Source organism: Clostridium sp. UBA5988, assembly GCF_002435615.1.
GTDB classification, from domain to species: Bacteria; Bacillota; Clostridia; order Clostridiales; family Clostridiaceae; genus Clostridium_J; species Clostridium_J sulfidigenes.
In genome coordinates, this window is record NZ_DJBA01000024.1 from 1 (window position 1) to 112,827 (window position 112,827).

Sequence of the window (112,827 nt, forward strand, 5' to 3'; positions counted from 1 at the left end):
ATAAATCGATCAGAAAAATAATGAAGAATTATCAAAATATATTGACAAAAATTCTAAAAAGGCATATTATATAGAAAATATATATTTATAATTCTTTGAAAGGAAGAGTAAATATTACTAAGTATGTAAAGCGAGTAGAGGATGGTGGAAGCTCTATGAGAAAAGTAGTATTGAAAGACATCCTGGAGATATTTACCTGAAATGAAAAGTAGGGTAGATCGGATTCCCCCGTTAAAGGGATTGAGATGATAAAGTAAATAATACTTAATCAAATTAGGATGGTACCGTGAATATTGCTTTCGCTCCTATTGGAGTGAAAGTTTTTTTATTTTAATGAAATAGAGCTCATTTCATTAATGTAAGTTTTCTTAGAATACCGGTATAAGGCATCTTCAAATGTCTTAAGAAAATTAATCTATCCTAATATATAATAATTTCTAGAGTGTATAACTCTAAGAATTTATTAGTATTTAATTACTATATCAGCAAGGGTGGTACCGCATATTTTGCCCCTTGAGCCGTTGGCTTAAGGGGCTTTTAAAATGTTTAAATTTAGGAGGTATAACAATGAAAAGAGTATTAGTAAATAATTTAATTGATCATATGAATAAGAAAGTAAAAATATCAGGATGGATTTATCGCATAAGAAAGTTAAAGTCCATTACCTTTATAGTATTAAGAGATAGAACAGGTCTAGTACAATGTGTAGCTGAAAATTCTATTGCTGAAAAAATGGATTTAAAAACAGAATCTGTAGTTTCTATTGAGGGTGTAGTTAAAGATGGAAAAAATAAATTAAATAACTTTGAGATTGAAATTGAAAGTATTGAAGTTATTAATTCTACCATAGGAGAACTTCCTATAGAAGTTAATAATAAAGACCTAAACATTAATTTAGACACTATGTTAAATAATAGAGTATTAAGTTTGAGACATGAAAAGGTAAGTTCAGTATTTGGTATTCAAAATATACTAGTTCAGGGATTTAGAGAATTTCTAACTAAGGAAGGATTTACAGAAATATTCACACCAAAATTAGTATCTGAAGGAGCAGAAGGAGGAACAGAGGTATTTAAGGTTAAATATTTTGAAAGAGAAGCTTATCTAGCTCAAAGCCCTCAGTTTTATAAACAGATGATGGTAGGTGCAGGTTTCGAAAGAGTTTTTGAGATAGCTCATGTATATAGAGCAGAACAGCATAATACCAATAGGCATTTAAATGAATATATAAGTATGGACTTTGAAATGGGATTTATTGAAGATGAAAGAGAAGTTATGGACATGGAAGAAAGACTATTAAAGTATATTTTAAATAAGGTTAAAGAAGAGGGAAATAAATACTTAGACATACTAGAAGTTAAAATTCCAGAAATCCAAGAAGAAATACCTAGAATGAAGTTGAAGGATGCCTTGGACATACTAGAAAAAGAGTACGGTAAAGAGAATTTAGATGGAGACCTTGACCCAGAGGGTGAAAAACTTATTTATAGATATGCCAAGGAAAGGTTAAACTCAGATTTCATATTTTTAACCCATTACCCAAGGAGAAAGAGACCAATGTACACCATGCCTTGTGGAGAACTAGAGACTTACAGCTTTGACTTATTATTTAGAGGAGTTGAAATAACTACTGGAGGACAAAGAATTCATAATTATAATGAGTTAATAAAAAATATAGAATATAAAGGTCTTAACCCAGAGAATTACAGCAGCTATACCTGTGTATTTAAACAAGGTATGCCAACCCATGGAGGTCTTGCCATAGGATTAGAAAGGTTAACGGCTCAGCTATTAGGATTAGAAAATGTAAGAGAAGCATCACTAATTCCTAGGGACAGAACTAGACTTACACCATAAGTGACCTTAGGAGCAAAGAGAAAAAAATTAAAATTTAAGTATAAGTTCTAAGTCCAGGATATTATTATACATCCTGGACTTTCATTAAAACATATACAAATTATTATATTACTTCGCAGCTTGAAGTGCAGCTTCATAGTTAGGTTCATCAGTGACTTCACTGCAATATTCTACATAGGTAATTGTGTTATCTTCATCTAATACGAAGACAGCTCTAGTAAGTAATCCTAGTTCATTGATGTATACTCCATATCTATCACCAAATTCTCTAGTTTTATAATCGGAAAGAGTAATTACATTTTTAATTCCAGCAGCTCCGCACCATCTACCTTGAGCAAAAGGTAAATCCATTGATATGGTGTATATAGTAACATTATTAAGTTTAGAAGCTTCTTCATTGAATTTTCTAACTTCCATATCACATACACCTGTATCTATAGATGGAACAACTACAAAGATTCTTTTTCCTTTAGTATCTTGTAAAGTAACAGGTTGTAGTTCATTATTAATTAAAGTAAAGTCAGGAGCCTTATCTCCTACTCTTAGTTGAATTCCTTTTAAAGTAATTGGATTGCCTTGAAATGTAATTTCCAAGCATATCATCTCCTTTTAAATTTATATTCCATAGATATAATATGCTCAAATATACTATTTATTATAAGGTTTTATAACAATATTTAAATAGTAAACAATATTATAAAACTGCCTTTACAGCTATAATAATTAAAATAATTCCGCCTAATATTTCAGCTTTTTTACCAAGTAAATCTCCACATTTCTTTCCTATGAAGATGGCAATAAAACTACAAATAAATGTGGTTATACCGATGATACAAATAGCGGGGAAAATAGAAATATTCATGGCGCTAAAGCCAATACCTACTGCAAAAGCATCTATACTAGTAGCTATTCCTTGAAAAAATAAAAGCTTGTAGGTAAGGGGTACAACTTTATTTTCATCTTCTTCTTTATCTGGAAATATGCCTTCTTTTAACATATTTGCCCCTATAAATCCTAATATGATTAAAACCAAAATACCAGAATATTTACTTAAAATTTCTGAGAACATTCCTCCTGCATAATAACCTAGAAAAGGCATTGCCCCTTGAAAGAAGCCGAAGAATAAAGGCATAGCTATAATTTTTGTTTTAGTAGCATCCTTGTACACCATACCGTTAGTCATAGATACTGCGGCAGCATCCATACTAAGACATAATCCTATCATTATAATTTCAATTGTACTCATTAAAAAACTCCTTAATCTTATTTTATTAAACTTTAAGTTATCCTCCTCATACATAATAAAAGACCCATGTATAGCAAAGGTTAAAGTATCTCTTTTATTAGAGACATCTTAATTAAGCTATACATGAGTCTTGTTCTTTAAGGCAAGCCAGATTAAAAAATTAATCATTATGTTGACTTGTCACGTATAAAAGTATTATACGCAAACTACTCCCCCACGATACATTATTTTACTATTATATTATAAAACCATGAATAAGTAAATATAATTTACACTTTGATATAAGTTTGATATAAGTAGAAATATTGGATATAATATACATGTAATATAACATGTAGTAACAGTGAAGATCAAGAATTTAATTTAAACGTAAAATTAAACTGAAAAAAATATTATAAAATAGTTTATCTATATATGGAGAATTTAACTATGAAACTATATAAATATTCATATATAAAACTAGTTACCTATAAAACTATATAACTAGTTAACTATTTGTTCTGTTCATGCGGGTTTTGAGGATTTGTTGTTTTAATATTAGATTTAAACTTATGTTAAATATATAAGAAATTGATATAGATACAGTGATGATTTTAAAGTGTAAAAAAGTAAGGAGTAATAATGTGGTTGAAGATAAATTTTTAAGCAAAATAAGTAAATATAATGATGATATTGCTAAATATAAAAAAGAATTTGATAGAATCGGATATTTAAGATTAATAGTAATGATACTAGCCTTGTATTTCACCTATATAGGAATAAAGGGAGAAATGACAAATAGGGTTCTATTTCTTTCTATAGTTTTTTATGGAAGTTTTATATTTTTAGTAATATATCATAGAAAAGTAAAAAGTAAATTAAAATTGGCTGAGGATATGATTGAAATTAATAATAGATACCTTCAAAGAATTTCTGGTCAGTGGATAAACTTTCAAGATTTAGGAGAAGAGTTTGTAAATAAGGAGCACAGATATGCATCTGATTTAGATATTGTAGGTAGTGAATCTTTATTTCAATTATTAAATATAACTAATACTTGGCATGGAAGAAAATCTTTAGCTAATTCTTTATTAGAACCTAGCTTTGATTATAATGAAATACTATTAAGACAAGAAGCTATAAAAGAGTTATTTGATGACTTGGATTTTTGTGAGGAAATGGAGTATATAGGTAGAAATAGTAGGAATAGATTAAAAAGCCCTGAAAAATTATTAAAATATGTAGAAGATACAGGTGTCCTTATAAAATCAAAATTAATTAAAAAAATTATATATTTAATGCCCTTAGTTACAATACCTATTTCTTTAATAATACTTATATTTAAAATGAATAATTTTAATTGGTTAATGTATTTGCTTTTAATTGTGCAAACAATTATATGGACAATATCTACTTTAAAATTAAATTTAGTTCTAGAAGTAGTTAATTATTTTAGAGGAAACCTAGAAGAGTATTTAAATATTTTAAAACTAATAGAGAATAAAGATTTTAAATCTAAAAAGTTAAAGAATATAAAAGAAAATTTATTTAAAGATAAAGATTCATCAATTAAAGCTATAAAAAGACTTTCTAATATATCAGAAAGAGTGAATATGAGAAATAATGGATTGTTATATTTAACTTTAAACATACTATTTCTTTGGGATTATCAATGTGTATTTTCTCTTGAGGATTGGAAGGCTGAAAATGGTGATAAAATAGAAAGTTGGCTTTCTAATATTGGAGTTATAGAAGAACTTATGAGTCTTGCTGTGTTAATTCATATAGATGAAAATGTGACATTACCAACAATAAATCCTAGGGGTGCTAAAATAGAGGCACAAGAACTTGGTCATCCTTTGATAAATAGAGATGTACGGGTTAATAATGATTTAAGTATGAAGGAAAATATATTTATAATTACAGGATCAAATATGTCTGGTAAAACTACATTTTTAAGAACTATAGGTATAAATTTAGTTTTAGCCTATGTAGGTGCACCAGTATTTAGTAAGAAAATGGAGTGTAGTTTATTAGATATATATACATCTATGAGGATAACAGATGATTTAAAAAATGGAATTTCAACTTTTTATGGAGAATTAATTAGAATAAAGGAAATTATTGAAGGTGGAAAGAATAATAAAAATATGATTTTTCTTATTGATGAAATTTTTAGAGGAACTAATTCTAAGGATAGGATTACTGGAGCTGAAGCTGTAATTAAAAATTTAAGTAAAGCTGGAGTTATAGGGGCTTTAACTACTCATGATTTAGAATTATGTAGTCTTTCAGAACATAGTGGGATAAAAAATTATCATTTTTCTGAGTATTATAAAGAAAATAAAATATATTTTGATTACAAACTAAAAGTAGGTAGATCTAATACCACAAATGCTAAATATTTAATGAGAATTGTAGGAATTGAAATTTAATTTACGTGGGTTTTTTATATTTAAAGAAAATGGTGTAATTTTAAGTATGTATTAAGTACTTTTAAGTTAATGTTCTCATGGAAAGTAATATATGTGTTATTATTTTCATAAGATATATAAGGCATCTTCAAAAAAATAAATAAGTTAAAATATACTTTCCATCTTTGACTTATTATTTATTTTCAGATGCCTAAAATAATTAGGGGGAAAGTGTAAATGGGAAAACTATTAGAAATTTTTACTGACAACTTGGGGTGGATAATCCTTGCATTAGTGATTATTTGGCTTATTTGTATTACTTGGAAGAAGGCAGCCCAGGATAAAGCTATTGTAGTTACAGGACTTAAGAGAAGGGTTATAAGTGGTAAGGGAGGATTTGTTGTTCCATTCTTCGAACAAACCAATAGATTATCACTTGAAAACATGAAGGTTGAAGTAAAGACTCATGAATCCTTAGATAGTAATGGAGTACCTATAGATACTGATGGAGTAGCTATAATAAAGGTTAAGTCAGATTCTGCAAGTGTATTATTAGCTATGGAGCAATTTAATACTGGAAAAGAAAGAGAAACTATTGAAGTAATGAAGGGAACTGTACAGGATGTACTGGAAGGTAAACTAAGAGAAATAGTTTCAAAAATGAGTATTGAAGAGATATACAAAGACAGAGAAATGTTTGCAAATGAAGTTGAAAATGTTGCAAAGTCAGACCTTGAAAGAATGGGTCTTGAAATAAAGACCTTTACAATTAGAGACATAGACGACACTAAGGGATATCTTCAAGCGCTTGGTGCTAGACAAATAGCAGAGGTTAAGAAAAATGCAGCAATAGCTGAGGCAGAAGCAAAGAGAGAAGAGATGCAAAAAACTGCAGAAGCAAAGAGACTTGGAATGGAAGCACAAATATTTGCAGAAGCTGAGATTGCTAGAGCCAATAAAGAGAAGGAATTAAAAGTTCAATCCTTTAAAGAAGAAGAGAAAAAGGCACAAGCTAAGGCAGACTTTGCTTATGAAGTTGAAAAGAATATAGTTCATAAGAAAGTTGTAGAAACCTTAAAGGATGCAGAATTATTTGAAGAACAAAGACAAACTGATATAGCAGAGCAACAAGTACGTAAAAAAGAGAAAGAACTTGAATCTACAGTTAAAAAAGTAGCGGAAGCTGATAAATATAGAGCTGAGCAAGCAGCAGAAGCTGATAGATTTATGATGATTAAGAGAGCTGAAGCAGAGGCTGAAACAATAAAAATTAAAGGTATGGCAGAAGCAGATGCTATAAGATTAGTAGGAGAAGCTAACGCAGATGCAATGAAGGCTGAGGCAGAGGCTATGAAGAAGAAGGCTGAAGCTTATAAGGAATATGGAGAAGCGGCTATTATTCAAATGTTAACAGAAAAGCTTCCAGAGGTAGCAAAGAATATAGCAGAGCCGTTATCTAAAACAGAAAAGATGGTTATCATTGACAATGGAGGTCAAGGTGGAGCAGCTAAGGTATCAAAGAACATAGCTAATATCATGGCTGAAGTTCCAGAAGTTATCAATTCCTTAACTGGTATAGACCTTGTAGAGCTAGTAAAGGGAATAACCTTAAATAAGAAAAATGAAGATTTAGAAGATGATGAAGAAAAAACTATCATAGAACCTGAAACTATAGAATCAGAAGTAGAAGAGAGTTCTGTAATAGAATAAATATTTATACAGTAAACAGACTCTAGGCTATTAAATTAATGGCCTAGAGTTTTTATTTTTCAATTTATCATTTTAAGCAAATGCAGAGTTTAACAAAAAGTTTAGAAGGTTCCATATAAATATGAAATTTATACCAAAAACCCTAGTTGTGTTGACAAGGGGGATGTACATTGCTAGAATTGAAAATAGATATTGGTAAAAGTATGGAGAAAAGGTGCCATTAGGGGGGAAAACCATGAATAAAAAATTAAGATTCATAGCAGCGGTAGTTGTAAGCTGTAGTTTAATGTCATCAACAGTGTTAGCGGATGACTTATCAGATGCAAAAAGTAAATCTGAAGAAATTGAAACGCAAATTGAAAGTAATAAGGCTAAAGTATCTGAATTAGAAGAAAACAGAGATAATATATTAAGTGAAATTTCAGAGTTAGACAATAATATGGACAAGTTATATAGTGAGGTAAATAATTTAGAAGCTCAAATTTCACAGTCTACTAATAAAATAGAAGAGCTAGAAGAAAGATCTAGTGAACTTAAAAAAGAATTAGAAGTAAGTAAAAAGATCATGGATAAAAGACTAAGAGTTTTATATAAAAACAATGGTACAAGCTACATAGAAATTCTACTTAGTGCCGAAGGTTTTTCAGATTTTTTTGAAAAAATAGATATAATTAATACCTTAATTTCTTTTGACAATGAAGAAATAAATAAATTTAAGGCAAATCAAGAAGAATTAGATAAAAATATAAAGGCATCCTCTGAAGAAAAGAAAACTTTAGAAAATGCAAAAGCTATTGTGGATGCAAATTTGGAAGAATTAAATGCTAAAAAAGATGAGAAGACAAAACTTATGGCAAAGGCAGAGAATGAATTAGGAACAGCAGAAAAGCTTCTAGCTCAAAATGAAGCAGAATCTAAAGAAATTTTAGCCAGTATAACGGCCATGGAAAAAGCTGCTAGCAGGCCTTCTCGTGGAGGTTCAATTTCTCAATCAAATACTAAACCTTCAAATAGTGGATCATCTTCAAGTCAAGTATCCACTAATGGAATGTATTCAATAACAGGAACTAGATATGCTATCACATCTCCATTTGGATATAGAACTAGTCCAGTAGGTAGAGGGCAAGAATTCCATAAAGGAATAGATATAGGTGCTCCAAATGGTGGTCCAGTGTATTCTCTTAAAGCTGGAACTGTAACTTATGCAGGGTGGATGGAAGGATATGGAAAGGTTGTTGTGGTAAGTCATGGAGACATTAGTACATTATATGCTCATAACTCATCTTTATTAGTAAGTCCTGGACAAACAGTAGCAGGAGGACAACAGCTATCAAATGTTGGTTCTACTGGATGGTCAACAGGTCCTCATATACATTTTGAAGTTATTAAAAATGGAACTAATATAGATCCTGCACCATATTATTTTTAATACAAACTTTTAGAATATAATAAGCTTAACATATATGTAGATAAAAACATCTAAGCATTGGCAAGCCACTAATGCTTAGGTGTTTTTATTTTGAGTTAAATTTAGTCTTGACATAGTGTATATAAACAATATATACTGTTACTATAAAGAAACAGTTTAGCCAATTTTTTTAGAAGCACTGTACATACTGAATATTAACAGAATTAAGCAGTAATTATAGTAAACTTAATTTTAAATTGAAATTTATAAGAATTAATGGAGGTGTTACTTTGTCCAATAAAATAATAGAAATTAAAAATTTGACTAAAGAATACGAAGATTTTAAGTTGGATAATATTTCATTTAGTTTAGATAGAGGATATATTATGGGCTTTATAGGTGAAAATGGAGCAGGTAAAACAACTACTATAAAACTAATTATGAATTTACTAAAAAGAGATGAAGGTGAAATTCAAATCTTTGGTAAAGATAATATTGACAATGAAAGAGAGATAAAGGAGCGTATAGGATTTGTTTATGATGAATGTTTTTATTATGAAAATCTCTCTATCAAAGATAATGAAAAAATAATCTCTGGTTTTTATAAAAGTTGGAATACTAAGGTCTTTGAAAATTATTTAAGGAAATTTAACTTAAATAAAAAGCAAAAGGTAAAAGAATTATCTAAAGGAATGAAAATGAAATTTGCCATTGCTTTAGCATTAAGTCATAATGCAGAATTTTTAATACTAGATGAACCGGCTTCAGGACTAGATCCAGTTATGAGGCGTGATATTTTAGATGTATTTCAAGAGGTCATACAAGACGAAAATATAGGTATTTTAATTTCAAGTCATATAATTTCTGATTTAGAGAAGATATCAGATTATATAACTTACATCCAAAAGGGAAAGATAGTTTTCTCTAAAGCTACTAGTGAATTAATGGAGGAATATAAAATAATTAAAGGGGATAAGGCTTTATTAAGTAAACTTGATGAAAAAGTTATATATGGATTGAGAGAAACACCATATGGTTTTGAAGGAATAATTAAAGATAAATACATTGAAAAAAGTATAAGGCAGAAAATTGTTAGTGAAAAGCCATCTTTAGAGGAAATTATGGTAGCTATGAATAAGGGGGTAAGAAAATAAATGTGGAAAATGGCCATGAGAGATTTAAGGGGAGTAGTTAATCTATACAGCAACAAAAGTGGATTAATTATGATAGTAGTAGTTATATTGTTTGGAGTTGGGAATAAAGGAGCTGGCTTATTTAATTATTTTTTACTAATGGGTGGGGTAATTAGTATAGCCTTTACTGAAATGGAATCTAGAGATAAGATTCATATTAGTATACTTAGTAGTCCTTGTAAAAGAAGTGATTATGTATTAGGTAAGTTTCTGTTTTCTATTATGTGGATAATCATAGTAACAGTAATAGGAGTGCTATTAAATAATCTAATTTATATGATATATCCAGCAGAGTATTTAAAATTGCATCCATCTGTAATTAAAGGAACTGTTAGTTATATTCTTATATTTGTAGCTCTTTATTATTGTGTATATTTTTCATTAGGAATAAAGTTTGCAAAGATATTTTACTTTGTTATCTTCTTTGTTATAATGGCAGGAACTTTAACCATAGGTGAGTATCTTAAAGGAGAAGCATTACCTGAGTGGCTATCTAGCATAGAAAGACTTTTAGTGATATTTCAAAGTAACACTTTAGGAAGTAACATTATATTAAGTGCACTGGTATTAGGTATTTTAGCTTTAATTGCTACTATTTCAGTGGTTATTTATGAAAAGAAAGATTTTTAGGAGGAGAATTTATGGGAGCTCTTTTAAAAAAGGATTTTATAACTAGTCGATATATCTATACTATTTCTCTTTTAGTTGTAGGAATAGCATTATGTTTTGCTTCTATGTATAGCTTTGAAGCTACACTTTTTATTTATTTATTAGGAACCTTCATAGTGCCTTTAATAGCAAATAAATTTACAGCCACAGATGAAATGAGAAGAAACTATGATGTAATAATTAATAGCTTTCCGGTAAGGAGAGTTGATGTAGTGATAAGTAAATTTATTTATTATTTCATAATTTATGTTTTATGTTCATCTATACTTATGTTAATAGTATTATTAGTTGGAAACTTTAATCAAGAAAATTTAAATATAATTTATATTATTCAATCTTTATCTTTTATATATTACTGTCTAATAATTGGGGTTACGAATTTTATATACTATAGATATGATTATAGTGTTGCTGCAAAATACTCTGCAATCATTATTATAGCAGTTATTAATGTGCCTATAATTATTTTAAAGCTTATTGATAAGATACGTCCTAATATTTTCATAGGAATTAGCAAGTATTTGTTAGTAAGCACAATTCCTAGAGTATATTTAGCTATAGGTATTACTCTAATAGGAATTATAATATATTTTTTCTTTATAGTATTGTCTATAATTGGATATAGAAAGAGAGATTTATAGGTAGGAAAAATTTACAGAATACATTTAAACTTGGAGGAAATTCAATGAATATAATAATAAACAACTCTTCGGGAGAACCCATATATTCTCAGATAGAAAAACAAATAAAGGACGATATTTTAACAAATAAGTTAGAGCCTAATGAGCCATTGCCATCTATACGAGGACTTGCTAAAGATCTGAGAATTAGTGTAATTACAACTAAGAGAGCTTATGATGAGTTAGAACGAGAAGGGTTTATATACACAGTTCCAGGGAAGGGATCCTTTGTAAATGTTCAAGATAAGGAACTTTTAAAAGAATCTATCATGAGAAATATGGAAGACTATCTAATTAAGGCAATAGAGGAAGGTTCTAAAGCTGGAATATCAGTAGAAGAAATCATAGAAAGTTTAAGAGTGCTTGCTGAAGAATATAACCTATAGTAGGAGGAATATGATGGATAATATATTGTATGTGGATAATTTATGTAAAAAATATAAAAACTTTAAGTTAAATAATGTTTCTTTAAAGTTGCCTAAGGGATTTATTATGGGGTTAATTGGGGAAAATGGAGCAGGTAAAACTACATTAATAAAACTTATAATGAATTTAGTAAAGAAGGATAGTGGAGATATAAAAGTATTTGATAAAGATAACCTTAAGTTTGAAAGGGAAATAAAAGATAGAATAGGTTTTGTTTATGATGAAGTTTGCTACTATGACCATATGTCTTTAAAAGAAAATGGCAACATGGTTTCTATGTTATATAGTAAGTGGGATAAGGATAAGTTTAATTATTATTTAAATAAGTTTGAGCTTAATAAGGATAAAAAACTAAAAGAATTGTCTAAGGGTATGAGAATGAAATTTTCATTATGTATAGCCCTTAGCCATGGAGCAGAGTTTATAATAATGGATGAACCTACTGTGGGATTAGACCCAGTGGTTAGATCCGAAGTTTTAGAAGAACTTCAAAGTTTAATGGAAAATGAAAATATGGGGGTATTAATATCTACTCATATAACTTCAGACCTTGAAAAAATAGCAGATTATATTACTTTTATAAAGGATGGAAGTATTATATTCTCAAAATCAAAGGATGAAATAATGGAATCCTACAAAATTATTAAAGGGGACTGTAATATACTTACAAAGGAAGTTGAGAAACACTTTGAAGGCATAAGTAAAAATAGATTTGGTTTCGAAGGGTTGACATCACAAGTTGATAAAGTGAGAGAAATTTTAGGAGATAATATTGTAGTAGATAGGGCTACCATAGAGGATATAATGATTTTGAAAAAGTAAATTGAATAGATGTAAAATAAATATGTTATTAACCATGGTTCATGTATAACAAATTAATTAGTTATACATGAACCATGGTATTTTTATTATCTCAAATTTATTGGTGAAAATTGGAATGATGGATAATTTTAAGAAAAATACATATTAAAATTATGTAGACATTCTTCGTAGTACGAAGTAAAATATTTATTGGGGTGTTGTAGAAATATTAATGAGCAATTAATTGCATAAAATTTTATAGTGGTGGGGATTGATATTATGGAGAAAAGAATAGACTTAACAGAAGGGTCTATAAGTGGAAAGCTAGTTAAATTAGCTCTTCCCATTATGGCAACTTCATTTATCCAAATGGCATATAATCTAACAGACATGCTTTGGGTTGGAAGAATAGGAAGTACAGCAGTAGCAGCAGTGGGAACAGCAGGTTTTTTTAGTAACTTAGCTGCAGCTCTTACCATGATAGCGAAGGTAGGTGCAGAGGTAAAAGTATCCCAAAGCTTGGGACGTAAAGATGAAAAAGCTACAAGAAATTATATTGTTAGTGCCCTACAAATTAATATAGTATTATCTTTAATCATGGGAATAATAATACTATTATTTAGAAGTAAGTTTTTAGCCTTTTTTCAGTTAGAAAATGTGAAAGTTATATCCATGGCAGAAACTTACCTAGCTACAATAGCTATGGGGATGGTTATTACAAATTTAATACCAGTACTAACAGCAATATTTAATGGAGCAGGTAACAGTAAAACACCCTTTATTATTAACACTGTTGGTTTAGTAGTTAATATAGTATTTGATCCAATTTTAATTTTTGGTATGGGACCTATTCCAAAGATGGGAGTTTTAGGAGCGGCATTAGCAACCATAGGGTCACAAAGTATAGTTGTAACTTGTTTCTTAATATCTATTTTAAAGAGTAAAGAAAAATATTTGAAATTTACCCTATTAAAGAAACCTGATTTTAGAGCTATAAAAACTATATGTAAACTTGGAATTCCTTCTGGAGTTCAAAGTGGATTATTTACTACTTTTTCTATTTTAATAGCAAGGGTAATAGCTGGATCTGGTGAAGTCGCTATAGCAGTACAAAAAGTAGGAGTTCAAATTGAAGCAATAACTTGGATGACTGCAGGTGGATTTTCAACAGCCCTTAGTTCTTTTGTAGGACAAAATTATGGAGCTAAAAAACATGATAGAATTAAGGAAGGCTATAAAGCTACTATTTTAATAGCAGGTGTAGTTGGAATTTTAGCCACTCTAGTACTAATAATAGGTGGTAAAGGAATTTTTTCAATATTCATAAAAGAAGAAGAAGCTATAAGGTTAGGTACAGATTATTTAAGAATCCTTGGGTATTCTCAATTGTTTATGTGTATTGAAATTACAACAGTAGGAATGTTCAATGGTTTAGGACGAACATATATACCTGCAGCTGTAAGCATTATACTGACAGGACTTAGAGTTCCAGCATCTATGATATTATCATCACCAAACCTTTTAGGCATAGATGGAGTTTGGTGGAGCATTAGTATGAGTAGTGTACTTAAAGGAATAACTATTGTGGTGATTCTATATTACATGACTAAAAAGAAGAATTTATTACTAGATAATATATCAGAAGAAAATATATCTGTAGAAGTGATTTAATACAAAGTAGAAGGCTGTGTCAAAATGAGATTTAGATTATTTTGACATAGCCATTTTTTTATTTTATAATTTGGAGCTTTTCTATGATTACACTATAAGAGCCATCTGGAGATGTAACTTCTACTTTTTCACCTAAATTTCTTTTGTATAACGCTTTCCCTAAAGGACACTCTATGCTAATTTTATTATTAAGAGGATCTGCTTCAACGGTGGTTACCATGGTGAAATCTTCCTCCTCATCATCATCTAGAAATCTTAGGGTTACAATTTTTCCAATACCAACCTGATTTTCTGATGTGTCATCATTTATTATTTTTGCCGTTTTAATCATTTTTTCTAGATATCCCATACGTCTATTATTATCAGCTCTATTCTTTTTAGCTGCTTTATACTCAAAATTTTCACTTAAGTCTCCATGAGCTCTAGCTTCTTTTAATTCTTCATTTATCTGAAATCTAACCACATTTTTTCTATGTTCAAGTTCATCTTTTAGAATTTGAAGTGATTTTTCAGTGAGATAGTTATACATAATTTAAAACCTACCTTCTAAACTAAATTATATTTATATAATACTATTATACAGCTAAAGATATTAATACAATATATTCTTTTAAATAATATGAATTAGTTAAAGGCTCTGTTAAAAATTATAGTAATAGAACATATAAAATTTAAGAATAAATTAAGAAAAGGACTTATTTAAAATTATTTTAAAATAAGTCCTACTTTATGATTAATTTATTAAGTGTTAAATATCATAGTAATTCATTAACGGAATTGAGTTTGAATAAGTCGAACTAGTGGACTTTCTGGATATAAAATATTGGAAAGTTCATTATAAAGAATAGTAATTCTAAATAATCCACTAGAGGCTGGTGTAAATTCATCAACTTGATAATATAATACTAAGCCTTCAGGAGTTAAATAGAATTTTTGAGTATCTGTAACTCCGGTATATGGTGTAGTGAAATTTATATTCATTTCACTAGCCTTTTGTGTAGCTATATCACTAACAATTTCAGTATAGTTCATGCTATTATTAAATAAATTACCAAAGTCATAGACCTCTCCAGTATTAACATCCATAGTTAAAGAAGTAAATAAAGTACTGCCAGTTGGATTATCTTCAGTTTCTGTGTACAAAGACATTACTATACTTAATAGACCGTCAGAATTTAGGGGAACTTCATAAGCACTTTCTACTGTTGTAAAGTTCACTTTTTCAGGAACTAAAACTTCATTAAGCCATAAAGAATTCAATGAATCAATAATTTCTTGATTCACTATACTAGCAGTATCTCCATTTTCAGCATTTTGAATAAATGGATATTCAAGTTTGAATTGTGAAGGTGATAATACTTGAGTCTCTAAGGTAGGCGTAAGATTATCTTCTGGTGGGGTATAACGTCTACCAAAGCATTCAAAGTAATCTATTCTGTTTAGGCTTATACCAAAGTAAACCCATCTCCAACCAGTCCATCTAAATCCATAGGCAGTTCGTCTATCTACATTAATAAGCCACGCCCAAAAAGAATCTCCATTACGAAGCCATATATATACAAATTGGAATATACAAGGTCTTATAGATCCAGGGGATACAGCTTTAGTCTGTGGTCCTGAAGAAAATGATTTCTTAGGCGTCATATTTGGAGGAGGCCCTGGAGGTCCTCCAGATTGACTAGGACCAGATTGTGGTCCTGAAGGCGGTCCAGGTTTTGGTCCTGGAGGTCTTGGTGGTTGATTCCATGGTGGTGCTGATGGACCAGGGCCTCCAGGAAAAAATGGTGGTACTATTCTTTCGTCAAAACACTGTTTACAGCTTTCTTCGTCATCTAAGTATCTATCAGTATAATAATTTTGTGAGTTTATATCATAGGGTTTCCGAATGAACATAACATGCTCCTTAATAGTATTACAATATCATAATATACAATTTAAAATGGAATGTGATTTCAAAAAAAATTTTTTTATAAATACATAAAAAATTTTTTTCATGACATACTATTATCATACCAATAAAATCATTATTTGTTTTGTAGTAAGTTTTCATGCCTGTGAATGTTTAAGTGAATTTCATAGAAACGAGAATTTGAAGGAGGAATAGCTTATGAAGAATGTTTATCAATCTACACATATAGCTACTAGCCCCAAAACAAAGCAGCAACTAAGGAAATTTAAAGAAGAATTTTCTGAAGAATTATCATGGGATAAAGAACGGGGTAAGTACCGGAAATAATATCATGATAGTGTAATGATTTTATTGTTATAATAAATGGTGAAAGCCTTTCTGCACAGTAGCAGAAGGGCTTTCTTTTATAAGAGTTATTGACATAAAAGTTTTTATAAGTAATTATATAAATATAATTGTATAAGTAATGGATGGAAAGGATGATAGTAATGGTTAATATAGGAAACTCTTGGGATGAAAAGCTAAAAGGAGAATTTGATAAGCCTTATTACATAAAATTAAGACAATTTTTGATTAGTGAATACAAAACTGGAAATGTATTTCCAGAAATGAATAATATTTTCAATGCCCTTAAATTTACATCTTACGAGGATGTTAAGGTAGTAATATTGGGGCAAGATCCATATCATGGAGCTGGTCAGGCGCATGGATTATCTTTTTCAGTTCAACCTGGAGTTAGAATTCCACCATCACTTTTAAATATGTATAAGGAATTAAAAAGTGATTTAGAATGCTATATTCCTAATAATGGTTATTTAGTTCCTTGGGCAAAACAAGGAGTATTACTTTTGAATGCTGTACTTACAGTAAGAGAAGGTGAGGCCAATTCACACAAAAATAAGGGCTGGGAATGTTTTACTGATAGAATAATAACACTATTAAATGAAAGGGAGAAGCCTATAGTATTTTTATTATGGGGGAATAATGCAAAGGAAAAAATGAAGTTTATTACAAATCTTAATCACTATATTTTAACTTCAGTACATCCTAGTCCTTTATCTGCAACTAGAGGGTTTATGGGATGCAAGCATTTCTCAAAGACTAATGAGATATTACAAGACTTGGGACAAAAAGAAATTGATTGGCAAATACCTAATATTAATTCATAGCATATTTGAAATTCAAATAGATAAAATATAACTATTTAATATTATAATTATTAAAGTTTATTCATTAACAAATAGTTATAATGAAGATAAATTAAATATGAAAGAGGGTATATGTAATGATTGAAAAAATTAGTGTGAAAAAGGTTAGAGAAGTTGCAGAAGAACATTTCAGAAAAGGTGAGTTTTATTGTTCAGAAGCAATAGTTGCATCTATTAAAAGTAACTTTGAAGTAGACATGCCAGATGAAATGATTGCCATGGCTTCTGGATTTCCAGTAGGTATTGGAAAATCAAAATGTACATGTGGAGCTGTTACAGGAGCTGTTTTATGTCTTGGATACTTTTTTGGAAGAACTAAAGGAAGTAATCCTCAAGATCCCAAGAGTGTTAAAGCTTTACAGTTAGCTTATGAATTACAAGATAGTTTTAGACAAAAGCATAAATGTTTATGTTGCAGTGTTCAAACTAAAGGTATGGATATGGCATCTGGTGAGCATAAAGCACAATGCATAAGATTTACTGGCGAAATGGCAGAGAAGGCTGCAGAAATTATTGTAAGAGAATTAAATATTAAAAATATTGATGAATAGTTGAGGAATATGAGTATGAATTATATAAAAAAGATACCATTGCCAATGGCAGCGGTAATGCTTGCTTTAGCTTCATTAGGAAATTTATTATCATCATACAATATATTATTTAAAAATATCCTCGGAGTGATATCTGGAATAATATTAATACTTCTTACAATAAAGATTATAACTTGCTGGAAAGATGTAAAAGAAGAAGTGAAAAATCCTGTTATTGCAGCAGTTATACCTACCTACTCCATGGGAGTTATGCTTTTATCAGCATATTTAAAAGAAATATCTTTCTCATCTGGAGTTATTCTATGGTGGGTTGGGGTACTAATACATATAGGCCTAATAATATTTTATACTAAAAACTTTATATTTAAATTTGATATTAAGAAGATGTTTCCAAGTACATTTATTGTATATGTGGGAATAGGTGTAGGTGGAATAACTGCACCAGCATTTAAATTAGCTCAACTAGGACAAGCTTTTTTCTGGATTGCCTTTATTTCACTTATTGTATTAGTTCCTGTTTTAGGTTATAGAACCCTTATAGTAAAGGGAATTCCAGAACCAGCGTTTCCAACTACAGTAATATTTGCAGCGCCAGCTGCACTTACACTTGCTGCATATTTAAATTCTTTTTCAGAAAAGAATATTAATATGGTTATGTTTTTAGCAGTATTGGTAATGGTATTATATATATGTGGAATAGTGTATCTTGTACAGGGTTTAAGACTTAAATTTTATCCCAGTTATGCTGCATTTACATTCCCTATGGTAATAAGTGCAATTGCAATGAAGGGTACCAATGGATTTTTGATGAAAGCTGGAAAAGAAATTTCTTGGCTGAAATATGTAGTTAAATTTCAAGAGGTAATTGCAACTGTTATAGTATTATATGTGCTTATAAGATTTTTAATGTTTATACTAAAAAAGGATACAGTTAAAGTAAATACTACAATATCAAGATAATTTAAATATTAATTTTAAATAAACTCTATGGAGAATATTTCTTCATAGAGTTTTGTTCCTTATTAATGAAAATTAATGATAGATTTTATGAAGAGTTTTATATAGAAAGTAGAAAATATATCATGGATAAAAATTCATTTAATACAATATTGTTCATAATAATCATTAAACATACAATCTATGTATAAATGTCGATAAAATTCCCTTAAAAATAATAAAAAATTATTTAAAAATAGGTTGATTTTTGTAATCGATTAAATTAAACTAGATAATTGAGTGGAAAATTTAATGTCTAATGTCTAAGGTTTCTAAAAGTAAATTAACTACTTTTAAAAGAAATCAATTATAGGGGGAAAAAAATGGCTAAAAAAGACGGAATACAAACTGATGGATCACTAAAAAGAGATCTTGGACTAGCTGCAGCTACAGCTATCGTAGTTGGAAATGTAATAGGTTCAGGAATTTTTATGTCACCTGCAAGTTTCGCAAGAGTAACAAACCCAAAAGTAGCTATACTAGCATGGGTTTTAACTTCAATAGGATCATTACTTATTGCTTTAAGCTTTGCTAATTTAGGATCAAAAATGCCTAAAACTGGAGGCCCCATTGTTTATACAAGAGCTGCCTTCGGTGATTTTGCAGGTTTTCTAATTGCATGGTCCTTTTGGATAGGTGCATGGGTAGGGAATGCTGCTATAATTACAGCATTTATGAGTTATTTTACATACTTTGTTCCAGCTGCAAACAATCCACTAGCAGCATTCTTGATATCTTCTGCAGTGGTATGGATATTTACATTAATAAATATATATGGTGTAAAATATGTTGGAAAAATAGGAGTTATATCAACAGTATTAAAAATTGCAGTACTTGTAGTATTTATTGTAATTGCTGCACTAAATTTTGATCCAAGCTATATGAAGACTGTATCTAGTCCAGAAGTAAGCGGAATGGGAACATTACCATCAGCTATAGCTATAGCACTATGGGCTTTTGTAGGATTAGAAAGTGCTACAGTAGCAGGTGGAGAAATAAAAAATCCAGAGAAAAATATTAAAAAAAGTACTATATATGGAATATTAATAGTATCTGTTATATACATCGTAATGAGTGTTGTTTCTATGGGTGCTATGGATCAAGCAGCTCTTGCAAACTCAGATGCACCACTAGCAGATATTATAAATAAAGCTACAGGAGCTTCATGGGGGGGAACTTTCATAGCAGCTGGTGCACTAATTTCTACTTTAGGAGCAACTTCTGGATGGTTATTAACAACAGCTAGAAGTGCTGTTGGAGCAGCTGAAGATGGATTATTCCCAGCAATATTTAAACGTATAAATCCTAAATTTAATACTCCTGTGGCATCTCTTGTTATAGGAAGTATATGCATGAATTTACTTTTAATAATGAACTATGTAGGGTCTCTTAGAAGTGCCTTTGACTTTATGATATTACTAGCTACATTATCTTTCTTACCAGCATACACATTCTCAGCAGCTGCTGAAATAGTATTACTATGTAAGAAATCAAAAGATTTTAGCTTTATAAACTTCTTAAAGAGTTCATTCTTCTCATTACTTGCATTTGCTTATTCTATATATGCTATATATGGAACAGGAGCTGATGTAGTAATGTATGGATTTATATTAATGCTTGTAGGAATACCAATATATGTTTACATGATGCTTCAGAAAAATAAAGAAGATAAGAATATAGATAAAATAAGAGAAGCTGCAGGCTTAGAGAAATAGTATAGATTTTACTAATTTACTAAGTATGCAAAATAATAACAGTCTGATTTGAAATAATTTAAATCAGACTGTTTTCTTAAATTTCTAATGTAATCTTAACTACTTTAACTATTATATTTTAAGAATAGATTGATGTCTTCTTCTATCATTTTTAAAGAGGTTATCCAAAAGTCTTTAGAAGAGATATCAATATTCATTATTTTAGCTACATCACTTAAAGAATTTTTTCCTGTTGCTGAGAGAAGGGTTTTATATTGTTCTGGGAAGGAATCGCCTCTCTTTAGGTATTCTGCATACAGACCTTTTGCAAATAATTGACCAAAGGCATAAGGGAAGTTATAGAAATTATTTTCAGCATAATAGTAATGAGTTTTACAAGCCCACATGTATGGATGAAGGAAGTTAGAATCAAGGCCATCACCATAAGCTTCTTTTTGGGCATTAATCATTATTTCATTTAAATCTTTTACACTAAGAGAACTTTCTTTTCTTGTTTTAAATAATTCACTCTCAAATAGAAATCTGCTATAAATATCAACTATAACTTGAGTACAATCACTAATTTCAGTTTCTAAGATAGAGAAAGCTTCTTCTTTAGTAGCTGTTTTAATAGCTGCTTTTTTTACTATAGTCTCACAGAAGTTAGAAGCTGTTTCTGCTATTGGCATAGGATAATGTGCATTTAATATACTTTCATTGTTAAGGCAATATCCATGATACCCATGACCAAGCTCATGGGAAAGGGTAACTACATCACTAAAGGTATTACCATAGTTTAATAACACCCTACTCTCACCTACATGAGGAAGTCTAGAGCAAAATGCACCTCCTACCTTTCCTTCTTTAGGTAAAACATCTATCCATGATTTTTCCATGGCATTTTTAGCGAAATCTGATAAGTCATCACTAAAGGTTCTAAAATTATCAATTACACACTTACATCCATCTTCATAGGTGTAAGTCATATCAGCATTACCCATAGGCGCAAATAAATCATAAAATGGTAGACCATTTTTATGACCTAAAAGTTCGCCTTTTCTTTTGAGATATTTTCTAAATATAGGTAGATATTCTTTAATAGCGTCTAGCATAGAGTCTAAAATTTTTCTATCCATCCTTGAATTAAAAAGAGTCTTATCTAGTGGAGAAGGAAACCCTCTCATATCACAAAGTGTTATAACTTCACCCTTTATTCCATTAATAGCAGCAGCCATACCATCATGAATTTTTTCATAAGCCTTAATTTCAGCCTCATAAGCTTTTCTTCTAATAGTTGAGTCAGCTTCATAAGCCATGTTTCTAATCATAGATAAAGGTAGTTGTTTATTTTTTCCATATAGTTCTATATCAACCATAAGGCCAGAGGTTAGCACATTTTTAAGTTTGCACCAAGCATCTGATCCAGTATTTTTCATTTTTGCTATTATAGCTTCTTCTTTATCACTTAGCATATATTTTGAATTTTCTGCTTTTTCTTTAAGAAAAAAATTATGGTCACTAAGTAATCTAGAACCTTGAATTATTTTATCTAAATCTTTAAGATTTCCAATCCATTTTGTAATTTTAGCTTCACTTTCAGCTAGATTACTAATTTTAGAAGAAAGAATATCATCATATTTTAAAGCAGCTGAATTTTTGGTATCTACACTAAGAGTTAAGTGAACCATGCTACCTAATTTCCTTGCTAGAGTTTTTAATTCTATATTCATAGATATGAAATTTTCTAACAACTTATCAGGTGAATCTGTACTATCAATAATGTTATTAGTAGTAGTTATGAAATTTTCTATAAGTACATCGAGCTTATTCAAATCCTCTTTAAATTCATTGCATTCAAAGGAAGAATAAAGCTCTTTAAGACTCCAATTGAGTTCCAAATTTATCATCTCCTTGTATATTTTAACACTATTATAACACAATAGTACTTTAATGGTAAAATAAAGCTAAAAATGTTCTATTATAAAAATAGCAAAAATCATTATTCTACATATTATAGAGTATGAGAAGTGAAGTGTTAAATTGGATTACTAATATTATTCTAGGAGGAAATTATGAGAAAGAAAACTATTAAGTTATTAAGTGCTTTAATTTGTGCATTTATATGTGTTGGCTTATTTACAGGATGTAATAAAAATAAGACATCAGACAAAGAAAATCAAGGGAATAAAGATAAAATAACAACTATACGACTTAATGAAGTAACTAGATCCATTTTTTATGCACCAATGTATGCAGCAATTAGTGAGGGATTCTTTGAAGAAGAAGGAATTGAGATTGAACTTTCCACAGGCCAAGGTGCAGATAAAACTATGCAACAACTTATTAGTGGAAGTGTTGATATTGGATTCTCAGGACCAGAGCAAGTAATGTATATTTATAATCAAGGTAGAGAAGATTATCCAGTAGTATTTGCCCAGTTAACTCAAAAGGACGGATCATTCTTAGTATCTAGAGAAAAACATAATAAGTTTTCATGGCAAGACATTAAAGGAAAGACAGTTATAGGAGGAAGACCGGGTGGAGTACCTGAAATGGCTCTTGAGTATGTATTAAAAAATGAGAATATCGACAAAGAAAAGGACTTAAATTTAGTTACTAATATAGCATTTGACGCAGTTCCAGGAGCATTTAAAGGCGGTACTGGAGACTATGCTGCAATATTTGAACCAACTGCTAGTGTAATAGCAAATGAGATAAATGGATCTGTAGTAGCATCAATTGGAGAAAGCGCTGGAAACCTTCCATATACATGTTTTTATACTGTTCAATCTTATATTAATGAGAATGAAGACTTATTGGTAAGGTTTGTTAAGGCTATTCAGAAAGGCCAGGAGTGGGTAATGTCTAATGAGGATGCTACAGTTGCCAATTCTATAAAGGATTTCTTTCCAGGAACAGATGAAGAAGTAATAGCAACAGTTGTGAAAAATTATAAAAAAATAGAAGCCTATGCTAAAACTCCAACAGTAAGCGAAGAGGATATGAATAGATTAATGGATATTATAGAATCCTATGACTCTGAGCTTCTAACTAAAAGACCACCATTTAAAGATATAGTGAATAATTCAATTAGTGAAAAGGCAATGAAGAAATAAAGAAAAAGGGATTTTTAAGCATAATTTAAATCTATAAACTGTATATAAAAATAAATAGTTTTAAAGGAACATGTCTTTAGGATTTCAAAGGCATATTCCTTTTATTTATATATGGTATAAGTTTTATTATCAACATTTATTATAACCTCATATATTAGTACTATAAAATATTAAAGAACTTTAAAGCTAAGGATTATAAGTAATTATAGAAAAGAAATTAGAAAACTACGAAGATAAAAAATAAAGATATGGAGATGGAGATATGAATAGAATAGAGATAAAGAATGTTTACATGAATTATCATACACTATCTGCAGAGACTGTTGCTTTAAAAGATATTAACTTCACAGTAGACGGTGGAGAGTTCGTAAGTATAGTTGGACCTTCAGGATGCGGAAAATCAACACTTTTAAATATAGTATCTGGCCTTATAGAAGCTTCATCGGGAGATATATTAGTTGATGGACGTGTTCAAGAAGGGTATTCAGATAAAATTGGATACATGTTTCAAAAGGATCAACTTTTTGAGTGGTTAACCGTATTGCAGAATGTAAGTATAGGATTAAAAATTAAAAAAATGATGAATGATGATGCAAAAATAAAATTAGAGAAATTATTAAAAAACTATAATCTATGGGAGTTTAAGGATCATTATCCAAGACAGTTATCAGGTGGCATGAGGCAAAGAGTTGCTTTAATTAGAACCTTAGCTTTAGACCCAGAAGTTTTACTTTTAGATGAACCATTTTCAGCCCTAGATTATCAAACTAGACTCAATGTCAGTGATGAAATATACGAAATAATTAAAAATGAAGGTAAAACAGCAATTATGGTCACCCATGACATTTCAGAGGCTGTGTCTATGTCATCTAGGGTAATAGTGTTATCAAAAAGACCGGCGGTAATAAAGAAGATTATAAAGATAGAATTTGATGGAGAAAATCTAACTCCTTTAAAGTGTCGTGAACACAGTAAGTTTAGAGTATATTTTAATGATATATGGAAGGAGATGGATTATGATGATAAGTAAGGAACATGAAGAATATTTAAAGAAGGTAAAAAGAAACAGAAGAAAGATTATTTTTACTAGAATACTTATATTAGTTGCATTTTTTCTTCTTTGGGAAGTATTAGGCAATTTAAAGATTATTGACCCGTTTTTAACCAGTACACCATTAAGAATGTTTAAGAGTTTTATGAAGTTGTATAATGAGGGAGCTTTAATTAATCATATAACAATAACTTGTTTTGAAACTATAATTGGATTTACTTTAGGAACTTTTTTAGGGACTATAATTGCAATAATGTTGTGGTGGTCAGACTTTCTTTCCAATGTTTTAGATCCATATATTGTAGTACTAAATGCACTTCCTAAAGTAGCTTTAGGACCTATAATAATATTCTGGGCAGGGAATGGAATGAAGGCAATTATAATCATGGCATTGTTAATTTCCATAATTTCTACAATAATAAGTATACTTTCAGGATTTAGAGAAGTAGAAGAAGATAAAATAAAACTCTTAAAGACTTTTGGTGCGTCAAAGTTTAAAATTTTAACTAACCTAATCATTCCTGCTACCACACCAACTTTTATATCTGCACTAAAGATTAGTGTAGGACTTTCTTGGGTAGGGGTTATAATGGGAGAATTTTTAGTAGCAAAAAAAGGTCTTGGTTTTTTAATAGTATATGGAGGACAAGTAGCACAATTAGATATGGTAATGATGAGTGTAGTTATTCTTTCAATAATTGCTTATTTAATGTATGAAGTAGTTCACTATTTTGAAAAAAAATATGCCACAAAGTTATAAAATAAAAAATAATCCATTACATTTATCAGATTTAAATAAGTGTAGTGGATTTATTATATGAACATAAGATATTAGCGTATAATAAATGTTTATATTAATAATAGAAATAGTACAAGATTATGATATAATTAAGCATGCAGATAGGGGGAAAATTATGAAGACAAAAAAAGCATTAGCGTACATAACGTTAATAGGTGTAGTGGTAGCTTGGGGAATTTCTTTTGTTAGTATAAAAGTAGTATTAGATGCATTTTCACCTGTAGCAATGGCCTTTGTTAGGTTTTTTATTGCCACTGTAACACTTATTATAATAAAACAATTTACAAATAAGGAGAAAGTTAATAAAGAAGATTATGGAAGATTGGCTGTTAGTGGAATTTTTGCTATCACCTTATATTTCTTCTTTGAAAATAATGGTATATTAAGGGTGTCTGCTAATTCAGCATCCATAATAGTAGCTACTTTACCTGTAGCAGCAATAATAGCAGATAAAATATTTTATAAAACAAAGATATCTAGATTAAGTGTAATTAGTATTATAGTATCTATATTTGGAATTTATTTAGTTATAGGAAAAGATGTAGTAGGTGGGTCTTTATCAGGATATCTTTATATGTTTGGTAGCGTAATAGCATGGTGTGGGTATTTAATAATTACAAAGCCTCTGTTTAAAAAATATTCTAACATAACCATTACAACCTATCAGTCTATTTTTGGTACACTAGCATTTATACCCTTATTACCTTTTGAAACTATAAACTTCCAGATGATTAATGGTAATATAATTTTAAATCTTTTATTTTTAGCATTAATATGTTCTTCTTTTGGAAACTTTGGATATAATTTTGCTTTTAAGGAATTAGATGTAGGTATATCTACTCTATTCTTAAACCTATGTCCTGTAGTTACTTTTATATTTAGTTTCTTTATACTTGGAGAAACTTTGAGATTTAGTCAAATAATAGGTTCAATAATTATTATAGCAGCTGTATATATTGCAACTAAACCGCCTAAAGTACAATCAGAACTTGACGATAATATTAAAAAGGCGGATTTAAATTAATATTCTATAGGAGTTGTATACTAGGGAGGGAGTACTATGAAAAAGCTTTTTGCATTGTTTATATTAGCACTTTCCTTTGTAGCATTAACAATTACATTTAACATATATATTTATGAAAGTAAAAAGGTTAGTGCTCTTCAAGATCATATGAGTTTTTTAGCTAGTAAGGGCAATGTTAGTTATATAAGTTCAGAGGAAGAAGCTAGGCTTGAGAAGGAAGAAAAGAGAAGGAAAAAAGAAGAAGAAAAGGCAGCAAAAGAAGAAGCTAGAAGAAAAGCTAAGGAAGAAGCAGAAGCTAAAAAAGCTGAAGAAAAGCGATTAAAAGAAGAAGAGCTTCAGAGAAAGAAAGATGAATTAGAAAAAGCATTAAATGCATCAAAGAAAATAAATCTAGATGTAGCTATAATTAATCAGTTGCCAGAATATAAAAATGGATGTGAGGCAACATCCTTAACTATGATGCTAAATTATGCAGGAGTTGACGTTAGTAAGGATTCTGTAATTGGAAAGGTAAAGAGGGATTTAACTCCAATTAAATATGATTCAAAAGGCAGTATAATAGAATGGGGAAACCCAAAGAAGGGGTTTGTTGGAGATATAACAGGTAAAACTCCTGGATATTCTATAGATCCTGTGGCTCTTGCACCAGTAATAAATGAATACTTACCAGATAAAGCACTAGATTTGACAGGCTGTGATTATGGTGAGTTGGAAAATGTACTATCAAGTGGAAGACCAATTGTAGTATGGATAACATCTACTTTTAAAGAACCGAAAGTCTCTCATACTTGGACCAGTAATGGAACCGTTATAAATTCTTATTTTACTCAACATGCAGTATTAATCACAGGAATGGATGAGAATTCAATATATTATAATGATCCTTTAACTGGAGTTAAAAATGCAAAGGTTGATAAAAGCACATTTAAGTCAGTATGGACAAAGATGGGTAAAAAGGCATTATCCTATTATAAATAAAATAAATTAAAAAAACTCTATATCTAATCATAATACTAGATATAGAGTTTAAATTTTTATAAATAGGTGTACTGCTAGTTACCTAGAATTCCAACTGATGTTAAAGCATTAGATACTGCTTGTACTTCAGTTGAATTAGCTCCATATAAGTCTGTAGCAGCTTGTATTAAACCAAGTCTTGCTTGAGAGAAATTTGTATTGGAGTTAAAATAAACAGTTAATGCTCTATAATATATATCAGCAGTTTTTTCACAGCCTATATTTTGAGCAACTAAATAAGCAGCTTTATTAGGAATTCCAGAGTTGATGTGAACGCCACCCCAGTCTCCAGATTCTGTGTTTGGTAGATTTTGATAATTATTCATGTGAGCAGGTTGATCATATAGTGTTGGATTTGCTAAGCTTCTTAATGCATCTCCGGATATTCTTGGAGTATATATTTCATCTCCAACTACCCAATCAGAAGAATTAAATGTCCATTGACCACCATTTGCAACATTGTACTTGTCGTAGGTTTGTACCAAAACACCTAAAACATCTGACATAGATTCATTTAAAGCTCCAGATTGGTATTCATAAGCAAGGTCTGCAGAATTTGAAGTTACTCCATGAGTCATTTCGTGAGCAACTACATCAAGATCTCCTGATAATGGTGCAAAATAGGATCCATCACCATCACCATAAACCATTTTATATCCATTCCAAAAGGCATTATTATAACGAGAGCCATAGTGTACAACAGAAGTTAAGGACATGCCTCTATTATCTAAACTATTTCTATTAAATAAATCTTTATAAAAATCATATACAACTTCTGCATAGCTATGGGCGCTTACTGCAGCTTTATCAGAAACTGTAGTACTAGAACTTGTCATTAAAGTACCAGTTGTTGTCATTCTATAGTTAGCTGTATAAGTGTTTATAGTTCCAGTCATAGGTTTAGTGGTATCTTTTAATTGATATGATTTAGTTTTATTTTGGTATAAATTTAACTCTCTAGTAGTACCATTTACAGCAATGCCTGTACCAGTAACTGGACCAGCTTCTCTTATTAAACTTTCTGTTTTTATAATATCGCCACTATAAACATCTACGAAGATTTCCCAACTTTCCATTTCAGGAAGATCATAAGCAAGGTTTATTTTATAAACTTCATAAGCATTTTTATCGTCGAAGTATATATAATTTTCAGCTCTTACTTCTTCTGTTAATTCAGTAAATGTCTTAGAAGCTTTAGCTATTTCTATAGCTTTATCTGCAGTAAGGGGTTTAATATTCTTTTTAGTTACTGAAGATATTCTATTTTCTAAAGTTCCTGTTAGTCCAGTAATAACACCATTTTTATCAAAGTGTGCAGTTATAGTTTTCCCATAAACTTTTTTTCCATCAAAGGTTTGCTGAAGTTTTATATGGGTAAATCCTAAATCATCTTGTTCAGCAGTGATAAGAGAAAAGTTATTTTTAATATTTTTCATATTGAATAGTGACATGTTTTCATTTAAGAAATCAATAACGCTACTAGAAGATGGATTTACAGTTTCAGATAGGATACCGCTTATAAATAGTTTCATTCCATCTTTGTTATCAATGTGAACTTTTTCCTTACCTTTGTTTAAATTTTTGAATTCCTTTAAGATATCTGCTTTATTTTTTGTAGGTTTTTCTAAGCCTTGTGCACTTACAGGTTGAAAAGTGAAGGTTGCAGCTAAAGCTACAGTTGCAAGAATTGAGATTAGTTTTTTGTTCATAAGATCATCCCCTTATTAATATTATACTTTTATTATATATTTTTGTATCAAAAATGCTATAAAAAGTTTACGTCAAATTACTTTAACAGGTTACAGTGAAACAATATATAATACAAAATGTATCGCAAAAAGTGTAGTATTTTGTAAATAAAATTTTGCTTAGCTTTTAAATTTTTATGAGATGTAAAAAAACAATACATTTTTATGGAATAATATGTATTTAAGATACATATTATATATAAATGTAGTATCCAATTTATTGTAGTATGAATTTAAAAATGATATGATTTAAGATGAAGTAGAAAATAATAAGTTAAAACTTAGGTATAGAAGGGGTTTAATAAGAAGGCTATGGATAGAAGTGTGGAGTTTATAAGTGGGAATAAAAAAATAAAATTATTAAGAAAACAGCTAAGAATGACTCAGCAAGAATTTCAAGATTCTCATTTTACCAGAGGATATTTAGGTTTATTGGAGAACGGAAGAAGGAATATTACATTACAAGCATCAAAGATTATTGCTGAAAAGTTTATGAAAAAAGCTAAAGAATTGAATATTGAATTAGAGCTAGAAGAAGATTATTTTTCAAGAAGTGTAGAAGAGGATGCCAACTTATATTGTGAAAAAGTCCTTAAAAATGATTTATCAATGGATGAGTTAAACGAAATTATGAATATTGGAGAAGAATATAACTTAAATTCAATTAAAGCCAAGGTATACAGAAGAAAAGGAGACATTTATTTTGAAGGAAATCAATATCTAGAAGCCTATAAAAATTATTTTTATTCTATGGATATTTTAAGAGGTGAAGAATTGGTTACTGAAATATGCTACGTTTATAATAGATTAGGTTATTGCAAATTTTTACTTCTTGACTATGAAGAGGCTATTGTATATTTTAATAAAGCTATATATAATGCAGAGATGTTTAAGGATGAAAAAGTGTTAATGTATTCTACCTATAATTTATCAGTAGCATATAGTTGTATAAATAAATTTCATGAAGCTATAGATATTATAAATAAGTTTATTCATAGGATTGACATGGATAAGGGATTTCTAAATTATGTTTATGTGAATATATTAAAGGCTAACTGTTATGAAGGATTAGATGAAATGGATAATGCTATTACAATACTTCAGGATTTAATTGAAATAGTAAAGGAAGAAAATGATGAGGAAAGTACTAGGTTATTAGGACTCATATATAACAACTTGGGCTCCTTATACAGAAGAGAAGAAAGGTTATCTAAGGCCTTAGATTATTATAATAAATCTCAACAAATTAGAAATAAGGTTGATAATAAAAACGTATCTCACACCTTAATTGAAAAGGCTAATATCTATGTTAGTAAAAAACTCTATGACGAGGCTATAATGATAATAGAACTGGGAATTGAAAAGGCTAATGAGTATAATGATTATGAATATATATTTAAGGGTTATGAACTCCTTGAGAAGATTTACTGTGAATTAAATATGAGAGAAGAATTAGAAAAGATTATTGAAGCTGCTATTGAGGTTTTGAAAAACACTAATAATTTAGATTTAAAGATAAAATATTATACTAAACTTCAAGAACTTTATTTTAAAAATAAAGAATATGAAAAGGCTGAAAAATGTTTGTATATGATACAAAATTTATTGCAATCTGTTTCTTTCAATGATAAAATGTATATAAAGGAGGTGCTTTGATAAATGAGTAAATTTTGTAAAAAGATATGTGTACTAGGAGTTTTTGCTTTACTATGTGCAACAGTTATTGGTATTCCTAAAAATGGAGAACATCCACCACTATTAGGAAGTATTAGCTCAAGTGAATTACTATAGTTTATAGTTAATGAAAGTGGCTATTTTAATATGGAGCTATCTATTTTAAAATAGCTCTTTTTACATATAGAATTAAAAATTAGTATAATAAAAGGACTGAGATTTTCTCAGTCCTTAGTTACATTAAATTCTGTTTACTCTATTATCTTTCTTTACTCTCAATTTCTTTGACAATTCTTTCAATGAAGTTATCTATAGAAATTGAACCCTCGTCTCCGTTTTTACGGCTTCTTACTGCAACTTCTTTATTTTCAGCTTCTTTTTCTCCTACAACTAAGATATAAGGAGCTCTTTCATTACGTGCTTCTCTAATCTTATAACCAATTTTTTCTGCTCTGTAGTCAACTTCAACCCTAATATTATTTTTCTTAAGTTGGGCATAAACTTCATCAGCATAGTCATGATACTTCTCAGAGATTGGAAGTAGTTTAACTTGAACTGGTGCAAGCCATACTGGGAATGCTCCTGCATACTTTTCAATAAGAAGGGCAAGAGTTCTTTCATAACAACCAATAGAAGTTCTATGAATAACATAAGGATATTTTTCTTGACCATCCTTATCTACATAAGTCATTCCAAATCTTTCAGCAAGAGAGAAGTCTATTTGAGCTGTAATTATAGTGTCCTCTTTACCATGAACATTTTTGATTTGAAGGTCAAGTTTAGGACCATAGAAGGCAGCTTCACCAACAGCTTCAGTATATTCAATTCCAAGATGATTTAAGATTTCTCTCATCTTATTTTGAACTGCATTCCAAGCTTCAGGTTCTCCAATATATTTTTCTTTATTATTTTCATCCCATAGAGATAATCTATAACTAATATCTTCTCTAAGACCTAGAGTATCAAGCATATAGTTAATCAAGTCAACTACCCCTTTAAACTCATCTTCAAGTTGATCTGGTCTACATGCAAGGTGACCTTCAGAAATTGTAAATTGTCTTACACGAATTAATCCATGCATTTCTCCAGAAGATTCATTTCTAAATAATGTAGAAGTTTCAGCATATCTTAGAGGTAAGTCTCTATAACTTTTAGATTCAGCTTTATAAACTGTGAATTGAAATGGACAAGTCATAGGTCTTAATGCAAATACTTCATTATCCTTTTCTTCATTACCTAGTACAAACATTCCTTCTTTATAATGATCCCAGTGTCCAGATATTTTATATAAATCACTTTTAGCCATTAATGGTGTTTTAGTTAAAAGGTAGCCTCTTTTTTGCTCTTCATCTTCAACCCATCTTTGAAGAAGTTGAACAATTCTAGCCCCCTTAGGCATTAGAAGAGGTAGACCTTGCCCTATTGGCTCAGAAGTAGTAAATAACTTTAGTTCTCTTCCAAGCTTATTGTGGTCACGTTTTTTAGCTTCTTCTACAGCTTCTAGGTATTCATCTAGTTCTGCTTTTTTTGTAAATGCAGTTCCATAAATACGAGCAAGCATTTTATTTTTTTCGTTTCCTCTCCAATAAGCTCCTGCAAGTTTAGTTAACTTGAAAGCTTTCACTGGTTTTGTAGTCATTAAGTGAGGACCAGCGCAAAGGTCAGTAAACTCACCTTGTTTATAGAAAGTTATGATTTCACCTTCTGGTAGATCTTCTATAAGTTCTACTTTATAAGGTTCATCTTGTTCCTTCATAAATTTAATCGCTTCTTCTCTTGGAAGTTGAAAACATTCAATTGATAAATCTTCCTTAACTATTTTTTTCATTTCAGCTTCTATTTTATCTAAATCTTCGTTAGAAAATCCACCTTCAAGGTCGAAGTCATAGTAGAAGCCATTATCTATAGCAGGTCCTATAGCAAGTTTTGCTTCAGGAAATAGTCTTTTAACAGCTTGTGATAATATGTGAGCAGCTGTATGTCTAAAAGCTCTTCTACCTTCATCCTCATTAAAAGTTAAAATATTCAATTCACAATCCTCTTTAACTATATAACGAAGGTCTACAGTTTTTCCATTTACTGTTCCAGCTGTTGCTACTCTAGCAAGTCCTTCGGAAATACTTTTTGCAATTTCGATAATACTCATTTCATTTTCTAATTCTTTAACTGATCCATCTTTTAAAGTAATTTTAATCATTTAAAAATCTCCCTTCTATATCTAATATTATAGCCTTGAACATACTCATTCCAACCTATGTGACAATGATATTTCTTTCAAATAAATAAAAAAACTCGTCACTTTTCCTAAAGAAAAGGGACGAGGTATACCCGTGGTTCCACCCAAATTGTCCTTAAACTTATTAAAATTAGATTATAAAGATAACTAATTTAACAAAGTGATATAAAGGACCGCTTTAAAAACTATAACGTAGTTAACGGACTTTATTAGAGTCACTCAGAGGTGGTCTTCAACATGATTTATTTAAAAGCAATTTCAGCTACTATGCTTTCTCTCTGTAAATAAAGTGACATATCTACTGTCCTCTTCATTGCGATAATATTATTAATTATTATTCTATTATATCATAAATCTTAAGTTATAATGCAGAAATTATTAACTTTATTTTAGCATATATATGTTTAATGTCAACATAAATTGTTAAGTAAATAAAGAATAATAAGAAAGGATTACATTTAATTTATATTTATGTAAATTTATAATATGTTAGCAAAATAAATAGTATAATTATATTAAGGATTGTTTAAAATTAAGAATTATTTAAGTGAAAATATATAATTAGAGGTGAGGATATACTATGAATCGTAATACTAATCTAAATGTTATGGATGAGATGTACTATAGTGATTTATGGATAAAATTATGCAAGAGAAGTAAAGATATTATTCTCACTAAGGATGAAATAGAAAAGTACAATGCTGAAGGAATTAAAAAGGGATATATTTATGATATATTTAATGAACCCAATGAAATAGCTAAAGATTATGTAGTTACTATGATAAATTGTGTAAGCAAGATTCCAGAAGGTGATAGATACAAGAATGGTAGTAAAGTAAACAAGGAATATTATGATAAACTTATTGATAATATGAATTTAAAAGAAATAAAGGACAAGATTTCTATAGAATATGGATTGGTGGTAAAGAGGGGGAGTATAAGAACATTTCCTACTAGTGATAGAGTGTTTAAGGGGGAAAAAGAATATGATTTAGATAGATTTATGGAAAGTGCTATATATGCAGCGGAACCTTGTATTATATATACTTTTAGTAAAGATGGAAAATGGTGTTTTTGCAAAACCTATAATTATTCAGGATGGATTAAAAAAGAAAATATAGCTCTTGGAAGTAAAAAAGAAATAGAAGAATATTGTAAATGTAAAGATTTCATTGTAGTTACAGGTAAAAAGATAAATCTCGTTTATAATCCTTTTATAGAGGCACTTAGAAATTTAGATATTGATATGGGAGTAAAACTACCTATAGAAACTAATTTGAGCAAGGAAGAATTAATTTATGATATGTATAGTGAAGGTAATTATGTAGTTAAATATCCGCTAAGAGAAAGTAATGGTGAACTAAAGTTTACTAATATTTTAATTCCATACAATGAAGATGTTCATAGAGGATATTTAAAATGTAATAGAAGTAATATATTAAAACAAATATTTAAATTCCAAGGAGAAAGATATGGGTGGGGTGGAGAATTCAATGGAAGAGATTGTTCTTCCCTTATCATAGATACCTTTAGAAGTTTTGGAATACATTTTCCAAGAAATAGTGGTGATCAATTAAAAAAATCTATTGGAAAAACATTGCTTGTTCATAAAGAAATGACTTATCATGAAAGAATGAAAATATTAGATAGCTTGAAACCTGGATCCCTTATATTTTTAAAAGGGCATGTAGCGATGTTTATAGGAAATTATAAAAATAGTCATTATATAATTCACGATGTAATAGGAGTATTTGTAAATAAAAAGGATTATGAAAAGAAAAATAAAGGGCAGAAGGAACAGGTTAATGAAGAAAAGATATACTTAGGAATAAAGGGGGTAACAGTATCTGAATTAAAAGAGATATACACTTCTAGTGGAGAACCATATATTGAAGAGATTATTGGAATTAAGGACATATTCAATTAAAGTTAGAAGCAAGTAATAGTAAAAAAATAAAATATAGAAAAGATTATTTAAGAAAGGGATAAACTAATGAATCAATGGCTATACGGAATAGATAAGGGAATAACTGATGCTGTACATTTTGGGTTACAGAATAAAATTTTTGATACTATAATGCCATTCATAACAAGGCTGGGAGATGCAGGGTTTATATGGATAACAATTAGCATTATTCTTATATGCACTAAAAAATATAGAAAAGTAGGAATAACAAGTTTACTAGCAATATCTATAGGCACAATTTTAACAGAGGGAGTAATAAAGCATTTAGTGGAGAGAGTAAGACCCATTATTGCATATCCTATAGATAATCCTCTAATAAAACTGCCTATTAGTTTTTCTTTTCCATCAGGGCATACTGCATCTTCTATAGCTGTAGCATATGTACTTTCCACATATATTAAGAGGTATAAGTTTTATTTTATATCTTTGGCAGTTTTAATAGGTTTTTCTAGAATATATTTGTATGTTCATTATTTTTCTGATGTGTTAGGTGGAGCAGTAGTTGGACTTGTAAGTGGAATTCTAGCTGTGTATATAATGGGGAAAATTAATAATAGAAAAGAAAATATTTTGGAATATTAGCATATAAAATAACTAAAGGGTTGTCTCAAAATAAGCTAAATTTTATTAAAGTACAAGCTCAACACTTAGTAAGATTTAGTGAATTATTTTGAAATAACCCTTATAAATAGTCTTTGTAATTGGTTAAAGTTATAAAATTCAATTGTTAATTTATAAAACGAATAGCAGCTGAATCGTGCTTTAAAGGTCTAAATACATATCCTTGAGCTTTTAAACCTTCAAGAATTTTTGGCATTGCATCTAATGTGGTATATTTGAAGTTTGTATCATGCATTAATATATTAGCTGTATTAACGTTAGAGCTACCATTAAGAACACTTTTTATTATACTTTTTTCATCCAATGTTACCTTAGTAGCATCTGAAGAATCAACATTCCAGTCAAAATAGGTGTACCCACGATGTTTTAGAGCTTTAAAAATACAATGAGGCATATTTTTATGTTCACTCATATATCCTGTATTTGAACCTCCTGGGAATCGTAAAATTTTAGAGGGTTCTTTACCGGTTATTTCTTTTAGCTTATTATCAAGAGCTTCCACATCACTAATAAAGGCTTTAGTAGATGAATAAATCTTTTGATAATTATGACTATATGTATGATTAGCAAGAACATGTCCACGATTAACGATTTCCCTATAAATATCATCAAAACCTTCTTTGTATATTACAAAAAAAGTCGCTTTAGCATTGTATTTGTCAAGTACATCTAACAGTTTCAAGGTATTAGATGAAGGCCCATCGTCAAAGGTTAAATGAGCAATCTTTTTTTGTGACATTGCCTTATCATAAGTGGATTGTTTTTCACTTAGTTCTTTTTCTAACTTAATATTTTCTGCAAGTATAGAGTTGTTAGACGATGATAAAGAATCGATTTCTTTTAATAGATTACTTTGCTTACTAGAAGCTACGAACATTTTTGTTGTTGCTAATATTGATATAAAAAAACATAAACATAAAGCTGATAAGGATATAATACTTAATATGGAGGGTTTCTTTCTTCTTCTAATATTCCCTTTTGATGATTCAAAATTAATATTGTAATTCATGATTTTAGCTCCTTATGTTAATTATTAATTTCAGCAAGTTCGTCAAGTAAGGCATCTAAATTTGAACCTGACTCTAGCAAGTTCTTATTTGCTTTATGTAAATTAGCCTTTGTAGCTTTAAGGGATTCTATTTCAGTAGATAATTCATTATTTTTAAACTGGTATTCTTTCTCCTTTGCATTAGCAAATACTGAAATTCCTATAAATATGAAGCAAAATATAGAAGCCATTACACAGAGTTTACCCTGTGAGTTATTATGTTTTTTAGAATGAAATAAAGTATTTTTCATAAGAATCTCCTTTAATTAGTTATTATGTTTTATACTAATAATTATAAAGGATATATTATGTATAATCATTACGAAAAAGTAACAATTTGAAAATTTTTTTATTATTTTTTATAGTAAAAAATACATTTATAAAATTAATTGAGTGAATTTAAGGAGAAGGTATAAGTATGTATATTAATATGCCAAGGTATATAGAGAATTGTATTAATGACATAGAAAGAAATGGATTTGAGGCTTACATAGTAGGTGGGTGTGTAAGAGATAGTATTATAGGAAAAAAGCCTAATGACTGGGACATATGTACCTCAGCAACTCCAAAGGAAATAAAGGAAATATTTATAGATAAAAAAACTATAGATGTAGGAATTGAACATGGAACAGTGGTAGTATTAATGGAAAATGAAACAGTAGAAATAACTACATTTAGAGTAGATGGGAATTATTCCGATGGGAGAAGACCAGATAGAGTAGAGTTTACTTCAAAACTTAGAGATGATTTAGGAAGAAGAGATTTTACTATAAATGCTATAGCTTATAATCATAAAATAGGAATAATAGATTATTTTAATGGAATTAAGGATATAGAAAATAAGGTTATAAGGTGTGTAGGAGAACCAAATAAAAGATTTAAAGAAGACTCATTAAGGATAATGAGAGGATTAAGATTTTTGGCACAGTTAAACTACAAAATAGAAAAAGAAACTCTAATTGCCATAGAGAATAACAAGGAGCTTCTTAAGAAAATTTCTAGGGAAAGAGTAATTGTAGAGTTAAATAAGCTAATACTATCTGATTACCCTGGTGATGGAATTAAATATATGCTTAGTTTGGGTATTATGCCTATATTAGTACCTTATCTATATAAAGATGAAGAAAAATATATTTATGATTCCTTTAAGGTAAAAGAATGTATTAAGGTTATAGAAGGATGTCCTAAAAAACTTTATGTGCGATTAACTGTATTTTTGTACTACATATTAAAAAGTAATAAAGATGAAAGTGATATAAGAATTCATTATAAAGGAGATACATCTAAGTTAATACCTAAACAAGACATAAAGATAAGCATTAAATGTGAAGAAATTCTTAAAGAACTACATTATGACAATAGGACAATAAAGAATGTAAGTACACTTATGGCATATTATGATACTCCAATTTATGAAGATAAAGTGTATCTTAAAAGACTATTACAAGGGACAGGATTAGATGTATTAGGAGAATTAATAATTATAAAATATATAACAAAAATATTTTTAAAAGAAGAAAACTTAGAAATGATAACTCAATTCAATTTAAATAAGATGAAAATAGAATTAATTTTAGATGAAATTATGAAAAATGAAGAAGCCTATAGGAAGACTGACTTGAAAATTACAGGAAAAGATTTAATAAATTTAGGGATAAAAGAAGGCATAGTAATAGGAAAAATATTAGATGAATTATTAGAAATGGTTATTAAAGATCCTAAATATAATGATAAAGAAAAGTTAACTATATATGTAAAAGAAATATATGAAAAGTATAAAAGCAATGAAAATAAATAAAAAAAATAAGACCGCTATGATTTAATCAATTAGTTAATCATAGGGTCTCTTACCTTATCTATATTCATGGTGTTTAGGATTTGCTGAAACTTTTTCTACAGCCCTAATAACTTGAGCAGTTATAGAAATTTCTTCTTGCTTGTCAATTTCATTTAAAGCAGTAGTATAAATTTTACCTTCTTCACTAACCACATACTTGGGTTTTATAGAATTTAGGGCAAGAGCAGACATATCATCAAGGCACTTTTGGCAAGTACAAATATTAGGATAATCTTTAAGCACACTTTTTAAAACATATTCAACTTGATCTTCTGCATAATTTTTGTAAGGTGGCATAAAAAAATTCCTTTCTAACATAAGTCTATTGGTAATTATTTTTAATTACCAATAGACTTTAATTAATTATTTTAAGTAAAATTATAATTCCATTTTCTTAACGTTTTCTGGGATTATAAGATCTGCAACTGTTGCATTTTTTACATCTTCAATAGTAGCTTCTGGTCCAAGTTCCTTAAGAACAAGACCTTCTGAAGTTACTTCAAGAACTGCCATTTCAGTAATAATTAAGTTTACTTGATGAGCAGCAGTTAAAGGAAGTGTACATTTCTTTAATATTTTTGGATTACCTTTAGCTGTATGTTCCATAGCTACTATAACTTTTTTAGCTCCAACAACTAGGTCCATAGCTCCGCCCATTCCAGGAACCATTTTACCAGGAATCATCCAGTTTGCAAGGTTTCCTTCTTGATCAACTTCTAAAGCTCCAAGTACAGTAGCAGCAACATGACCGCCTCTGATTATTCCGAAAGATACAGAAGAATCAAAGAATGCAGCTCCAGGGATAACAGTAACATGTTGTCCTCCAGCATTTACTAGGTCTTTTTGCTCTTCTCCAGGAGCAGGAGCAGCACCTATTCCTATGAATCCATTTTCAGATTGTAATGTTACATCTATGCCTTCTGGTATATAGTTAGCTACCATTGTTGGAAGACCTATACCTAGATTAACTACGTCTCCATCGTTAAGTTCTTTTGCAACTCTTTTAGCAATGACTTCTCTTATCATGTTCTTATCCATGTTAGTTCTCCCCCTTTACTATATAGTCAACAAAGATATATGGTGTCATAACTACGTTTGGATCTATATCTCCAACTTCTACAAGCTCTTCAGCTTGAACGATTACAGTATCTGCAGCAGTAGCTATTAAAGGATTGAAGTTTCTTGTTGCTTGATTGTAGTATACGTTTCCTTTTTTATCAACCTTTGAACCGAATAAAAGAGCAACATCTGCTTTAAGAGGTTTTTCAAGAATGTATTCTTGTCCATCAACAGTAATAACTTCTTTACCGTCTTGTACAATTGTTCCAAGGCCAGTTGGAGTTAAGAATCCACCAAGACCAGCTCCGCCACATCTGATTCTTTCAGCAAGAGTTCCTTGAGGTGATAATTCTACTTCCATTTCTCCAGAATTCATTTGGTTTCCAGTTTCTTTGTTTGTACCAATATGTGATGCAATAGTTTTCTTAACTTGTTTGTTAACTATTAACTTACCAATACCTCTATCTGGAAATCCAGTATCGTTTGCTATGATAGTTAAATCTTTAACGCCTTTTTTAACTAAAGCATCTATAATAGCTTCTGGAGTACCTACAGCTAAAAATCCACCTATCATAACAGTCATTCCATCTTGAATTTTAGCAACTGCTTCATCAATTGAAATAAGTTTATTCATATGTTAAACCCTCCATAAATAAAAAATTTTCTTCCATACTAGTTTACCCCTAATTTAAATATTTTGCAATGTGTAAAGGCTGATTAAATTTTTAATTAAAAAACTAATGAAAGTATTCATTTTTAATTATTAAGGTCTAATTTTGTTAAATATTACACGAAATACTTAAAACTATATTTTCATATAATATATACATTTAGATAAATAGGTATACATAGAGCTATTTTTATATGAAACTATATACCAATATAAATATGAAACTAGTTACCTAGGAAACTATATAAATATATAACTAGTTAACTAGTTGTTCTCGCCACAAGGGTTTCAGGGATTTTGCCATTTTGCAAGTAGGAAAATAGCCATCTAAAACATGATAATTTGGTAGATTTATTATAGATAATTTAACTAAAATAATGGATAGGTATAGTGAGGATTAAATATTTATAAATAGCCAATGATATTAAAAAAGAATCATTGGCTTATGTTATAATTAGGTAATAATAAAGGAAGAAAGTAATTATAAGAGATTGTGAAATATATAAGGATATTTAAAGGTTAGGAAGTGAGATTTTGGGAATTAGATTTATTTACGGTAGAGCAGGTACAGGTAAGAGTTATACCTGTATTGAAGAAATCTATGAAAAATCCTTTGATAATAAAGCTCCATTAATATTAATAGTTCCAGAGCAGTTATCCTTTAGAGCAGAAAAGGCTCTCATTGAAAGGATTGGTGCCACTGGAATAAATAATGTACATCTTTTAAGTTTTAAAAGATTAGCGTTTACTATTTTTAATGAAGTTGGTGGAGTAACTCATAAGTACATGAATGATACAGGAAAAGCAATAATTGTAGGAAGAGCTATAGATGAGGCAAAAGATAAACTTAGCATATTTAAACAAGCTACAAAACAAAAAGGTTTTATAGATAAAATCATAGGAGTACTTACCGAATTTAAAAGACATAAAATTACTCCACAGACTCTTAAAGATTTAAAGGAAAATGTGGATGAAAGTTCACTACTAGTGGATAAGTTAAGTGATATTGAAGCAATTTATTCAAAGTTTCAAGATAAACTTAGTGAAGGATATTTTGATCCTGAAGATAATTTAACCATTTTAAAAGGAAAGATTGAAGAAAGTAGGTTTTTAAAGGGAGCAGAGGTGTGGATAGATGAATTTAGTGGCTTCACTCCTCAGCAATATGACATCATAGGAAAACTTTTAAGAGTTTGTGCCAATGTCAATATAACAATACCTTATGGTGGGGATGAGGTCACGGATAAAAATGAGGATACTAATCCTTTTTATCCAATTTATACTACAGAAGAAAAGCTTACAAAACTTGCGCAAGATTATGGATACTATCCTAAAAATAATCTTCATTTACACATTGGACATAGATTTAAAGAAAGTGAGGAATTGTCCTTCTTAGAGGAAAACTACTTTAATAATAGGGGGAAAGCATTAAAAGCTCCTACAAAAAATATAAGTATATTTAAAGCTCAGAATCCCTATGGAGAAGTAGAATATGTAGCCAAGGAAATCTTGAAACTAATTAGAGAGAAGGACTTTAGATATAAGGACATTATAGTTATAAGTAGAGATTTGGAAAATTATAAGGACATAGTTAGGGTAATATTTGAAGAATATGAGATTCCATTTTTTATTGATGATAAGGAAGATATAGCTTCAAATCCACTGGTTGTATATATTACTTCACTTTTAAACATATTTTCTAAAGGCTTTAGAGATAATTCCATAGTTAATTATTTTAAAAGTGGTTTTGCAAATTTATCACCATCAGAAGTAGATTTACTAGAGAATTATGTTCTAGAGTATGGCATTAAAACTAGGAAAAAGTGGATAGATGATAATGAGGAGTATTGGAGAGAAAGCTCTAAGTATGAGAATATAATAGAGATAAAAAATAAAGGAATAGAGCCTCTCATTAAATTAGAGGAGAAATTAAAAGGTAAACATAAGGTTAAAGATATTTGCTCAAGTATTTATAAATTCTTAGTTGATAATAGAGTTTATGAAAATGTCAATGAATATATAGAGAAATTTAAAAGAGATAATAATCTTTTATTAGTGGATGAGTATAGTAGTATCTGGAATATGCTTATTGAGCTTTTAGATCAGTTTGTAGATATTCTTGGAGAAGAAGTGGTGACCATTGAAGAGTTTAATAATATCCTATCTATGGGGATATCCCATAATAAAATGGGGTTAATTCCTACATCTATGGATCAAGTAGTAGTAGGAAGTGCTGAGAGAATAAAGGCTCAAGAGGTAAAGGTAGCCATAGTTGTTGGTGTAAATGATGGGGTACTTCCAAGGATTACAGGAGATGAAGGTCTATTTAATGATAATGATAGAATAGTGTTTAAAAATAATAATATAAGTGTGGCAGATAATAGTTTTGAACTAGCCTTTGGAGAACAATATTTAATATACAATTTGCTAAGTATTGCAAGTAATCTATTATATATTACTTATCCAATTGCTGATTTAGAAGGAAAGACTAAGAGATATTCCATGGTGATTCCAAGGCTAAAAGCCTTATTTCCTAATGTTTTGGAGAATACAGATATATTAAAGGATGAAGTAGGAGAAGATGAAAAAGGTATAGTAGGAAAGACTCCTACCTTTAATAATTTAATAAAAAAGCTCCATGAATATATAGAGAAAGATGAGATAACAGACCTTTGGAAGGAGATATATAGATATTATTATAAGGAGCCAGAATATAGAGAAAAACTTCTTAAGGTAATAAGTGGCTTTACTTATAAAAATCATATAGAAGCCATAGGTAAAGATAAAATAAGGCAATTATATGGGAAAAGTCTTAGTGTGTCTAAAATAGAAGCCTATGCCAATTGTTCCTTTGGTTATTTTGTAAAGTATGGTCTTAAAGCTAAGGAAAGAAAGATTTATACCTTTGCACCCCTGGATTTTGGAAATCTAATTCATGAAGGCCTTGAAAAGTTTTCTAAAAGAGTAGAGAAAGAAAAAGCCGCATGGGGAACTTTAGATAAAGAATTTTGCGAAAGGGTTATAAGTGATGTTATTGGAGAGCTTATAAACTCCGAGGAACATAGAATATTAAAAAGTTCTAAGAGATATGAATATATAGCTACAAGGGTAAAAAGAATTTTATATAGAATGGTGTTAATCATTAATGAACAGATGGAAAGGGGAACTTTTCAACCTCTTGGCTATGAAATTTCCTTTGGTTTTGAAAAAGACGATTATTATCCACCTATACCAATAACTTTATCCACAGGAGAAGTAGTAAAATTACAAGGAAAGATTGATAGAGTGGATAAAACCTCAATAGATGGGGTTAATTATTATAGAGTTGTGGATTATAAAACAGGAAAAATAGACTTAGATATAAATGATGTATATAATGGTTTAAAAATTCAGTTACTAACTTATTTAGATGCAATTTTAACCCTTGAGCAAGAGAAAATGTCTAAAAATCCAGTGGTATCAGAAGGAAAAGGAAGAACTATGCCAGGAGCTATGGTATATCTTTCTGTGGATGATCCAATAATGGATGGGTCTAAAAAACTTACCATGGAGAATTTAGAAGAAGAAGTATTAAAGGCGTTAAAAATGAAGGGAATCGTCATAAGAGATTTAAAGGTAATTAAGGAAATGGATAAAACCATAGAAAAAGGGGGAACCTCTTCCATAATTCCTGTAGCTTTAAATAAACCCAAAAAGGGTAGTAATGAAGCCGAATTTTCAAAGAATAATAGCTCAGTGATAACCTATGAAGGTTTTAACGTGCTAAGAAGTCACATGAAGGAAAAGGTTAGAGAAATCTGTGAAGATATGTTAGAGGGAATTATAGAAGTAACTCCATGTAAAAACGGAAAAAGCTATTACTGTGAATTTTGTGAGTTTTCTTCTATATGTCAGTTTGATGAAACCATGGGGATTAATAATTTTAAAGTAATGCCTAGAAGAAATAAAAAAGAACTTCTTCAGCAGCTTGAAGTAGAGGGAAAAGGAGGTGAAGGTAATGAGTAGTGTAAAGTGGACAGAGGACCAACAAAAGGCCATTGATATTAGATATAGAAACACATTAGTATCTGCAGCAGCAGGTTCTGGAAAAACTGCAGTTTTAGTTGAAAGAATTATAAAAATTATCACAGATAGAGATAATCCTGTGGATATTGATAAATTACTTATAGTAACCTTCACTAATGCAGCAGCGGCAGAGATGAGAGAACGTATAGGAGAAGCTATTAATAATAGAATTAAAGAGGAGCCTAATAATAGAAACCTCCAAACTCAATTAATACTTCTTAATAAGGCAAGTATATCAACTCTTCACTCCTTTTGTTTAAACCTAATTAAAAATAACTTTCATCAATTAGATATAGAACCAAACTTTAGAGTTGGGGATACTACGGAGATAAATCTTTTAAAGGTAGAAGCCCTAGAAGAACTTATGGAAGGGAAATATATTGAAGGAAAAGAGGAATTTATAGAGCTAGTAGAGAGTTATTGTGATAATAAAAGTGATAGAGCTTTGGCAGAAATGGTGCTAAGATTATATAACTTTTCTATGAGTATGGGTGCTCCTGTCGCTTGGTTAAAAGCCAAAGCTGAAATTTTCAATGTGGGTGAAGATTTTTCCTTTGAAAAATTACCTTTTAAGGATGCCTTACTAAAGGAATTAAGAGAAGATATAATAAATGCTTTAGAGATAAATAATGAAGGGTTAGATTTTGTACTAAATAATCCTATTACTTATAAATATAAGGATACGTTTGAAAATGATGGAGAAATATTAGAGAGAACTTTAACAATAATTGAAGGTGAACTAAAGGAAGATAGACAATACATTGAAGAAACTGGTTTTGGAAGAATTCCAACTTTAACAAAGTTAACAGAGGAAGAGAAAGTAATACAAAAAAAAGCCAAGGATTTAAGAGATGCTGCTAAGGAAATATATGTGGAGGTAAAGAGTAAGATATTAAATGCTACTTCTGAGGAAAATATTAAAATTACTAAAAAACTTTATCCACTAATGAAGGAGCTAACAAACCTAGTAATAGAATTTAAAGATATTTTTGATAAGAAAAAGAGAGAAAGAGGTATCATAGATTTCAATGACCAGGAACATTTTGCCCTTGAAATTTTAAGAGATAAGGAAGATAAAAATAAACCATCAAGCATTGCTTTAGAGCTTAAAGATAAATTTGAAGAAATACTAGTAGATGAATATCAAGATTCAAATAGTGTTCAGGAAGAAATAATCAATCTTATTTGTAGAACAGAAAAGGATACAAGAAACGTATTCATGGTTGGAGACTTAAAACAAAGTATATATAGGTTTAGAATGGCAAAGCCCGAGCTATTTAAAAATAAGAAGGAAACCTACACTAAAAATGGAGATGATTATAATGCTCTTATTACTCTCCATAAAAATTTTAGAAGTAGAAGAGAGGTTATAGACGGGATAAACTATATCTTTAATGCTGTTATGAGTGAGGATGTAGGGGAACTAGCCTATGATGAAAGTGAAGAGCTAAAGGTTGGAGCCAGTTATAAAGAGTTTTCAGGTGAAGGTAATATTGGTGGAGAGGTGGAATTTAACCTTATAAACCTTGATTATGAAGATGTTGAAGCTAATGAAAATAATGAAATAGAAGAAGAGCTTCAAGAACAAAGTGATATCACAAATAGTGAGGAAGAACTGGATAAAGAAGAACTAGATTCCATGCAGCTAGAGGCTAGATTCGTGGCAAAACGAATAAGAGAGTTAATGGAGCATCACGGGGAAAATTCATTAAAGGTATATGATAAGAACTTAGATGATTATAGAAGAGCTACCTATAAGGATATGGTTATTCTTTTAAGGTCAAGTAATAAGCTTTCTCCTATATTTATAGAAGAATTCAAAAGAGTAGGAATTCCTCTTTTCTCAGAAGGGGGAGGGGGGTATTTTGATACTCTTGAAGTAAAGACAGTTATAAGTGCTTTAGAAATTATAGATAATATAGTACAAGATATTCCTCTAATTGCTGTATTAAGGTCACCTATTGGTGGATTCACTACAGAAGAGTTAGCAGATATAAGAATTTCTAATAAAAATGTGAGTTTTTATCATGCCATGGTAGGCCTTTTAGATTATGAGAAAAAGGATTATGAAGATGAAAACCTTAGTGATACCCTTAAAGAAATCTATAATAATACCGCTCTAAAAATAAAAATAAAAACTTTCCTAGATAAAATAAATAACTGGAGATTAGAAAGTAAATATACCCCTATAAATCAGCTCATATGGGAAATCATAACGGATACAGGCTACTACGGTTATGTGGGAGCATTGCCTGGAGGAGAGCAAAGACAGGCTAACTTAAAAATTTTGTTTAAGAGAGCTAAGGATTTTGAAAGAACTAGCTATAGAGGATTATATAACTTTATAAACTTTATAAGTAATATAAAAACTAGTAGTGAAGATATGGGAAGTGCTAAAATCATAGGAGAAAATGAAGATGTAGTAAGAATCATGAGTATTCATAAAAGTAAGGGCTTAGAGTTTCCTATAGTATTTCTTTGCGGTCTTGGAAAGAGGTTTAATGAAGGTGATTTAAAAGGCAAGATACTATTCCACCATGAATTAGGTTTTGGACCTACTTATATTGATTTAGATAATAGAGTTAGTTATAACACATCTCAAAGGGAGTTTATAAGCAAAAAAATTCAAGGGGAAAACAAGTCAGAAGAGATGAGACTTTTATATGTTGCCCTAACTAGAGCAAAGGAAAAATTAATCTTAGTTGGAAGTGGTAAGGCTCTAGATAAGAAAATTGAAAAATGGTCTGGGGCAGGTATAGATGAAAATGGAAGTATAAAATCAACCTATGTAAAAAATCAAAAAAATTACCTGGATTGGATAGGAGCTTCTCTTATAAATCATAAAGCTGGAGAACCCCTAAGGCATTATAATGAAAATATTATAAATGAAGATTTCAAAGAAGATCATAGTAGGTTTAAGGTAGCTATATATCCTAGAGAAATTTTTCAAGAAATAGAGGATGCAGCCTTAGAAGAAGTGCCGGTAAAGGAAAAAATAAATAAACTTTTAGATAATGCTGATGAAAATATAAGTAAAGATTATTATAAAGTAATTAAAGAAAGATTAGAATTTACTTATAAATATGAGGAAGCAACAAAGCTGCCTACGGTAATAACTGTTACAGAGTTAAAAGAGCTTCACAATAAGGTACAAGAAACCAATAGAGAAAATAATCTATATATAGAAGGTGATGGTTTAGATGAAGATAACTATAAAACTATAACCTATGGAGATGAAGTAGAAGGACCGAGAAAGTTTAGGCCTCTAATGCAAACACCACTATTTCTTCAAGAAAAAAAAGGATTAACTCCATCAGAGGTGGGAACTGCTTATCACAATATAATGCAAAGATTAGACCTAAGTGGTGACCTTGCTAAAGATGACATTACAAGGCAAATTAATACCATGGTAGAGAAGGAGCTAATAACCTTTGAAGCAGCAAAATCAGTTAAGGTAGATAAAATTCTTAAGTTTTTACAGAGTAACATAGGAAAAAAAGTAATAGAAGCTTTTAAAGAAAACTCTTTAAAAAGAGAGCTGCCTTTTAGAGTGGAAATCAATGCTTCTACTATTTATCCTAATGTTAGTAAAGAAACTTACTTAGAAGAAAAGATGCTTTTAAGAGGAGTTATAGACTGTTACTTTGAAGAGGGAGAAGAAGGGATTATTTTAGACTATAAAACTGATTATGTAAAACCAGATAATATAGAAGAAATTAAAGAAAGATATAAAGTGCAATTAGATTATTATAGTAAAGCTATAAAAGATGCCTTTAAGAAAGAAAAAGTAAAGAAATACTTATACTTATTTTCACTAGATAAAGAAGTTGAAGTAGAATAAAGTAAGATAGTTTTTAATACTAGATATAATTATTTGATTGAAAGAGGGATACTATGATTGATAGATATATCTTAATGGATAAAGACCTTGAAGTGGGTGAATTAACCTATAATGTCGCTGATAAAAAGTTTAGTTTTAATAGGTATGAAAATGTAACAAATAGAACTCATCTTCCCTTGGGAATGTACAGCTATATAAATTGGAATCATAATTACAAACCTACCCATGATGATATAGTATTTTGGCTATCAGATAGAGTGGTTCCAAAGGAAAGACAAAATATAGATGAAATACTTAGAGTTATGGGATTAATAGATTATGATATGTGGGAGTTATGTAGAAGAACAAGAGCCATGTGTATGGAAGATTACTTTTGGCTTAGTAAGGGTGAGAAATTTGAAGAAGTTCATATAAGATATTTATCTGAGCATGGAAGAATAAAAGAAACTCCAATACCTTTTCCAGTAGAGGAATATCCCCCAGAATATATTGTAACTAAGGATGGAAAGATAACAAAAAATTTAGTGAGGTAAGAACCTCACTAATTTTTTTGTAGTAAATTAACCTTTTAAAAAGGAATTTTATGTATTTTGTAGAATAAGTTATTCAATTAAAGTATTGGAGTTGAGTACTTATGGAAGAGGTAAATAAAACACTAGTAACTTCATTGTATAATAAAATAAACTTGTATCTAGATATTGTAGAGATATTTGAATATTTACAGAAAGAGTTTTTAAGCTATTTTAAATATGATAGCTCTATTACAGAGTCTATGACAAAGGAATTCATTGGTGATTTTAATACCTTTGTTATAGTAGAAGAAAAGGAAAGAATTGAAGAGGTTTTTCATAAAGTATATACTAGTGAAGATCATAAGGTAAGTAGCCATGCTTTAAGTAAGGAAGTAAAAATAGATAAGAAATTCATCCATGATATTTTAGATAGTATAGAAAAAAATATAAATTCTAGGTTAAATCTATTTAAAAAGAAATGTGAGCTAGAGGTGTATACATTTCACATGAAGCATGATGAGAAAGAAATATATAATGAACTAAATAGATATATTTATGAGGATATGGAAGGGATATTATCATACATAGAAATAGGAGTTGTTCAGCTTAAAAACATTGTAATGAATGCTTTAAATGAAGAAATAAAGTCTTATCATAGGTTTATTTGGAATACAGTCAAAGAATTAATAATTGATTTAAGGGGAAAAGATACCTTAAATAAGGGTGATATTTCAGATAAAATAATTATTAAAGAAGATGAGATTTTATATTCCTTAGATATATTAAAAGAAAAGATATCAGAAGTAGTAAGGAAAGAATTTATAGAAGTACTACTTAACTTAATTAATGAAGCCTTTGGAGATGAATTTACTAAAAGAATAAAAGTTTATAAAAAAGAATTAAATAAATATTTAGCCAAAGAAATTTGTGAATCAAATTTAACTAAAATAGAATCAGTAGGATATGCAACTACTTACGATAATTCTATGAAAAATAGAGAATATACCATAGGATATAAGGTGTTTTCCTTAGAGCATGACTTTTTAAATATGATGATGAATATAAGTAAATTTAGCTTTGATGAAATAACAGATGAAATAGAACTCAGTATAAACAGTATATTTTATAATGAATTTACTAGACTAATTTATTATATAAATAGTGAAGAAGAGTTTTATGCCATGTGTAGAAGTTTTCAAGATAAGTTTAATTATATAACTTGTGAAATTATTAAATCTTCATTAAAGTCCATAAAGGATAATTATTATAACTCTATTATAGATATACTCATGGATAATATGAAATCTATCAGTGGTATTAATGTTTTTAAATCTATAGATAGCTACAGAGGAAATATAAAAGTATATAATCAAGGCTTAATTATGGATTTATATAATAAATGGAATAAGATGTATGGTAATTATAATGAGCTAAAGAAGTACTGTATAGATATATCTAATATATTAATTTTAGATGAAAAAGATATTTTAAAGGAGTATTTTCAGTTGGATTTTAAAGAAGATAGTATATTCAAAGGTGAATATTACTGTGACTTTAAGGCATTGGAAAGAAAAAAGGAAGAACTTTATAATAATATAGTTTTAATAAAAGAAAAACTATTAAAGACTCTTCAAGGAGATTTTACAACTTATTTTGATCATTTATTTCAAAGTATAGGAAAAAATTTAGAATATGCAAAATCAGAAGAAAGATATTATAATTTTAAAATTAAACCAAGTGATATGTAAAAAGAGTAGATAAGCTGGTTTGTATGCAGTTTATCTACTCTCGTTTATTATACAAGAAATAGCTAGAGGTAGTTATGTTAGTAGAAATGTGATTATATTTATCATCTTCATGTAGCTTTTTATATTCAAGGGATTTTTCTTTAAAATCTTTATTTCCATCCATGGAGTATAAGGCATCATAGACTATAGATGCATCCAGGTATCTTTTCCTTTCAATAAGAGAAGTAATACATTTATTGAAATGTTTTATAGATACTTTATATTTATTTTGCTTAAAATACACATATCCCATTATGAAATCATAATCAATCCTACTAGATTCTCTTAAGATTCCATAATTAATAGATTTTTTCTTAGTTATAATATCACTTATTTTATTTGTGTTATAAAGTAGTACAAGTTCACAAATTTTAAATATATTTGTAATATTAGGGTCTTCAAATTTATCGAAAACTTCATTAATGGTATCATAGGCTTTATCTATTTCATTTTTATATAGATAGGCATTAAAAAGATTGATATAGCATTTGCCAGATTCAAAGAGATTATCTATATAATAAAAAAAGAATATGGCTTTTTTAATATGTTCAATTGCTTTTTCATAATTTTTAATAGAAAAGTAAGCAATATTCAGATTTGAATGTATAAGTGCAAGAACTGTTGTAGGTATAGTGTCAAGATTATTTTTTAAAAACTCTCCGTAGAAACTAATAGCTTCTTCATATTTGTATGTATAAAGATAATAGGCACCTATATTATTGATAATAATAAAATAAGTTTTTATATTTTTTAAATTATATGCATCTAAGTAATTCAATGCTTTAATGAGATAATTATAATTTTCTACATCAGAAAAGGAATCTATAACTAATCGTCTAAAAGTAGTTATAGCAATAGCTAAGTTTTCTGCATATAAGGGCTTTAAATCATCCCTTAAAAGATAAAAAAGACCTTCACATTTTTCTAGAAGAGCTTTACTTTCTTCTTCTAAATCAAGTTTGTAGTAACTTAATCCTAGATAATAGGTAGTGATAAAGTCATAGGGCGTAATTGTATCTATGATTTTATTATATTCTTTATTTACATATAACTCCTTTAGATTTCTGCTTATGGATGAAACAGATACATTACATGGAGAAGTATCCTCGCATAATAAATCACTCATTGATAGATTTAAAACCTTTGATATATGCGTTAATTGAGGAATTGAAGGATAAATGTAACCATTTTCAATCTTGCTTAAAGTGGTTCTATCAAGAATGTCACAACTTAAATCGTTTTGAGTAAGCCTAGCCCCTTTACGAGAAGTTTTAATTTTAAGTCCAATACTATTTTTCAAAAAATCACCCTTTAAAATTTTTATTTTAACTGAAACTCAATGTTAATAATATTATTATAACTTAAATTAGTAAAATATACTACAAATTGTAACAAAAATATGTATATTATTAAGTAAACTTTATATATTATTAAATAAAAAAATAGAAAATAATGCATAAAATTCGTCATGTGAGCTATTTTCACAAAAATAAAAAAATAAGGATTATAGATAGGAAAATTACAAATAATAAGTAAATAGGAAAGCAAGTTTTATGCAGTAAGAAAACAAGAGAAATATAACAATATTTGAGGTTTTTAGTATATTAAAAAAATATATATAATAGTATTAAATTGAAAGTAAGGAGTGAAAAGTATGAAAACTTATCTATTAAGAGTAAGTAAGATTATTATATGTATGTCAATTATTTTAGGACTTACAGGAGTAATTCTATATGAAAATAATAAACCTTTTGATGGAGAGGTTGCTCTATTAGAGTATTAATATTACATTTTAAAAAATAAAAAGATGTTTAATTATAAAACTTATAGGAGAAACATATGGAGAAAAGGAAGAGAATTTCTAAGAAAGATATTACGTTGATCTTTAGAGCGTTGTTATATATTAAGAACTATAAAATGAAATTTGCTATACTTTTATTATCAATATTTACAGTTATACTCTTGGGGATTATTCAACCATTAGTTTCAGGTAAAATTATTGAAGATTTATCTTTGAAGAATTACGACAATATCAATAATGGATTGGTATTCTTATTAATTATATATGTTGCAAATAGTTTTATAAATTTCATAAAGGGGTATATGGAAAGTGAAATAAGTAATGGAATTATTAAAGATTTAAGACTTGAAATGTATGATAAGATATTAAATTTGTCAATGGATGTATTTAATAGAGTAAAGATTGGTGAATTTATATCTAGATTACAAGGAGATATATACACAGTGGCTAATATTATTACTAGTCAATTGGTAAATATTATAATAAATGTTGTAAATGTATTGGTTTTAGGAATTGTAATATTTAGAATCAACTGGATTTTGGCTTTAATAGTAGTAATTAGTTTTCCGTTAACATATATTTCATTCCTACTATTTGGAAGCAAATTAAGAAAAGAAAATAAAAAATTAATAAAAATAAATGATAATTACTTTACAGTAATGCAACAATCATTATATGGAATCAAACATATTAAGACTTTGGGATTAAAAAAAGAAAACTATAACATATTTAATAAAGTTTCAACCAGTTTAAGGAATAAGCAAGTTTTTATAGCATTAATAACTCTCATTTCTACTAATATTACGATGCTGATAACATGTGTAAACAACATAATTATTTTAGGTGTAGGTGCATTTTTTGTGAAAATGGGTAGTTTAAGCATTCAGTTTTATTTAGCTTTTGGATCATACTCTAATCAATTTTCACAAGCTATTATTTCGCTTACTAAAGTAAACTCAGATATTCAGCAAATGTTAGCTTCCTTAGAAAGAATATTTGATTTATTAGACAATAAGAATCTTTCTCAAGAAGTTTTTGGTAGTAAAGAATTAGATAATATAAAAGGGCAAATAACATTAGAAAATGTGTATTTTGCATATGAAGAAAATAAAGACATACTGCAGAATGTTAGTCTAACAATAAAACCTAATAAACTCACTGTCATAGTAGGCGAAAATGGGTGTGGAAAATCAACAATTTTTAATATATTATCCGGATTGTACAAGGTGAGAGAAGGAAATATATTTATTGATGGAATTGAAATTAATGATATAAGTGAAAAATCATTAAGGAAAAGTATTTATCTTGTGCATCAACAGAGTTTTATGTTTAATTTATCAATCATTGATAACTTTAAAATGGTTAAGCCAGAGGCAAGCATAGATGCGATTATGGATGCTTGTAAATTAGTGGACATGCATGATTATATTATGAACTTACATAGTAAATATGAAACTATTATAGAGGAAAACACGTGTAACTTGTCAGGAGGACAAAAACAAAGGTTGTCTTTAGCTATTTGTTTATTAAAGGATACACCTATAATTCTCCTAGATGAAGTAACTTCAGCTTTAGATATTCAATCAAGGGATATGATAGAAAAAATAATAAAGAATATTTCAAGGAATAAAACAGTTATAGCAATTTCTCATGATATATCCACTATAAAAAATGCAGATGAAGTTATATTATTTAATGAAAATAATAATGTAAATATAATATCCAATGATTCGGATGAAAAAAGGAATGATGATTATTGGAAATTGTTATTATATAGAGCTAATTAACTATAAATGTAAGGAGAATTTTATGGAGTCTAATAAAACTATAACAGTAGCAATTATAGATGGTGGATTGGATCCAAATGAGTTTAATGTAAAGTCAAGTATAGGCTTTAGACTTAATAAGTCAGGTGATATTGAGAAGGTAGATAATCCGAAGATAGAAAATAACCATGGCATAATTGTAGCTAAATGTATTAAGCATATATATGAAAATGTTGAGTTTATTGATTTAAACATACTAGATAGTGAGTTATCTAGTAATGGGTATGTATTTCTTAAAGCTTTACAATATTGTGAAAAAGAGAAGCCTGACATTATTAATTTAAGTTTGGGTACTACCAAAAAAAGATATTTCTTAGCAATGAAAAAAATAATAAAGAGGTTAAATAAACAAAATGTAATAGTGGTAGCTGCTGAGAATAATGGAAAAAGAAAATCGTATCCTGCTAATATAAGAGGTGTTATAGGTGTAAAAGGGAATGAATTAATAGATTGCACAAAATATATTTTTAATAATGGTTTTTATTACACATCAAGTAAATTACCTAAAACATTAATATTAAAGAAACAACATGAAGAAATTCATGGAAATAGTTTAGCATGTGGTTTTATGACAGGACATATTTGTAAGAGTATTAGTGCCATTGAAAAAATTACATTTTAAGGGAGGAAAGATTATGGAAGCAATAGATGTAAAAATGGGTAGTGGTAATTCAAGTTGGACAGGAAATTATGGGGATGGAGATGTGAAATCTATAACATTTTGTGTTACAGAAGATTGTAATTTAGTTTGTAAATATTGTTATATGATAGGAAAAAATCATAAAAAGAAAATGAATTTTCAAATAGCTAAAAAGGCTATAGATTTCATCTTTGATAATCCAAATAAGTTTCCAGAAAAGTCTATAATTTGGGATTTTATTGGAGGTGAACCATTTTTAGAAATAGAGCTTATAGATAAAATATGTGATTACCTAAAGATAAAAATGTTTCTTTTAAGACCTAGTTGGTTTGATTCATATAGATTTAGTTTTTCAAGTAATGGGTTACTATATGCAACAGATAAAGTTCAAAAATATATTAAAAAAAATAAATCACATTTATCAATTGGAATAAGTATAGATGGAAATAAGGAAAAACATGATTTACAAAGAGTTTTTCAAAATGGAGAAGGATCATATGATAAGGTAATGGAAAACGTTAAGTTGTGGAAAACTCAGTTTCAAGGTAATAGTACTAAAGCCACATTTTCAAGTGATGATTTACCGCTTCTTAAGGATAGTATAATAAGTTTATGGGAGAATGGAATAGAAGATGTCTCAGCTAATGTGGTATTTGAAGATGTTTGGAAGGAAAATGATGACAAAATATTAGAAAGTCAACTTGATGATTTAGGAGACTATATATTAAAAAATAAGTTATGGGATAAATACCACGTTAGATTCTTTGATCCATTTATAGGTAATCCATTAAAGGATGATGATAAGAAACATAATTTTTGTGGTTCAGGTAAAATGTTAGCCATAGATTGTGAAGGTAATTTTTATCCTTGTATCAGATTTGTAGATTTTTCTTTATCAAATAGAAGAGGAAGAACTATTGGAAATGCAGATGAAGGTATTAATGAAAATAAATTAAGAGCTTTTAATTGTTTAACTTTAGAAGATCAAAGTGAACAAGAGTGTTTAGAATGTAATATAGCAACAGGTTGTGCACTTTGTACAGGCTTTAACTATGATGAAAGTGGATCAATATTTAAAAGATCTACATCGATATGCAAGATGCATAAGGCTACTGTTAGAGCAAACAAAAGATTTTGGAGAAAATATGAAGAGGTTACTGGTAACTTATCACCAAGACGTGATTATGAGAATGTAGAAGATTACAAATATATTCAAATAATGACTTCTGATAATATTGTTCCTCACTGTGATTATAGAAATATATATAAAAATAATGATGTTATGAAGGAAGATATGATTAAGAAAGCAATGGAGTTTTCCATTAATAATGGGTACGAAATTGCATTTTTAGGAGAACCACTAAAATCTATTGAAATAAAAAGTCCAAGTATTATATATATTACAGGTGAAAAGGATAAAAAACTGAGAAATCTAGAACAACATATTGATATATATGATAATGAAGTAAAAGATTCTGATGGAAATATTAAAAATTGTATATTGATAATTAATGAGAACAATATAAAAAAAATAAGTACTTTAATTGAAAAGTTACTTAAAGATAAGGAAAGAGTAAATTTAGTTTTAGAAGGTACAGAGGAGTGGGGACAGAAGCAAATTAATGAATATGACACTGAATTAGATAAAATAGTTGAATTAGTAGTAGAAGAGTATAAGAAAAGTAATTATGTTGAAGTAAATGTTCTAACAGATAGATTGAATTATGAAAAACACTGTAACTGTACAAATGGTAGTAAGACATTTACTCTTGCACCTAATGGTAAGTTTTATATATGCCCTGCGTTTTATTTTAATAATCCTGAAGATTTTATTGGAGATTTAGATAGTGGAATTGTAAATGAAAATGACAGTCTTATGTATGGAGAAAAATCATCCTTATGCAAACAATGCGATGCTTATCAGTGTAAGATATGTAAGTTTATGAACAAAAAATTGACTGAAGAATATATGGTTCCTTCTAAAATTCAGTGTTTAATAAGTACTTATGAGAGAAATAAATCTAAAGAATTGCAGAAGAGATTAATAAAGGCTAAATTGATGTTAAGTAATAGAATTATAAATGATATTAACTGTTTAGATCCATTAGAAAATTTAATATTATGTAATAAATAGTAGGAGGAAATATGATGACATGTAATTGTATAGATAAGTTGAGTGAGAGCGATAAAAAGAAATATATCATTTTAAATGAAAGATTAGCTTCTATAAATGAGTTGAAAGATATAAGAATTGTAAATTTTAATATTAATATAGACATAGATTTTTTAAATAAAAAAGTAAATGAGATAGAACGTAAAACTAGAGAAGAGTTAAAACAAATATATGATTACTATATGTAACTAAAATAAAGTTATTAATTCAACAAATATAAAAAGTTATTACAAAAATTTTTTAGAAAAGAGGAATGTTAAATGAATAATTTATTTTCAAAATCAATTAAAGGTAATAAAAAAGATATTAAGGCTTATTATGTAGATTGTGGTAAAGTATGTTCCATGAATTGTGAATCTGGATGTTCTGGTTCATGTACTGGAACTTGTAAAACATCTTGTGCTTCATTCTGTAGTTCTTTAGTAGTGTTTAAATAAATATTTATATAGTTCTAGAAAAGTTTAAAATTACACAAAAAAGATATTAAAATATATTACTAATTTAGTAATATATGATTAATAACTGTAGTTATGTTGCTATGGATTTTTATAGTATTTATAAATATAGTTGAAATTAATTATGTTCTAATGTAGTAATTTTTAAATTTAATAATTATAATTATTAAAAATATTTGTTGAAATTAAATATAATATGGCTGCAAAAAAATTTAATGTAAAATTTTATTGCAGCTATATTTATATAATACCACTTTATAGTAAAATTAAGTTGAATTACATTATTGTAAAGCTCTAGTAGTTTCAATATTTTTCAGTTGTCATATTATTTTTATTAAGATGTAGCTATTTCAGAAACTTTCCAAACACTTTAAAACATTTTCTAAATATAGATTGTAGTATATCATCTAAATTTAGATATATTGATATTAAATTTTTGATTTTATTGGAATAATGCTTACACAAATTCTAAGAGTAGCTATTGTAAGTATAGATATATGAAAGCTTTTATTAGCAAGGAAATAGTGAAATCCATTCAAGTAACAATTCAAATGATTTTTATAAACTTCTCGTAGAAGAATTTAATTGAACCAATCTATTGGATACAAAGCATTGATGTATTTATCATAATAAAGATTTTTATAGTTTAAAAAAGAAAAAATATTATTATATAATTATGTTAAGTAATTACAAAGTATTTTAATTTAGTATTTTAAATGTTGGGTTAATATGTAAGGTGTATACTTGAGAAATTATTATTTGTTTTAAGATATGTTATACAATCGCAGAATTTAAAGCTAATATTTGTAATAAAGGATAAATTACTGTTTTTAAGGAAGCATTATCATAGAAATTACCATCAAAAATTTTAACATTTAGAGAAATCCTTACGCTATTAGTAATAAGGTCAAATTTGTAAAAATAGTTAAAATGTCAATTTGCAAATCCTACTTAACACTGTGTTTTGTTAAGCAAATTTAAACAGATTTTTTTATGAGACAATATAAGGAGTGAGTTGTTTGTTATTAGTATATTTTATATATTATCTTACTCTATTTTCTTCAGAAATAAGAGTTTTAGGATTACTTTTTACTCTTAGTTTTAAGCCAGAGTTATCGTATATTAGTTCATAATTATGTTTTTTATAAGGTGAACCATCTGGAAGAGTCCTATGATATTAGCACAATATCAATAACTTCTGTAACCATACAATTAAACAGGGTAGCAAGGTCATCTTCAAATTGTTGTTTAGATATTATGAAAATTAATTCAATAAAATAGTAGTAGAAATTTGAAATATCTGTATTAAGATATACAATACCAATAATAGTTTATATTACATTTTTATTATAAAATTAGTACAACTTTTTTGTAAACGATTCAGGAATAAAAACGTTAATATCAAAATTATCAGAAAATAATTTGATGAAACATATATGTAATTTGCCCTAAAATCTTGAAGAACGATTAATTGGTCAAAAACATTAAGTTATTGAATTTTATTAATATAAAACATGCAATTCTCCTTCTTAGTGGATAATATTGTGTATGATTACATTTATTTTCTGATAGTGGAGGAAAAAAGCCTATCTGTTAAAAAGATAGGCAAATAAACGCTTGCAGAATTCTGCAAATTACTAAAATATATTTATAATGGAGGGTATATAATGAGTTTACTTAGAACTAATAATCTAACAAAGAATTATGGGATAAAAGAAACTTTGGTTAGAGCATTAAAGCCTACCAGTATTGAAGTGGAAAAGGGAGAATTTGTTGCCATTATAGGACCAAGTGGTTCAGGGAAAAGTACTTTGCTTCATCTTTTAGCTGGCCTTGATAAACCATCAGCTGGACAAGTGTTTATAAATGATAAAGATATTTATTCCATGAGTGAGAAAGAGATTTCTAGGTATAGAAGGAGAAATATAGGTTTTATCTTTCAAGCTTTTAACCTTATTCCAATTCTTTCAGCAGAAGAAAATATAAAGTTACCTGTACTTATGGATAATAAAAAAGTAGATGAAGCTTATATTAGTGAACTTATGGAAATCCTTGATATTAAAGAGAGAAATAATCATTTACCAGGAGAATTATCAGGAGGTCAGCAGCAAAGAGTATCTATAGCTAGAGCACTAGCTAATAAACCATCAATAATACTTGCAGACGAGCCTACTGGTAATCTAGATAGTAAAAACAGTAAGGAAGTATTAGAGCTTTTAAAGGGAACTATAAAAAAGTATAACCAAACCCTAGTAATGATAACTCATGACAGTGATATTGCTAAAATGGCAGATAGAATCATAACAATTTCTGATGGAATGATAATAGATGATAAGAAGGTGTCTTAATGAAGAGCTTTTGGGGAATAGTACCAAGATATATTATAAAAAATAAAAAAAGGGTATCATCTATAGCTGTAGGGATAGTTCTTGGCATTACCTTAATTATGTCATTATCTATAATTCAAGAAGCGTGGACTAAAGCGTTGATTCAGGCACAAAAGGACTGGCTTGGCGCATATTACGATATAAATATAAGTACGGCAGATGGTAAGACATTGGATAAACTAAAGGTAGATGACGTAGTAAATGATTTAGCAGTTATTCTTCCACTTGGAAGTTTAAAAGTAGAAAACACAAAATATTCTATTGCCATTAGTGGATATGATGAAAATATTGATAGTTTTATGAATATAAAATTTATAGAAGGTCATAAACCAAATTATGACAATGAAATTGCTTTAGAACAATGGATACTGGATTATTTTCCTAAAGAGTACAAGATAGGAGATAAAATCAAGTTAAAATATGAATTGGGTTATGGTTCCAATGAAGAAATAGAAAGTGAATTTACATTAGTAGGTATATTTGATTATAAATGTAGTATGACGGACAATAGTTCAGAGGCTATTGGATGGGTAACTAGAAATTTTGCTGATAAACAACTAGAAAATGAAAAAATACAATATAACGGATTTATAAATTTAAATCCGGAGTATTCTATAAATAAAGGAAATATTGAACTAAGTAACCAAGGCGAATATTCCAATATACATTTCCAAGTTAATTACGAAAAGGTAAACTTATTAAGACAAATAAAAATTTTACATACTATGAGTTATATTTTATTTGTTATTTTTGGAATAGTAGTAAGCATAATTATTTATAATATATTTGCAGTATCTGTAATGGAGAGGAAAAAGCAATTTGGAATTTTAAGAGCTATGGGGTTATCACAAAATAGAATAAAAGCTTTAGTAATAATAGAGGGAGTAGTTATAGGTATAATTTCCATACCTATAGGAATAATTATTGGAAACACCATTACAAAATTATTGATGATATCTTTAGAATATGAAGAGCTTTTTAGTTTATTAGTAATGCCTAAAATAGGAGTGGTATCTTCCGTTGTTATTGGGTTAATTTCTGTTCTTATAGGTACCTATTTCCCATCAAAGAAAGCATCGAAGATATCTCCAATGGAAGCTATAAGTGAAAGTGAAAGTATTAATTTTAAAAAGAATTCACTTTCAGTTGATAATATTAAATTTCATGGTAAAGAAGTTAGATTTTCAAGTACCATGGCAATTATGAATATTAAAAGGAATAAAAAAAAGTTTATAACTTCCATAATATCTTTAAGTGTGACCATTGTATTACTATTATCTTCATATTATTTAATAAAGCAAGCAGATCCAATTGAAAGTTTTAAGAATAGTTATGGAGGTGCAGATTTTAAAATTACAACCAATAATGCAGGGTTAAATAAAGATTCTATAAATAAAATAAGTAATATATATGGAGTAAGCATTCTTTCAAAGATTAAAATTGGATATCCTCAATTATATATTGATAAAGAGATGATAACAGAGGATGGATTAAGCTATTTAGAGAGAAGAAATAAAGGTAATGAAACAGAAAATAGCAATTATAATTTTCCTGCAATTGTCTATGGATATGATGATTTGAATTTAGAAGGTATTAAGGACAACATAATAGAAGGAAGCATAGATAATTCAAATAGTGAACCTACAGTAATTATTGTTCAAGATTTAAATGAATATAATTACACAAACATCAAAGTAGGTGATGAAGTAGAATTACTTTTGGAGAAGTTCAATGATAAAGGTGAAAAAATAGGGGCTTCTACTGAAATATTTAAGGTTAGTGCTATAGTGGATAGTGAAAAATTTAGAGTTTCCGATGGGCGCATTAGTGTTGCAGCTATTCTTAGTGATGGGGATGCAACAAAATACTTAGATATGAATGGATATAATATAATTGATATGGAAGTTGATGAGGGTATAAAATATGAAGAAGCTCAAATCAACTTAGAAAGTACTGTAAAGAAAATGAGAGAAGTAAATCTAGAATCTTATAAGGAAAAGTACGAAGAAATAAAAAAGCAAAATGTTCAAATAAGTTTTGTATTATATAGTTTTATACTTATAGTTGCCACTATAAGTATGATTAACTTAATAAACATTATGAAGATGAATGTGTTAATGAGAAGCAAAGAAATTGGAATGCTGAGGTCCATAGGCTTTGGGATTGATGAAGTAAAGCAAATGATTATGGTTGAAGGAGTGCTATATGGTGCTGTATCAAGTATATGTGGATGTACATTAGGAACGTTATTTACGTATTTCATGCACGTGATAGGTAGAAACACAACTTGGGATTTTCCATTTGCAGTAATATTAATTATATCTTTAGCCACAATAACTGTAACAACGCTATCATCTGTAATTTCTAGTAAGCAACTATTTAAATCAAGCATAGTAGATTCCATTAGAAGTGTAGAATAGAGAATAAATTTAATTTTAGACTTAAGTGAATTACATAATAAATAAGGAAAAATAAAAATAAGCCTCATAATTTTAAAAAATAATTATGAGGTATTTTTGCAAAAATGTTTATAATGTAGATGATAAGAAGGTGTCTTAATGAAGAGCTTTTGGGGAATAGTACCAAGATATATTAAAAAAAGTGGCTCTAGAGTTTTCTTTATGGCAACAGGAATAGTATTATCAATAATGCTGATTGCATCTTTGTCAATAATGAAAGAGTCATATTTAGATTATAAAATTAAAGAAGATATAGAGATTAATGGAGGAAACTATGATATTAGAATTCAAGGAAAAGGATATGGAAATTTAGATAATCTTTATAAAGAAAGTATTATAGACAAGGTATCTCTAGTTACACCTTTAGGAATATCTAAAATTGAGGATTCAAAGTATTCTATTGATATTAGAGGATATGAAGAAAATATAGCTGAATTTATAAATATTGATATAGTGGAAGGACGTAGTCCAAGCTCAGACAATGAAATAGCATTAGAACAATGGATTTTAGACTATCTTCCTAAAAAATATAAAGTAGGAGATAAAATAAAATTAGATTATGATTTAAACTATGAAACTAGTAATGGCTTTAAAAGTTTAAACAGAAGTAATGAATTTACTTTAGTTGGAGTTTTTAAATATACTTCTGCATTAAATTCTGAAGTAGGAAAGGCTTGGGTAACTAGAGAGTTTGCAGATAAAAAAATTAAAGAAAATAAACTTAAAGAAAAAGGGATTGTTTATGAAGGTTATATATACTTAAATCCTAAACATAATATTGCGGATGGAAAACTTTTATTAGATAGTTCTAATGAATATCATAATGTTTTATTCGTTGATAATTCTGGTAAGGAATTTTTCCTACAGGCAATAAAAATTATAAATTTAATATGCAATATTTTATTTATTATTGTGGGGATTGTAGTTAGTATAAATATCTATAATATATTTATGGTTTCCGTAGCTGAAAGGAAAAAAGAATTTGGGATGATAAGAGCTATTGGGGCATCCTCGGGGAGAATAAAATTAATGGTTCTTGCAGAAGGATTAATTTTAGGAGTTATTTTTATTCCTATAGGATTAATTATTGGAAATACAATTACAAAAGGAATAATGATTATTTTAGGATATGAGAGAATCAGTAGTTTATTTACAATACCAGTAAGTGGTATTGTAGTTTCTGTAATTGTAGGATTGTTTTCAATTATATTAGGTTCATATTTACCAGCTAGAAATGCATCAAAGGTATCACCTATGGAAGCAATACAAGGGAATAAAGAAATAAATATTACCAAGAAAAGAATGAGTTTTCAAACTATGTTTTTTGGTGGTAAAGAAATAAAATTTCATACTAAAATTGCAATAACAAATATCAGGCGAAATAAGAAAAAGTTTATAACATCAGTAACTTCATTAAGTATAACTATTATAATGCTTATGTCAGTATTTTATTTGATAGGTGAATCAGATCCTGTAAATAAACTAAAGAATAGTTATGGAGATTCAAAGTTTAAAATTTCATCTTATTCCAATACAGGAATAACAGATAAAGAATTAGAGAAAATTTCTAATATAGAAGGATTAAATATTATTTCCAAGGTCAAAGAGTTAAATGTGGATATGGATATTTCTAAAGAAATGTTAACAACAGAAGGTTATTCTTACTTTAAATCGGAAGGTAAAAAGGATAAATTTAAAGCAAAACAAATTCAAGAAGGTGTATATAGATTTAATCCCAAGGTTTACGGATATAGTAATGAGAATTTGGAAGAATTAAAAAAGTGGGTAATAGATGGAGATATTGATATTAAGGAGATGAATAAACGACCTATTGTAATTCTTATACAAAACTTAAGTTCTTATAATTATACTGAAATTAAATCAGGGGATAAAATAAAAATTGGAGTTACCTTATATGATCAAGAAGGCAATTCTTCAGGCTATTCAAGTGAAGAGTTTGAAGTAGGTGCCATTGTTACTGAAGAAGGAATAACAATAGGGGATGGTATGGCTAAAAATGTTGTTATAGTTAGTAATGATGTAGCAGTAGAGAATTTGCACATGAAAGGATATCAAAAGATTGATGTAGGGCTTGATAAAAATGCTAATTATGATAAAAGTGAATCACAGCTAAGGGGTGTAATAAATAGTATAGCTGATGCAACTATGGAATCATTTAAAGAAAAACTAGAAGAGGTAAAGAAAAATAACATACAGTTAATTTTTATTCTTTATAATTTTGTATTTATTGTAGGAGTAGTTAGTGTAATTAATTTAATAAATATTATGAAGATGAATGTTATCACAAGGAACAAAGAAATTGGAATGATGAGAGCTATAGGACTTGGAGAAGATGAAGTAAAAAGTATGATAAAAACTGAAGGGTTTTTATATGGAATTACAGCAAGTGTTGTTGGGTCTACTTTAGGGAGTTTATTAACTTACATTATTCATAATAAAGTAGTGAATAATGTAGTATGGAAGTTTCCAGTTATAACTATAATAGTTATTTTCGTAGCAACAATTACCATTACAACCTTATCATCTGTACTTTCTAGTAGACAGTTATTTAAAACTAGCATAGTAGATTCCATTAGAAGTGTAGAATAAATAGAATACTATATAATATATTATGTAATATTATATAACTTATAAGTTTGTTTTATATACTTTTAGGTACTAACAGTTTTTTTCATTGAACCAAGTGGTACAATTAACAGAATATAAGTAATATTTTAAATTGAATGGAGTTGGTATTATGTCAGTGGATTTGTTTAAAAGAGCTAATGCTAAGGATTCAGAGTTTAAGGGAAGAAGTGCTGATACAGAAAAATATTATTATAATCACTCTTTTAAAGCAAATATGATAGCTACTGGAATTATTGTTGCTGTAATTTTAGGGTTTATTTACTTACTTATTAGATAATAATACAAAAAGCCTAGAAAGGGTAGTTCCTTTCTAGGCTTTCTTTTTAGTCTTCAATATAATTTAAAAGGTTATTAAAACCTATTCTATAAACAGTAGTTGCAAAGGTCTCCCCTTGGATTTTATGAGCATTATAGAATGATAAAAGTTTATCCATTACCTTAGGGATTTCCTCTATGCCATAAAATTTAGGTAGTATGTGTGGAGGACAGCTTATTTCTGTACTATTAATATATATAGTTAATCCTGTTCCTGCTGAAGATAGGGCTAAGAATGAACAGTTACCAATACAATTTCCACATCTTAAACACTTGTCCTCATGTAGTACTAATTCTTTGTTAATTTTTTCAAGGGCGCCACTAGGACAATATTTAGTACATCTTGTACATGCTATACATTCGCGTTGATTTAAATCTACTTTTGTACCATTAATTATTCCTATTGAATCTTTATATATTTCACTATACTTGTCTACTATATCTATTAGTTTAGTTAAATCACTTTCATTATAATTTTCTGCCGGTGTAGGTAGTGTGCTTCTCTTAAAAATAGACTCACAGTTATCATATAAGAAGCCTTGAACCTTTCTTCTTAATTCTATTGAAGTTTCATCTAATTTTTCATCAAAGGCCTTAGTAATATCTTTAGTATAATTAGTCATAAATATATTCTCCTTTTATAAAATATAATCCCTATAATAATTGTAATATGATTTAATAATAGAATAGCAAAGTATATTATTAGGTTCAAGATTTACTATAAATATAAGTTGAGTAGTATTGTTGTAAATACTTAACAGCTAAGGTATACTTTTATTATCATTAAATGTATTTTGTGATTAGAAGGGGAGTCTTATGATGATGGAGGATAAAGAGTTACTAAAAACACTTTGTATGTCTCATGGCCCTAGTGGAAGAGAACACTGGCTTGGAGATTATGTGACAGAGGTATTTTCAGAATTTGGACAAGTTACTAGAGATAATTTAAATAATATAATTATTCATAAGAAGGGTAAGGGCAAAGGTAAGATCATGCTTATGGCTCACCTGGATGAAGTATTTATGATTATAACAGAGGTAAAAGAAAATGGATTTTTAGCTTTTAAAGGCAATGGTATTGATCCTAAGACTTTAGTTTCTAAAGAGGTTATAATCCATGGAAAAGAAGCTATTCACGGTATTATAGGAATTAAGCCACCTCACTTAATGAAGGATGAAGATCGTAAAAAAGCAGTAACTATAGATTCTTTATTGGTTGATACAGGATATTCTAAGGAATCTTTAGAGAACATAGTTAAACCAGGAGATTATGTTACTGTTAAGGGAAACTATAAAGAACTTTTAAATAATAATGTAAGTGTTAAAACTGTTGACGATAGAGGTGGAGTTGTAGCTTTATATAGATGTGCTAAGGAACTTAAAAATATAGAACACGACATGGATGTTTATTTTGTATGCTCTGCTCAAGAGGAAGTAGGTCATAGAGGTGCTAAAACTGCTACTAATAGAATTAATCCAGATATAGGTATTGCTGTAGACGTTACCTTCGATTGTGGAATGTATGGCCTTGAACATGGCGATACTGAACTAGGTAAGGGTGGAGTAATCTGTATAGGACCTAATATTCATCCTAAGGTTAGAAAGCATCTTATGAAGGTTTGTAAAGAATATAATATTCCATTTCAATTAGAAGTGGAAGCCGGAAATACAGGAACAGATGCTTGGGATATTCAAGTAGCTGGTGAAGGTGTTGCCACACTTCTTATTTCAATTCCTATAAAATACATGCATACTTCAGTGGAAACTGTAAATATGGATGATATAAAAAACACAGGATATATGATGGCAAAGTTAATAGAAAGTATAAAGGGTGAAGAATTGGAGGAATTAGTATGTTTTTAGATGAGATTCTTCAAAAGAACGGTATTTTAGATAAATTGACTTCTTTAAGTGGTCCTTCAGGATTTGAGGGAGAAGTAAGGGGCTTTATTAAAGAACAGGTTACCCCTTATGTAGATGAGATTTTTACAGATAGAATGGGAAATATTATTGTTCATAAAAAGGGTAAAGGAAAAAAAGTAATAGTTGATGCTCATATGGATGAGGTAGGTTTTATAATAACTGGCTACAATGAGGATGGAAGCTTAAGATTTAGTGCTTTAGGAGGGATAAATGCTAAGATAATACCTTCTAAGACTGTACTTATAGGGCCTAATAAAATACCAGGAGTTATTGGAGCAAAACCAATTCACCTTCAAGGAGCAGAGGAGAGAGAAAAGGGTCTAAATTATAGTGATTGCTGTATTGATATAGGAGCTAGGTCTAGAAAACAAAGTGAGGAGCTTATAGATCTAGGGGAGTATGTAGTTTTTGATACAGAATATGATGAATTTGGAGAAGGGCTTGTAAAGGGAAAGGCCTTTGATGATAGAGTAGGATGCTTTGTACTAATGGAGGCATTAAAAGAAAATTATGATGTAGATCTATATGGAGTTTTTGCAGTTCAAGAAGAAGTTGGAGAAAGAGGCGCGTTCATTTCTTCTTTAAATTTAAAGGGCGATTTAGGAATTGCTTTAGAGGGTACAATATGTGCAGATATGCCAAGTGTTCCTAAGCACTTAAGAGCTACTGAAGTTGGCAGAGGACCAGCTATATCAATAATGGATTTAACTAGTATATTCGATGTTGATGTGGCTGATGACATTATGGAAGTAGGGAATAATTTAAATATTCCATATCAAAGAAGAAAAGCTATAGCTGGAGGAAATGATGCAGCTACTTTCCATGGCACAGGATGTGGGGCAAAGATTGCTACTATTTCAGTTCCATGTAGATATATCCATTCTTCAGTTTCAGTAGCATCAAAGGAAGATATAAAGAACACAGTTAAATTATTAGTAGAATACTTAAAAACACTATAGATTTTGGAGGTATTTGTGATGAATAAATTATTTGAAGATTTAGTAGGAGCATTTGGAGTTAGTGGACATGAAGAAGAGGTTAGGAGTGTAATTGTTGAGCAATTAAATTCACTAGAAGTTGAAAATAAGGTAGATAACATGGGAAATGTTATAGCTAAAATAGGTAAAGGTAATGGGGAGGAAGAAAAAAAAATTATGATTTCTTCTCATATGGATACTATGGGATTTATAGTTATGTATATTGAAGATAATGGTTTCTTGAGAATTGGAAAAGTAGGAGAATTTGATGAAGCTGCGTTTGTGAATAATATGGTAGAATTTGAAAATGGAAATTCAGGAAGAGTTTGCGGAACTAAAGATAGTCCTAAAATAGATGACATGTATATAGATTTAGGAGTAGAAAATAGAGAAGAGGCTTTAGAACTAGTAAGAGAAGGTGATGCATGTATTATTACATCTAATTTTATAGAAGAAGAAAAGAATATAATTGCACCTGCTTTAGATAATAGAGTAGGCTGTTACATGTCACTGAAATCTATAGAAAAGCTTATAGAAAATAAAGAATCATTAGAGAAGTTAGATAAGGAAATATATTTTGTATTTTCAACTCAAAACACTTTAGGAGGAAGAGGAGCAAGGGCAGCTGCTTATGAAATAAATCCTATGTATGCTTTAGTTGTAGATGGAGAAAATGCTGGAGATACATTAGGGGGAAGTGGAAAGTTTTCTTTAGGAAAGGGTACAGGAATAAAGTTTATGGATAGAACTTTGTTAATGCATCATGAAGTGAAAGAACAATTGGAAAAAGTTTATGAGAAAATGGATAAAAAGCCACATTATATCTTTGGTGAAACTCAAGGGGATGGTAAAACAATCCATAAAGAGGGAGTAGGAGTTAAGACTGGAACTTTAGTTTATCCTGTAAGATATAAGGATACAAATATGGAAATGGTTAATTATAAAGATATAGAAGAAGGAATAGAAGTTATTTATAATTATATTACATTATAATATAAGGTTAATTAAATAGTTCTATAGATATAGCTTTTAGAGAATATACCCAAAAATAATAAATATTAGAGCCTTCACTTTAAGAATATCAGTGAAGGCTCAATTTAGTTTAAGATTAATTTGCTTTAAGTTATAAGTTAGTAACTATTTTGCAGCGTAATAGCATCTTTTCGGAGATTCTATTTTATCCTCTGCTTTAAGTGATTTTATAGCTTTATCTACCTCTTTTTTGTCAATACCAGCCTTTTCAGCAATTTCTCCAGCTTTTAATGGCTCAGATGAATTTTTCAGTACTTCTAAAACTTTATCTACCATGTTAACACCCCTTTTAATAATTATAGTTATTTAATAATGTTTATTATATAATATTTTAATAAAAATATCAACAATATTATATTTTATCTGTTATCGGTTTGTAATTTATGATAAAGGGATTCTCGTCTATCATCTTTTACTTTAAAGGAATTTCTAACCCTGCTGACTAAAGATCTATCTATGTCTGCCGTGAGAATATCCTCAACACCTTCCTCTGTACTACCTATAATTTTACCTAAAGGGTCTATAATTAAAGAATTTCCACTATAGTTTATATTATTACCAATACCAATTCTATTAACTCCAGCAATATAGCATTGATTTTCAATAGCTCTACTTCTAAGTAATGTTATCCAGTGTTCTTTTCTACTTTCAGGCCAATTAGCAGCTACAGTAATTAAGTCGCATTTTTTTGAAGCTATTTGAAAGATTTCAGGGAATCTTAAGTCATAGCATATAAAAGGTGAAAGGGTTATTTCATCAATTTGTGCAAAGCATATTTCCTCACCACCAATGTAGTATTTACTTTCTTCACCATAGGAGAAAGGATGTATTTTAGAGTAGTTACATAGAATATTTCCATTAGAAGATATTATTGTATAGTTATTTTTACCTTTTATATCATTAGTAATACCCTGAATATAACCAATTCCTGCATTAATGCAATAACCTTTGCATAAACTAGAAATGTAGGAAACCGTAGAAAAATCAAATTCTTTTAATTTTTCTATGTTCATTGTAAAGCCAGTAAAGGATAGTTCAGGAAATAAAAGTAAGTCTATTTTTAGCTCTTTAGCTTTTTTAAAAAACTCTTTGCTTGCTGATAAGTTAAATTGCTTATTTTCCCATAAAATATTATTCTGTACCAGTCCAATTTTCACAATATCACCCCTTATATTACTAATTATAATATATTTTAAAGTTATTATTCATAATAATCCTAAGAAATTTATTATTTTATAAGAAAGTTAATACTAAATTATATGAAGGGTGATTTGTTTAATTATGTTAAAGAAAGTGGTATAATTAAAGGAAAATTAGCTCCAACAATAGGTCAATTTTTAATTGAGTTTATAAATTCTTCATACTGTCTATATACTTCCTAGATAAGAGGTCAATATTATAATATATAGACAATAGAATAATGTAAAAGGTAGGGGTATTGCCTATGAAAATAACTGAAAACACAGTGAAAATGGCATTGAGATATAAGAACCATCATATATCTTCATTAGCTTCACAGTTAGCTTTTGATATGCTGTTTTCATTTTTCCCATTTTTGATTTTATTACTAACTCTAGTTGGATTTATAAACGTAGATCCCATAGAAGTGATTGGAAGTTTACAAAATATAATGCCCGAGGAATTATATAATTTAGTATCTACTTTAGCTCTTCAATTGTTACAAACTAGAAATGGAAACTTATTATCTTTTTCATTAATGTTCTCCCTTTATACAGCATCTAGAGCTTTTAGAGCCATAAGATACGGGTTAAACAGAGCATATAATGAAGAGGAAGATAAAAATAAGATAAAGTTAATAATACTCTCTGTTTTATTTATGATAGTGATATCTTTTATGATAATATTTGTACTAGGTTTTTTAGTCTTTGGAGAGATGATAAGTTTAGAATTAGTTCAATGGTTAGACCTTGATATTAAGTTATTTTATTTTATACGATATTTAAGGTACCCAATTGGTTTTGCAGGTATGATAGTTATATTTACAGCCATATATAAGCTTATACCTTCAAGACGAATAAAATGTAGAGAGGCCTTGCCAGGGGCTATATTCACAAGTATTGCTTGGATAATTTTATCAATGGGGTTTGCATTTTATGTAAACAACTATGGGAAATATACTGATATTTACGGAAGCATAGGAGTGGTTATTGTTTTGATGGTTTGGTTACAAATAACATCTACTACAATTTTATTAGGGGGAGAACTGAATGCACTATTAATGTATGATAAAGAAAATAACTTCAAAATATAAGAAACTCATGTTTAATATTAACACTTATGAGAATGTTTAGTTTAATTATTTGTAATATTGTGTTAAGATAATGAAGAAGAATGACAATGATGTAGAATATTGTATAAGGTCAATGGTAATGGAGGGTATGAGATGAAGGTTAGAAAGGCTATAATTCCAGCAGCAGGTTTAGGAACTAGATTCTTGCCAGCTACAAAAGCGGTGCCTAAAGAGATGATTCCAATTGTAGATAGACCTACTATAGAGTATATAGTAGAAGAGGCTGTGGCTTCAGGTATAGAAGAAATACTTATAATAACAGGTAGAAATAAAAAAGCTATAGAAGATCATTTTGATAGAGCTGTAGAGCTAGAAATGAATCTTGAGAGAGACGGGAAGAAGGAACTTTTAGAGTTAGTCCATAAGTCAACTAACATGGCTAATATCCATTATATTAGGCAAAAGAATCCAAAGGGGTTAGGCCATGCCATAAGTTGTGCTAAAGCTTTTGTTGGAGACGAACCCTTTGCAGTTATGCTAGGAGATGACATAGTAGATAGTGAAGTTCCTTGTTTAAAGCAATTAATGGATGCTTATGATAAACATGGTACTTCAATTTTAGGAGTTCAAGAAGTAGCCAAAGAAAATGTAAATAAATATGGAATTGTAAAAGGCGATAAAATTAATGATAGAGAGTATGTAGTTAAGGATTTAGTGGAAAAGCCAAAGGTTGAAGAAGCGCCATCTAATGTTGCTATTTTAGGTAGATATATTATAACTCCTGAAATATTTGACATACTAGAAGATACTAAACCAGGAAAAGGAAATGAAATACAATTAACTGATGGTTTAAAAACTCTAATGGAAAAGGAAAGTATGCATGCTTATATTTTTGAAGGTAGAAGATACGATGTAGGTGATAAATTAGGATTTTTAGAAGCTACAGTGGAATTTGCTTTAAAAAGACAAGATTTACAAGATAACTTTAAAAAATTTTTGGAAGAAAAATTTAATTTAAAGCATATATAATTTAATAATAGAGCATAAAAACTGGTATATAATCCCAATGATATATATCAGTTTTTATTTTATATATCAAATTTTATTATTTTTACTCAGAAGAGGTACGGAGACTTATTCTCATTAACCTGTCAAGAAAAAAATGTAGAATAATAGTAGAAAAATGTAGTAAAAAAAGTATTAATTTTAGTGTAAAATGATTAAGTGGTACATTGAGTAACGTTAAAATTGGAGGATAAATAATGGAGTTTAAGAATAAGGAAGATTTGGAGTTTTACAACAACATTTCGGAACCTATTATAGTTATAGATAGTAACAATGAAATTAAATACTGCAATGAAGGAGCGTTAGAATTTTTAGGAGTTCAAAGTATAGATTCAATTGAAGAGTTGGATATAAACACAATGATAAAGTTCTCTACGTTGAAGAGTGGTGTCTTTGATGTAAAGGATTTTATAAAAAATGATAGAAGTGAGAGAATTCGTGCAAGTATAGATACAAGAATATATAAAGAAATAGAAATAGAATTAGTTTTTAGAAGTATAAAAGTTGGTAATAATGAAGGCACCTTAATGTTGTTGAAAAATATAGTAAGTAATAATCTCCATTTTAAATCAGAAGTTATCAATAAAGACAATAGCAAATTAGAGGAGCATGAAGAATTTAAATATATTGTAGTAGATAAAGACGAGGATGAAGCCTTCATCTCAACAAAAGAAATAGACTTAAATATAAATTTTTATAAAGCTATTTTTGCTAATAGTACCACTGGAATTGTAATAGAAAAGGAAAATAGAATTAGTTATATAAATAAAGTTGCCATGGATATAATTGGAGACCCAAAAAGTGATACCTTTTTAGGTAAAAGTATTTTTGAAATAATTAAGTTAGATTCTATACAATATAATGATGAATTTTTGAAAAAACAGTATTCTAAATATAATTCTAGTTTGAACATAGTAGAAAGAAAGTTTATTAGAGAAGATGGGAGCATTGTTTATTGTGAAGTTACACCCATGTGTTTTGTGAATGATAATGATATATATTCTATATTTTTAATTAGGGATATAACAAGAAGAATAAAAGTAGAGGATGCTGTAATAAGCAATAGGGATAATTATGTTGAGCTTCTTAAACTTTTACCCTTTGGTATGGTTATATATTCTGATGGTAAGCTTGAAATAGGCAATGAGGCTTTAGTTAATATTTTAGGACTTAATGGTATAGATGAGTTAAAAAGTTTATCATATATAGATATAGTAGATGAAGAATATAAAGATGTAGTTAAAGAAATGTATTTTGATGCTCAATTTAGAGGAAAATCTACAGAATTTAAGGAAGTTAAAGTGAGAAGGGAATATGGAGCACTAATAGATGCTGAGATTGCAAGTTTTGGAATAAATTTTAGTTATGGAAGATCTGTAGTGTTTTTAATTCAAGAAGTAACAGAACGCAAAAAGGCTCAATTAAATAAAGTTAAATTGGAACAAGCTATAAAATATGATAAGTTAAAAACTGAATTTATATCTAATATGTCCCATGAGCTAAAAACACCATTGAATATAATATTAAGTACTGTACAAGTATTGCAATACAATTATAAAGATAAAAATGATGAGCAATTGGATAGATATCTAGATTTAATGAAAGTAAATAGCTATAGGTTATTAAGACTAATAAATAACTTAATAGATGTTACTAGAATTGATGTAGGTAACTTAAAAATGAATTTTGGCAATTATGATATAGTAGCTATAGTAGAGGATATAACTATGGCTGCAGTAGAGTATGTGGAAAGTAAAGGTATGACTTTAATATTCGATACTGATGTTGAAGAAAAAATTATAGGAATTGATAGAGAAAATATAGAAAGAATAATATTAAACCTATTATCAAATGCAGTTAAATTTTCTAAGGATGACGGAACTATTATGGTATCTATTCATGATTTAGGGGACAAGGTTCAAATTTCAGTGAAGGATAATGGAATTGGTATTCCAGAAGAACTTCAGGAAAAGATATTTGATAGATTTGTACAAGGTGAGGATCTATTTACCAGATCTCACGAGGGGAGTGGAATAGGATTATCCCTAGTAAAATCTATAGTTGAAAATCATGGTGGAAAGACATATGTAAAAAGTATTGTTAATGGAGGAAGTGAATTTATTGTAGAACTTCCAAACATTCTTTCTAAAAATCAATTTTGTTCAACAAATCTATACCATGCTGATAAATATAATTTAGAAAGAATAAAAATTGAGTTTTCAGATATATATAGATAAGAATATTTAAAATGCTATTGGAATAGTTGTTCCAATAGCATTTTATTTTTCATACATTAAAAGAATGGTTAAGATATTTTTAATAATATGTTTAAAAAATATATTCATGGGTAAAATTACAAAAAATGATATGTTTTTTTGGAGGTATATGATGAATAGAATAGTTTTAGTTGGTAGATTGACACGAGACCCTGAAATTAAAGTTTTTGAAGATAGTAGTAAGGTTTTTACTAGATTGGTTTTGGCTGTAGATAGACCTTATAAAACTGCATCGGGAGAAAAACATGTAGATTTCATTCCAGTAGTACTAAGAGGAAAGAAAGCAGAAATTGTTAATGAATATCTAATTAAAGGAAGTGTTATTAGTGTAACTGGTAGACTTCAAAGTAGGCATTATGAAGGTGAAGATGGACAGAAAAAGTACATATCAGAAGTTATAGCAGATGAATTTCAGTTCATGAATACTAAGAAACCTAAAGAAGAAATTGGTTAAATCTACATGACTTAAATTGTTATTTTAGTAAATCGCATATATGTGTATAACAATCTAAACAATATTTTTAATCAGTAAAGCCTATTCTATTGTAATATCACAATAGAGTAGGCTTTTTTAAATTAATTAATAATAAGTAAAAAAAATATTTATTTATTAAAAAGTCACAGGTTAGTATATTAAAAATATTTGGATAATAGGCATATTAAGAGTATAATAAATTCATAAGGCAAAACTTTAATCTTATTAAAAATAGTAAATTTCAGGTATGAAATATAGATTAAAGTTAAGCAAAATATAAGGGTAGAGGGGTTTATTATGGATCTTGAAAAATTTAAAGTATTTAGAGAGAAAGCAATGGGAAACATATCTAAAGTTATAATTGGTAAAGAGCATATAATTGATAAAATAATAGTATCATTTATAACTTCTGGTCATGTATTATTAGAAGATGTTCCAGGACTTGGGAAAACTAAACTGTGCAAAACATTGTCAAAAACTATGAATTGTAGCTTTAAAAGAATTCAATTTACACCAGACTTATTACCTTCGGACTTAACAGGAATATATTTTTATAATCAACAATCAAAAGAATTTGAATTTAGAGAAGGACCTCTTCTAAGTCAAATTGTTTTAGCTGACGAAATAAATAGAGCTACGCCAAGAACACAATCTGCTTTACTTGAGTGTATGGAAGAGAGACAGATAACAGTAGAAGGAAATACGATAAAGTTAAAGAGGCCATTCTTTGTTATAGCAACTCAAAATCCTGTTGAACAATTTGGTACATTCCCGTTACCAGAAGCTCAATTAGATAGATTTTTTATGAGATTATCTATGGGGTATCCAAGCTATGATGAAGAAATAAAAATGATGGATAGGTTTATAGGAAAAGATCCACTAGACTCCCTAGAGTCTGCTATAACTATAGAAGAAATAAACTATGTTCAAGAGAATTACAATAAAGTTCATGTTAGTGATGAAATAAGAAGATATATAGTAGATTTAGTCAATGCTACTAGAACTAACAGTGAAATAGAATTGGGATGTAGTCCTAGAGCTACATTAAATCTTATGAAAGGTTGTCAAGCATTAGCTGCTATTAGAGAAAGAGATTATGTGATTCTTGAAGATGTGAAAGAGCTTGCAGTACCTATAATGAGTCATAGAATTATCTTGAAAAGCGAAATAAATAGTGGCAGTGAGAAGAGTGAAAGAGTTATACAAAACATTCTCGCAACTATAGAAACTCCAATAGATAGGCAATAGAGGTGTATTATGATACTTCAAATATTTGTTTTTGCAGCAATTGTAATTATACTGGTAAATATAATGAGTTTTATTACTGAGAAAGGGTATGAAAACTTAAAGGTGTATAGGGAAATAAAACCAGATAGGGTAACTGTGGGCGAAGAATTTACAATAACTATGAAAGTAGAAAACAATAAAAGAATGCCCGTTCTATTCTTGGTGGTGGAAGAAAGAATACCTGTTGAATTAAGATTTGTTGGCGAAGTTTATACTTACAAATATGGAAATGATAATTGGCACATATGCAAGTATGTAATGGGTAAATTTCAAAGGAAAAGTAGAACTTATACTTTAATAGGAAAAAAAAGAGGAGCTTACATAATAAAGTGCATGAATATTTTTATAGGGGATATGTTGGGACTAAATATTAAAAGTAGAGAGCAGAATGATTATATTGAAGTTTTAATTTATCCTAAGGTAAAATCAATAGGAAGCTTTAGATTTGATGTGACAAATTTTTTAGGAGATAATACAGTAAGGAGATGGATACATAAGGATCCTTTGTATATAAAAGGAGTAAGAGAGTATAACGTTGAAGATCGAATGAAGGATATTCATTGGAAAACTTCATTAAAGGCAGATAAGCTTATGGTTAAGGACTATGATTATACTTCAGAACAACAGATGGTTATAATCCTTAATACACAATGTGGAGATCCTTGTTGTAATTATATAGATGAAGAGATTATAGAAACATCTATAGATATTGCAGTTGCATTAGCTGCAAAAGCATCTAAAGAAAGTATCCCAACAGGTATTTGGAGTAATGCACATTTGATTTACTGTAATGAAAATTCTGTAAATGAGATTGAGCCGAAGGTAGGAAGTTTTAATAGGATATTGGAGTTTTGTACTAGAATATATCTTGCTGTAAAATATGAACTTAATGAATACTTAAAGAGTAGAATGCCTTATTTTGATAAAAGTTGTACCTATGTATTAATTACTACTTATTTAAATGAAAAAGATATTAGGATTTTAAATATTCTAGTGGCAAAGGGTTATAAAATAAAGATTATAGATGTTTCTAGAGAAAACAGAATTAAAAATATCAAAGGAATTGATAAAATTTCATATAAGGGGGAGATGAAGTAATGAGTTGGTCTGAACAAGTTAGGCTTTATTATGATATAACATTTAGTATGCTAACATCTATTGTTTGGATGATAGTAACAGCTCTTATATTTTCTAAGGATATGAAATTTTCAATATTCATTTTAATAATGATATCTATATTAACTAGTAAATATTTACTAAGAAAAGGTAAGAAGGCAGAGACTTGTATTGCATTTTCCTTAATCCCAATTATTGTTTATGAAGTATTTAGTCAAGAAATAATAATTGCCATTGTAGATATAATATTTGTAGCGTTAATCAGTGCTGTTTTACTTAGAGAAACTAATGAAAATATAAACTATGATAGATATAAAAATATTTTTATAAATGGAATTTCTTATATTTTTATAGCATCAATTATCTGTAGTATGTTCAAGCCTATTTATGCAGGAATTGTATTTAGAGGTATAATTATATATCTCATTTTAATGGTTATTACTATGAGAGAGACTATGGGATATTGCTATAATATAAGAAGTTCAAAAGCCAATAAAATTATAAATATATCTCTAATTTCAGTGGCATTATTAACTACACAGGAGTTTTTTTATAATATATTTGTGAAGATAGTTTCAATTTTATATGGAGGAATTGAATTTATAACTGAATTAATAATAGATGTAATAGTAAAAATTATTGGAATTCCAATGACTTGGATTTTTAATGCTTTACAAAAATTATTTACTGAAAGACGAGGAGCTTTAGAAGATATATTTGGAAGAATAGATTCAGGTAGTAAAAATCCCCAAAATATAAAAGAATTAACGCCAGAAATGGTAACAGCAAGTCCCACATTTATATTTATAATGAAGGTTATAGTTACAATAATATTAATATTAATTGTAAGTATTATCATAAGAAAAATAATAAAAGGTACTAATTTAAATAGAGGTGATGGTTATACTGAAATAATTGAAGAGATTGAGCAAAAGGATCCTGGTTATAAAAAAGTTATAGATAAAATCAAAAAAATATTTAGAAAGAAGGGTACCCCTAGGGAAGAAGTTTTATATAAGTATAGTGAGTTTGTAGAAGTTGCAAATAAAAAAGAGATTTTTAAGACATACATGACTCCAAGACAACTTGGTAATATTGTTAAGATAAAAGTGGATAATTGTATGGAAGTTGATGAAGTTACTAATATGTATAATGAAGCAAAGTTTTCTACACATATTATAAACAAGTCTTATGAACAAAAAGTGGAAAAGTATGTGGATAACATCAATAAAAACATAAAAAAGTGACAAGAAAAATTAATCTACAATAAAAGACAAGAAAACTCACATAATATTAACATTTTATCCACTGATATATTAACAATAACAAATAGTTTTGTATAACTGTAAAGAATAAGTAATTTTGTGAAATAAGGTGTAAATTTTGAGGGGGAATATATTATTGTTGCCTACAAGAATTTACACATTATTTTTTTATATAGTGATACAATTTCTTTAGGCAATAAAATGTTGTAATTTTATTGCTATAAATGGTTTTACATTATTTGGGGGTGCTTTTATGATAATTGAGACATTGAAATCTAACATGGTATGTGAAGAGAATACTATAGAATACACTTATAATTTAATTCAATCAGAATTAGAGGTCCATATGAATGGTGAAAGAAGGGTTATAGATGTATATGGTGTAGAAATAGAAAGTGAAGTGAAAAATAAAGGCAAACATGTAAAGCAATACAAAGAACATGTAGAATGTATAACTCCTAATAGATATAAGGGAAGTGAACTTCTGGTATTATTAAAAAATAATGTGGTCTCACCAATACATCTTATAGATATTATAGAAGAATATATAGAGGCATATTATGCTGATTTTGACGAACTTGTACAAGCAATAGCAAATTAATTATAACTATTATCATTTATATGAGTAGTTTATAAAGTTAAACTTAATTAATATGATAATTGAAAATATTATCATCATATACTTTCATATATATATAAGTTATAGTTGATATTAACCTATTTATTTATTAAAATTAAAGATGTAAAAATATGTTTATAATTTAATTATAAGTATATGAAATATTTAGGTTTGGAGGTGAGATGGTGATAGTAGGAGTTGGAGTAGATATAGTTGAAATAAGACGTATAAAAGATGTAATGGAAAGAAATGAAAAGTTTTTAGAAAAAATATTTACAAGTAAAGAAATACAATATTTGAAAACTAGGAATTTAAGGCCGGAATATGTAGCAGGTAGGTTTGCTGCAAAGGAAGCGGTTTCAAAAGCACTAGGAACAGGATTTAGAGGATTCAACTTTAGAGATATAATAGTAGATAGTACTACTCTTGGTAAACCTACAGTCACATTAGAAGGGCAGGCAAAAAATATTGCTAACAAGAATGGGAATACAACTATTCATCTGAGTATTTCTCACGGATGCGATAGTGCTATTGCCTATGCTGTTTTGGAGGTCGTTTAATATGGTAAATCCTTTTGATAAATTAAAAAGTAATAGATTAGGGTTTATAGGATTTAAACATAGGGCCATACAAATGGATAAGGAAATGATACAAAGTATATTAAAAGCTAGAGATGATGATACCTACAAAGGAGATTATGGACAAGCATTTATAATAGCTGGCTCTATGGGTTTTTCTGGTGCTGCATATCTTACTACTCAAAGTGCAGTAAGAAGTGGCGCTGGATTAGTGACCCTTTGCGTTCCTAAAGAAATACAGGAGATAATGAGCATAAAGTTAAATGAGGCTATGACAATCAATTTTGAACAAAGTGAAAAAATAGGCAATATTATGGTTAAGTCTAATTGTATTGCTATTGGACCAGGAATGGGGAATACTAAGTTAACTTTTAATATAGTGAAAAGTATGATTGAAAATGCAGAATGCCCTATTGTAATCGATGCGGATGGACTAAATGTACTACAGGGAAAACTTGAATTGCTTCATAGTAAAAATAATAGCATTATATTAACACCTCATTATGGGGAGATGGCAAGATTAACTGGATTATCTGTTGATGAAATAAAAGAAAATAGGGTAGAAGTAGCAAGGAATTTTGCTTATGAGTATGATGTAATAGTTTTATTAAAGGACCATAGAACTGTAATAACTGATGGAACACAGGTTTTTGAGAATACTACAGGAAATAGTGCAATGGCATCAGGTGGAATGGGAGATACTTTGACAGGAATTATAACTTCATTTATTGCTCAGGGATATGATGCTCTAGAAGCTACATGCATTGCTACATTTATACATGGATATTGTGGTGATAGGCTAGCAGAGAATATGTTCTGTGTCAATGCTACCCATATTATAGAAGAATTACCTTTTGGAATAAAAGAAATTTTTGATAGTAATTGATACATAGAAATAACTGGGGATTATAATAAAATAAATATGGTTATAGAGAGTAGAAAACTATAATAAACATATAGTGTAATAAGTAATTGGAGGAATTTATGAAAAAAAGACTAACTTATACACTATTTATTATAGCTATATGCCTAACCATTGCAGTGGCTTTATTCATTAAAGGAAGAACAAGAACTTTAGATGAGTATAATGTAATTGATTCCTTAAGTGAGATTAAAGCCTATAAGAGTGATATAACTATAGAGGTCGTAAATGACAGAGAAACAAATAAGTATGAAGGGTTTCAAACCTATAAAAAAGATATAGGATATAAACTGGATTTAAAGGATAAGAGATCTTTTACTTTTAAAGGCGATGAGATACTTGTTAAAGATAAGGAGAATATCAAAGAGTATACCTTAGATAAAGGGTTTGATGAAGTATTTAAATATGGATTTATTGGCGAATATATAGGATTAATATATACAAATGAAGAGTTAGAATTTGAAACTGAAACAATAAATAATAGTGAGTGCTTTGTGATAACAACAGTGATTCCTGGAAGTAATAACAACATTTGCCAAGGTAGCTTATTTTATGATATTAAAAATAATAGACCGAAGAAAATAATAATCTATGATAATAAAGGTAGAGAAAGAATTATATATACTTATGAAAACTTTAACTGGACTGATAAGGTTGAAGATGTGGAGTTAGATTTATAACAATGATACAAAACAGTAAGAGCGAATCTAGTATTTACTATGAGGTAGTTCTTGACAACTGGAAAGGTGAGCAAGGTGAGTAATATGGGAAAAAAGATAAGACCCTCTTGGGCAGAAGTGGATTTAGATGCTTTAAGGAATAATGTAAGGGAAGTAAAAAGGGTTTCAGAGGGGAAGGAAATAATTGCTACAATAAAAGCTGATGGATATGGACATGGAGCTATAGATATATATAAGTCTATGATGGATGAAGGTATAAATAGATTTGCAGTAGCTATTGTTACAGAAGCTGTAGAACTAAGAAAAGCTGGTGTGGAAATTCCTATTATTATATTGGGATATACACCAAAGGAATTTTATGATGAAGTTATTGATCTAAACCTAGAGCAAACTATATATGATTATGAAGATGCTAAAATACTTTCAGACATAGCTGTAAAGAAGAATAGTATAGCTAAAATTCATATAGCTGTAGATACAGGTATGGGGAGGATTGGATTTTTAACAACGAGGGAGCAGGCTAGAGAAGTACATAGGATAACTAAGTTAAAAGGAGTAAGAATTGTAGGAATATTTACTCATTTTGCTACTGCTGATGAGAAAGATAAAACTTATGCTAATTTTCAAATTGAAAAATTTAATATGTTTAATAAATATCTTGAAGAATTAGGTGTAATTATACCCTTTAAACATGTAAGCAATAGTGCTGCTATAATAGATTTTCCTGACTTACCATATGATGGAGTTAGAGCTGGTATTATGCTTTATGGATATTATCCTTCCAAGTATGTTAATAAAAATAATGTTAACTTAATACCTGTTATGTCGTTAAAATGTAAAATTGTTCATTTGAAAATAATACAGGAAGGCGATTATGTAAGCTATGGTAGATTGTATAAAGCACCTGCAGAACGGATAATTGGAACTCTTCCTATAGGATATGCAGATGGCATTTCAAGAGCATTAACAGGGATGGCTAAAGTAATTGTGAATGGTAAAGTAGTACCTGTTGTAGGTCGTATTTGTATGGATCAATGTATGATAGATGTAACAGATGTACCTGGTGTGAAAATTGGGGATGAAGTTATATTAATTGGAAAAGATAATATAGGGAATGTTATAACAGCAGATGATATAGCAGAATCTATAGGTACAGTCAATTATGAAGTAATTTGTGATATAAGTAAGAGAATTCCAAGAATATATACAAAAAATGGTAAAATTTTCGGTGTAAGAAACTACGTATAGTAAAAAGTATAAAAAAATGTTGTAAAAAGTAGAAATTGAGGATAATTTCTTTGACATAATAACAATTGATGATTTATAATTAAGTTGTACATAAAGTTGTTATTTAAATTGGAGGTAATGAAATCCATGGGTAGCTCAAAGAAATTTATTCTGAATTTTGGTAGTAGTTTTTGCGAAAAATTTAATGATGTAGATAAAAAACAATTTATAACAAGTAGTAAATTAATTATGGATTGTGGAATAGTATATAGTGAAGGCTATAATAGTAATAGCTATATAGAGAAAATGAAACAAGGATATTTAGCTATGAGAGAATTAAATTTAGAATTATCAGAATATGGCTTTGAGAGTTATATTAATGACTTAAGTGAATATGAAGCTAGCCTTTAGGAGTGTGAATGCCTAATGACAATTGTTATAAAGAGAGGCGATATATTTTATGCTGATTTAAGCCCAGTGGTTGGATCAGAACAGGGTGGAATAAGACCTGTAATAATTATACAAAATGATGTGGGAAATAGATATAGTCCAACTGTGATAGTTTCAGCTATAACCTCTCAGATAAATAAGGCAAAACTTCCAACTCATGTAGAGATTTCTTCTGAAGAATACGGATTAAATAAAGACTCGGTAGTTTTGCTAGAGCAAGTTAGAACTTTAGACAAAAGAAGATTAAAAGAAAAGATAGGTCATATGACCGATGAAGATATGATTAAAGTTGATGTTGCTCTTAAAATTAGTTTAGATTTAAAAATGTAAAAATAAACTTAATATTAAGGGGCTGTTTCAAAATACACTAAATCTTAATTGGATGTGGAGTATGCACTAACAACAATATTTTAGTGAAACTTAACATTTTATAAAGATTAGTGAATTATTTTGAAATAGCTCCTTTTAAATTAAATCGGTAGATGGACAAAAAAATATAAAGTATTTATTACTTTTATAATCAAAGAAGGATAGTTGTATTTAATTGAAGTGTAAGGTAAATAATATATTAATAATTATTGGAGATTTCTTATAATGAAATGTATTGATAAAAGGAAAATTTCAACTAAATAGTTGAGAATAAATAAATTATTGATATAATGAGTTTAGAAGAAAATCAGGGAGGGATAAGCAATGGAAAAGTCATTAATAGCATTAGAGAATATAGCGAAAGTTTTAAGAAAAGATATTATAAAGATGGTAACAGAGTCAGCATCTGGTCACCCAGGCGGTTCTCTATCAGCTGTAGAAATCATTACTACATTATATTTTAATGAAATGAATATTGATGTAGAAGACTCTAAGAATCCTAATAGAGATAGATTTGTATTATCAAAAGGTCATGCTGCACCAGTTTTATATGCAGCTCTTGCGGAGAAGGGTTTCTTTAATAAAGAAGAACTTATGAAATTAAGAAAAACTGGAGCAATGCTACAAGGTCATCCAAATATGAATTACATACCAGGAGTAGATATGTCTACAGGTTCATTAGGTCAAGGAGTTTCCGCTGCGGTAGGTATGGCACTAGCAGGAAAGCTTGATAATAGCTCATATAGAGTATATACCCTACTAGGAGATGGAGAATTAGAGGAAGGTCAAGTTTGGGAAGCAGCTATGTGTGCAGCTCATTACAAACTAGATAATTTAACAGCTTTTGTAGATTATAATGGACTTCAAATAGATGGAGATATTGATAAGGTTATGAATCCTAATCCTATAGCAGATAAGTTTGTAGCATTTGGATGGAACGTGATTTATTTAGAAGATGGTCATGATTTAGTTAAGATAAAAGATGCTATAGAAGCTGGAAAAGGAGTAAAAGATAAGCCTACAATGATAGTTTGTAAAACAATTAAAGGAAAAGGTGTATCTTTTATGGAGAATCAGGCAGGTTGGCATGGTTCAGCTCCAAGTAAAGAGCAGTGTGAAATAGCATTAAAAGAGATTGGGGGAGAAGAATAATGAAAAGTGTTGCAACTAGAGAAGCCTATGGAAAAGCATTAGCAAGAATAGGTAAAGAAAATGAAAATGTAGTAGTTCTTGATGCAGACTTATCTAAGTCTACTAAAACTGCTGATTTTAAGGCTGTATGCCCAGAGAGATTTATCAATATGGGGATTGCTGAAGGTAATATGATGACTGTGGCAGCAGGAATGGCAGCTTGTGGAAAAATTCCTTTTGCATCTACTTTTGCTATATTTGCAACGGGAAGAGCTTTTGAACAAATAAGAAATTCTATATGTTACCCTAAATTAAATGTAAAGGTATGTGCTACTCATGCTGGTCTAACAGTAGGAGAAGATGGTGCTTCTCACCAATCTGTAGAGGATATTTCATTAATGAGAAGCATACCTAATATGGTAGTAATTAGTCCAAGTGATGGAATTGAGGCTGAAGCAGTAATAGAAGCTATAACAAAATATGAAGGTCCTTGCTATGTTAGACTTGGTAGAAGTGCAGTACCTATAATAAATGATAATGAAGATTATAAGTTTGAAATTGGTAAAGGAATAACTTTAAGAGATGGGAAAGATGCTACTATAGTTGCAACTGGAATTATGGTAGAGGCAGCATTAGAAGCGTACAATATTTTGGCTGAAGAAGGCATAAGAGTTAGAGTTATTAATATACATACAATAAAGCCTATAGACGAAGAATTAATAACAAAAGCTGCAAGAGAAACAAATCTTATAGTTACAGCAGAAGAGCATAGTATCATAGGCGGCCTTGGTTCAGCAGTGGCAGAAGTAGTAACTACACATTGTCCAGCTACAGTTTTAAGAGTTGGAATAAAGGATACTTTTGGTGAAAGTGGTAAGCCTGCAGAATTATTAAAAGCTTATGGATTAACAGCATTAGATATAGTTAAAGCAGTTAAGACTGGAATTAGTATGAAATAAATAATAAAATTGAATAGGGAAGAAATCTAAGGATATCTTAGGTTTCTTTTTTTTATAGCCTATGATATAATTTATAAATAATTTGAAAATTCGATTTACTAAGGAGAGCGTTATAGATGAAACAAGATGTTAAAGGATATATTAGTGATGTAGTCTTTTGTTTTAAATTGTCTTTAAAATTAGTCATTATACCCGTAGTCTTAGGTATAGTTATTAGTTGTATATATCTATTAGTTAAAGGTCAATCTATGGAACTTTATCGAATACTTAGAGGAATAAGAAATACAGGAATTATATTTTCTTGTGGAGGATTATTTGTATCAGCATTAGCATTTCTACAACCGACAAAGTTATTGAGACCTTTAAGCTATGAGAAAACTTGGAGACAATATCTTTATAAATTTGGTTTAGTAGGAACTATATTCTGCACCTTTGCATTATTAGCAACATACTTCTTGGTATATGATATGCTAATTCATAACTTATATGTGTAGTTTACATACATAAAGAAGCATGAGTGGAAAAAAATATATATGTTTCCACTCTTTTTTCGTGAAGAAAAATAAGAATTTATTATTTTTTAACTTATGTAGGACTTGCATTTTAAATTTTTATGTTATAATATACACAGATAAAAAGTAAAAAGTCGAGGAGAGTTAATAATTATGATAGATTTTAAAAATGTTACTAAGGTTTATAATAACAATGTACTAGCTTTATCTAATTTAAATGTACATATTGACCAGGGTGAATTTGTTTTCTTAGTAGGCCCAAGTGGAGCAGGAAAATCTACCTTTATAAAGATGTTATTAAAAGAAGTTGATCCAACAGCGGGTTCGGTTATAGTTGCAGGATCAGATTTAACAAAGCTAACAAGGAAAGAAGTGCCTTATTATAGAAGAAAAATTGGAGTAGTGTTTCAAGATTTTAGATTGATACAAAGTTTGAATGTATTTGATAATGTAGCTTTTGCACTAAGAGTTATAGGATCAAGTGAAAAGGATATACAAAAGAAGGTTCCAGCAGTGCTTTCAATGGTAGGATTATCAAAAAAGAGAGATGCTTTACCTACAGAGTTATCAGGTGGAGAACAACAAAGAGTATCTATAGCTAGAGCTATAGTAAATAGTCCATCATTATTAATTGCTGATGAACCAACAGGTAACTTAGATCCTGAAACTTCATTAGAAATTATGGATATTTTAAGTGATATTAGTAGAGCAGGAACTACCATTGTTATGGCAACCCATGCAAGAGACATAGTTGACTCTATGAAAAAGAGAGTTATAGCTATTGAGAAGGGTGTTATTGCCAGAGATGAGGAAAGGGGAAAATATGGTTATGAAATTTGATTCTTTTAAATATTCATTTAAGGAAGCACTTAAAAGTATAAAAAGAAATAAAACTTTAAGTATAGCATCTATAGCTACAGTAACAGCTACACTTTTTTTATTAGGAGCTATAACACTAGGAGTTGCTAATGCAGATAAATTAATTACTCAATTAGGATCCATGGTTGAAGTGAAAATTTACTTAAACGAGGGTATAAGTGATGATAATAAAAATGCTATAGAGAATAAAATTAAAGGCGTAGAAGGTATTGATAAGATAACCTTTCAAAGCAAGGAAGATGCTTTGAAAGATGTAAAGGAACAAATGAATGATGAATTAGGTCAGTTAACATCTGGATTTGAGGATAATAATCCATTCCCAGCTTCCTTTACAGTAAATGTTAAAGAGCCGCTAGTAGTAGATAAAGTTGTAAGTAGTATTAAAGATATGAATGGTATTGATGAGATAAAGGATGCAAGATCTATAATTGCAAAAATTTCTAAGCTTACAGATTCATTTAAAATAGGTGCTGCAGTAGCATTTGTAGTTTTTATTATGATATCTCTATTCTTAATAGGAAATACCATAAAAATTACAGTGTTTACGAGAAAAAAAGAAATAGGAATAATGAAGTATGTAGGAGCTACAGATTGGTTTATTAGATGGCCATTTATAATAGAAGGTATGATACTTGGAATATTTGGAGCAGTCATATCGGTAGTAGCACTAGGCTTCATATATGCTATTATAATTAATAATTTAAGCGCCGATACACTATTTGGATTTGATTTAGTAGGTATTTCTTATATATTGAAGGTGATTATTTGGGAATTCCTGGGATGTGGAGTTTTCATAGGTGCTATTGGAAGTATAATATCCATGAGAAAATTCTTAAAAGTTTAAATTATAAAGAACAAATAAGACTAAGAATTTATTTCTTAGTCTTATTTGTGTATAATATAATATATTGGTAATAGAAATGATTAATAAAATAAATTAAATTTCATAGTATTATTATCGGGGATAAAAAGTAATAATAAATATATGAGAATGAGAGGGTGATTTTTATGGATGGTAAGAAAAATAAATGGAAAAGAGTAACGGGTATAGTGGCTCTTTTGATAGTGACAAATTTAATTACTTTAGGATTATCTAACTATATATCTTTTAAGTTACCAGATGGTAAAGTTATAGTTAGTAGAAAAACATATGAAAATATAGTAGACTTTGAAAAGTTATATACTATAAAAGATAAATTAGATAGATATTATTTGGGTGAAATTGATATTAATAAACTCATAGATGGAGCAGCGGCAGGAATGACAGAAGCTGTAGGAGACCCATATACAACATATATGAATGCTGAAGAGTTTAAAGACTTCTATTCTCAAACAGAAGGAAATTATGTTGGATTAGGAATACAGGTAGGAGTTAAGGAAGATAAGATAGTTGTAGTAGCTACCTTTGAAAATTCACCTGCAGAAAAAGTGGGAATACTTTCAGGGGACATAATTGAAAGCGTAAATGGTACAAAGGTTGAAGGCAAGGACTTGGAAAAAGCAGTGAAAACTATGAAAGGTGAAAAAGGAGAAGCTGTAGAACTTACTTTATCTAGAGAAAACAAAGGTTCTTTTAATGTTAAAGCTGTAAGAGATGAAATAGAGATGATAACTGTAAAAAAAGAAATGATTGATAGTCAAGTAGGATATATTCAGGTAACTATGTTTGATGAAAATACATCTAGTAATTTTGAAAACGCAATTAAAGATTTAAACTCAAAAGGAATGAAGAGTTTAATAGTAGACCTAAGAGAAAATCCAGGAGGATTATTAGATCAAACTGTGAATATGTGTTCACAATTTATTCCTAAGAATAAGAATATAGTTTATACGGAAGATAAGAATGGAAATAGGAAGGATTATAATTCTGTAGGTGGAATTGCTGAAGGATTACCACTTACTATATTAATAGATGAGGGAAGTGCAAGTGCTTCAGAAATATTTACAGGAGCTATAAAAGATTATAAGTTAGGAACTTTAGTAGGTACTAAGACCTTTGGTAAGGGTGTTGTTCAAACAACTTTTTATAGGGATAGAGATGGATTTAGAGATGGAACTGCATTGAAGGTTACTATATCAAAATACTATACTCCTAATGGGCAGAATATCCATGGTATAGGAATAGAGCCAGATATTTTAGTTGAGTATCCAGAAGAACTAAAAGGGAAAGCTTATGATAAATCAGTAGATCCTCAATTTGAAAAGGCTTTGGAAGTGGCAAAAGAAAAGATTAAGTAATAAAATATAGGGTATTATAATAGATATGAGTATTTTTATTATAATAAATACTAATTAAAATAAGTTAACATATAGAAAAATTAATAAAATTAATTTTATAGTTTCAAGTAGATAAATGATGATGTAAAATTAAGTATCTATTATAGTAGATACTTAATTTTACTTATGCACATCTACTCTTTGTTACATAATGAGAAGGAGAAAAATAATGGAACTTTTAAAGTATACTTTGCAGCAGGTGTCCTATGCTATTGTGGAGCCGTCTTATGCGCTTATATTAATAATGATGGCTGTTGTATTCTATATGAAAAATAAAAAAACTACAGTGATGGAAAGATTAATTATGGGTAAAAACTCATCAACGGCTTTTGAACTTACTGTGTCACAAATAGTTATGGGAATATTAGGAGGTGTAGTAGCTAGTTTAATTCTTACATTTTTGGGGATTACTTTTTATGAAACTTCTAATATATTTCTGATATTTATATTATCAGTAGCGTTAATGTTCTTTAGTCCCAAATTAGTTTGTCTTTCATATTCAGGAGCTATTTTGGGACTATTATCAATACTGTTGTATTTTATATCATTAATTATGGAGAATCCAAGTTTAGATGTACTAAAAATGGATATAACTAATTTATTGGTATTGGTTGCAGTAATGCATATTGTTGAAGGGTTATTAGTAATCTTTGATGGGAAAAGAGGTGCTATACCTGTATTTGGATCAAGAGATAAAAAAATCATAGGTGGATTTGCATATAGAAGACAATGGATATTACCAATGATAATATTATTAATGGTACAGGCTACTAGCGCCAATACAGTTATGGGGGGAAGTGTAAACACTCCAGAGTGGTGGCCAATAATTAATCATAATAAAAACATGTTGATTTTTGCTACTATGGTAATTGGTGCACTACCGATTTTTGCAGGAGTTAATTATGCTACAATAACATTTACAAAAAGTAAAAAAAATAAGCCAATATTCTCAGGACTATTAATTTTAGGCTATGGTACTGTATTAATTCTATTATCTTTTCTTGGGGATATAAATAAGATTTTAGATGTGATAATTCTTACATTGATGCCTGTATTACATGAGTATATGTTATATATTGATCGCTTAGCAGAAAAGAAAGGTAAAATAAAGTATGTGAGCAATGAAGAGGGAGTATGTGTTCTAGATGTAGCCCATGATTCAATAGCTAAAAATATGGGAGTTAAAATGGGAGATTTAATATTAGAAATAAATAATATTAAATTATATAAGGATGAAATTATATTTAATATGTTAGAACGTCTTCCGGATATTATTAATATGAAGGTTAGAAGAGAAAATGGATCTATGGAGGAACTAGAATGTAGAGTAAAAAACAATAAAGAAAAATTAGGAATTGTTATAGTTCCTAGGGAAGTTCCAAAGCAGGCTACTGTAGCAAAGCCAGGCAGTTCTAGTTTTTCAGATATTCTAAATAAAATTAAAGAAAAGAAAGATAGTAACGATAAAGAATAATTTTTTATAAAAAGATGAGGTGATGTATCATGGGTCAGTTTAAAATTCATTCAAAATTTAAGCCAACTGGAGATCAACCTGAAGCAATAGATAGTATAGTTAAAGGAATCCTTGAAGATAAAAAATATCAAACTTTACTTGGAGTAACAGGATCAGGGAAGACATTTACTATGGCAAATATTATTGAGAGAGTTCAAAGACCAACTTTAATTCTTGCTCATAATAAGACTTTAGCAGCTCAATTATGCTCTGAATTTAAAGAGTTTTTTCCAGAAAATGCTGTTGAGTACTTTGTTTCTTACTACGATTACTATCAACCAGAAGCTTATATGGCTCAAACTGACACCTATATAGAAAAGGATGCATCAATAAATGAGGAGATAGAAAAGCTACGACACTCAGCTACTTCAGCCTTGATAGAAAGACGAGATGTTATAGTTGTGGCTTCTGTATCATGTATATATGGGCTAGGAAATCCAGAGGATTATAGAAAGCTTACTGTATCTTTACGAGAAGGTATGATTAAAGATAGAAATAGTGTTATTAGTCAGCTAGTGGATATTCAATACGAAAGAAATGATATAAATTTTGTAAGAGGAACCTTTAGAGTTAGAGGAGACGTGCTAGATATATTTCCAGCATCATCAACTAATAAAGGGATAAAAGTTGAGTTTTTCGGAGATGAAATAGACAGAATTCGTGAGTTTGATGTATTAACAGGCAATATAATTAGTGGAAGAAAACATGTATCTATATTCCCAGCATCACACTTTGCTACATCAAAGGAAAATTTAGAAAGAGCTATTTCTCAAATTGAATTTGAATTAGAAGAGAGATTAATGGAGCTAAAGGATGAGGATAAGTTATTAGAAGCTCAAAGATTAAAACAACGAACCAATTTTGATATAGAAATGATGAGGGAAGTAGGTTATTGTACTGGAATAGAAAATTATTCTAGAATATTAGATGGAAGAGCAAAAGGAACACCACCACAAACTCTTATTGACTATTTCCCAGATGATTTTCTTTTCTTTGTAGATGAAAGTCATGTTACACTACCACAAATTAAGGCTATGTATGGAGGAGACAGATCTAGAAAAACTTCTTTAGTAGAGTATGGATTTAGACTTCCATCAGCCTATGATAATAGACCACTTAGGTTTGAAGAGTTTGAAGACAAATTAAATCAAGTATTATTTGTAAGTGCTACACCTGGAGTTTATGAGAATGAACATTCTGTAAATATAGCAGAGCAAATAATAAGGCCAACAGGACTTTTAGATCCTGAAATTATAATAAGACCAGTAAAAGGTCAAATTGATGACTTATATGGTGAGATTAATAGAACTACTGAAAGAGGATTTAGAACTTTAGTTACAACTCTTACAAAGAAGATGGCAGAGGATTTAACTAAATATCTAAAAGAGTTAGGAGTAAAAACTACTTACTTACATTCTGATATAATTACTATGGAAAGAATGGAAATAATAAGAGATCTTCGAAGAGGAGATTATGATGTACTAATTGGAATAAATCTTTTAAGAGAAGGGCTAGATATTCCAGAAGTAGCATTAGTTGCTATATTAGATGCAGATAAGGAAGGGTTCTTAAGGAGTGAAACATCTTTAATTCAGACTGTAGGTAGAGCTGCAAGAAATTCAGAAAGTAAAGTAATAATGTATGCTGATAATATGACAAAGTCTATGGAAAAAACTATAAATGAGACCAATAGAAGAAGAAGTATTCAAAAAAAATATAATGATGATCATAATATAGTACCTACGACTATAATTAAGGAAATAAGAGATGTTATAGAAATTTCTACAGTGGCAGAAGATGAATCTTCATATATCAGTGAAGCAAGTAGTGATTTGCTTTTAGATAAGAAGGAATTGACTAAGCATATTACTAAACTAGAAAAAGAAATGAAAGAAGCAGCTAAGGACTTACAATTTGAAAGAGCAGCGATTTTAAGAGATGAGATAGAACGTATGAAGAGAGAATTTAATTTGTAAAGGAGAAATTTATGAGAAATAGTATTTATATAAAAGGTGCAAAAGTACATAACCTTAAAAATGTAGATCTAGAAATACCAAGAGATAAATTTGTTGTTTTTACTGGACTTTCAGGTTCAGGAAAATCTTCTTTAGCCTTTGATACTCTTTATGCAGAAGGACAAAGAAGATATGTAGAATCTCTTTCAGCTTATGCGAGACAGTTTTTAGGCCAAATGAATAAACCGGATGTAGAGTATATCGAAGGTCTATCACCAGCTATATCTATTGACCAAAAAACTACAAGTAAAAATCCAAGATCTACAGTAGGAACAGTAACTGAAATTTATGATTATTTAAGACTACTTTATGCAAAGATAGGTGTACCCCATTGTCCGAAATGTGGCAAGGAGATTACCCAGCAGACTGTAGACCAAATGGTAGATCAGGCAATGGCTCTGCCACCTAGAACTAAGGTTCAAATCTTAGCACCTGTAGTTACAGGGAAAAAAGGAGAACATGTAAAGATCCTTGAGAATATTAAAAAAAATGGATATGTTAGAGCAAGAATTGATGGTGTTCTGGTAGATTTAGAAGATGAAGATATCAAACTAGAGAAGAATAAAAAGCATACCATTGAAATAGTAATAGATAGAGTAGTTATTAAAGAGGGAATTGAATCAAGAATTACAGACTCTTTAGAGTCAGCATTAAAAATAGGTGAAGGTATAGCTATCTTAAATGTAATTGATGGAGAAGATATACTTTTAAGTGAAAAATTTTCATGTGTAAGTTGTGGAATAAGTATTGGTGAAATTGAGCCTAGAATGTTTTCCTTCAATTCTCCCTTTGGAAAGTGTGATGAGTGTGATGGACTTGGGACTTTAATGGAGATAGATGAGGATTTGGTAATTCCAGATAAAAGCAAATCCATATTAGGTGGAGGAATTTTAACTTTAGGTGAAGGTAGTCTAAAGGAGGATTCATGGACTCGTGCCATATTAGAAGCTCTCGCTAAAAAAAGAGGTTTTACTTTAGATACTCCTATAGAAGAACTATCAGAAGAAAATTTAAATTCTGTTTTATATGGAACAAATGGAGAAAAATTACGAATAGAGTATACCAAGGAATTTAAAACTGGTATATATAATTATGCTTATGAAGGTATAATAAATAATTTAAAAAGAAGATATATGGAAACTAACTCAGATTACATAAAGAGAGAAGTAGAAGAGTATATGAGTGATAATCCTTGTCCTAAGTGTAAGGGAAGAAGATTATCTAAAGAAGCTCTATCTGTTACTGTAAGTGGTAAAAATATAAGTGAATTTTGTACTATGTCTATTATAGAAGAACTTGATTTTGTAGACACATTAAAATTATCTAAAAAGGATGAAATTGTAGCAGAACAAGTATTAAAGGAAGTTAAGAGTAGACTTAGTTTTTTAAAGGATGTAGGACTTAGTTATCTTAACTTAAGTAGAGCATCAGGTACTTTATCAGGAGGAGAAGCGCAAAGAATTAGATTAGCAACTCAAATTGGTTCTAGTTTGATGGGGGTTTTATACATTTTAGATGAGCCGAGTATTGGGTTGCATCAAAGAGATAATGATAAATTAATAAAGACTTTAAAGCATCTTAGAGACATAGGAAATACTTTAATTGTAGTTGAACATGACGAAGATACTATGCGAGAAGCGGATTACTTAGTAGATATAGGTCCAGGAGCAGGAGAGCATGGAGGAAAAATAGTAGCTGCAGGTACAGTGAAACATGTGATGAAGTGTAAAGAGTCCATTACAGGTCAATATTTAAGTGGGCATAGAACTATAGATGTGCCTGAAAAATATAGAATTATGGATAAAAATAGAGTTATAAAAGTTAAAGGTGCAAAGGAAAACAATCTAAAAAATATAAGTGTTGAATTTCCATTAGGATTATTTACATCTGTAACAGGAGTTTCAGGGTCAGGGAAAAGTACTTTAGTTAATCAGGTTTTATATAAGGGGTTAAATAGAAAATTAAATGGTTCTAAGAAACTACCAGGAAAACATGAGGAAATTGTAGGTGCTGACCAGATTGATAAGATTATAAATATAGATCAAAGTCCAATAGGAAGAACACCTAGAAGTAATCCTGCTACATATACAGGAGTATTTGATTTAATAAGAGAAATTTTCACTATGGTTCCAGAGGCTAAAAGCAGAGGATATAAACAAGGTAGATTCAGTTTTAATGTTAAAGGTGGAAGATGCGAAGCTTGTAAAGGTGATGGAATAATAAAGATAGAAATGCAATTTTTATCTGATGTCTATGTTGAATGTGAAGTGTGTAAAGGAAAGAGATATAATAGAGAAACATTAGAGGTAAAATACAAAGGAAAAACTATTGCAGATGTTTTAAATATGACTGTAGAGGAAGGGTTAGCTTTCTTTGAAAATATACCTCGTATAAGTAGTAAACTTCAAACTCTTATGGATGTTGGATTATCCTATATAAGATTAGGTCAACCATCAACCACATTATCAGGCGGAGAGGCACAAAGAATAAAGCTTGCCTATGAATTATCTAAAAGAAGTACAGGAAAGACTTTGTATATATTAGATGAACCCACTACTGGATTACACATTGATGATGTTAGTAAACTTATAAAAATTCTCCAAAGACTTGTAGAAGGAGGGAATACTGTAATAGTAATTGAACATAATTTAGATGTAATAAAGTGTTCAGATTATATTATAGACTTAGGACCAGAAGGTGGAGATCAAGGAGGAACTATTATAGTTAAAGGAAATCCTAAAGATGTAATTAAATGTTCTAAATCATATACAGGACAGTACCTAAAAAAGATGATATAATTACTTATAACTAGCATCATAATTTATAATGATGCTAGTTATGTTATATATGTATAAAGGAGTTTTGCTTATGAATATTTTAAAATTCGCATTGAATTTAGGAATAATAGCCATAGTTTATTTTATTATAATCTACGCTTTAAAAATAATGTATACAGATACTAAATCAGTGGGTAAAAGAAGGAATAGAACTAGAAAGGCTACTTCTGGGCTAGAAATAATAGTAGCTGGAGAAAATACAAATCTAAAAAATGGAGGAATACTACCAATAGTAGATAACTTAACTATGGGAAGAAAAAGTGATAATACAGTAATTTTAGATGATAAATATGTTTCTTCTCATCATGTTAAAATTTTCAGAAGAAATAATGAGTATGTGTTGGAAGATTTGGAGAGCACTAACGGAACTAAGGTTAATGATATTAGAATAAAGAATTCCCTTATATTAAAGTCAGGGGATATAATAAAGGTGGGAACTGCTACCTTTAAATTTATGTAGTTATTAGGAGGCAAGTATGAAGGGGATAAAACAAGAAAAAAGAGTGCTTAGATTTACTTATTTGCTTGTAATGGCACTATTTTTTAATGTAGCAATTCTAACTCCAACTATTGATAAGGGTGCAATATTTATAGGAGCAATAATATGTGGTTTATTATGTTATTCGCACTTTGTAATAAGAAGATTTTATCCAGATGGGGATAAATTTATATTATTATTTTCAAATATCCTTGCTGTTATAGGAATTGCTATGATATATAGGTTGGATTTACCCATATCAGGAGGTAGTTATATAGCGGAAGGTACTAGAAGTTTTTTAACAGCGAAGCAAATTATATTTTTTGCTTTAGGTATGACTATGTTTATATTAGTTGTTGTAATACTTCCAGATTTAAAAAGATTTAGTAAGTACAAATATTTGTATCTAATAATAACATTATTATTTATGTCCATGGGTACCTTTTTTGGAAAGGAACAGTTTGGAGCTAAAAACTGGGTAAATTTATTTGGGTTCGGTTTTCAACCTTCTGAGTTTGGAAAAATTGCCTTAGTAGCTTACCTTGCTTCAGCATTAAAGGATTATGAAAAGCCTTCGAAGTTTTGGATTAAGATAGGAAAGGCAATTGGATTTAGGAAAGAAAGCTCATATAAATATATAAGTTTAATAGAGCCTGCTATTGTAATGATGATATCATTGCTATTTATGTTAGCTCAAACAGACTTGGGTTCAGCGCTAATTTTCTTTGCCATAGCACTTACTATGCTTTATATTGCTACATCAAATAAAAAGTATGTAATAATAGCATTACTGTTATTTGTAGTTGGTGGTGTCATAGGATATTACTTGTTTCATCATGTTCAAATAAGGGTTATGATATGGAGAAACCCATGGAAGTATGGATATGATGAAGGACATCAGCTTGTTCAATCCCTTATAGCTATAGCAAATGGTGGATTTTTTGGGGTAGGACTCGGAAATGGATATCCAGGATATATTCCAGTAGTAGAATCTGACTTTATATTTGCGGCTATATGCGAAGAGTTAGGATTACTTATTGGATTTGCAGTTATAATTTTAAACTTTCTATTATTCTATAGATGTATAAGAGCTGCACTTTACATAAAGGATAAGTTCTCAAGATTATTAGCTGTTGGATATAGTACTATGATGGTATCTCAAACACTAGTAATTATTGGTGGTGTAACTGGAGCTATACCTCTTACAGGAATAACTTTGCCTTTTGTTAGTTATGGAGGAAGTTCTATGCTGATAAGTTATCTTTCACTAGGTATAATACAAAAAATATCAGAGGAGAGTAGTAATTATGAATAATCTACAAAAGAACATAAAAAATGTAATGATTGTATTTCTGTTATTATTTATTGCTCTAATCTCTTATATAAGTTATAGTACATTATTTAAAAATCAAATAGCTTTGGATAGTGTTTATAATAAAAGAAATCAAGCGGAGAAAAATAGAGTTATTAGAGGAACTATTTATGACAGAGATATGAATCCTTTAACTACAGGTGAAAAAACAGGGGAGTTTTCTCAAACAAGAAAGTATGTTGGAGGAGTAGCTTTTTCTCATGTGGTTGGTTATAATGATGCTAAGTATGGGGCTAGTGGAATTGAAAAGAAGTTTGATAAAGAACTTTCAGGACAATCAGTAAATTCTATAAAGGATATGTTTTCCAGTAAAAAGGATGAGAATAAAGTTGGAAATCATGTAGTGACTACCTTAAATTCTAAGTTACAACAAAGAGCCTTTGAGGTTTTAGGTAATAGAAAGGGATCAATAGTAGCATTAAATCCTAAGACAGGAGAGGTTCTTGCTATGGTGTCAAAACCAAGTTTTGATGCAAATACAATACAAGAAGACTTTGAAAAGCTGTCACAACAAGAGGATACACCTTTCTTGAATAGAGCAGTTTCAGGTCTTTACCCACCAGGCTCAACCTTTAAAGTTATTACAGCCATAAGTGCTTTAGAGAATATGTCAGATATAACTAATAGAACCTTTAATGATGAGGGAAAAATTAGTTTTAATGAAAGTGAATACCTAGAAAACTATAAAGGGTATGCTTATGGAAGCATTGGACTTAGAACAGCTTTTTTAAAGTCTAGTAATGTGGTATTTGGTACCTTAGCTATGGAGCTTGGAAATGATAATTTAAAGGGAACATCAGAAAAGTTCTTCTTTAATAAAGATATTCCATCAGAAACTCTTACCATTGATAATAGTATTTTTCCAAAATATAAAAGTGATGAGGTTGGTAATATAGCTCAAAGTGGTATAGGACAAAGTGGAGTACTAGCAAGCCCAATAGAAATGGCGTTAGTGGCTAGCACTATAGCTAATAATGGTGTAATGATGGAACCTAATGTAGTAAAGGAAATCATAAGTCCGGAAGGAAAAGTAGTTAAAAACTATGAACAAAAGGAAGCAGCTACAGTTACAACTCCTGAAAATGCAGCATTGCTAAAGGAATATATGAAAGCTGTAGTCAATGAGGGAACTGGTCAGGCAGCAAATTTATGGAAGGTTCAAGTATCAGGAAAGACTGGAACTGCAGACCATGACTCTGGAGATAAGGAGCCACACACTTGGTTTATAGGTTTTGCAGGTTATGATGACCCAGAAATAGCCTTTGCTATAATTGCAGAAGAAGGTGGAAATGATAGCTTTAATGCCAGCGCTATGGCAAAGGAGCTTATGAAAGCTTATTTTAATACAAATTAATATTAAAACTTTTAAAATATAATTATATAATATAACTTATGAGTATTTATCATTGAATTAAAAGTAAAGCTCAATAAGTATTATACTAAAGATGAAACAACTTTTGGATGAAAAGTGAGGTGATTTAATGTTTGATTTTGAATATCATCTAAAAAATCTTCCAGACAATCCTGGAGTTTATTTAATGAGAAATTCTTTGAGAGAAGTAATATATGTAGGAAAAGCAAAAAATCTTAAAAATAGAGTAAGACAATACTTTCAGAATTCTAAAAATCATAGTGAAAAAGTTAGAGCTATGGTTAAGAATATAAGTGAATTTGAGTATATAGTTACAGATTCTGAAGTAGAAGCTTTAATACTAGAATGTAATTTAATTAAAAAGTATAGTCCTAAATATAATATTTTGCTAAAAGATGATAAATATTTTCCGTTTATTAAAATTACAAATGAAGAATTTCCAAGGGTATTAATTACAAGAAATTATGGAAATGATTCATCTAAATATTTTGGACCATATACGGATGGAAGTGCAGTATATACTATAAATGAACTTATAAAGAAGGTATTTCCTCTTAGAACATGTAGAAGAGTTATAAAGGAAGATGGGCCTAAAACAAGGGTTTGTCTTAACTATCATATAAAATTATGTAGTGGACCATGTGAAGGATTAATTTCTAAAGAGGAATATAAAAAAATTATCGATGATGTGGTGGATTTACTTACAGGAAAGGATACAAAGATTACTAGTAAGATTAAGGCTGAAATGGAAGAAGCAGCAGAAAATTTAGATTTTGAAAAAGCGGCTTCTTTAAGAGATAAGTTGATAGCCATAGATAAAATAAATGAAAAGCAAAAGATTATTAGTAATAATTTTGAAAATGAAGATTTTATAGGTATTTCTCAAGATGAAAAAGATAGTTGTATTCAGATATTCTTTTTAAGAGATGGTAAAATCGTTGGAAGAGAAGATTTTATTTTAGACAATACAGGAGTAGAAGAGCCTGCCTATGTCATAGAGGAATTTATTAAAAACTTTTATGGTGGAACTGCTTTTATACCTAAGACTGTATATGTAAGTCATTGTGATGAAATTGATATCTTAGAGCAATGGTTATCTATAAAGAAGGAATATAGAGTGACTATAAAGGTTCCACATAAAGGAGAAAAGAGAAGGACTCTTGATATGGTAGAAAAAAACGCTAGCCATGCTCTCGAAATGTTTAAGATTAAACATAAAGTAGACAAGGAACTTAATAATGTGGCACTTTCTGAAATTCAAGAGGCTCTTGGGATTGAAGATATGCCTAGTAGAATTGAAGCCTATGATATATCTAATATCATGGGAATGGATTCTGTAGGAACCATGGTAGTATTTCAAGATGGAGTAGCTAAAAGTAGTGATTATAGAAGATTTAAAATTAAAACTGTAGAAGGTGCAGACGATTATGGCTCTATGCGAGAGATATTAACAAGGAGATTTACCCATGGATTAGAAGAAATAAGGAAAATAAATAATAATGGTATGGATTTTAAGTCGGGTAAGTTTTCTATTTTTCCTGATTTGATTATGATGGATGGTGGAAAGGGACAAATTAATATAGCACTTCAAGTATTGGAGGAGTTAAATATTAATATACCTGTATGTGGCATGGTGAAGGACGATAAGCATAGAACAAGAGGACTTATTTATAAAAATAAAGAAATTCTGTTAAAGCCATCTTCCAAGGCTATGCTTTTAATAACTAGGATTCAGGATGAAGTTCATAGATTTGCCATTACATATCATAGAACCTTAAGAGATAAACGTACTTTATTTTCTATATTAGATGAAATACCTAAAATAGGAGAAAAGAGAAGGCGTGAACTTCTAAAAAAATTTGGTAGTATTGAAAATATAAAAAAGGCTACCTATGAAGAGTTAATGGCTACACCTTCTATGGATGGGAAAGCTACTGAAAGTATAATTAATTATTTTAAGAAAAATAGTTAATAACCATATGTCAGCATAAAATATTGAATTAGAGTGTTTATACTATTAGTAGGATAGTATACTTAAAATGAAAGAAATATGTAATAACTGTTGATATATATAACCTAAGTATTTTATACTTAATATATAATAATATAGTAAGAGGTATACAATGAAATTAAAGGATAGTTTTATAAGAAGTGTTTTAGATGTAGCAGGGAATGAAAATGTAAAAATAGATGAACTAATGAAGAATCATACTTCTTTTAAGGTAGGTGGACCAGCTGACCTATTAGTTTACCCTTCTAATTATGAAATGGTAAAAGACTTAATTAACATATGCAAGGAAAATAAGGTGGATTATTTCATATTAGGAAATGGATCTAATCTCATAATAAGAGATGGAGGAATAAGAGGAGTAGTCATAAAACTAGGACACATAAATAAAATAGTAGTAGATGAAAATTTAATATCTGCACAATGTGGAGCTAAGTTATATTCAGTTGCAGATCAGGCTTTAAAGAATAGTTTATCAGGGCTAGAATTTGCGTCTGGGATACCAGGATCTATTGGAGGTGCTACTGCAATGAATGCAGGTGCCTATGACGGAGAAATGGCAAAAGTAATTGAAAGTTCATTAGTAATTGATAATGAAGGGACCATTAGAGAATTAAATAAAGAAGAACTAGAATTTGGATATAGGAATAGTGCAATTTTAAAGTATGGATATATAGTTCTGGAAACAAGAATGAGATTGTCTCATGGAGATAAAGCTTTGATCAAAGAAAGAATGGATGATCTAGCAGAAAGAAGAAAAAGTAAGCAACCCTTAGAATATGCATCAGCAGGAAGTACATTTAAAAGACCCGAGGGATATTTTGCAGGTAAGCTTATTCAAGATTCAGGATTAAAGGGTACTAGCGTTGGGGACGCACAGGTATCTGAAAAACATTCAGGATTTATCATAAATAGAGGCAATGCAACGTCAAAGGATATTTTAGATCTTATTGAAGTTGTAAAAGCTAAAGTTTATGAAAAATTTAAGGTTGAATTACACACTGAAGTTAGAGTTATAGGTGAAGATAATTTAACCTAATATAAAAAATAGGGAGATGGGGATATGATTTCAAAAAAAATGGTGGATTATGTTAATGGTAGTTCATTAATCAGAGCTATGTTTGAAGAAGGTAAAAGACTTGCATCAATTTATGGTGCAGAAAATGTTTATGATTTCAGTTTAGGAAATCCAAATCTTGAACCGCCATGCACTGTAAAGGAGGCAATTGTAGATATTTTAAATAATGAACCTAATACTATGGTTCATGGTTACATGAGCAACTCAGGATATGAGGATGTTAGAGAAACTATTGCCAACTCAATTAACAAAAAATTTGATACAAGTTTTACAGAAAAGAATATAGTTATGACTGTAGGTGCAGCAGGTGGTTTAAACGTGATTTTTAAAACTCTCTTAAACCCAGAAGATGAAGTAGTAGTATTTGCACCATATTTTGGTGAATATAGAAGTTATGCAGCTAACTATGATGGAAAGCTTGTAGTAGTATCACCAAACACTACAGATTTTCAACCTAATTTAGATGAGTTTAAAAGTAAAATTACGGATAAGACTAAAGCTGTTATAATTAACTCTCCAAACAATCCTACAGGCGTTGTTTATTCAGAAGAGACTATTATAAAACTTACTAATATCTTAAAAGAGAAACAAAAGGAATTAGGAACTGACATATATCTAATATCAGATGAGCCTTATAGAGAGCTTGTATACGATAACATTCAAGTGCCATATTTAACAAAGTATTATGATAATACAATTGTTGGATATTCCTATAGTAAATCTCTTTCATTACCAGGAGAAAGAATTGGATATTTAGTTATACCAAATGAAGTATCCGATTTTGAAAATGTTGTATCTGCTGCTAATGTAGCTACTCGTATTTTAGGATATGTAAATGCGCCATCACTTTTCCAAAGAGTGATAGCTAGATGTTTAGATGATAAAGTTAATATTGATTTTTATAATAAAAATCGAGAACTACTTTATAGTGAACTTACTTCTTATGGATATAATTGTATAAAACCAGAAGGTGCTTTCTATTTATTTGTTAAATCACCTATAGAGAACGATATTGAATTCTGTAATATGGCAAAAAAATATAATATTTTAATAGTTCCTGGAACTTCTTTTGCTTGTCCAGGATATATTAGAATTGCTTATTGTGTAGCTTATAGTACTATAGAAAATGCCTTACCTGGATTTAAATCATTAATTGAGTCTATAAAATAAATAAATATAAAAATAATATTGTTAATTTTAAAAATTTTATGTGAAAGATATAGGATAAATAAATATTTATCCTATATCTTTTTTAGTAATATAAATTACTATATGATATAATTAATGTGTATAATATATAGATATTAGTGTTAATTTTTATTAAAAATATTAATTTAAAAGAAGTATAATTTTAAATTAAAATAAGATTAAATTTAAAAGTTTTACTGGAATTAAATATGCAAAAGAGGTGTGATAGAATGAAATTTTTGATAGTTACAGGTATGTCAGGAGCAGGTAAGACACAAGCAATAAGATCACTTGAGGATTTAGGGTTTTACTGTGTAGATAATTTACCACCAACCCTTATAATAAAATTTGCTGAAGTATGTTTTAAAACTGAAGGTAAAATAGATAAAATTGCCATAGTAGTAGATATTAGAGGGAGAACATTTTTTGATGACTTATTAGGTAGTTTGTCCACTCTTGATAAAGAAGGTTATCTATATGAAGTATTATACCTTGAAGCTACAGATGAAACCTTAGTTAAAAGATATAAAGAATCAAGAAGAAAACATCCTCTTGCACCAGATGGAAGGATTATTAATGGTATAAGTATAGAAAAGAAAAAACTAAAAGGAATAAGGGAAAGGGCTAGTAAAATAATAAACACATCAAAACTAACTAATAAAGAGCTAAATGAAGAAATAACTATGGCCTATGGAGATGAAGGTCAAATTGAAAGTCCTTTACTTATTAATGTAATATCCTTTGGATTTAAATATGGAATACCTTTAGATGCGGATTTAGTTATGGATGTAAGATTTATTCCTAATCCATATTATATTGCTGATCTAAAGCCTTTTAGCGGCCTAGATAAGCCGGTAAAAGATTATGTATTATCTAAAGTTGAAACACAGCAATTTGTAGAAAAATTTATAGATATGCTTAAATTTTTAATCCCTAATTATAAAATAGAAGGAAAAAGACAATTGATTGTTGCTATTGGTTGTACAGGAGGTAGACATCGTTCTGTAGCTATTGCAAATAAAGTATATGAGACTTTAAATCATAATGGTAATAGTGTAACTATAGATCATAGAGATATAAATGAGGATGTAAGTAGAGGAGCTGGAAAGCGATGAAGCTTAAGGACGGGTTAATGCCTGGTGTGGGAATTAAGAGGTGGATATGCCAAATTATTTTAGGTGTATTTTTAATTTCCTACTCTATAATTGAGCTTATAAGAAGATGGGGTGAAGGTATTTCTATTAAAATATTTTTAGTAGCAATACTAGTTTTAGGGTGTGTATTGACCTATATAAGTTTAGAGAAGTATACTAAAAAAGTAATAGATATAATAAAGTTTGAAGCCTTGAATTTTTCTATGGGAAAGAAAAATTTTGACGATGATTTTTTTAAAAATAGTATATTAGTAAAGGGTCCTAAGGTGGTAGTTATTGGAGGTGGAACAGGGCTCTCCAATATGCTTAGTGGACTAAAAAGATATACCACTAATATAACCGCAGTAGTTACAGTGGCTGATGATGGAGGTGGTTCTGGAGTACTGAGGCAAGATTTAGGAATGTTACCACCAGGAGATATTCGTAACTGCATAATAGCTTTAGCAGATACTGAACCTTTGATGGAACAGCTCTTTAGGTATAGATTTAAGGATGGTTCTTTAGAAAATCAAAGTTTTGGTAATTTATTCTTAGCTGCTATGAATGGGATTTCCGATAATTTTTTAGAGGCAATTAAAAAAACTAGTGAGGTTTTAGCAGTAACAGGAAAAGTACTGCCTGTTACTCTAGAAAATGTGCAATTATATGCAAAACTAAAAAATGGAGACATAATAAAAGGAGAATCCTCAATACCTACTGAGAGCTTAAATAGAAAATCACCTATAGATAGAGTATTTATAGAGCCTAAAGATGCTAAGGGGGTTCAAGAGGCCGTTGATGCTATAAGAGATGCTGATGCAGTTATATTAGGTCCAGGAAGTGTGTATACTAGTATAATCCCTAATCTAATGGTAGGTGATATAAGAGAGGCTGTAAAGGCCACTAAAGCATTAAAGATTTATGTATCAAATATAATGACTCAACCAGGTGAGAGTGATAACTTTAGTGTTCAAGATCATATAAGAGCTATAATGAAACATTGCCAAGGTATGCCTATTGATTATGCTATTGTAAATAAAGGACTCTCAAAGGAAGAAGAAAATATAAAAGAAAGATACTTACAAAAAGGCTCAACCTTTGTTCAACTTGACCATGGTGACAAAGATAAGCTAAATGTAAAATATATAGAATTTGATATGATAAAGATTAAAAAAGAACTCATAAGACATGATGAGGATAAACTTGCTAAAATACTTATAGAAACTATATTAAAGAAAAAAATGATTAATGATGAGAAAAGAATTTTTGAATATATATATTTATCACAGAGATTAAGAAGAGAAAAAAAGGATAGGGAGTAGAGAAATGTCATTTTCACTAAAGGTAAAAAATGAAGTATGTAGAAATAGTGAATTATCTAAAGATGAAATAGCTGCCCAATTATCAGCTATAATGAAGTCAAGTGGAACATTGGGTTTTGGATTTAACAGATCTATTACTTTTAAGATAGTAACTGAAAATCCAGCTATAGCAAGATGGATTTTTAAGAATTTAAAAGATTTCTATGATATTCACACTAAATTATTAGTAAAGAAAAGCAATTCGTTAAAGAAAAATAATATATATATGGTTTTAATACCAGAAGAAGTAGATGTAAAGGGACTCCTTCAAGAATTGGGAATAATAGAAAAGGATGGCTTATTTAATATACACTACGGAGTACCTAGTGAAGTTATAAAAAATGAAAATTGTAAGAGAGCATATATAAAGGGAGCTTTTTTAGGGGGAGGAAGTATTAGTAACCCAGAGAAAACTTACCATCTAGAGTTTGTAACTCATGATCAAGATTATGCCAATGAACTTAGTGATCTTATTAACAGTTATAAGCTTAATTCTAAAGTAATACAAAGGAAAAATAGTTTTGTAATATATTTAAAAGAGGGAGAGCAAATAGTAGATCTTTTGAATATAATAGGTGCACATAATGCATTATTAGAGCTTGAAAATATAAGAATCATGAAGGAAATGAGAAATAATGTAAATAGAATTGTTAACTGTGAAACTGCAAATCTTAGTAAAACTGTTAATGCAGCTGTAAGACAGGTGGAAAGTATAAAGCTTATTGAAAGTGAAATTGGACTTGATAGGCTACCTAAAAATTTAAAGGAAGTAGCTAAATTGAGGCTTGCCTTCCCAGATGAATCATTAAAGGAGTTAGGAGCTATGTTAAATCCGCCTGTAGGAAAATCAGGAGTAAATCATCGTCTTAGACGAATTGAAAAAATAGCTGATGAGCTTAGGAAAGAGGGTAGATAGGCATGTCAAAACATGAAGAAATAATTAAATATATTCTATCCTTAGATATAAATACTAAGATATCTGTTAGAGGAATTAGTAGTAAATTAGGTGTCAGTGAAGGAACGGCATATAGAGCAATAAAAGAGTGTGAATCTATAGGAATTGTCAATACAATTCCTAGGGTTGGTACAGTAAGAGTAGAAAAGTTAGAAAAAAAGAATATTGACAAGATATCCTTTAGGGAAATTGTAAACATGGTAGATGGAACCTTAATTGGTGGTAAGGGTGGAGAGAATAATTTTCTTGAAAGATTTATAATAGGAGCCATGGAAGTTGAAACCATTAAGAGATACATAAGCCCAGGTTCGTTACTTATAGTAGGAAATAGAGAAAAAGCTCAAAGACTAGCTCTTGAAAATCAATGTGCTGTGCTTATCACTGGGGGCTTTCAATGTAGTGATGAAATAAAGACTCTAGCAGATAAAACAAATTTGCCTGTAATATCCTGTACCTATGATACCTTTACTGTTGCAAGCATGATAAATAAGGCTATATATGAAAATAATGTTAAGAAGGAAATTGTATTAGTAGAAGATGTTATGGATAAAAATCCAGAATACTTAAATGTATGGGACAAGATTAAAGCATTAAAAGAATTATCAGAGAAAACTAGGCATGAAAGATTTCCAGTTTTAGATGAGGAATCTAGAGTTATAGGTCTTGTAAGTATAACTCAAATAAATAATCATGATGACAATGAGATCGTAAATACCATTATGACAAAGAATCCTATTGTGTTAAACCCTACAAGCACAGTTGCCTATGCAGCACATATCATGGCTTGGGATGGAATTCAAATATGCCCAGTGGTATATAAAAAGAAATTAATAGGTATAATTTCCAGAGGAGATGTAATAAAGGCATTACAAATAGTTACAAGACAGCCTCATGTAGGTCATACTATGGATGATTTAATTTTAAAGAATTTTGAATTTGAGTCTAGTAAGAATAAGATGCATTTCTGGGGAGAAATTGTGCCTGAAATGCTTGACTCTATAGGTACTGCATCATGGAATGCATTAAATATGCTTTTATCAACTATGGGAACTATGGTATTAAGACAAAATGGTATTACAAATGTAGCTATAGATAGTTTCACATCTTATTTTACTAAGCCAGTTCAAATGGGTAGGATAATTGATGTATATTCTGAAGTAATAGATAGAGGAAGATATTATTCAAAGGTAGAAGTAACAATGTATAATCAAAATAAAGAGATTATGGCGAAGGCTATGCTATCAGCCAAGGTACTAAAAAATAATTAAATAAAATAGGTTAATGTATAGGGGGTAAAAAGTTGTTTACACATGTGGTTTTATTTAAATTAAAAGAAAATACAAGTGAAAACGTAAAGTTTGTAGCAAATACTCTTAAAGCTATGGAAGGAAAAATACCTGAGCTTAAGGAGATAGAAGTAGGAATAGATGAGCTTCATACGGATAGATCTTTTGATGTATGTCTTATAACTAGATTTGATTCTGTAGATGACATGAATGAATATCAGATACATCCATATCATGTTAATGAAGTTTTAGGTAAAATTAAGCCCTATATTGAGGTTTCCAAAGTGGCTGACTATATTAAATAAAGTGTTATTTTAAAGATAAAAAGAACTCTGTTTATCATGGAATGTCTCAAAATCATTAATTTTTAGTTCAGTTTTATAGATAAATTACTGGGACTAAAAAGATTAATTATATAAGACATTCCATTTTTGAGAATGTTACAAAACATATGTGTGTATAATTACTTAATAGTTGATAATTTTAAGTAAAAAGAGGTGTTTTAATGAAGGGGAAGATTAGAAACATTATAAGTATACTTTTAATTTTAGTGGGGATTGGATTATTACTGTTTGCTGTTAGAGGAAAGTGGGAAACAAAAAAAGTTCAAGATCAGCTTTATGACAAATTTGTATCAGAAGAAAAGCAAGAAGTTAATCATGAAAAAAATAAGAATAGTAAGGAAGAAAAACTTCCTTATATAGATATGGTAAATCCAATTGCAGTTTTAGAAATACCAAAAATAAATTTGAAAGTAGTAGTAGCAGAAGGTACTGAGGATGAAATAATAAAATATGCAGTAGGACATTTTAAGGATACTGCTATGCCAGGGGATATGGGTAACTTTGCACTAGCAGGACATAGAAACTATGATACAGGAGAATTTTTTCTAAGACTAAACAAATTAGAAGTTAATGATGATATAATAGTATCTACTCATGATAAGACCTTTACTTATAAAGTTACAGAGAGCTTTACAGTTGCTCCAGAAGACACCTATGTTTTAGATAAAAGTGAGGATGCAACAATAACCCTTGTAACATGTACTTATGATGGTAAGGACAGATTAATAGTAAGAGGTAAGTTAGAAACATAATATAAAAATAAGTATTTTAAAAGAAATTAGTTTTGTTACCAAGGATGCAGGGGGTGAAAATATGAAGGATTTTGTACATCTGCATGTGCATACAGAGTATAGTCTCTTAGATGGTTCAGGGAAAATATCTAAACTTATTAAAAGAACTAAGGAATTAGGTATGAAAGCTATTGCTATTACTGATCATGGAACTATGTATGGTGCAGTAGATTTTTATAAAGAAGCTATAGAAAATGGGATAAAACCCATAATTGGATGTGAAATATATGTGGCAGGAAAATCAATGTACATTAAAGAACCTCAAAAAGACAATGATACCTATCACTTAGTTTTGTTAGTTAAAAATCAGGTAGGTTATGAAAATCTAATGAAAATAGTATCTACTGCTTCTATAGAGGGTTTTTATTATAAACCAAGAGTAGACTATGAATTTTTAAAGGAAAATTCTGAAGGATTAATTGCTACTAGTGCTTGCTTAGGTGGTGAGGTTCAAAAAAATTTACTTAGAGATAATAAAGAAAAGGCCAAGGAAGTTGCTTTAAAATATAAGGAAATATTTAAAGATGATTTTTATTTAGAATTACAATACCATGGAATTTCCCAGCAGTTACAAGTGAATGAAATGTTATTAGAATTGTCTAAGGAATGTGATATCCCATTAGTATGTACTAATGATACTCACTATATAAACGAAGAAGATAGTAAATCACACGATGTATTACTTTGTATTCAAACAGGTAAAACAGTAGAAGATAAAACTAGGATGAGATATCCTTCAAATCAATTTTATCTTAAGTCACCTGAAGAAATGTATGAGACTTTTTCTTATATACCAGAGGCTATGGAAAACACGCTAAAGATAGCAGAAAAGTGTGATTTTGATTATAAATTTCATGAATCTAAGTTACCTAAATTTCCTTTGCCTGAGGGGATAGATCCCTTTGAATATCTTAGAGAAAATTGCTATAAGGGACTTATTGAAAGATATGAAGTATTCTCAGCTTTAAATGGAGTATTGGATGAAGAAAAAGTAAATAAAATAAGAGAAGAAAATGAAGAAGGAAAACTTCTGTGCAATAGATTAGATTATGAGTTAGGAATAATCAAGAAAATGGGATATGTTGATTATTTTCTAATTGTTTGGGATTTTATAAAATATGCCAATGAAAATGGAATTCCTACAGGACCGGGAAGAGGTTCAGCAGCAGGAGCTATAGTTGCATATACCTTAGGAATAACCAAAATAGATCCAATAAAGTATGCTTTACTTTTTGAGAGATTTCTTAATCCAGAAAGGGTAAGTATGCCTGATATTGACTCAGACTTTTGCTATGAAGGGCGTCAAAGGGTAATTGATTATGTAGTTGATAAGTATGGAGAAAATAATGTATCACAGATAATTACCTTTGGAACCATGGCACCAAGGGCATGCATCAGGGATGTAGGAAGAGCAATGAATTACTCCTATGCTGAGGTAGATAAAATTGCAAAGATGATCCCTTCAGTATTAAATATAACTATAGACAAATCATTGGAGATGAATAGTGAGCTACAAGAACTTTATGATGTAGATGAGAGAGTACGTGAACTTATAGATGTAGCTAGAGATTTAGAAGGGTTACCAAGACACTCATCTACCCATGCTGCTGGAGTAGTTATAGCATCCCATCCTTTAGTAGAATATGTTCCATTACAAAAGAATGAAGGTATGATAGTAACTCAGTTTACCATGGGTACATTAGAAGAATTAGGACTTTTGAAGATGGATTTCTTAGGATTAAGAACTCTTACAGTAATGGATGAAGCTATTAAGAATATATGGGAAAATCAAGGTATAAAAATAGATATAGATCATATAGACTTTGGAGATTCAAAGGTTTATCAGATGATTGGAGAAGGAAAAACAGTAGGTGTATTCCAGTTAGAATCTGCAGGAATGACTTCCTTCATGAGAGATCTAAAACCAGACTGCTTTGAGGATATCATAGCAGGAATAAGTCTTTATAGACCAGGTCCAATGGCAGAAATTCCAAAATACATTGAAGGAAAAAGAAATCCAGACAAAGTTCAATATGTAACTCCACAATTAGAAGGAATACTAGATGTGACATATGGGGTAATGGTGTATCAGGAACAAGTAATGCAAATAGTTAGAGATCTTGGAGGGTATTCCCTTGGAAGAAGTGACCTTGTGAGACGTGCCATGTCGAAGAAGAAACATAAGGTCATGGAAGAAGAGAGAAAAAACTTTGTTCATGGAATAGTAGATGAAGAGGGAAAGATTGTAGTACCTGGATGTATTCGAAATGGAATTACAGAAGAAGCAGCTAATAAGATATTTGATCAGATGATGGATTTTGCATCCTATGCTTTTAATAAGAGTCACGCTGCAGCTTATGCAGTAGTTGGATATCAAACAGCATATTTAATGTATTATTACCCAGCAGAATTTATAGCTGCCATGCTTAATAGTATAATGGGAAACAATGAAAAGGTAGCATACTACATTAGGTTTGCAGAAGAAATAGGAATAAAGGTACTTCCACCAGACATAAATGAAAGCTTTAGTAAGTTTACAGTACAAGGTAACACTATAAGATTTGGTCTTTCAGCTATAAAAAATGTTGGAGTAAATGTTATAGAATCAATAGTGGAAAGACGTAAGGAAAAAGGGAAATTTAAGAGCTTTAGCGATTTTTGTAACAAGATTGATTCTGGAGCAGTAAATAAGAGAGCTGTAGAGAGTCTTATAAAAGTTGGAGCTTTTGATAGTTTAGGAATATACAGATCTAAATTAATAGCTGTATTTGAGAAAATTTTAGATGGAATAAACAATGAAAGAAAGAGAAATGTCCCAGGACAAATAAGTCTATTTCAAGGAGCTGAGGATGAAGATAGTGCCTTTAAGATAGTTTATCCAGAAATTCAAGAATTTAATAAAAAGTATTTATTAGCTATGGAAAAAGAAATGACAGGAATATATTTATCAGGCCATCCACTAGATGATTATGAGAAGACTTTAAAACATGTAACCACTCATAAGATATCAGACTTAGTTTTAGCAGATACTTTAGAAGATGGAAGTACAGGTGTAGAAGGTCTTATTAGCGAGAGAGTTTCAAAGGTAAAGGATAAACAAAAAGTAATTTTAGGGGGACTTTTAACATCAGTTTCTAAAAAAATTACAAGAAATAATCAGGCTATGGCCTTTGCCACCTTAGAGGATTTATTTGGAACAATAGAACTAGTCATATTTCCAAAGACATTTTCAGCTTGTAGAGAATTTGTTGAGGAGGATGAAATAATCACTGTGGAAGGACGTATAGCCCTGGAAGAAGAAGAACAACCTAAAATATTATGTGAAAAAATATCGCCATTAGTTAAAGTGAGTGCAGATAAGATATATATAAGGGTTGAAGATGATAGCAAGCTAAATAGTGCAATGAAGCTTATAAGAGACAATTTTATGGGGGAATTTGGTTCAGCACCAACCTACTTATTTGCTGCTAATACGAAGAAAAAATATCTTATAAATAAAAATAGTTGGCTTAATAATGATTATGAAACTACATCTAAATTGAGAGAAATCTTTGGGGATGATAATATTAAAGTTTTAGAAGAATAAGGCTAATAATATAAGTTTTTTTGAAAATTCTGTCAACGATTTTTGACTTTGT

94 protein-coding genes and 2 other annotated features are annotated in these 112,827 nt (G+C 29.3%); of the genes, 78 read left to right on the plus strand and 16 right to left on the minus strand.

The window, feature by feature from the left end:
• Positions 1 to 86 precede the first annotated feature (86 nt).
• Positions 87 to 310: a binding site (T-box leader), on the plus strand.
• A 257-nt stretch (positions 311 to 567) separates the two neighbouring features.
• Positions 568 to 1,857 (plus strand): aspartate--tRNA(Asn) ligase, encoded by a 1,290-nt coding sequence (aspS, locus tag B3J31_RS05330; protein ID WP_346868127.1) that lies wholly within the window; start codon positions 568 to 570, stop codon positions 1,855 to 1,857.
• Between the two features lie 108 nt (positions 1,858 to 1,965).
• Here aspS and tpx read toward each other — a convergent pair whose 3' ends face one another.
• The gene (tpx, locus tag B3J31_RS05335) at positions 1,966 to 2,451 is read right to left on the minus strand and encodes a thiol peroxidase (protein WP_150845965.1); all 486 of its coding nucleotides are present in this window, start codon (positions 2,449 to 2,451) and stop codon (positions 1,966 to 1,968) included.
• A 100-nt stretch (positions 2,452 to 2,551) separates the two neighbouring features.
• The gene (locus B3J31_RS05340; RefSeq protein WP_167403129.1) at positions 2,552 to 3,103 is read right to left on the minus strand and encodes a manganese efflux pump; all 552 of its coding nucleotides are present in this window, start codon (positions 3,101 to 3,103) and stop codon (positions 2,552 to 2,554) included.
• A gap of 623 nt (positions 3,104 to 3,726) precedes the next feature.
• On the opposite strand from B3J31_RS05340, the gene B3J31_RS05345 reads away from it, so the two are divergent.
• The 9 genes from B3J31_RS05345 (at position 3,727) to B3J31_RS05385 (ending at position 14,054) form a co-directional block, all read left to right on the plus strand.
• A complete protein-coding gene (locus B3J31_RS05345; protein WP_346873705.1) occupies positions 3,727 to 5,517 on the plus strand; it encodes a MutS-related protein in 1,791 nt (596 codons plus the stop codon).
• A 216-nt stretch (positions 5,518 to 5,733) separates the two neighbouring features.
• Positions 5,734 to 7,206, plus strand: coding sequence for an SPFH domain-containing protein (locus B3J31_RS05350; RefSeq protein WP_150845968.1), 1,473 nt, complete (start codon positions 5,734 to 5,736; stop codon positions 7,204 to 7,206).
• 235 nt (positions 7,207 to 7,441) lie between these two features.
• Positions 7,442 to 8,635, plus strand: a complete 1,194-nt coding sequence (locus tag B3J31_RS05355) for a murein hydrolase activator EnvC family protein (protein WP_346868125.1) — start codon at positions 7,442 to 7,444, stop codon at positions 8,633 to 8,635.
• 269 nt (positions 8,636 to 8,904) lie between these two features.
• A complete protein-coding gene (locus tag B3J31_RS05360) occupies positions 8,905 to 9,768 on the plus strand; it encodes an ATP-binding cassette domain-containing protein (RefSeq protein ID WP_150845970.1) in 864 nt (287 codons plus the stop codon).
• Entirely contained in the window at positions 9,769 to 10,437 is a 669-nt protein-coding gene (locus tag B3J31_RS05365) for an ABC-2 transporter permease (protein WP_346873706.1), read from the plus strand.
• An 11-nt stretch (positions 10,438 to 10,448) separates the two neighbouring features.
• Positions 10,449 to 11,117: an ABC-2 transporter permease gene (locus B3J31_RS05370; RefSeq protein ID WP_150845972.1), complete on the plus strand. Its 669-nt coding sequence runs from the start codon at positions 10,449 to 10,451 to the stop codon at positions 11,115 to 11,117.
• A 44-nt stretch (positions 11,118 to 11,161) separates the two neighbouring features.
• On the plus strand, positions 11,162 to 11,542 hold the full coding sequence (locus B3J31_RS05375) for a GntR family transcriptional regulator (protein ID WP_035132342.1): 381 nt from the start codon (positions 11,162 to 11,164) through the stop codon (positions 11,540 to 11,542).
• Between the two features lie 13 nt (positions 11,543 to 11,555).
• On the plus strand, positions 11,556 to 12,404 hold the full coding sequence (locus tag B3J31_RS05380; RefSeq protein ID WP_150845973.1) for an ATP-binding cassette domain-containing protein: 849 nt from the start codon (positions 11,556 to 11,558) through the stop codon (positions 12,402 to 12,404).
• A gap of 258 nt (positions 12,405 to 12,662) precedes the next feature.
• The gene (locus tag B3J31_RS05385; protein ID WP_346873707.1) at positions 12,663 to 14,054 is read left to right on the plus strand and encodes an MATE family efflux transporter; all 1,392 of its coding nucleotides are present in this window, start codon (positions 12,663 to 12,665) and stop codon (positions 14,052 to 14,054) included.
• Positions 14,055 to 14,112: 58 nt separating this feature from the next.
• Here the strand turns inward: B3J31_RS05385 and greA are convergent, their stop codons facing one another.
• Positions 14,113 to 14,583, minus strand: coding sequence for a transcription elongation factor GreA (gene greA, locus B3J31_RS05390; RefSeq protein WP_346873708.1), 471 nt, complete (start codon positions 14,581 to 14,583; stop codon positions 14,113 to 14,115).
• 239 nt (positions 14,584 to 14,822) lie between these two features.
• Positions 14,823 to 15,947: an RsiV family protein gene (locus tag B3J31_RS05395; protein ID WP_346873709.1), complete on the minus strand. Its 1,125-nt coding sequence runs from the start codon at positions 15,945 to 15,947 to the stop codon at positions 14,823 to 14,825.
• 214 nt (positions 15,948 to 16,161) lie between these two features.
• On the opposite strand from B3J31_RS05395, the gene B3J31_RS05400 reads away from it, so the two are divergent.
• The 5 genes from B3J31_RS05400 (at position 16,162) to B3J31_RS05420 (ending at position 20,433) form a co-directional block, all read left to right on the plus strand.
• Entirely contained in the window at positions 16,162 to 16,290 is a 129-nt protein-coding gene (locus tag B3J31_RS05400; protein ID WP_278245237.1) for a hypothetical protein, read from the plus strand.
• A 161-nt stretch (positions 16,291 to 16,451) separates the two neighbouring features.
• Entirely contained in the window at positions 16,452 to 17,132 is a 681-nt protein-coding gene (locus B3J31_RS05405; RefSeq protein WP_346873710.1) for a uracil-DNA glycosylase, read from the plus strand.
• Between the two features lie 116 nt (positions 17,133 to 17,248).
• A complete protein-coding gene (locus tag B3J31_RS05410) occupies positions 17,249 to 17,722 on the plus strand; it encodes a C-GCAxxG-C-C family (seleno)protein (protein WP_346873711.1) in 474 nt (157 codons plus the stop codon).
• 15 nt (positions 17,723 to 17,737) lie between these two features.
• Positions 17,738 to 18,682 (plus strand): TDT family transporter, encoded by a 945-nt coding sequence (locus tag B3J31_RS05415; RefSeq protein WP_346873712.1) that lies wholly within the window; start codon positions 17,738 to 17,740, stop codon positions 18,680 to 18,682.
• A gap of 359 nt (positions 18,683 to 19,041) precedes the next feature.
• Positions 19,042 to 20,433: an amino acid permease gene (locus tag B3J31_RS05420; protein ID WP_346873713.1), complete on the plus strand. Its 1,392-nt coding sequence runs from the start codon at positions 19,042 to 19,044 to the stop codon at positions 20,431 to 20,433.
• A 104-nt stretch (positions 20,434 to 20,537) separates the two neighbouring features.
• On the opposite strand, the gene B3J31_RS05425 is transcribed toward B3J31_RS05420, so the two are convergent.
• On the minus strand, positions 20,538 to 22,310 hold the full coding sequence (locus B3J31_RS05425; RefSeq protein WP_346873714.1) for a M3 family oligoendopeptidase: 1,773 nt from the start codon (positions 22,308 to 22,310) through the stop codon (positions 20,538 to 20,540).
• Positions 22,311 to 22,484: 174 nt separating this feature from the next.
• Between B3J31_RS05425 and B3J31_RS05430 the strand changes: the two genes are divergently transcribed.
• The 5 genes from B3J31_RS05430 to B3J31_RS05450 all read left to right on the plus strand — a co-directional run bounded on the left by B3J31_RS05430 (position 22,485) and on the right by B3J31_RS05450 (position 27,380).
• Positions 22,485 to 23,528 carry an ABC transporter substrate-binding protein gene (locus tag B3J31_RS05430; protein WP_346873715.1) on the plus strand — a complete coding sequence of 348 codons (1,044 nt, stop codon included), beginning with the start codon at positions 22,485 to 22,487 and terminating at the stop codon, positions 23,526 to 23,528.
• Positions 23,529 to 23,790: 262 nt separating this feature from the next.
• Positions 23,791 to 24,558, plus strand: coding sequence for an ABC transporter ATP-binding protein (locus B3J31_RS05435; RefSeq protein WP_035135130.1), 768 nt, complete (start codon positions 23,791 to 23,793; stop codon positions 24,556 to 24,558).
• The gene (locus B3J31_RS05440) at positions 24,545 to 25,339 is read left to right on the plus strand and encodes an ABC transporter permease (protein ID WP_414632080.1); all 795 of its coding nucleotides are present in this window, start codon (positions 24,545 to 24,547) and stop codon (positions 25,337 to 25,339) included. Before B3J31_RS05435 ends, B3J31_RS05440 begins: the two co-directional genes overlap by 14 nt.
• A 154-nt stretch (positions 25,340 to 25,493) precedes the next feature.
• Positions 25,494 to 26,402: a DMT family transporter gene (locus tag B3J31_RS05445; RefSeq protein WP_346873716.1), complete on the plus strand. Its 909-nt coding sequence runs from the start codon at positions 25,494 to 25,496 to the stop codon at positions 26,400 to 26,402.
• A gap of 36 nt (positions 26,403 to 26,438) precedes the next feature.
• Positions 26,439 to 27,380 (plus strand): C39 family peptidase, encoded by a 942-nt coding sequence (locus tag B3J31_RS05450; RefSeq protein WP_346873717.1) that lies wholly within the window; start codon positions 26,439 to 26,441, stop codon positions 27,378 to 27,380.
• Between the two features lie 74 nt (positions 27,381 to 27,454).
• Here the strand turns inward: B3J31_RS05450 and B3J31_RS05455 are convergent, their stop codons facing one another.
• Positions 27,455 to 29,128 carry a M4 family metallopeptidase gene (locus B3J31_RS05455; RefSeq protein ID WP_346873718.1) on the minus strand — a complete coding sequence of 558 codons (1,674 nt, stop codon included), beginning with the start codon at positions 29,126 to 29,128 and terminating at the stop codon, positions 27,455 to 27,457.
• Between the two features lie 351 nt (positions 29,129 to 29,479).
• Between B3J31_RS05455 and B3J31_RS05460 the strand changes: the two genes are divergently transcribed.
• Positions 29,480 to 30,823, plus strand: coding sequence for a helix-turn-helix transcriptional regulator (locus B3J31_RS05460; RefSeq protein ID WP_346873719.1), 1,344 nt, complete (start codon positions 29,480 to 29,482; stop codon positions 30,821 to 30,823).
• A gap of 3 nt (positions 30,824 to 30,826) precedes the next feature.
• Complete coding sequence (locus B3J31_RS05465; RefSeq protein WP_346868115.1) at positions 30,827 to 30,958, plus strand: hypothetical protein; 132 nt, start codon at positions 30,827 to 30,829, stop codon at positions 30,956 to 30,958.
• 142 nt (positions 30,959 to 31,100) lie between these two features.
• On the opposite strand, the gene thrS is transcribed toward B3J31_RS05465, so the two are convergent.
• A complete protein-coding gene (gene thrS, locus B3J31_RS05470; RefSeq protein ID WP_150845987.1) occupies positions 31,101 to 33,038 on the minus strand; it encodes a threonine--tRNA ligase in 1,938 nt (645 codons plus the stop codon).
• A 113-nt stretch (positions 33,039 to 33,151) separates the two neighbouring features.
• Positions 33,152 to 33,400 (minus strand) — a binding site (T-box leader).
• 257 nt (positions 33,401 to 33,657) lie between these two features.
• Between thrS and B3J31_RS05475 the strand changes: the two genes are divergently transcribed.
• Positions 33,658 to 35,004, plus strand: a complete 1,347-nt coding sequence (locus tag B3J31_RS05475) for an SH3 domain-containing protein (protein ID WP_346873720.1) — start codon at positions 33,658 to 33,660, stop codon at positions 35,002 to 35,004.
• A 66-nt stretch (positions 35,005 to 35,070) separates the two neighbouring features.
• A complete protein-coding gene (locus B3J31_RS05480; protein ID WP_150845989.1) occupies positions 35,071 to 35,625 on the plus strand; it encodes a phosphatase PAP2 family protein in 555 nt (184 codons plus the stop codon).
• Positions 35,626 to 35,770: 145 nt separating this feature from the next.
• Here B3J31_RS05480 and B3J31_RS05485 read toward each other — a convergent pair whose 3' ends face one another.
• Together B3J31_RS05485 and B3J31_RS05490 are read right to left on the minus strand one after the other, a co-directional pair.
• On the minus strand, positions 35,771 to 36,673 hold the full coding sequence (locus B3J31_RS05485; protein WP_150845990.1) for a polysaccharide deacetylase family protein: 903 nt from the start codon (positions 36,671 to 36,673) through the stop codon (positions 35,771 to 35,773).
• 17 nt (positions 36,674 to 36,690) lie between these two features.
• Complete coding sequence (locus tag B3J31_RS05490; protein ID WP_346873721.1) at positions 36,691 to 36,963, minus strand: hypothetical protein; 273 nt, start codon at positions 36,961 to 36,963, stop codon at positions 36,691 to 36,693.
• A 167-nt stretch (positions 36,964 to 37,130) separates the two neighbouring features.
• Between B3J31_RS05490 and B3J31_RS05495 the strand changes: the two genes are divergently transcribed.
• Positions 37,131 to 38,510 (plus strand): CCA tRNA nucleotidyltransferase, encoded by a 1,380-nt coding sequence (locus B3J31_RS05495; protein ID WP_346873722.1) that lies wholly within the window; start codon positions 37,131 to 37,133, stop codon positions 38,508 to 38,510.
• Between the two features lie 54 nt (positions 38,511 to 38,564).
• On the opposite strand, the gene B3J31_RS05500 is transcribed toward B3J31_RS05495, so the two are convergent.
• The 3 genes from B3J31_RS05500 to atoD are packed head-to-tail and all read right to left on the minus strand — an operon-like array spanning position 38,565 to position 40,242.
• Positions 38,565 to 38,867 carry a late competence development ComFB family protein gene (locus B3J31_RS05500; protein WP_346873723.1) on the minus strand — a complete coding sequence of 101 codons (303 nt, stop codon included), beginning with the start codon at positions 38,865 to 38,867 and terminating at the stop codon, positions 38,565 to 38,567.
• A 60-nt stretch (positions 38,868 to 38,927) separates the two neighbouring features.
• Positions 38,928 to 39,587: a 3-oxoacid CoA-transferase subunit B gene (locus tag B3J31_RS05505; RefSeq protein WP_346868110.1), complete on the minus strand. Its 660-nt coding sequence runs from the start codon at positions 39,585 to 39,587 to the stop codon at positions 38,928 to 38,930.
• 1 nt (position 39,588) lies between these two features.
• Entirely contained in the window at positions 39,589 to 40,242 is a 654-nt protein-coding gene (gene atoD, locus B3J31_RS05510) for an acetate CoA-transferase subunit alpha (protein ID WP_035135146.1), read from the minus strand.
• Between the two features lie 570 nt (positions 40,243 to 40,812).
• On the opposite strand from atoD, the gene addB reads away from it, so the two are divergent.
• The 4 genes from addB (at position 40,813) to B3J31_RS05530 (ending at position 50,444) form a co-directional block, all read left to right on the plus strand.
• Positions 40,813 to 44,283 (plus strand): helicase-exonuclease AddAB subunit AddB, encoded by a 3,471-nt coding sequence (addB, locus tag B3J31_RS05515; protein ID WP_346873724.1) that lies wholly within the window; start codon positions 40,813 to 40,815, stop codon positions 44,281 to 44,283.
• Positions 44,276 to 48,184, plus strand: coding sequence for a helicase-exonuclease AddAB subunit AddA (gene addA, locus B3J31_RS05520; protein ID WP_346868109.1), 3,909 nt, complete (start codon positions 44,276 to 44,278; stop codon positions 48,182 to 48,184). Before addB ends, addA begins: the two co-directional genes overlap by 8 nt.
• A 53-nt stretch (positions 48,185 to 48,237) precedes the next feature.
• Positions 48,238 to 48,717, plus strand: coding sequence for a hypothetical protein (locus B3J31_RS05525; RefSeq protein ID WP_346868108.1), 480 nt, complete (start codon positions 48,238 to 48,240; stop codon positions 48,715 to 48,717).
• A 101-nt stretch (positions 48,718 to 48,818) separates the two neighbouring features.
• The gene (locus tag B3J31_RS05530) at positions 48,819 to 50,444 is read left to right on the plus strand and encodes a hypothetical protein (RefSeq protein ID WP_346873725.1); all 1,626 of its coding nucleotides are present in this window, start codon (positions 48,819 to 48,821) and stop codon (positions 50,442 to 50,444) included.
• Positions 50,445 to 50,478: 34 nt separating this feature from the next.
• Here the strand turns inward: B3J31_RS05530 and B3J31_RS05535 are convergent, their stop codons facing one another.
• Positions 50,479 to 51,783 carry a helix-turn-helix transcriptional regulator gene (locus B3J31_RS05535; RefSeq protein ID WP_346873726.1) on the minus strand — a complete coding sequence of 435 codons (1,305 nt, stop codon included), beginning with the start codon at positions 51,781 to 51,783 and terminating at the stop codon, positions 50,479 to 50,481.
• A gap of 354 nt (positions 51,784 to 52,137) precedes the next feature.
• On the opposite strand from B3J31_RS05535, the gene B3J31_RS05540 reads away from it, so the two are divergent.
• The 10 genes from B3J31_RS05540 (at position 52,138) to B3J31_RS05585 (ending at position 65,150) form a co-directional block, all read left to right on the plus strand.
• The gene (locus B3J31_RS05540) at positions 52,138 to 52,266 is read left to right on the plus strand and encodes a hypothetical protein (RefSeq protein WP_346873727.1); all 129 of its coding nucleotides are present in this window, start codon (positions 52,138 to 52,140) and stop codon (positions 52,264 to 52,266) included.
• A 56-nt stretch (positions 52,267 to 52,322) separates the two neighbouring features.
• Entirely contained in the window at positions 52,323 to 54,071 is a 1,749-nt protein-coding gene (locus B3J31_RS05545) for an ABC transporter ATP-binding protein (protein WP_346873728.1), read from the plus strand.
• A gap of 22 nt (positions 54,072 to 54,093) precedes the next feature.
• Positions 54,094 to 54,732: a S8 family serine peptidase gene (locus B3J31_RS05550; RefSeq protein WP_346873729.1), complete on the plus strand. Its 639-nt coding sequence runs from the start codon at positions 54,094 to 54,096 to the stop codon at positions 54,730 to 54,732.
• Positions 54,733 to 54,745: 13 nt separating this feature from the next.
• Positions 54,746 to 56,884, plus strand: coding sequence for a radical SAM peptide maturase, CXXX-repeat target family (locus tag B3J31_RS05555; protein ID WP_346873730.1), 2,139 nt, complete (start codon positions 54,746 to 54,748; stop codon positions 56,882 to 56,884).
• Between the two features lie 11 nt (positions 56,885 to 56,895).
• The gene (locus tag B3J31_RS05560) at positions 56,896 to 57,111 is read left to right on the plus strand and encodes a hypothetical protein (RefSeq protein WP_346873731.1); all 216 of its coding nucleotides are present in this window, start codon (positions 56,896 to 56,898) and stop codon (positions 57,109 to 57,111) included.
• Between the two features lie 72 nt (positions 57,112 to 57,183).
• Positions 57,184 to 57,360: a hypothetical protein gene (locus tag B3J31_RS05565; RefSeq protein WP_167403135.1), complete on the plus strand. Its 177-nt coding sequence runs from the start codon at positions 57,184 to 57,186 to the stop codon at positions 57,358 to 57,360.
• 1,685 nt (positions 57,361 to 59,045) lie between these two features.
• On the plus strand, positions 59,046 to 59,726 hold the full coding sequence (locus tag B3J31_RS05570) for an ABC transporter ATP-binding protein (RefSeq protein ID WP_346873732.1): 681 nt from the start codon (positions 59,046 to 59,048) through the stop codon (positions 59,724 to 59,726).
• Positions 59,726 to 62,185 (plus strand): ABC transporter permease, encoded by a 2,460-nt coding sequence (locus tag B3J31_RS05575; protein ID WP_346873733.1) that lies wholly within the window; start codon positions 59,726 to 59,728, stop codon positions 62,183 to 62,185. The genes B3J31_RS05570 and B3J31_RS05575 overlap by 1 nt, the downstream gene beginning before the upstream one ends.
• Before the next feature lie 138 nt (positions 62,186 to 62,323).
• Positions 62,324 to 64,834 carry an ABC transporter permease gene (locus B3J31_RS05580; protein WP_346873734.1) on the plus strand — a complete coding sequence of 837 codons (2,511 nt, stop codon included), beginning with the start codon at positions 62,324 to 62,326 and terminating at the stop codon, positions 64,832 to 64,834.
• 148 nt (positions 64,835 to 64,982) lie between these two features.
• A complete protein-coding gene (locus B3J31_RS05585; RefSeq protein WP_156964387.1) occupies positions 64,983 to 65,150 on the plus strand; it encodes a hypothetical protein in 168 nt (55 codons plus the stop codon).
• Positions 65,151 to 65,196: 46 nt separating this feature from the next.
• On the opposite strand, the gene B3J31_RS05590 is transcribed toward B3J31_RS05585, so the two are convergent.
• Positions 65,197 to 65,811, minus strand: a complete 615-nt coding sequence (locus B3J31_RS05590; RefSeq protein ID WP_346873735.1) for a 4Fe-4S dicluster domain-containing protein — start codon at positions 65,809 to 65,811, stop codon at positions 65,197 to 65,199.
• Positions 65,812 to 66,010: 199 nt separating this feature from the next.
• On the opposite strand from B3J31_RS05590, the gene B3J31_RS05595 reads away from it, so the two are divergent.
• From B3J31_RS05595 to B3J31_RS05605, 3 genes are read left to right on the plus strand one after another with little or no spacing between them, the layout of a single operon-like run.
• A complete protein-coding gene (locus B3J31_RS05595) occupies positions 66,011 to 67,051 on the plus strand; it encodes a M20/M25/M40 family metallo-hydrolase (protein ID WP_150841655.1) in 1,041 nt (346 codons plus the stop codon).
• The gene (locus B3J31_RS05600) at positions 67,042 to 68,070 is read left to right on the plus strand and encodes a M42 family peptidase (RefSeq protein WP_346873736.1); all 1,029 of its coding nucleotides are present in this window, start codon (positions 67,042 to 67,044) and stop codon (positions 68,068 to 68,070) included. The genes B3J31_RS05595 and B3J31_RS05600 overlap by 10 nt, the downstream gene beginning before the upstream one ends.
• A gap of 18 nt (positions 68,071 to 68,088) precedes the next feature.
• On the plus strand, positions 68,089 to 69,081 hold the full coding sequence (locus B3J31_RS05605; RefSeq protein ID WP_346873737.1) for a hypothetical protein: 993 nt from the start codon (positions 68,089 to 68,091) through the stop codon (positions 69,079 to 69,081).
• Positions 69,082 to 69,225: 144 nt separating this feature from the next.
• On the opposite strand, the gene B3J31_RS05610 is transcribed toward B3J31_RS05605, so the two are convergent.
• Together B3J31_RS05610 and B3J31_RS05615 are read right to left on the minus strand one after the other, a co-directional pair.
• On the minus strand, positions 69,226 to 69,396 hold the full coding sequence (locus B3J31_RS05610; RefSeq protein WP_084178217.1) for an HTH domain-containing protein: 171 nt from the start codon (positions 69,394 to 69,396) through the stop codon (positions 69,226 to 69,228).
• Positions 69,397 to 69,479: 83 nt separating this feature from the next.
• Positions 69,480 to 70,277 (minus strand): nitrilase-related carbon-nitrogen hydrolase, encoded by a 798-nt coding sequence (locus B3J31_RS05615; protein WP_346873738.1) that lies wholly within the window; start codon positions 70,275 to 70,277, stop codon positions 69,480 to 69,482.
• 287 nt (positions 70,278 to 70,564) lie between these two features.
• Between B3J31_RS05615 and B3J31_RS05620 the strand changes: the two genes are divergently transcribed.
• The 36 genes from B3J31_RS05620 to B3J31_RS05795 all read left to right on the plus strand — a co-directional run bounded on the left by B3J31_RS05620 (position 70,565) and on the right by B3J31_RS05795 (position 112,775).
• The gene (locus B3J31_RS05620) at positions 70,565 to 71,392 is read left to right on the plus strand and encodes a YhjD/YihY/BrkB family envelope integrity protein (RefSeq protein ID WP_150841638.1); all 828 of its coding nucleotides are present in this window, start codon (positions 70,565 to 70,567) and stop codon (positions 71,390 to 71,392) included.
• A gap of 132 nt (positions 71,393 to 71,524) precedes the next feature.
• Positions 71,525 to 72,400, plus strand: a complete 876-nt coding sequence (galU, locus tag B3J31_RS05625) for a UTP--glucose-1-phosphate uridylyltransferase GalU (protein ID WP_346873739.1) — start codon at positions 71,525 to 71,527, stop codon at positions 72,398 to 72,400.
• 233 nt (positions 72,401 to 72,633) lie between these two features.
• Entirely contained in the window at positions 72,634 to 74,673 is a 2,040-nt protein-coding gene (locus B3J31_RS05630) for a PAS domain-containing sensor histidine kinase (protein ID WP_346873740.1), read from the plus strand.
• A gap of 151 nt (positions 74,674 to 74,824) precedes the next feature.
• The gene (locus B3J31_RS05635; protein ID WP_035132193.1) at positions 74,825 to 75,166 is read left to right on the plus strand and encodes a single-stranded DNA-binding protein; all 342 of its coding nucleotides are present in this window, start codon (positions 74,825 to 74,827) and stop codon (positions 75,164 to 75,166) included.
• Positions 75,167 to 75,484: 318 nt separating this feature from the next.
• Positions 75,485 to 76,435, plus strand: a complete 951-nt coding sequence (locus B3J31_RS05640) for a MoxR family ATPase (RefSeq protein ID WP_346873741.1) — start codon at positions 75,485 to 75,487, stop codon at positions 76,433 to 76,435.
• A gap of 9 nt (positions 76,436 to 76,444) precedes the next feature.
• The gene (locus B3J31_RS05645; protein WP_346873742.1) at positions 76,445 to 77,572 is read left to right on the plus strand and encodes a DUF58 domain-containing protein; all 1,128 of its coding nucleotides are present in this window, start codon (positions 76,445 to 76,447) and stop codon (positions 77,570 to 77,572) included.
• Positions 77,572 to 78,837 (plus strand): hypothetical protein, encoded by a 1,266-nt coding sequence (locus B3J31_RS05650; protein ID WP_346873743.1) that lies wholly within the window; start codon positions 77,572 to 77,574, stop codon positions 78,835 to 78,837. Before B3J31_RS05645 ends, B3J31_RS05650 begins: the two co-directional genes overlap by 1 nt.
• A gap of 271 nt (positions 78,838 to 79,108) precedes the next feature.
• Positions 79,109 to 79,456, plus strand: coding sequence for a DUF6514 family protein (locus tag B3J31_RS05655; RefSeq protein WP_346873744.1), 348 nt, complete (start codon positions 79,109 to 79,111; stop codon positions 79,454 to 79,456).
• Between the two features lie 203 nt (positions 79,457 to 79,659).
• Positions 79,660 to 80,034: a holo-ACP synthase gene (locus B3J31_RS05660; RefSeq protein WP_346873761.1), complete on the plus strand. Its 375-nt coding sequence runs from the start codon at positions 79,660 to 79,662 to the stop codon at positions 80,032 to 80,034.
• Between the two features lies 1 nt (position 80,035).
• Positions 80,036 to 80,938, plus strand: coding sequence for an NAD(P)H-hydrate dehydratase (locus B3J31_RS05665; RefSeq protein WP_346873745.1), 903 nt, complete (start codon positions 80,036 to 80,038; stop codon positions 80,936 to 80,938).
• Between the two features lie 98 nt (positions 80,939 to 81,036).
• Positions 81,037 to 81,654 carry a germination lipoprotein GerS-related protein gene (locus tag B3J31_RS05670; RefSeq protein WP_346873746.1) on the plus strand — a complete coding sequence of 206 codons (618 nt, stop codon included), beginning with the start codon at positions 81,037 to 81,039 and terminating at the stop codon, positions 81,652 to 81,654.
• An 84-nt stretch (positions 81,655 to 81,738) separates the two neighbouring features.
• Positions 81,739 to 82,902, plus strand: coding sequence for an alanine racemase (alr, locus tag B3J31_RS05675; protein WP_346873747.1), 1,164 nt, complete (start codon positions 81,739 to 81,741; stop codon positions 82,900 to 82,902).
• 126 nt (positions 82,903 to 83,028) lie between these two features.
• A complete protein-coding gene (locus B3J31_RS05680; RefSeq protein WP_346873748.1) occupies positions 83,029 to 83,292 on the plus strand; it encodes a CopG family transcriptional regulator in 264 nt (87 codons plus the stop codon).
• 15 nt (positions 83,293 to 83,307) lie between these two features.
• Complete coding sequence (locus B3J31_RS05685) at positions 83,308 to 83,661, plus strand: type II toxin-antitoxin system PemK/MazF family toxin (protein ID WP_035132183.1); 354 nt, start codon at positions 83,308 to 83,310, stop codon at positions 83,659 to 83,661.
• A gap of 363 nt (positions 83,662 to 84,024) precedes the next feature.
• A complete protein-coding gene (locus B3J31_RS05690; RefSeq protein ID WP_035132181.1) occupies positions 84,025 to 84,852 on the plus strand; it encodes a transketolase in 828 nt (275 codons plus the stop codon).
• A complete protein-coding gene (locus B3J31_RS05695; protein ID WP_414632864.1) occupies positions 84,852 to 85,790 on the plus strand; it encodes a transketolase family protein in 939 nt (312 codons plus the stop codon). Before B3J31_RS05690 ends, B3J31_RS05695 begins: the two co-directional genes overlap by 1 nt.
• Before the next feature lie 116 nt (positions 85,791 to 85,906).
• Positions 85,907 to 86,284 (plus strand): hypothetical protein, encoded by a 378-nt coding sequence (locus B3J31_RS05700; RefSeq protein WP_346873749.1) that lies wholly within the window; start codon positions 85,907 to 85,909, stop codon positions 86,282 to 86,284.
• A gap of 171 nt (positions 86,285 to 86,455) precedes the next feature.
• Complete coding sequence (gene ftsE / locus B3J31_RS05705; protein ID WP_035132175.1) at positions 86,456 to 87,142, plus strand: cell division ATP-binding protein FtsE; 687 nt, start codon at positions 86,456 to 86,458, stop codon at positions 87,140 to 87,142.
• Entirely contained in the window at positions 87,132 to 88,025 is an 894-nt protein-coding gene (gene ftsX / locus B3J31_RS05710) for a permease-like cell division protein FtsX (protein WP_346873750.1), read from the plus strand. Before ftsE ends, ftsX begins: the two co-directional genes overlap by 11 nt.
• Before the next feature lie 164 nt (positions 88,026 to 88,189).
• Entirely contained in the window at positions 88,190 to 89,419 is a 1,230-nt protein-coding gene (locus tag B3J31_RS05715; RefSeq protein WP_035132172.1) for a S41 family peptidase, read from the plus strand.
• Positions 89,420 to 89,627: 208 nt separating this feature from the next.
• Positions 89,628 to 90,932, plus strand: a complete 1,305-nt coding sequence (locus tag B3J31_RS05720) for a PDZ domain-containing protein (RefSeq protein WP_346873751.1) — start codon at positions 89,628 to 89,630, stop codon at positions 90,930 to 90,932.
• Positions 90,933 to 90,961: 29 nt separating this feature from the next.
• Complete coding sequence (gene uvrB / locus B3J31_RS05725; RefSeq protein WP_346873752.1) at positions 90,962 to 92,947, plus strand: excinuclease ABC subunit UvrB; 1,986 nt, start codon at positions 90,962 to 90,964, stop codon at positions 92,945 to 92,947.
• Between the two features lie 11 nt (positions 92,948 to 92,958).
• A complete protein-coding gene (gene uvrA / locus B3J31_RS05730; RefSeq protein ID WP_346873753.1) occupies positions 92,959 to 95,784 on the plus strand; it encodes an excinuclease ABC subunit UvrA in 2,826 nt (941 codons plus the stop codon).
• Positions 95,785 to 95,854: 70 nt separating this feature from the next.
• Positions 95,855 to 96,283: an FHA domain-containing protein gene (locus B3J31_RS05735; RefSeq protein ID WP_035132164.1), complete on the plus strand. Its 429-nt coding sequence runs from the start codon at positions 95,855 to 95,857 to the stop codon at positions 96,281 to 96,283.
• 16 nt (positions 96,284 to 96,299) lie between these two features.
• Entirely contained in the window at positions 96,300 to 97,616 is a 1,317-nt protein-coding gene (locus tag B3J31_RS05740; RefSeq protein ID WP_150841622.1) for an FtsW/RodA/SpoVE family cell cycle protein, read from the plus strand.
• Positions 97,609 to 99,027 (plus strand): peptidoglycan D,D-transpeptidase FtsI family protein, encoded by a 1,419-nt coding sequence (locus B3J31_RS05745; RefSeq protein ID WP_346873754.1) that lies wholly within the window; start codon positions 97,609 to 97,611, stop codon positions 99,025 to 99,027. The genes B3J31_RS05740 and B3J31_RS05745 overlap by 8 nt, the downstream gene beginning before the upstream one ends.
• Before the next feature lie 127 nt (positions 99,028 to 99,154).
• A complete protein-coding gene (gene uvrC, locus B3J31_RS05750; protein ID WP_346873755.1) occupies positions 99,155 to 101,017 on the plus strand; it encodes an excinuclease ABC subunit UvrC in 1,863 nt (620 codons plus the stop codon).
• 151 nt (positions 101,018 to 101,168) lie between these two features.
• On the plus strand, positions 101,169 to 102,092 hold the full coding sequence (murB, locus tag B3J31_RS05755) for a UDP-N-acetylmuramate dehydrogenase (RefSeq protein ID WP_346873756.1): 924 nt from the start codon (positions 101,169 to 101,171) through the stop codon (positions 102,090 to 102,092).
• Positions 102,093 to 102,116: 24 nt separating this feature from the next.
• Positions 102,117 to 103,301 carry a pyridoxal phosphate-dependent aminotransferase gene (locus tag B3J31_RS05760; RefSeq protein ID WP_346873757.1) on the plus strand — a complete coding sequence of 395 codons (1,185 nt, stop codon included), beginning with the start codon at positions 102,117 to 102,119 and terminating at the stop codon, positions 103,299 to 103,301.
• Positions 103,302 to 103,549: 248 nt separating this feature from the next.
• Positions 103,550 to 104,434 carry an RNase adapter RapZ gene (gene rapZ / locus B3J31_RS05765; RefSeq protein WP_346847672.1) on the plus strand — a complete coding sequence of 295 codons (885 nt, stop codon included), beginning with the start codon at positions 103,550 to 103,552 and terminating at the stop codon, positions 104,432 to 104,434.
• Positions 104,431 to 105,774 (plus strand): gluconeogenesis factor YvcK family protein, encoded by a 1,344-nt coding sequence (locus B3J31_RS05770; RefSeq protein ID WP_346847671.1) that lies wholly within the window; start codon positions 104,431 to 104,433, stop codon positions 105,772 to 105,774. The genes rapZ and B3J31_RS05770 overlap by 4 nt, the downstream gene beginning before the upstream one ends.
• A gap of 4 nt (positions 105,775 to 105,778) precedes the next feature.
• Positions 105,779 to 106,729, plus strand: coding sequence for a DNA-binding protein WhiA (whiA, locus tag B3J31_RS05775; RefSeq protein WP_346847670.1), 951 nt, complete (start codon positions 105,779 to 105,781; stop codon positions 106,727 to 106,729).
• 2 nt (positions 106,730 to 106,731) lie between these two features.
• Positions 106,732 to 108,036, plus strand: coding sequence for a DRTGG domain-containing protein (locus B3J31_RS05780; protein WP_346847669.1), 1,305 nt, complete (start codon positions 106,732 to 106,734; stop codon positions 108,034 to 108,036).
• Between the two features lie 32 nt (positions 108,037 to 108,068).
• The gene (locus B3J31_RS05785; protein ID WP_346873758.1) at positions 108,069 to 108,359 is read left to right on the plus strand and encodes a Dabb family protein; all 291 of its coding nucleotides are present in this window, start codon (positions 108,069 to 108,071) and stop codon (positions 108,357 to 108,359) included.
• 200 nt (positions 108,360 to 108,559) lie between these two features.
• A complete protein-coding gene (locus B3J31_RS05790; protein WP_346873759.1) occupies positions 108,560 to 109,150 on the plus strand; it encodes a class D sortase in 591 nt (196 codons plus the stop codon).
• A 61-nt stretch (positions 109,151 to 109,211) separates the two neighbouring features.
• On the plus strand, positions 109,212 to 112,775 hold the full coding sequence (locus B3J31_RS05795) for a DNA polymerase III subunit alpha (RefSeq protein ID WP_346873760.1): 3,564 nt from the start codon (positions 109,212 to 109,214) through the stop codon (positions 112,773 to 112,775).
• Positions 112,776 to 112,827: the final 52 nt, after the last annotated feature.

What these genes read in the sequence shown, in the direction of transcription:
- aspS (WP_346868127.1), top strand. Translation starts at nt 568, where the DNA reads ATGAAAAGAGTATTAGTAAATAATTTAATTGATCATATGAATAAGAAA.
- B3J31_RS05340 (WP_167403129.1), bottom strand. Translation starts at nt 3,103, where the DNA reads ATGAGTACAATTGAAATTATAATGATAGGATTATGTCTTAGTATGGAT.
- B3J31_RS05350 (WP_150845968.1), top strand. Translation starts at nt 5,734, where the DNA reads ATGGGAAAACTATTAGAAATTTTTACTGACAACTTGGGGTGGATAATC.
- B3J31_RS05355 (WP_346868125.1), top strand. Translation starts at nt 7,442, where the DNA reads ATGAATAAAAAATTAAGATTCATAGCAGCGGTAGTTGTAAGCTGTAGT.
- B3J31_RS05365 (WP_346873706.1), top strand. Translation starts at nt 9,769, where the DNA reads ATGTGGAAAATGGCCATGAGAGATTTAAGGGGAGTAGTTAATCTATAC.
- B3J31_RS05370 (WP_150845972.1), top strand. Translation starts at nt 10,449, where the DNA reads ATGGGAGCTCTTTTAAAAAAGGATTTTATAACTAGTCGATATATCTAT.
- B3J31_RS05375 (WP_035132342.1), top strand. Translation starts at nt 11,162, where the DNA reads ATGAATATAATAATAAACAACTCTTCGGGAGAACCCATATATTCTCAG.
- B3J31_RS05380 (WP_150845973.1), top strand. Translation starts at nt 11,556, where the DNA reads ATGGATAATATATTGTATGTGGATAATTTATGTAAAAAATATAAAAAC.
- B3J31_RS05385 (WP_346873707.1), top strand. Translation starts at nt 12,663, where the DNA reads ATGGAGAAAAGAATAGACTTAACAGAAGGGTCTATAAGTGGAAAGCTA.
- greA (WP_346873708.1), bottom strand. Translation starts at nt 14,583, where the DNA reads ATGTATAACTATCTCACTGAAAAATCACTTCAAATTCTAAAAGATGAA.
- B3J31_RS05395 (WP_346873709.1), bottom strand. Translation starts at nt 15,947, where the DNA reads ATGTTCATTCGGAAACCCTATGATATAAACTCACAAAATTATTATACT.
- B3J31_RS05400 (WP_278245237.1), top strand. Translation starts at nt 16,162, where the DNA reads ATGAAGAATGTTTATCAATCTACACATATAGCTACTAGCCCCAAAACA.
- B3J31_RS05405 (WP_346873710.1), top strand. Translation starts at nt 16,452, where the DNA reads ATGGTTAATATAGGAAACTCTTGGGATGAAAAGCTAAAAGGAGAATTT.
- B3J31_RS05410 (WP_346873711.1), top strand. Translation starts at nt 17,249, where the DNA reads ATGATTGAAAAAATTAGTGTGAAAAAGGTTAGAGAAGTTGCAGAAGAA.
- B3J31_RS05415 (WP_346873712.1), top strand. Translation starts at nt 17,738, where the DNA reads ATGAATTATATAAAAAAGATACCATTGCCAATGGCAGCGGTAATGCTT.
- B3J31_RS05420 (WP_346873713.1), top strand. Translation starts at nt 19,042, where the DNA reads ATGGCTAAAAAAGACGGAATACAAACTGATGGATCACTAAAAAGAGAT.
- B3J31_RS05430 (WP_346873715.1), top strand. Translation starts at nt 22,485, where the DNA reads ATGAGAAAGAAAACTATTAAGTTATTAAGTGCTTTAATTTGTGCATTT.
- B3J31_RS05435 (WP_035135130.1), top strand. Translation starts at nt 23,791, where the DNA reads ATGAATAGAATAGAGATAAAGAATGTTTACATGAATTATCATACACTA.
- B3J31_RS05440 (WP_414632080.1), top strand. Translation starts at nt 24,545, where the DNA reads ATGATGATAAGTAAGGAACATGAAGAATATTTAAAGAAGGTAAAAAGA.
- B3J31_RS05445 (WP_346873716.1), top strand. Translation starts at nt 25,494, where the DNA reads ATGAAGACAAAAAAAGCATTAGCGTACATAACGTTAATAGGTGTAGTG.
- B3J31_RS05450 (WP_346873717.1), top strand. Translation starts at nt 26,439, where the DNA reads ATGAAAAAGCTTTTTGCATTGTTTATATTAGCACTTTCCTTTGTAGCA.
- B3J31_RS05455 (WP_346873718.1), bottom strand. Translation starts at nt 29,128, where the DNA reads ATGAACAAAAAACTAATCTCAATTCTTGCAACTGTAGCTTTAGCTGCA.
- B3J31_RS05460 (WP_346873719.1), top strand. Translation starts at nt 29,480, where the DNA reads ATGGATAGAAGTGTGGAGTTTATAAGTGGGAATAAAAAAATAAAATTA.
- B3J31_RS05465 (WP_346868115.1), top strand. Translation starts at nt 30,827, where the DNA reads ATGAGTAAATTTTGTAAAAAGATATGTGTACTAGGAGTTTTTGCTTTA.
- thrS (WP_150845987.1), bottom strand. Translation starts at nt 33,038, where the DNA reads ATGATTAAAATTACTTTAAAAGATGGATCAGTTAAAGAATTAGAAAAT.
- B3J31_RS05475 (WP_346873720.1), top strand. Translation starts at nt 33,658, where the DNA reads ATGAATCGTAATACTAATCTAAATGTTATGGATGAGATGTACTATAGT.
- B3J31_RS05480 (WP_150845989.1), top strand. Translation starts at nt 35,071, where the DNA reads ATGAATCAATGGCTATACGGAATAGATAAGGGAATAACTGATGCTGTA.
- B3J31_RS05485 (WP_150845990.1), bottom strand. Translation starts at nt 36,673, where the DNA reads ATGAATTACAATATTAATTTTGAATCATCAAAAGGGAATATTAGAAGA.
- B3J31_RS05490 (WP_346873721.1), bottom strand. Translation starts at nt 36,963, where the DNA reads ATGAAAAATACTTTATTTCATTCTAAAAAACATAATAACTCACAGGGT.
- B3J31_RS05495 (WP_346873722.1), top strand. Translation starts at nt 37,131, where the DNA reads ATGTATATTAATATGCCAAGGTATATAGAGAATTGTATTAATGACATA.
- B3J31_RS05500 (WP_346873723.1), bottom strand. Translation starts at nt 38,867, where the DNA reads ATGTTAGAAAGGAATTTTTTTATGCCACCTTACAAAAATTATGCAGAA.
- B3J31_RS05505 (WP_346868110.1), bottom strand. Translation starts at nt 39,587, where the DNA reads ATGGATAAGAACATGATAAGAGAAGTCATTGCTAAAAGAGTTGCAAAA.
- atoD (WP_035135146.1), bottom strand. Translation starts at nt 40,242, where the DNA reads ATGAATAAACTTATTTCAATTGATGAAGCAGTTGCTAAAATTCAAGAT.
- addA (WP_346868109.1), top strand. Translation starts at nt 44,276, where the DNA reads ATGAGTAGTGTAAAGTGGACAGAGGACCAACAAAAGGCCATTGATATT.
- B3J31_RS05525 (WP_346868108.1), top strand. Translation starts at nt 48,238, where the DNA reads ATGATTGATAGATATATCTTAATGGATAAAGACCTTGAAGTGGGTGAA.
- B3J31_RS05530 (WP_346873725.1), top strand. Translation starts at nt 48,819, where the DNA reads ATGGAAGAGGTAAATAAAACACTAGTAACTTCATTGTATAATAAAATA.
- B3J31_RS05540 (WP_346873727.1), top strand. Translation starts at nt 52,138, where the DNA reads ATGAAAACTTATCTATTAAGAGTAAGTAAGATTATTATATGTATGTCA.
- B3J31_RS05545 (WP_346873728.1), top strand. Translation starts at nt 52,323, where the DNA reads ATGGAGAAAAGGAAGAGAATTTCTAAGAAAGATATTACGTTGATCTTT.
- B3J31_RS05550 (WP_346873729.1), top strand. Translation starts at nt 54,094, where the DNA reads ATGGAGTCTAATAAAACTATAACAGTAGCAATTATAGATGGTGGATTG.
- B3J31_RS05555 (WP_346873730.1), top strand. Translation starts at nt 54,746, where the DNA reads ATGGAAGCAATAGATGTAAAAATGGGTAGTGGTAATTCAAGTTGGACA.
- B3J31_RS05560 (WP_346873731.1), top strand. Translation starts at nt 56,896, where the DNA reads ATGATGACATGTAATTGTATAGATAAGTTGAGTGAGAGCGATAAAAAG.
- B3J31_RS05565 (WP_167403135.1), top strand. Translation starts at nt 57,184, where the DNA reads ATGAATAATTTATTTTCAAAATCAATTAAAGGTAATAAAAAAGATATT.
- B3J31_RS05570 (WP_346873732.1), top strand. Translation starts at nt 59,046, where the DNA reads ATGAGTTTACTTAGAACTAATAATCTAACAAAGAATTATGGGATAAAA.
- B3J31_RS05575 (WP_346873733.1), top strand. Translation starts at nt 59,726, where the DNA reads ATGAAGAGCTTTTGGGGAATAGTACCAAGATATATTATAAAAAATAAA.
- B3J31_RS05580 (WP_346873734.1), top strand. Translation starts at nt 62,324, where the DNA reads ATGAAGAGCTTTTGGGGAATAGTACCAAGATATATTAAAAAAAGTGGC.
- B3J31_RS05585 (WP_156964387.1), top strand. Translation starts at nt 64,983, where the DNA reads ATGTCAGTGGATTTGTTTAAAAGAGCTAATGCTAAGGATTCAGAGTTT.
- B3J31_RS05590 (WP_346873735.1), bottom strand. Translation starts at nt 65,811, where the DNA reads ATGACTAATTATACTAAAGATATTACTAAGGCCTTTGATGAAAAATTA.
- B3J31_RS05595 (WP_150841655.1), top strand. Translation starts at nt 66,011, where the DNA reads ATGGAGGATAAAGAGTTACTAAAAACACTTTGTATGTCTCATGGCCCT.
- B3J31_RS05600 (WP_346873736.1), top strand. Translation starts at nt 67,042, where the DNA reads ATGTTTTTAGATGAGATTCTTCAAAAGAACGGTATTTTAGATAAATTG.
- B3J31_RS05605 (WP_346873737.1), top strand. Translation starts at nt 68,089, where the DNA reads ATGAATAAATTATTTGAAGATTTAGTAGGAGCATTTGGAGTTAGTGGA.
- B3J31_RS05610 (WP_084178217.1), bottom strand. Translation starts at nt 69,396, where the DNA reads ATGGTAGATAAAGTTTTAGAAGTACTGAAAAATTCATCTGAGCCATTA.
- B3J31_RS05620 (WP_150841638.1), top strand. Translation starts at nt 70,565, where the DNA reads ATGAAAATAACTGAAAACACAGTGAAAATGGCATTGAGATATAAGAAC.
- galU (WP_346873739.1), top strand. Translation starts at nt 71,525, where the DNA reads ATGAAGGTTAGAAAGGCTATAATTCCAGCAGCAGGTTTAGGAACTAGA.
- B3J31_RS05630 (WP_346873740.1), top strand. Translation starts at nt 72,634, where the DNA reads ATGGAGTTTAAGAATAAGGAAGATTTGGAGTTTTACAACAACATTTCG.
- B3J31_RS05635 (WP_035132193.1), top strand. Translation starts at nt 74,825, where the DNA reads ATGAATAGAATAGTTTTAGTTGGTAGATTGACACGAGACCCTGAAATT.
- B3J31_RS05640 (WP_346873741.1), top strand. Translation starts at nt 75,485, where the DNA reads ATGGATCTTGAAAAATTTAAAGTATTTAGAGAGAAAGCAATGGGAAAC.
- B3J31_RS05645 (WP_346873742.1), top strand. Translation starts at nt 76,445, where the DNA reads ATGATACTTCAAATATTTGTTTTTGCAGCAATTGTAATTATACTGGTA.
- B3J31_RS05650 (WP_346873743.1), top strand. Translation starts at nt 77,572, where the DNA reads ATGAGTTGGTCTGAACAAGTTAGGCTTTATTATGATATAACATTTAGT.
- B3J31_RS05655 (WP_346873744.1), top strand. Translation starts at nt 79,109, where the DNA reads ATGATAATTGAGACATTGAAATCTAACATGGTATGTGAAGAGAATACT.
- B3J31_RS05665 (WP_346873745.1), top strand. Translation starts at nt 80,036, where the DNA reads ATGGTAAATCCTTTTGATAAATTAAAAAGTAATAGATTAGGGTTTATA.
- B3J31_RS05670 (WP_346873746.1), top strand. Translation starts at nt 81,037, where the DNA reads ATGAAAAAAAGACTAACTTATACACTATTTATTATAGCTATATGCCTA.
- alr (WP_346873747.1), top strand. Translation starts at nt 81,739, where the DNA reads ATGGGAAAAAAGATAAGACCCTCTTGGGCAGAAGTGGATTTAGATGCT.
- B3J31_RS05680 (WP_346873748.1), top strand. Translation starts at nt 83,029, where the DNA reads ATGGGTAGCTCAAAGAAATTTATTCTGAATTTTGGTAGTAGTTTTTGC.
- B3J31_RS05685 (WP_035132183.1), top strand. Translation starts at nt 83,308, where the DNA reads ATGACAATTGTTATAAAGAGAGGCGATATATTTTATGCTGATTTAAGC.
- B3J31_RS05690 (WP_035132181.1), top strand. Translation starts at nt 84,025, where the DNA reads ATGGAAAAGTCATTAATAGCATTAGAGAATATAGCGAAAGTTTTAAGA.
- B3J31_RS05695 (WP_414632864.1), top strand. Translation starts at nt 84,852, where the DNA reads ATGAAAAGTGTTGCAACTAGAGAAGCCTATGGAAAAGCATTAGCAAGA.
- B3J31_RS05700 (WP_346873749.1), top strand. Translation starts at nt 85,907, where the DNA reads ATGAAACAAGATGTTAAAGGATATATTAGTGATGTAGTCTTTTGTTTT.
- ftsE (WP_035132175.1), top strand. Translation starts at nt 86,456, where the DNA reads ATGATAGATTTTAAAAATGTTACTAAGGTTTATAATAACAATGTACTA.
- ftsX (WP_346873750.1), top strand. Translation starts at nt 87,132, where the DNA reads ATGAAATTTGATTCTTTTAAATATTCATTTAAGGAAGCACTTAAAAGT.
- B3J31_RS05715 (WP_035132172.1), top strand. Translation starts at nt 88,190, where the DNA reads ATGGATGGTAAGAAAAATAAATGGAAAAGAGTAACGGGTATAGTGGCT.
- B3J31_RS05720 (WP_346873751.1), top strand. Translation starts at nt 89,628, where the DNA reads ATGGAACTTTTAAAGTATACTTTGCAGCAGGTGTCCTATGCTATTGTG.
- uvrB (WP_346873752.1), top strand. Translation starts at nt 90,962, where the DNA reads ATGGGTCAGTTTAAAATTCATTCAAAATTTAAGCCAACTGGAGATCAA.
- uvrA (WP_346873753.1), top strand. Translation starts at nt 92,959, where the DNA reads ATGAGAAATAGTATTTATATAAAAGGTGCAAAAGTACATAACCTTAAA.
- B3J31_RS05735 (WP_035132164.1), top strand. Translation starts at nt 95,855, where the DNA reads ATGAATATTTTAAAATTCGCATTGAATTTAGGAATAATAGCCATAGTT.
- B3J31_RS05740 (WP_150841622.1), top strand. Translation starts at nt 96,300, where the DNA reads ATGAAGGGGATAAAACAAGAAAAAAGAGTGCTTAGATTTACTTATTTG.
- B3J31_RS05745 (WP_346873754.1), top strand. Translation starts at nt 97,609, where the DNA reads ATGAATAATCTACAAAAGAACATAAAAAATGTAATGATTGTATTTCTG.
- uvrC (WP_346873755.1), top strand. Translation starts at nt 99,155, where the DNA reads ATGTTTGATTTTGAATATCATCTAAAAAATCTTCCAGACAATCCTGGA.
- murB (WP_346873756.1), top strand. Translation starts at nt 101,169, where the DNA reads ATGAAATTAAAGGATAGTTTTATAAGAAGTGTTTTAGATGTAGCAGGG.
- B3J31_RS05760 (WP_346873757.1), top strand. Translation starts at nt 102,117, where the DNA reads ATGATTTCAAAAAAAATGGTGGATTATGTTAATGGTAGTTCATTAATC.
- rapZ (WP_346847672.1), top strand. Translation starts at nt 103,550, where the DNA reads ATGAAATTTTTGATAGTTACAGGTATGTCAGGAGCAGGTAAGACACAA.
- B3J31_RS05770 (WP_346847671.1), top strand. Translation starts at nt 104,431, where the DNA reads ATGAAGCTTAAGGACGGGTTAATGCCTGGTGTGGGAATTAAGAGGTGG.
- whiA (WP_346847670.1), top strand. Translation starts at nt 105,779, where the DNA reads ATGTCATTTTCACTAAAGGTAAAAAATGAAGTATGTAGAAATAGTGAA.
- B3J31_RS05780 (WP_346847669.1), top strand. Translation starts at nt 106,732, where the DNA reads ATGTCAAAACATGAAGAAATAATTAAATATATTCTATCCTTAGATATA.
- B3J31_RS05790 (WP_346873759.1), top strand. Translation starts at nt 108,560, where the DNA reads ATGAAGGGGAAGATTAGAAACATTATAAGTATACTTTTAATTTTAGTG.
- B3J31_RS05795 (WP_346873760.1), top strand. Translation starts at nt 109,212, where the DNA reads ATGAAGGATTTTGTACATCTGCATGTGCATACAGAGTATAGTCTCTTA.